The organism is Plantactinospora sp. CA-294935, from assembly GCF_050936445.1.
In the GTDB taxonomy this organism is placed as follows: domain Bacteria; phylum Actinomycetota; class Actinomycetes; order Mycobacteriales; family Micromonosporaceae; genus Plantactinospora.
In genome coordinates, this window is record NZ_JBNJMU010000001.1 from 5025569 (window position 1) to 5140911 (window position 115343).

Genomic DNA, 115343 nt, shown 5'->3' on the forward strand with positions numbered 1-115343 from the left:
CGGGTGCCCGGGATCGGTAAGAAGGGGGCCGAGCGGCTGGTGCTGGAGTTGCGCGACCGGATCGGCCCGGTCCCGGTCGGCCCGGACGGCGCGGCGGGGGTGACCGGCGGAGCCTGGCCGGAGCAGGTGCGGCAGGCGCTGGTCGGGCTGGGCTGGACGGCGTCCCAGGCCGACCAGGCGGTGGCGGCGGTGGCGGAGACGATCGACGGTGCGGCCCCGCCGGTGCCGGTCCTGTTGAAGCAGGCGATCCGACTGCTGGGCAGGACCCGATGACCGACCCCGAGGGGCTCGTCTCGGCGTACGCGGACGACGCCGAGCGGGACGCCGAGGTCACCGTACGCCCGAAGCGGCTCGCCGACTTCATCGCCCAGCATCGGGTACGTGACCAGCTCGACCTGCTGCTGCGCGGCGCGATGGGCCGGGGCAGCCCGCCGGACCATATCCTGCTCTCCGGCCCGCCCGGCTTGGGTAAGACGACCCTGGCGAACATCGTCGCCGCCGAGCTGGGCGCGGGGATCCGGGTGACCAGCGGTCCGGCGATCGAGCGCTCCGGTGACCTCGCCGCGATCCTGACCAGCCTGGCCGAGGGCGACGTGCTCTTCATCGACGAGATCCACCGGATCGCCAAGCCGGCCGAGGAACTGCTCTACAGCGCGATGGAGGACTTCCGGGTCGACGTGGTGGTGGGCAAGGGGCCGGGCGCGACCGCGATCCCGCTGGACGTCGAGCCGTTCACCCTGGTCGGCGCGACCACCCGGTCCGGGCTGTTGACCGGCCCGATGCGGGACCGGTTCGGCTTCGTCGCGCACCTCGACTTCTACTCCGCGGACGAGCTGGACGTGCTGCTCCAGCGGTCGGCGCGGATCCTGGGGGTGCCGATCACCGAGGGCGGTTCGGCGGAGATCGCCGGCCGGTCCCGGGGTACGCCCCGGATCGCCAACCGGCTGCTCCGGCGGGTACGCGACTTCGCCGAGGTCCGGGCGGACGGGACGGTGACCCGGGAGACCGCGCGGGCGGCGCTGCGGGTCTACGACGTGGACGAACTGGGGTTGGACCGGCTGGACCGGGCGGTGTTGATCGCGCTGGTCGACTCGTTCCGGGGCGGCCCGGTGGGGTTGTCGACCCTGGCGGTGGCGGTGGGGGAGCAGCCGGACACCGTCGAGGAGGTCTGCGAGCCCTTCCTGGTCCGGGCCGGTCTGTTGGCCCGTACGCCCCGGGGACGGGTGGCCACCGAGGCCGCTTGGCGACACTTGGGGCGCAATCCGCCAAATGGTACATTTGGTTCGAGCGGGCCCGCGGTGCCCGACCTCTTCTCCGCAGGGTCCCAGGAGGTGTGATTCGTTCGTGATCTGTGCCGCATTCGGTGTTCTCAGGTGCAGGGACTAGACTCGCCGCGTTTGTACAGGACGTGAGTTCCTGCCTCCGCTCCGGCATGCTCATGCCGCGACGAGGCCGATGGGAAGGTCGTAACAGTGCCTTTGGCAGCAGCGAGCGGCGGCGGAGCCGGGAGTTTCATGCCGCTCCTCATGATTGTCCTGCTCTTCGTCGTCATGTACTTCATGATGATCCGGCCGCAGCAGAAGCGGCGCCGCGAGGCCGAGCAGATGCAGTCCTCGATCGGCCCCGGCGACGAGGTGGTCACCATCGGCGGGCTCTACGGCACCGTCACCAGCGTGGACGACGAGACCGTGATGCTCGAGGTGGCGCCCGGCGTGCAGACGCGGTACGCGCGGCCGGCGATCGCCCGGGTCGTCCAGAAGGTGGAGCGGGTCGAGTCGGTGCCGGAAGAGGTCGACGCGAAGGAATGAACCTTTTCCAACCTCACCTTGCGGTCCGGCGGACCGCAGGGTCGGCTGCGGTGCGTGGGTGCCGCGCGGTTCAGGTTGAAAAGGTTCAACGACCGACCCCGCCCGACGGGGCAGGGTTGGCATCGAAGATAATGGATCGACGGGCCGGTGGGACCCCCACCGGTGCGGTACGCATGTCGCCGGACTCCGCCGGCCTCCGACCCGCCGCCCACCACTAGCGGCCGAACCGCGCAGGGAGACAGGAAAGCCGTGGCACCACCTCAGGGACAGATGCGACCCGGGCGGCAACTGGCCGTGCTCGGGTTGATCTTCACCGTCCTCTACCTTCTGGTGTTCTTCGCCGCTGGGGCCAAGGGCAGCTGGATGGACCGGCTTGAGCCGAAGCTCGGCCTGGATCTCGTCGGCGGCACCCGGATGACCCTGGAAGCGGCCACCGAGGCCGGCGAGGCGCCCCCCGCCAGCTCCCTGGAGAGGGCCCGGCAGATCATCCAGAACCGGGTGGACGGCCGCGGTGTCGCCGAGGCCGAGGTGGTCACCGAGGGCAACCGCAACATCGTGATCTCGGTGCCGGGTCAGAACGCCGACCTCAACGACGTCGGCACCCCGGCCGAGCTGCGGTTCCGCAAGGTGCTCAAGACCGTCGACGGTGGCGGTCCGGTCAACGCCGCGCCGACGGCCAGCCCGGCCCCGTCCGGCAGCCCGGCTCCCTCCGGCAGCGCCAGCCCGTCCGGCAGCCCGTCTCCGGCGGTGACCTCGTCGCCGGGTGCCGGCGGTGGACAGGGCGGCGGCGCTCCGGCCCCCACGCCCACGCCGAGCGGCAGCGCCTCGCCGGCACCGAGCGCCTCGGCCAGCGCCGCCCCGGCGGCTCCGGCCGACCAGACCCTGGCGGCGCAGCGCGCGGCGGTGGAGCAGAAGGTCGGTGCCGAGGCATGGGCCGCCGCCACCGCGCTCCAGGCGCCGGCGGACTTCAGCGCGGACCCGGCGCTCGCCGAGAAGCTCAAGCCGTTCGCCGACCTGACCCCGCAGGAGATCCGGGTCCTGCCGGCCGGCGTCCAGTTCAACGTACCGACCATCACCTGCGAGAAGCTCGACCAGCGGCCGCCCGGCTCGATCAAGGAGTCGGGCGAGCAGGTGGTCGCCTGCGGGAGTGACCAGCAGAAGAACCTGCTGGACGTCGCCAAGGTGGAGGGGACCGACGTCGAGGACGCCGACGGGGTGCTCGACCAGACCAGCAGCCAGTACGTGGTCAGCCTGGACTTCACCGGCGACGGCCAGAGCAAGTGGACCAACCTGACCCGCGAGGCGTACAACAACACCGACAGCCAGTGCGACCAGGCGGCCCTGGGCGACGAGGGCCGGTGCCGGGTCGCGGTGGTGCTGGACAACCAGATCATCTCTGCGCCGGAGATCCAGGGCGTGCTGACCGGTGACTCCCAGATCACCGGCAGCTTCACCAACGCCAGCGCGAACGAGCTGGCCAGCCAGCTCCGCTACGGTGCCCTGCCGCTGACCTTCCAGCCGCAGGAGGCGCAGAACATCACCGCCACGCTCGGCACCGAGCACCTGCGGGCCGGCCTGCTGGCCGCCGGCATCGGCATGCTCCTGGTGATCATCTACGCCTTCTTCTACTACCGGCTGCTCGGCTCGGTGATCTTCCTCAGCCTGGTCCTCTCGGCCATCCTGGTCTTCGGCGCGCTGGTGCTGCTCGGCCGCCAGATCGGCTTCACCCTGACGCTGGCCGGAATCGCCGGTTTCATCGTCTCGCTGGGTGTCGCCGCCGACTCCTTCGTGATCTATTTCGAACGTCTGAAAGACGAGATCCGGGAGGGGCGCAGCCCGCGCAGCGCGGTACCCCGCGCCTGGGCCCGGGCCCGGCGGACGATCATCTCGGCGAACGCCATCTCGATCATGGCCGCCGTGGTGCTCTACCTCGTCTCGGTCGGCACGGTGCAGGGCTTCGCCTTCGCGCTGGGCCTGGCCACCATCCTCGATCTGGTGGTCGTCTTCCTGTTCCGGCATCCGATCATGACGATGTTCGCGCGTACCCCGGCATTCCTGTCGCCGCGGGTCAGCGGGCTGGGTCGGGCGTTGCATACCGGGGACGACGACGAGGCGCCGACGACCGGCAAGACCCGCGTGAAGGAGGCCTGAGATGAGCAGGAGTGGGCTCGCCAGCCGCTTGTACCGCGGTGAGGCCGGTCTCGCGATCGTCCCCCGCCGCAAGCTGTGGTTCAGCATCTGCGGTGGCCTGGTGCTGCTGACCGTGCTGAGCTTCGTGATCCAGGGCTTCACCCTCGGCATCGAGTTCAGGGGCGGCAACGAGTTCCAGGTGCCGACCTCGGTCGGCACCATGCAGCGGGCCGAGGAGGCGGTGCACAACGCGCTCGCCGACGAGTCGACCCCGGACGGGCCGGCCGAGGTGGTCTCCAGCCAACAGGTCGGCGACACCACCTACCTGTTCCGGACGTCGCCGCTCGACCAGCAGCAGGCCACCGACGTACGGACGGCGGTCGCGCAGGAGCTGGGCATCCCGGTCAACGACATCAGCGACAACCGGGTCAGCGCGGCCTGGGGCGCCCAGATCACCCAGCGGGCGCTGATCGGTCTGGTGATCTTCCTCGTGCTGGTCACCGGCTACCTGGTGCTCCGGTTCGAGCTGCGGATGGCTATCGCGGCGGTCTCCGGTCTCGCCCTCGACCTGCTGCTCACCGCCGGCATCTACTCGGCGGTCGGCTTCGAGGTGACCCCGTCGACCGTCGTCGGCTTCCTCACCATCCTCGGTTTCGCGCTCTACGACACCGTGGTGGTCTTCGACAAGATCCAGGAGAACACCCGGGGCATCACCGGTGGCAGCAGCCAGACGTACCCCGAGGCGGCCAACCTGGCCCTGAACCAGACGCTGATGCGGTCGATCAACACCTCGGTGGTCGCCCTGCTGCCGGTCGGTGGCCTGCTCTTCATCGGTGCCGGACTGCTCGGTGCCGGCACGCTGAAGGACCTCGGCCTGGTGCTCTTCGTCGGTATGGGCGCCGCGTTCTTCTCGTCGATCTTCTTCTCCACGCCGCTGCTGGTGTCGCTGAAGGAGCGGGAGCCGCGGATCCGGCAGCACACCCAGCGAGTGCTGGCCCGCCGGGCCGGCGGTGGCCGGGACGGCTCCGCCACGCGTCGCCCCGCCCGGCAGCCCGGCCAGGCCCGGCCGGCCGAGGAGCGGCCGGCCGACCAGCCGGCCGAGGAGGCTCCGGTGCCGGCGGCCGAGGCGACCGCGCTGGCCGGGTCGGCGCCGAAGGTCGGCTCCCGGCCGTCGGGCAAGCGGTCCGGTGGCGCCCGAGGCGGTCGCTCCGGCGGCAACCGGCCCGGTGGCAAGCGGCGCTGAGCCGGACAAGCGGCACTGAGCCGGACGAACGGATCGAAAGGCGCCCGACGCGCCGCCCAGGCGGCGCGTCGGGCGCCTTTGCCCGGAGAGGACGCAGTGTGACGGAGACCCCGACCGAGGTACGCGGCGACAGCGGCCCGGTCACCGCGCAGTTGGTGGCCAGCCGGGTACTGGACGTGCCCGACTTCCCGAAACCCGGCATCGTGTTCAAGGACCTGATGCCGTTGTTCGCCGACGGTGCCGCGTTCCGGGCGGTGATCGACGACATCGTCGCCCACCACGGGCGGGACTCGTTCGACGTGGTGGTCGGGATCGAGGCGCGCGGCTTCGTGGTGGCCGCCGCGATCGCGTACGCCACCGGGGTCGGGGTGGTGCCGGTACGCAAGGCCGGCAAGCTGCCCCGGGCCGCGTACGCCGCCTCGTACGCCCTGGAGTACGGCGAGGCCACCCTGGAGGTGCACCAGGACGCGTTCACGGCCGGACACCGGGTCCTGGTGGTCGACGACGTACTCGCCACCGGCGGGACGGCGCAGGCCACCCTGGACCTGGTCGAGCGGGCCGGCGGCACGGTGGCCGGGTTCAGCGTGTTGATGGAGCTGGGCTTTCTGAACGGTCGCGAGCGGCTCGCGCCCCGGTCGGTTCATGCCCTGTTGACCGTTTAGCCCCCCGGTGACCGGTCGACCGCGCCGTACGTCCGGAGGACGGTCACCAGGTTGTCCGGGCGGGTACGATTGCCCTTCGTGGCTGGCCCGGGCGACATGCCCGTGACTGGCGTAGGACCGGCTCGACCGGCTACGGTCGGGTCATTCCCGGCGAAGTGTTGAGGAGGCCGGTGTCTTCCGATGTCGCCCCTCCGGCGGAGGGCATGGTGCATCCCACCAACGAGGCTGATACTCCTGCCGACGTCACGACCAGCGCCGGTGGCGCCCAGTCCCCGGCCGGCGGACCCACTCGTCCTGGTGGTCTCTCCGGGCCCGTGGAGCCGACGGCCGCCGCCGAGCAGGCCCAGACCGGGCCCGGTCGGGCCGGTGGGGTGACGCGACCGCTCGCGGCCCAGCCGGCCGCCGGCAGCCAGGCCGATGCCGCCGCTCCGGCTGCCGGACCGCTCGGCGGTCCCACCGTCGTACCGGCCGTGCCGGCCGGCGTCGGTGCCACCGTCGGGGCTGGCGCGACCGCCGAGTTCGCCGGAATGGCGGGCGGGGCTCCGCAGCCGCCCGCGACGAGCTTCGCCCTGGCCAACGCGCCGACCGGGCGCCGGGTCCGAGCCCGGCTGGCCCGGTTCAACGCGCCCTGGCAGACCCCGCAGGTGAGCGAGGTGCTGGAGCCGCTGATCGCGACACACCGCGCGTCGCACCCCAAGGCGGACGCGCGGCTGCTGCAACGCGCCTTCGACATGGCCGCCCGGTGGCACTCCGGGCAGTACCGCAAATCCGGTGACCCCTACATCACCCACCCGCTGGCGGTCGCCACCATCCTGGCCAACCTCGGGATGGACACCACCACCCTGGTCGCCGCGCTGCTGCACGACACCATCGAGGACACCGACTACGGGCTCGACCAGATGCGCGCCGACTTCGGGGCCGAGGTCGCGCTGCTGGTCGACGGCGTCACCAAGCTGGACAAGGTCAAGCTGGGTGACGCGGCCAAGGCGGAGACGATCCGCAAGATGGTCGTGGCGATGGCCAAGGACCCGCGGGTGCTGGTCATCAAGCTGGCCGACCGGCTGCACAACATGCGTACCCTGACCTTCCTGCCTCCTGCCAAGCGGGAGCAGAAGGCCAAGGAGACGTTGGAGATCCTGGCGCCGCTGGCGCACCGGCTCGGTATGAACACGATCAAGTGGGAGCTGGAGGACCTGGCCTTCGCCAACCTCTTCCCCAAGCGCTACGAGGAGATCAACCGGCTGATCGGGGAGCACCAGCCGCAGCGTGAGGCGCTGCTACGGCAGGTGACCCAGAAGGTGCAGGTCGACCTCCGCTCCGCCAAGATCAAGGCGGAGACCACCGGTCGCCCCAAGCACCTCTACTCGATCTACCAGAAGATGATCGTCCGGGGTCGGGACTTCAACGACATCTACGACCTGGTCGGCGTGCGCATCCTGGTCGACACGGTGCGGGACTGCTACGCGGCCCTCGGTGTGATCCACGCGAACTGGCAGCCCGTGCCGGGCCGGTTCAAGGACTACATCGCGATGCCGAAGTTCAACATGTACCAGTCGTTGCACACCACGGTCATCGGCCCGAGCGGCAAGCCGGTCGAGATGCAGATCCGCACGTACGCGATGCACCGTACGGCCGAGTTCGGCATCGCCGCGCACTGGAAGTACAAGGAGAAGAAGGGCGAGACGATCGTCGGCCCGCCGGCCCACATCGACGAGATGACGTGGCTGCGGCAGTTGCTGGACTGGCAGCGTGAGGCGGCCGACCCGAGCGAGTTCCTCGACGCGCTCCGCTTCGACCTGTCCAGCCAGGAGGTCTACGTCTTCACGCCCAAGGGCGACGTGATCCCGCTGCCGACCGCCTCGACGCCGGTGGACTTCGCGTACGCGGTGCACACCGAGGTCGGGCACAAGTGCATCGGTGCGCGGGTGAACGGCAAGCTGGTGCCGTTGGAGTCGACGCTCTCCAACGGCGACGTGATCGAGATCTTCACCTCGAAGTCCGACACCGCCGGCCCGACCCAGGACTGGCTGGGCTTCGTCAAGAGCCCACGGGCCCGGACGAAGATCCGGCAGTACTTCAACAAGGAGCGCCGCGAGGAGGCGATCGAGGCCGGCAAGGACGCGATCGTCAAGGCGATGCGTAAGCAGGGCATGCCGTTGCAGCGGATGCTGACCACGGACAACCTGATGACCATCGCCCGCGACCTGCACCTCGCCGACGTCGCCTCGCTCTACGCCGCGGTCGGCGACAGCCAGGTCTCCGCACAGTCCGTGGTGCAGAAGCTGATGGCCGGCTACGGCGGTGAGGAGGGGGCCGCCGAGGACCTCGCCGAGACCGCGGTCGCCACCCGCCCGCAGCGCCGGGGCAACAGCAACGACCCGGGCGTGGTGGTCCGGGGGGTCAGCGACGTCTGGATCAAGCTGGCCCGCTGCTGCACTCCGGTGCCGCCGGACACGGTCTTCGGCTTCGTGACCCGCTCCGGCGGGGTGAGCGTGCACCGGGACGACTGTGCGAACGCCGAGGACCTCAGAGCGCAGACCGAGCGCGTCGTCGAGGTGAGCTGGCGGCTGACCTCGGCCTCGACGTTCCTGGTCGCGATCCAGGTCGAGGCGCTCGACCGGCACAAGCTGCTCGCGGACGTGACCCGGGTGCTCTCCGACGAGCGGGTCAACATCCTCTCCGCGACGGTGACCACCACGCGGGACCGGGTGGCGGTCAGCCGGTTCAGCTTCGAGATGGCCGACCCCAAGCACCTGGGGCACCTGCTCGCCGCCGTACGCAAGGTCGACGGCGTCTTCGACGCCTACCGGGTCACCTCGGGCGCCTGAGCCGTCCCGGAGGCCGGTAAGGCGGGCCGACGCCGCACGCACACCCTCACGAACGACAAGAACAGCGCCGCGCCACCCCTCGACGGGGCGGCGCGGCGCCGTGCTGACTACCGGGCCGGTCTCAGCCGACCGGGGCGCTCATGGTCAGCGACTTGATCAGGACTTCCTTCTTCGGGTGGCCGCCACCGGCCTGCTGCGCGAAGGCGCCGTCGTCACCGGCCGCGCCGACCTGGGCGACCAGGTCCAGGCCCTGGGTGACGGTGCCTAGCACGGTGTACGAGGCGGGCAGCTGCGAGTCGCCGTACACGATGAAGAACTGGCTGCCGGTGCTGCCCGGCTGCCCCGAGTTCGCCATCGCGATCACTCCGGCCGGGTACGGCGGCCGCTTGTCCGTCGGCAGGTTCTCCTCGGCGAACCGGTAGGTCGGCCCGCCGGTGCCGTCGGTCTCCTTCCACTTGTCGCCGGTGACGCTCGGGTCGCCGCACTGGAGTACCTGGAGGCCCTGGGTGACCAGCCGGTGGCACTTGGTGTTGTCGAAGAACTTCTTCTCGGCGAGGTGGGTGAAGCTGGCGGCGGTGCAGGGCACGTCGGCCAGGTTGACCTTGGCGGTGATCGGACCGAGGTTGGTGTCGATCGTCATCGTCTGGCTGCCGGTGTTCTTCACCGAGGTCGGCGGCAGCCCGACGTCCTTGGTCGCCGCGTTGCGCTGCTCGGCCGGGATGTCGGTCCAGGCGCAGGTGGCCGCGCCCGCCTCGGTCGAGGCGTCGTTGTCGTCGCCGAGACTCATCACCAGCCACACCGAGCCGGCGACCACCAGCAGCAACGCCACCCCCGCGCCGATGCTGGCCTGCACTTGCCGGCGCTTGCGGGCGGCGGCGGCGCGCTCGGCCATCTCCCGTTCCAGCTTGGCCCGCGCCGCGGCGCGCTGCCGCTCTCTGGTGGACGTCACGGTGGCTCCTCCTGGACTATGTGCAGCGCGGCCGGGTCCGCGGCTGGGCTGGTCTCTGCGGTTCTCAGGACTGTCCGGCGACCGTCGGGCTGGCCGACGGCACGGTCGGCGTCGGGGTCGCCGCCGACGGTACCGCCGTCGGGTCGGCCGACGCCGGCTCACCGACGGTGAGGCTCTGGATCACCACGTCGGTCTTCGGCTTGATTTTGACGCCGGAACCATTGTCCACGGTTTCCATGGCGCCGATCTTCTTGATCACGTCGAGCCCGCCGGTCACCCGGCCGACGATCGGGTAGCTGGGCTGGGCCGGGCTGAAGTCCTTGAAGAAGATCAGGAACTGGCTGCCGTTGGCCCCGGGCGGGTTGCCGATCATCGCGACGGTGCCGACCGGGTAGAGCGGCGCGGCGGGGGTGGTCGCGGTCGGGCTGGGGGACGGGCTCGCGCTGGCCGACGGGTCGGCGGACGGGCTCGGCGTCGGCGCGTCCGGGGTGTTCTCGCTGAAGAACGTGTACGTCGGGCCGCCCTGGCCGGTACCGCTCGGGTCGCCGCAGCGCAGCGCTCCCTCGGTGGTCAGCTCGTGGCACTTGGTGTTGTCGAAGAACGACTGCCCGGCCAGGTGGCTGAAGCTGGCCGCCGCGCACGGTGCGTTCGCCAGGTCCAGCTCGACGGTGACCGGGGCGCCCTGGTTCGTGGTGATCGTCATCGGCCGGGTGCCGGTGGTGGGCAGGTCCCGGGTGGGCGGGCTGCCGACGTCCTTCAGGTTCGTGTTCGCCTGGGCGTCCTGGGTGGTCCAGGCGCACGTCTCGGGGGCGGCGGCGTCGTCGGCCGGGTCACGGTCGAAACCGCCGAGCGCCCAGAACGAGCCCAGCACGATCAGCAGCAGCGCGACGGCGGAGCCGATACCGGCCCGGATCTGTCGCTTGCGCCGGGCGGCGGCCGCCCGGCGGGCCATCTGCCGGTCGAGCTTGGCCCGCGCGAGTTTGCGCTGCCGGTCTCTGCTGGAAGCCACCCGCGCTCCCCTTTCCATGTGCCCTGGTCGTCGTCTTACCTCAGGTCGCCGTGCCGGCGGTCGTCCTGGCCACGGCATGATCCGCCGCCCCGGCGTCAAGTGCGCCACGCCACACGCCCGCCAGAGTGTACGGGTAACCGCTGGGAAAGTGTTGTACGAGGTCACCCCGAAACCATCGGAGATTATCACTGCGTCTGCTGGCGCCTCCTGTGGCAGGTGTATATGGGCGGTCGCTCAGGCGGGCCGCCCCGATATGGTGGGGTCGAAACTGACATTGAGACCTGAGGGCCAAAACGCTACTGAGACCGTCGGATGGGAGGAGCGGACGTGCTCGTCGCCGGCTTCCCCGCGGACGCCTTCGGCACCAACTGCTATGTGGTGGCCACCGCGCCCGGGGAACAGTGTGTCGTCGTCGACCCCGGTGTCGGGGTGCTGGACCGGCTCGACGATCTGCTGGCCGAGCATCGGCTGCGGCCGGCCGCCGTGCTGTTGACCCACGGTCATCTCGACCACACCTTCTCGGTCGCGCCGGTCTGCGGCGCCCGGGGCATTCCGGCGTACGTGCATCCGGGCGACCGCGAACTGCTCGCCGACCCGGCCAAGGCGCTCTCGATGGACCTCGCCCAGCTCTTCGGCGGCCGGCTGCCGTACGCCGAGCCGGAGGAGGTGGCCGAGTTGACCGACGGGGCGACCCTGGCACTGGCCGGGTTGGAGATCACCGTCGACCACGCGCCGGGCCATACCGGCGGGTCGGTGCTGTTCCGGCTGCCGGGCGCGGGCCCGGCCGTCCGGTCCGACCTGCCCCTTCCACCCGGGGTGGACTGGGCGGCGGAGCAGATCTGCCTGGCGGGCGACGTGCTCTTCGCCGGGTCGATCGGCCGCACCGACCTGCCGGGCGGCAGCCTGCCGACCATGGTGCGGAGCCTGCGGGAGAAGATCCTCCCGCTCGCCGACGACACCGTCGTGCTGCCCGGCCACGGCCCCGCGACCAGCATCGGCCGCGAGCGGGCGAGCAACCCGTACCTGATCGAGGTCGCCGATCTCGACGGGCCGCGGGTCGCGCCCACCCGGGGCTGGTAATCCCCGCTCGCGCGTTGGCGCGAGACCCGACAGGAGCGTCATGAGCAAGCCAACACCGATCTCCGGCTTCCCGGAGTGGACCCCGCCGCAGCGGATGATCGAGCAGTACGTGCTGGAGCGGATCCGCCGCACCTTCGAGCTGTACGGCTTCGCGCCGCTGGAGACCCGCGCCGTCGAGCCGCTGGAGCAGCTCCTGCGCAAGGGTGAGACCTCCAAGGAGGTCTACCTGATCAGCCGCCTCCAGGAGGAGGGGCCGGCGGGGGCCGGCGAGGGCACCCTGGGACTGCACTTCGACCTGACGGTGCCGTTCGCCCGGTACGTGCTGGAGAACGCCGGCCGGCTCCAGTTCCCGTTCCGGCGCTACCAGATCCAGAAGGTGTGGCGGGGGGAGCGCCCGCAGGAGGGGCGCTACCGGGAGTTCCTCCAGGCCGACATCGACATCGTGGACCGGGACACCCTGCCGCCGCACCACGAGGCCGAGATTCCGCTGGTGATCGGCGACGCGCTCGGCGGCCTGCCGATCGGCGGCGCCGACGGGCGGCTGCCGATCACGATCCAGGTCAACAACCGCAAGATCCTGGAGGGCTTCTACCGGGGGGTCGGGCTGGCCGACCCGCTGGCGGCGCTGCGCGCGCTGGACCGGCTGGACCGGATCGGGCCGGACCGGGTGGCGGCGCTGCTGGCCGAGACCGCCGGGGCGACCGAGGCGCAGGCCAAGGCGTGCCTGGCGCTGGCCGAGATCGCCACAGCGGATCCGTCCTTCGCCGACGCGGTGCGCGGGCTCGGGGTGACCGACCCGATGCTGGACGAGGGGCTGGCCGAGCTGGTCGCGGTGATGGAGAACGCGGTCGCGCACGCCCCCGGGCTCTGCGTGGCCGACCTGCGCATCGCCCGGGGCCTGGACTACTACACCGGTACGGTCTACGAGACCCAGTTGCGCGGGTACGAACGGTTCGGCTCGGTCAGCTCCGGCGGCCGGTACGACAATCTCGCCAGCGATGCCAACGCCCGGTTCCCGGGAGTGGGCATCTCGATCGGGGTCACCCGGCTGCTCGGGCTGCTCTTCGGCGCGGAGGCGTTGACGATCTCCCGTAGCGTGCCGACCTGCGTGCTGGTGGCGCTGGCGGCCGAGGAGCGCCGGCCGGAGAGCAACCGGATCGCCGACGCGCTGCGCCGCCGGGGCATCCCGACCGAGGTGTCGCCGTCGGCGGCGAAGTTCGGCAAGCAGATCCGGTACGCCGAGCGGCGCGGCATCCCGTACGTCTGGTTCCCGGGCGTGGACGGGGTCGGCGACGAGGTGAAGGACATCCGCTCCGGCGACCAGGTGGCGGCGGCGTCGGACGTCTGGCAGCCGCCGGCGGCGGACCTCTGGCCGACGGTGGGCTGATCTTGCCTGACCGGGGGTGACGGCCGTAACCTACGCGAACGTAACTTACGCCGGCGTAGGGAGAGCCCGTGACCGTCACCCCCACCGCACCGCTCAGCCAGACCGCCCTGCTGATCGAGTTGGAGCCGGTCGTCGCGGACAATCTCGACCGGCACCTCCGGGTGGCCAAGGAGTGGTTCCCGCACGAGTACGTGCCGTGGGGTGAGGGGCGGACCTTCGACGGGATCCTCGACGGCGAGGCGTGGGCGCCCGAGGACAGCACGGTGCCCGAGGTGGCCCGGACCGCGCTGGTGGTCAACCTGCTGACCGAGGACAACCTGCCGTCGTACCACCACCAGATCGCGACGCTCTTCGGTCGGGACGGCGCCTGGGGGACCTGGGTGCACCGGTGGACTGCCGAGGAGGGGCGGCACGGCACGGCGATCCGGGACTACCTCACGGTGACCCGGGCGGTCGACCCGGTGGCGCTGGAGCGGGCCCGGATGACACACATGTCCGCCGGCTACGACAACGCGCACGACGACGAGGTGCTGCACTCGCTGGCGTACGTCTCGTTCCAGGAACTCGCCACCCGGATCTCGCACCGCAACACCGGCCGGGTCACCGGCGACCCGCGCTGCGAACAACTGCTCGCCCGGGTCGCCGCGGACGAGAACCTGCACATGGTCTTCTACCGCAACCTGCTCGGCGCCGCCTTCGAACTGGCACCGGGCCAGGCGATGCGGGCGGTCGCCGACGTGGTGGCCGACTTCCAGATGCCCGGCAACGGCATCGAGGGCTTCGCCCGCAAGTCGGTGGCGATGGCCATGGCCGGGATCTACGACCTGCGCCAGCATCGCGACGACGTGCTGCTGCCGGTGCTGCGGCAGTGGGACGTCTGGAACGTCACCGGCCTGGACTCCGACGGCGAGGCCGCCCGCGAGCAGTTGGCGGCGCAGCTCGACGGGCTGGACCGGGCGGCGGCCCGCTTCGAGGAGAAGCGGGACGCCAGGCTGGCCCGCCGGGCCGGGGCCTGACGGACCCACACCGGGGAGGGGGCGGCCCGGTCCCGGGAGCACTCACTCCGGAACCGGGCCGGGTCAGAGCCGGTCGACCGCGGGGAACCATCCCCAGCGCCAGACCTGCCCGGTCGTGGTCGTTCCGTGCAGAGCCCGGTCGGCCGGAGCAACCGAGTCATTCCGTGCGGAGCCCGGTCGGCCGGAGCAACCGCCACAGCACCGGCAGGCTCGCCCCCGTCACCAGCAGGACGACGCCGGCCGCGATCCCGGACATGGTGCCGATGCTGGGCCAGTCGAGGCGTACGGGCTGGCTGACCAGGGTCAGCAGGATGCCGCCGAGCGCCGTACCCAGCACGATCGCCAGGGCCAGGCCGAGCAGCACCGGTACGGCGGTCTGCCAGAGCACCGAGGCGCTCAGCGTGCCGCGCCGGGTGCCGAACGCCACCAGTACGGCGAGCGACCGGCGCCGTTCCCGCAACTGCTCCAGGATGCCCACCAGCAGGCTGGCGCCGAGCAGCAGCAGGGTGGCGATCACCCCGACGTAGAGCCCGCGGCGGATCTGGCCGAACCGGCTGACCTCCTCGGTGGCGCGCAGCGTCTGCACGTCGGCCGCCGGACCGAATCCGGCCGCCACGTTGCGGACCAGTTCGATGGTGTCGGGGTTGGCCAGGTCCATGCCGAGGTAGACCCTGCCGCCGAGCCCGCGCAGCGTGGTCGGGTCGAGCGCACCCGGGGTGGCGAGCAGGCCGGTGAACTGGTTGCCGGCCGGGTCGGTGCGGCCCGGTACGGTCCGCAGACTGGTCGGGACGGTCCACCGGGTGGTGTTCTCCGGGTTCCGGAAGCCGATCTCCACCTCCTGCCCGGGTGCCGGCTGGCTCGCCTGCTCCGGTGACTGCTCGTCGACGATCCGGAACATGTCGCCGTCCACGCAGCGGTCCGGGCTGGCGAGTTCGCGCAGCGCCGCACAGTCCGCGATCCGCAGCAGGGTCGCCGGCCGCTCGCCGTACTCGTCGGGCGCCGAACCGACCGGCGTCACCGTGGTGTCGAGGACGCCGACCACCGCGTCGACCCCCGGTACGGTCCGGAACCGTTCGGCCAGCGAGCCGGCGTCGGCTCCGCCGAGCCCGCCGCGGATCAGCACCATCGTCTGGGCCCGGCTGACGTCCTGGCCGGTGGCCCGGACATAGGCGTGCTGGACTCCGGCGAAGAGCATCTGCAGGGCGATCGCGCCGGCCACCGCGACCGCGACCCCACTCACCATCCGGGCCGAGGACTCGCTGTCGAGCTGTAGACGGCGGATGGCGAGCTGCCACGAGACGCTGCCGCCGCGCAGCCGGCGGACCACGGCCTCGACCAGCCAGGGCAGCAGCGCGGCGACCCCGACCAGCAGCAGCACCACTCCGGTGATCACCTGAGCCTGGTTGACCGGGCCACCGGTCTGGTCGATCCCGCCGCGCAGCGGGGCGAGCAGCGCGATGCCGACGATCGGCAGGGTCAACCGCCACCAGAGCCGGCGTCGGCGGTTGGCGGACCGGCGTACCACGCCGAGCGGTTCGACGACGATCCGGCGCAGCGCGAGCTGGGCGACCGCGACGGCGACCGCCGGCACCGCCAGCACGATCAGTACGGCGAGCGCCGGGCTGGGCCGGACGTCCCCGGCGAAGACGCTGATCCCCTCCAGCGTGACCCGTTCGACGAGTTGCCGGCCGAGCAGGAAGAAGACCGCACCGCCGAGCAGTCCGAAGAGCGCGCCGACCAGCGCCTCGCCGGCCGCGACCCGGCGGGTCGTCACCGCGTCCGCGCCGACCAGCCGGAGTGCGGCGAGGCGTCGGTCCCGGGCCTCGCCGCCGAAGCGTACGGCGGCGGCGATGAAGACCGCGATCGGCAGCAGCAGCACCACGAAGATGATCAGGACGAGCAGCATCAGCACCGGGTCGAGCCCCTCGGAGGTGGACTCGGCACCGAAGTGGTCGATCCGCAGCGTGCCACCGCCCGGCCGGAGCTGGTCCGTGCCGAGGTAGTAGGCGTACTCGTTGGGGCCGGAGAGGCCCTGGTCGGCGATGGTGCCGACGACGGGATGGTCGAGCCGGGGCCGGAGCAGCGCCCCGTCCGGCGAGTCGAGCAGCCGGGCCAGCGCGGGGGAGACCACCAGCTCACCGGGGCCGGGCAGCCGGGTCAGCCCCGGGGGTACCGGCGGATGCGCGCCGTCCGGCTGGAGCAGCCGGCCCCGGATCGCGTCGTCCCGGTAGACGGTGTCGGCCGCCGTGACCAGCAGGGTCCGGTCGCCGGGCGGCGGCTGGTCGGCACCGATGAACTGGTCGTCGCGGGCGGCGGTCCGCTCCGACCGCCCGTCCAGCATGGTGGAGACGGAGGTGGTGGTCACCAGCAGTGCCACCCCGAGGCCCACCCCGAGGGCGGTCATCAGGGTCCGGATCAGCCCGTTGCGGCCACCGGCGAAGACCAGCCGGGCACCGAGGGCCAGGTCGGCCGCCCACCCGGTGGTGCGATGCCGGCTCACCGGTCCGCCAGCACGGTCTCGCGGGTGCGGCCGTCCCGCACCACGACCTCCCGATCGGCGTACGCGGCGACCCGCGGCTCGTGCGTGACCAGTACGACGGCGGCGCCGGCCTCCCGGGCCGCCCCGGTGAGCAGCCGCATCACCTGCTCGCCGTTGAGCGAGTCCAACGCACCGGTCGGCTCGTCGGCGAAGATCACCCGGGGGGCGGTGACCAGGGCCCGGGCCACCGCGACCCGCTGCCCCTGCCCGCCGGAGACCTCGCCGGGGCGCTGCCCGGCCACGTCGGTGACCTCGAGGCGGGCCAGCCACTCCGCCGCCCGGCGCTCGGCCTCGCGGCGGCGTACCCCGTCCAGCCGCAGCGGCAGCGCGACGTTCTCCAGGCAGGTCAGTTCGGGCACCAGTTGGCCGAACTGGAACACGAAGCCGAACTCGCTGCGGCGCAGGGCGCTGCGCTCGGCGTCCGACATGGCGGAGAGTTCCCGGTCGCGGTAGCGCACCGCACCGGCGTCCGGCCGGACGATCCCGGCCAGGCAGTGCAGCAGGGTCGACTTGCCCGAGCCGGAGGGACCCATCACGGCCACCACCTCGCCGGCCCGGATCGCCAGGCTCGCCCCGTCGAGCGCCGGAGTCGTCCCGTACGCCTTGTGCAGCGCGACCGCCGCCAGCAGCGGCTGTTCCCCGGTGCTCATGCCGGCACCTCGCGTCCGGTCGGACCGCCGGGCTGCGCGGCTGCCTCGCCCTGCGGCGCTGCGGCGTCGGCCTGCGGCGCCACTGGTTCGGTCGGCGCTGCCGCTGCGTCGGCCTGCGGCGCCACTGGTTCGGCCCGCGCTGCCGCTGTGTCGGTCCGCGCCGCAGGTGTGCTGGTGGCGAGCGTGGCGGCGAGCTGGTCCAGGCGGGCGGCGGTCAGCTCCAGCCACCGCAGATCGGCCTCCAGGTGGAAGAGCGCGAAGTCGCAGATGAGCTGGTCGGCGAGGTCACCGTCGGCCTTGCGCCGGGTCAGGGTACGCATCAGCCGCAGGTGTTCGGCGCGCTGCACGTCCAGGATGTCGGCGGCGTCCCGACCGGTGAGCAGCCCGAGCACCACCTTGGCGTAGAGGGTGTTCTGCAGGTAGGCGTCGGGCTTCTCGGGTTGGGCCAGCCAGCGCCGCACGTCGGTGACCCCGGCCGCGGTGATGGCGTAGCGCTTGCGCTCCGGGCCGGCGCCGGGCTCCACCCCGTCGACGGAGACCAGACCGCTTTTCAGCAGCCGGGCCAGCGTCGAGTAGACCTGTCCGTAGTGCAGCGGGCGGCCCTGGCCGAACCGTTCGTCGTAGACCCGTTTCAGCTCGTAACCGTGCCGGGGGCTGGCCTCGAGGAGGCCCAGGAAAGTCTGTCCGATCGACATGCCCGGGAACTCTACACCACGCGTATACACCGTATGTATAGCCGGGGTGTGTACCGGCTCCGTGGCTCCGATGATCGATCTGCGTTGTGAGGGTTCGTTAACACGACAGACATCGATGCACTCAGATTCATGAAATCCTTCATTCCTACGGTTCGTGGCACTACGCAGCAGTCCTCGGTGAAAGGGGAGGCGGATGCCACGAGGCGTACGGGAACGGCTGGTCATGCTGGCCGCGGCGGCGATGGTGCTGGCCGTGGGCGGATGTGCCGAAGATCCGACGACGGCGTCGGGTGCTGGCAGTGGAAGCACCATCAAGGTCGGCATCCTGCACTCGTTGAGCGGCACCATGGCGATCAGCGAGGTGACCGTACGGGATGCCGAACTGCTCGCCATCGAAGAGATCAACGCGGCCGGCGGCGTACTCGGCAAGAAGCTCGAACCCGTCGTCGAGGACGGCGCCTCGGACTGGCCGACCTTCGCCGAGAAGGCGCAGAAGCTCATCTCCGCCGACCGGGTCGCCACCGTCTTCGGCGGGTGGACCTCGGCCAGCCGCAAGGCGATGCTGCCGGTCTTCGAGCGCAACAAGGCGCTGCTCTGGTATCCGGTCCAGTACGAGGGGCTGGAGAGTTCGCCGTACATCTTCTACACCGGGGCGACCACCAACCAGCAGATCGTGCCCGGCCTGGACTACCTGAAGGAGCAGGGCAAGAAGACCATCTTCCTGGTCGGCAGCGACTACGTCTTCCCGCGTACCGCAAACAAGATCATCAAGGCGTACGCGGCGGCGAACGGGATGACCGTGCTCGGCGAGGAGTACACCCCGCTCGGGCACACCGAGTACAGCACGGTGGTGAACAAGCTCCAGCAGGCCAAGCCGGACGCGGTTTTCAACACCCTGAACGGGGACAGCAACGTCGCCTTCTTCAAGCAGCTCCGCAGCAGCGGCATCAGCGCCGAGGCGATGCCGACCGTCTCGGTCAGCGTCGCCGAGGAGGAGGTCGTCGGCATCGGTCCGGAGAACGTGGCCGGGCACCTGGTCGCCTGGAACTACTACCAGACCACCGCCGGGGCCCGGAACGACACCTTCGTGCAGGCGTTCAAGGCCAGGTACGGCGCCACCAAGGTCACCTCCGATCCGATGGAGGCCGGCTACAACGCCGTCTACCTCTGGGCGGAGGCCGTCAAGAAGGCCGGCAGCGTGGACGTCGAGGCGGTGAAGAAGGCGTCGGCCGGCATCGCGCTGGAGACCCCCGAGGGGACCGTCACCATCGACGGCGAGAACCAGCACGTCTTCAAGACCGCCCGGATCGGGCTGGTGCAGCCGGACGGCCAGATCAAGGAGGTCTGGAACTCCGGCCAGCCGATCAAGCCCGACCCCTACCTGAAGGGCTACCCGTGGGCCGCCGGGCTCTCCTGAGCAGCGGGCACCGACCGCGACCGACCGCCGGGCACCGGCCCGGCTGACGACCGACTGACGGCTGCGAACCGGGACGGAGGCGCCGGCGCCATGGCGACACTCAACCAACTGGTGATCGGGGCGAGCATCGGAGCGGTGCTGCTCCTGATCGCCCTCGGTCTGACCTTCACGTTCGGCCAGATGGGCGTGATCAACATGGCCCACGGCGAGTTCATCATGGCCGGCGCGTACACCGCGTACCTGCTGCAACCGCTGGTCGGTACCCAGTCGGTGCTGGTCGCCCTGCCGGTGGCGTTCGCCGTCGCCGGGGTGCTGGGGCTGATCCTCGAACGGCTGGCCATCCGGCACTTCTACGGAAGGCCGCTGGACACCCTGCTGCTCACCTGGGGGATCAGCCTCATCCTGCAACAGGTCGCCCGGGACATCTTCGGCGCGCCGAACGTGCAGGTACGCGCCCCGGGCTGGCTCACCGGCGGGCTCGACCTCGGTGGCGTGCGGCTGCCGTACAACCGGGTCTTCATCATGGTGCTCGCGGTCGGCTGCGTGCTGGCGATCTGGCTCTACCTGACCCGGCTGCGGCACGGCCGGCGGATGCGCGCGGTGATGCAGAACCGGCAGCTCGCCGCGGTCAGCGGGGTGGCCACCGAACGGGTCGACCAGCTCACCTTCTTCATCGGCTCCGGCCTGGCCGGGGTGGCCGGGGTGGCGCTCACCCTGATCGGCCCGGTCGGGCCCACCCTGGGCACCAACTACATCGTGGACGCGTTCCTGGTGGTCGTCGCCGGCGGCCTCGGGCAGCTCCGGGGCGCGGTCATCGCCGCCTTCGCCCTCGGCATCCTGAACAGCTTCGTCGAATTCTGGGTCGACAACGGGGCCAGCTTCGCCAAGGTGGTGGTGTTCGCCGTGATCATCGCATTCCTCCAGCTCCGCCCGCAGGGGATGTTCGTCGTCCGTACCCGGGCACTGTCGTGACCGGGACCGCCGCGACCGCGCCCGCCGGTCCGGGCCGGCGGCGGCTGGCCGGTCCGGCACTCTTCGTCGCGGTCGGCCTGCTGCTGGTACTGGTCGCCCCGGCGGTACTGTCGCCGTTCCGGCTGGACCTGCTCGGCAAGTACCTCTGCTACGCCATCGTCGCGGTCGGGATCGGGCTGGCCTGGGGCCGGGGCGGCATGCTCACCCTCGGCCAGGGCGTCTTCTTCGGCCTCGGCGGCTACGCCATGGGCATGCACCTGAAACTGCGCGAGGCCGGCCCCGGCGGACTGCCGGACTTCATGGTCTGGAGCGGGGTGGAGAGCCTTCCGGCGCTGTGGCGGCCGTTCGCCAACCCGCTCTTCGCGCTCGCCATGGTGGTGGTGCTGCCGGTCACCGTCGCGGTCCTGCTCGGCCTGCTGGTCTTCCGGCAGCGGGTCCGGGGCGCCTACTTCGCCGTGCTCTCCCAGGCGCTGGCCGCCGCGTTCGTGATCCTGCTGGTCGGCCAGCAGGGGCTGACCGGCGGCACGAACGGGCTGACCAACTTCCAGATGTTCTACGGCCTCGACCTCTACCAGCCGGGCGACAAGCGGATCCTCTACCTGGTCGTGGTGGCCGTGCTCGGGGCGATGTTCCTGCTCGCCTGGCAGCTCTCGCGCAGCCGCTTCGGGCAACTGCTGGTCGCGGTCCGGGACGGCGAGGACCGGGTGCGCTTCCTCGGCTACGAACCGGCCGTGGTGAAGACCATCGCGTTCGCCGTCTCCGCCGGGATGGCCGGGATCGCCGGTGCGCTCTTCGTGCCGATGGTCGGCCTGCTCAGCCCGGCCAACCTGGGCATCGTCGCCTCGCTCGAACTGTTGATCGGGGTGGCGATCGGCGGCCGGTTCTCGCTGGCCGGCGCGGTCGGCGGCGCCCTGCTGGTCAACTACGCCAAGACCATCTTCAGCGAGGAGTCGGCGGACAACTGGATCTACCTCCAGGGCGCGATGTTCGTGGTGGTGATGCTCTGGGCACCGCGCGGGCTCGCCGGGCTCACCGCGGACCTCCGGGCCGCCGTGCGGCACCGGCGCCGCCGCCCGGCCCGAGCCGTGGCGGTCCCGGTCGGCTCGGGTACGGCGGCGGCGAACGGCTCCGGCCATGTCGATCCGGCGGAGCTGGTCGGGCGCCCGGCGACCGGGGTGCCGGCGGTGGTCGCCAACCGGGGGGAGGAGCCGGCATGACCGAGCTGTTGCAGGTGCGCGGGCTGAACGTGGTCTTCTCCGGGTTCCGGGCCATCACCGACCTCGATCTCACCGTCAGCGCCGGCGAACTGCGCTTCCTGATCGGGCCGAACGGGGCCGGCAAGACCACCCTGATCGACGTGATCACCGGGCTGACCAGACCGGCCTCCGGCTCCGTACGCTTCGCCGGTGCCGAACTGGTGGGGCGGCGGGAGCACCAGATCGTCCGGCTCGGCATCGGCCGTACCTTCCAGACGTCGGTCGTCTTCGAGCAGTTGACCGTACTGGAGAACCTGGATCTGGCGGCAACGTTCCGGCGACCGCTCGGCACCCTGCTGCGGCGCCGCCGGGGGATCGCCGACCAGGTGGCGGAGGCGCTGGAGACCACCGGGCTGGCCGAGTTGGCGGACCGGCCGGCGGGAGTGCTCTCGCACGGGCAGCGGCAGTGGCTGGAGATAGGCATGCTGCTCGCCCAGCGGCCCAGCCTGCTGCTGCTGGACGAGCCGGTGGCCGGGATGAGCCGGGACGAGCGGGCCCGGACCGGCGAGCTGCTCCGGCAGGTGGCGAGGGAGCACACGGTGATCGTGGTGGAACACGACATGGACTTCCTGCGCCGGTTCGCCAGCACCGTCACGGTGCTGCACGAGGGCAGGCTGCTCTGCGAGGGGACGGTGGCCCAGGTGCAGGCCAACCCCCGGGTGCAGGAGGTGTATCTCGGCCGGACCCGCGAGGAGAGTGCCGACCTGGTCAAGGAGGCGTCGTAAATGCTGACCGTGCAGGGCCTGGACGTGGCGTACGGGCGGGCGCAGGTGCTCTTCGGGGTGAATCTGGAAGCGCCGGCCGGCTCACTGGTCTGCGTGATGGGGCGCAACGGCGTGGGCAAGACGACCCTGCTCAAGGCGATCATGGGCGTACTGCCGGTCCGGACCGGCCGGGTGCACTTCGCCGGGGAGGACATCACCGGGCTGAAGACCCACGAACGGGTACGCCGGGGACTCGGTTACGTGCCGCCCGGCCACGAGACCTTTCCGCAGCTCACCGTCGCGGAGAACCTCCAGGTGGCGGCGGAGGCGGCCGGCCAGGTCAGCCAGGGTGCGGTGGACGAGGCACTCGACCTGTTCCCGGCGCTGCCCGGGTTGCGCAAGCGCCGGGCCGGCTTCCTCTCCGGCGGCCAACAGCAGCAGCTCGCCATCGCCCGTGCGTTGGTCAGCCGGCCGAAGATGTTGTTGCTGGACGAGCCGACCGAGGGCATCCAGCCGTCGATCATCCTGGAGATCGAGGAGGCGGTCCAGCGGCTGCACAGTGAACTCGGGCTCGCCATTCTGCTCGTCGAGCAGTACCTGGACCTGGCACTGCGGCTCGCCGACCGGTTCGTGATCCTGGACGCCGGCGAGGTGGTCCGGGCCGGCGACCGGGACGACCTACGCGACCCGTCGGTGCGCTCGCTGCTCTCGGTCTAGGGATCTGGCGCGGTCCGGGAATCGGTACCGCGGATCCCGGACCCCGCGGATCTCCGGTCGGCTTGTCCGTGGCATGCCGCCCGTGTCGGGTATGCCACCCGTGTCGGGCATGCCGCTCCTTTCGCGGGATCCGGCCGGCGTGCCCGCCCGACTAAGATGCTGTAAACGATCGTCGATGCGCTGACGTCGCCCGATCATTTCTCCGTCGTTCATTCCGGTCGATTCGCCCGTCGATTCCGCTGACCTGAGCTGGCGCCGGCCGAGCCTCCACGAGGGATCCTCACAATCGTGTACCTGCCTCCGCTGTCCATCGTTCCGCTGGCCGTCGCTGCGGCGGAGGGCCGCGCAGGGGAGCGGGCGGCTGCGGGCGTACTGGGTCTGTCCATCGTTTCGCTGGCCGTCGCTGCGGCCGAGGGGCGGCATCCCGGGACGGCGAGCCGCCGATGACCGACGGGACGGGCCGGCGTACGCCGGAGCGGTCCGTCCGCCGTACCGCCGACGAACCGGCCTGGACCGGCCTGCCGCTCTGGATCTGGGGCCCGCCCGGCCGGCGACCGCGACCGCTGCCGGCGCGACCCGGGCCGTACCAGCCGGTGCCGGCCTGGGTCACCGCGCTGGTCGGCTTCACCGACGACCGGACCGGACGCCCCCGGGCACTCGTCACCAGCTACGCCGGGGCCCGGGTGGTGCTCGACCTGCCCGACGGTGGACTGGTCGGCGCGGTCGACGAGCGGGCCCACGCGCGGGCGTCCGCGACCACCCGGATCAACGGCGAGCAGTTGGTCGTCTCCGGCGCCGGCGCCGGCTACCTCCAGGTGAGCGACCTCGACAGCGGCCGGTCCCGCTGGCGGCAGTGGTGCGGCGACGTGCGCTCCCTGGCCACCGTCACACTGGCCGGCCGCCCCTTCGCGGTGCTGACCGGCGGATCGCCGCACCTGGAGATCTGGTCGCTCGGCGCCGACCGGGGTGCCCGGCTGCGCACGCTGCGGACCGGGAGCGAGCGGATCAGCGTGCTGGCCGCGACCGAGGCGGGCCAGGCCGCCGTGTTGGCGGTCGGCACCAGCGCCGGTCGGGTGTCGCTGTGGCGGCTGGAGTTGATCCCGGCCGGCGGCGACGACGTCCGGGTCGAGTCGCTCGGCGAGTACGGCTTCGAGGTCTCCGGGCTGGTGACCGTGCTGGGGTTCGCGGACTGGCACGGCCGGCCGATCCTGCTCGGCGCCGCCGGGCGGGTGGCCCGGGCCTGGGACCTGCGCGCCGGGCGACCTCTCGGGCCGGCGTTCGCCGGGCACACCGGCCAGGTCAACTCCGTGCTGGCCGGCCGGCTCGGCGAGCGTACGGTGCTGTGGAGCGGCGACGACGCGACCGTACGGGCCTGGCTGCCGGAGAGCGGCCGGCAACTGGGCGAGGCGTTCCGCTACCCGTACGAGGCGGCGCCGACCCGGACGATCGCGGTCGAGATCGGCGGGCGGTCGATGCTGGTCACCGGGGACGGTGCGGGCCTGGTCTGGGTGTGGGACCCGGAGCGGCCGTACCCGTTCCGGCGCGACCCGCCGCCCGGAGATCGGGACGGCGTGGCGCCGGAGCCACCGGGCGTTTCCGGGCATCGCCTCGCGGTCGGCGGGCCGGCGGGGCGGCCGGTGCTGCTCGCGGCGTTGTCCGGGTACCGGGTCCGGGGATTCGAGCCCGTGACCGGGGCCGAGGTCGGGTTGCCGCTCGACCGGGTCCCGGACGGGGCGGTGCTGGTGCCGGGCGAGCACCCGGTGCTGGCCGAAATCGGGCCGGACGGCGTCGCGCTCTGGGACCCGGGCACCGGGGACCCGATCGGCGCGGTGCCGTTCGGCCGGAACCCCGCGAGCCGCCCGGGGCCGGAATCGCGGGACGCGGCGGGTGCGGCCGGCGGTTCCCCACCCGGGCCGCTCGCCACGGGACTACTGGACGGCCGCCGGGTGCTGCTGGTGGCGGACGGCGCCGCGCTGTTCCGGGCCGACATCCCGACCGGCCGGCTGGACGGCGCGGCGACCGGGCACTCCGGCCGGATCCGGGGGGTGGCGATCGGCGAGCTGGCCGGAGTACCGGTCGGGTTGACCGCAGCCGAGGACGACACCGTACGACTCTGGGACCTGGACGCCTGGGGGTCGCCCGGGTGGACGGTGCTGGACGGTCACGGGGGTGCCGCGTACGCCGTGACGAGCGGGACGGTCCACGGGCGCGACCTGGTGTTCGGGGCCGGCCGCAACGGGCAGGTCCGCTGCGTCGACGTCACCGACCTGGTCCGGTCGAAGCGGGTCGGCCGGCCCGGCGGCGCGCAGCCCGGGACCGGCGGCGAGCCCGACGGTCCGGTCGCGCCGATGGTGGACGATCTGCCGCCCGAACCCGTCGTCGTGTTGACCGCCACCCGGCCGGTACGCGCGCTTGCCGTCATCCAGGCCGACCGGACCAGTTGGTTGGTGGCCGCCGACGGCAGCGTGCTGCGCTGGCAGCCCGTCGGCGAGCCGGGGACACCGGGCCAGACGATCGAGGTGGGTGCCCCGGTGACCGATCTCGTGGCGCTGCCCGGGCTGCTGGTGGTGGCGGCCGGGGACGGACTTGTCGGTTACCGCCCCCCGCCCGACCGGGCCGGATAGTTCGGCCGGCGGAGGCGGTCCGAACTATCCGACCGGCGTGCCGCCGGGCTGGCTGCCGGACCTGGTCGCGACCGGTCCGGCGTCCTCCTCGGTGGTCTCGAAGAGCAGGCAGGACGAGGTGGCGTGCGCGACCAGCCGGCCGCTCCCGTCGGTGAGCCGCGCCTCGGCGAGGGCGGTCCGGCGGCCGCGCTGGATGACCGTGCCCTCGCAGCGCAGCATCCCGCTCTGCACCGTCACCGGGCGGAGGAACTTCACGTTGAGATCCATCGTCGTGTAGCCCATCCCGGCCGGCAGCGTGGTGTGCACGGCGCAGCCGGCGGCGGTGTCCAGCAAGATCGACAGCACTCCACCGTGCACCGTGCCGAGTGGGTTGTAGTGGAACTCCCGCGCGGTCATCTCGACCGAGACCCGGCCCTCCTCGGCGGTCATCCGACCCATCCCGATCAGCTCGGTGACCGGCGGCGTGGCCAGTTCGCCGGCGATCATCGCGCGGAGCAGGTCGAGTCCGGCCCGCCGCCCGAGCTGGGCTGCACTGTCCGTCGGATCGGCCCAGGAGAAGGTGCGGTGGCGTTCGCCCGCCCGCGTGTCGGTCACGTCGTCTCCCCGTTTCGCTCGTCGTCGCCATGACCTGGCAACCTGTGCTGCCTAATGACCTCGCGGCGCTCGGTCACGTCGTCTCCCCGTTTCCCGGGTCACGTCGTCTCCCCGTTTCCCGGGTCACGTCGTCTCCCCGTTTCCCGGGTCACGTCGTCTCCCCGTTTCCCGGGTCAGAGGGCAGCTTCCCAGGGGGTTGCTGGGTCTGTCAACGAGACCTAGCCTAGGTCACATGGTGGCACCGGAGGCGCTGGGCTGGTCGGTCGACAACTGCACCATCGGGCGGGCGATGGCGATCCTCGGCGAGCGCTGGACCGTCGTGGTGCTGCGCGAGGTGTTCAACGGGATCCGGCGGTTCGACGACATGCGCCAGCGCACCGGGATTCCCCGGCAGGTGCTCACCGACCGGCTGGCCATGCTGGTCGACGAGGGTCTGCTGCGCCGCGAGCCGTACCGGGAGCCGGGCGCGCGGTCGCGGCACGAGTACCGGCTCACCGCAAAGGGGCTCGACCTGTGGCCGGTGCTGGTGGCGGTGCTGGAGTGGGGTGACCGCTATCTGGCCGACCCGGAGGGGGCGCCGATGACCACGGTGCACCGGGACTGCGCCGCGCAGGTGCGGGTCGTGCTCCGCTGCGCGGACGGCCACGAGGTGACCTCGCCCCGGGACGTGCTGCCCCGCCCCGGCCCCGGCGCGCACCGCCGGAGCTGACGAGAGGCGGGCGGGGAGCGCCGGACCGGCCTCCGGCGCTTCCCGCCCGACGGGCTGCTACCAGCGGAATCCGGCGCCGTACGAGATCTCGGCCAGCACCTGCTGCCCCGAGGCGTTGGGGTGGAAGTAGTCCCAGCCGGACAACTGGCCCAGCGTGAACGGATAGTTGAACACCGCGTTGCCGTCGAACACGCAGTTCGACCCGTACGCGGCGCAGGCCTGGGCGAGCTGGCTGTTGTAGTCGACCACCCGTTGCCGTACCCGGCTGCGCCGGTCCACGTCGGCCTGCGCGGTGGAGGTCGGGCTGGCCAGCATCGACTGGCAGATGCCGAAGAGGGACCACGCCGTACGGGCGGCGAGGTTGCCCCGGCCGACCGACCAGAGCCGCTGGATGTCGGGCACGCTGATCACGAACACCCGGGCGTTCGGCAGCCCGGAGCGGAGCCGGCCCAGCGCGGCGTCGATGTTGCTCCGGAAGGTGCTCACCGGAGTCATGCCCGACTCGGAACTGGCGCAGGCGTCGTTCGCGCCGATCAGCATCGTCACGTAGCCGACGCCCTGCGAGACGGCGGCGTCGGCCTGACCGGCCATGTCCGCGGATTCGGCACCGGACTCGGCGTCGTTGTGGTTGCGCCCGTCGATCGCCGGGTTCACCGCACGGATCCGCAGGTAGTGGCTGTTCACTCCGGCATCGTCGCCGGTGCTGAACGAGCGGGACGGGCAGTCGACGTACCAGCCGCAGGCGTTGAATCCCCGGGTGATCGAGTCACCCAGGCTGGCCATCGAGGCGGGCGGTGGACCGGGGTCGGCGTGCGCCGGGCTGGCGACCAACCCGACCGAGGTGACGAACACGACGGCGGCGAGGAGGGTGGACAGGAGGGTGGCGGTGCGGCGGGGAGCGGACATGGGCGGCCTCCGGATCGCGGTTGCCTGAGCCAGCGGGGAGTGGGCGAATCATATAGACCGGCCTGAGTCTCCACAACGGAGATGACCATAAGGCGAACGCCCTGTTGCAGGCGATATGTTAGGCATCTTGTTCATGATCTTAGATGTCTGAATACTCGTATCAGATGTGCCAACTCGGCGCAGACTCCTCCAAACCCCCCTTGGGAGGCTCTACATGCGACCCACAAGGTCTTCGATCCGCCTTGTCGCGATTGCGTCCGCGGCCGGCTCCCTCGTCGCCGGCATGCTGATCGGCGTACCCGCACAGGCTGCCCCGGTCGCCACGCCGGAGGCGGCGACGGCGCTCTCCGAACGGCTGGGCGCCCGGTCCGCCGGGACGTACCTCGGCGCCGACGGCAAGATGGTCGTCACGGTGACCGACGAGGCGGCGGCCCGCCAGGTCCGGGCCTCCGGGGCGACCGCCAAGGTCGTCGCCCGCGGCTCCGCCGAGCTGGCCGAGGTCACCGCCGAGTTGGACCGGTCGGCCAGGATCCCCGGCACCGCGTGGTACGTCGACCCGGTCACCAACCAGGTCGCGGTCGACGTGGACAGCACGGTCACCGGCGCCAAGTTGGCCAAGATCAAGGCCGTCACCGCCCGCTTCGGCGGCGCCGTCCGGATCCAGTCGATCCCCGGCACGCTGAGCACCACCATCTCCGGCGGCAACGCGATCTACACCAGCGGCAGCCGGTGCTCGCTGGGCTTCAACGTCCGCAGCGGCAGCACCTACTACTTCCTCACCGCCGGCCACTGCACCAACGCCGGCGCGAACTGGTCGGCCAGCTCGGGCGGCTCGGTGATCGGCACCCGGGCCGGCAGCAGCTTCCCCGGCAACGACTACGGCATCGTCCGGTACGCCAGCGGTGTCGCGCAGCAGCCGGGTGACGTCTACCTGTACGGCGGTTACCGGGACATCACCGGTGCGGCCAACCCGAGCGTCAACCAGTCGGTGCAGCGCAGCGGCAGCACCACCGGGCTGCGCAGCGGCCGGGTGACCGCGCTCAACGCTACTGTCACCTACCAGGGCAGCGGCACCGTTTCCGGCCTGATCCGGACCACCGTCTGCGCCCAGCCGGGCGACAGCGGCGGCCCGCTCTTCGCCGGCAACACCGCGCTCGGCCTGACCTCGGGCGGCAGCGGCAACTGCAGCACCGGCGGCACGACGTTCTTCCAGCCGGTGGTCGAGGCGCTCAACGCGTACGGCGTGAGCATCTACTGAGCTGATCCGGGCCGACGATCGATCGGCGTGATCGGGATCCTCGGCGGTGGTCCGGCGAACGGCCGGCACCCGCCCTCCCGGTCACGCCGATCGGCGCGACCGGACCGATCCCGCCGTCCCGGGCCGGGTGTCGTCGGTCCCGGGCGGGTCCGGTCCCGGGTCGGGTGTCGTCGGTGCCATCGACGAGGTCAACGGCGCCATCAGGGTCAGCCGGGTGCCGTCGCCGGTCGGCGGCGGGTCCGGCGGAACAGGGTCAACACCACGATCAGCGGCCAGACTGCCTCGCTGCCGGCAATCAGCCGTTCGGCCAACCCCGTCCAGTCGCCGTCGGGCAGTTGCAGTGCCAACCACAGTCCGAAGCCGAGCATCACCAGCGAGGCCGCGCCGCCGGCCGCCGGACGCAGCACCCAGGGCCGAGCGGCTTGGCGAGCCGGCCGAGCCCTTGCGGGTGGCTCGCCGCGTACGCCGCGCCCTTGATGGCCGCCGGATCGGTCCCCCGCCCGGTCCACCGGGGATCGGCGTAGAGCGGTCCAGCCCGGCCGGTCGTGCCGGGGCGGGCCCTGCCGATGCCCCTTCCGGTCGCGCCGGGGGACCGGCAGGGTAGCCACCGCCGGCCAGGTCGCCAGCGCGACGAAGGCGACCACAGCGGCGATCCCGTGCACCCGGGGAGTCTGGGAGTCGGTCTTCGGCACCGCCGCCACCAGGATCGTGGCCGCCCCGCCGATGCCGTAGAGCACCCGGGCACCGCCGTGGACCGGGCGCAGACCGATCGCGGTGACCAGGTGGGCCACCCCGAGCCCGGCGAGGCAGCCGACCAGGATCTGCCGGTCGAGCATCCCGTAGGAGGAGAGCGAGCTGACGGTGTCCGCCCACGGGTCGTACCCGGGCGGTTGCCGCACGGTCGCGGTGGTCCATCCGATCACCAGCAGCATCGGGAGGGCTGCCGCCGAGAAGACCGCCCACCAGGGCACCGCAGGCATGTCGTCACCCTACGTGACAGCATGCTCGGGTACGTGTCGATGTGCCGCTCTGCTCGCCGCTCCCGCCATCCCCTCCGGCGGCCTCTGGAGGCCGAGGGGATTGACGACCCCGAATTGCTGGCATCGTCCCAGTTCGCGGTGCGGCCGATCCCCACTCTGCCGCCGGTACCGGTCGGTCGGCCAGGGCCTCAGCCCAGGCGGAGATGAGCTCGATGGTCGGCTAGGGCAAGCCGGCTGGCCAGCCGAGTGCCCGGTCGAGCCGGGCCCGGACCGCCCGGGCGTCCGCGCCGACCGCAGTGACCAGCACGGCCGGCCCACCGGCCAGCGGCAGCACCGCCGCCGCCACCGCCGGCTCCGGCCGTACCGGCCCGACCGCCGGCTCCGGCGCTGCCCCACCCGGGGGCCCGGCCCGGTCCGGCGCGCCCGGAACGGGTGGCACCGCCGAGTTGTAGCCGGCGGGCCCGGGTGGCGGAGAAGCGGGTGGCACCGCCGAGTTGTAGCCGGCCGGGCCGGGTGGCGGAGAAGCGGGTGGCACCGCCGAGTCGTAGCCGGCCGGGCCGGGTGGCGGAGAAACGGTCCAGGCCGGGTCGACCATCAGCACCGAGCCCACCGCCCGGCCGCCGCCGAGCACCGCCGGGCCGGACCAGCCGGCGGCGCCGGGTCCGACCACGAGATCGTTGCGGAAGAGGGTACGACCGCCGTACCGCGCCGTCATCTCCAGCCGGACGTCGCCGACCGGCTCGGCGTGCCGGCCGCAGACCAGTTCCTCGCGCCAGCACAGCGCCGCCCCTTCGGCCAGCTCGACGACGCAGGTGGTCCGGTGCGCACAGCCGGCCGCCCCGATCAGCGGCTCGGGCAGCCAGCGCAGCCGTCCACCGGCCGCCACCCGGGCCCGTACGACGAGCCGGGACTCGGCGCCGCCCCGCGCCGGCAGCGCCAGCGACGCGGCCACACTCCGTACGCAGAGCCGCGCTCCCGGCCCGACCTCGATCTCGATCCGCAGCCGGTCGCCGCCGAGCGGGCCGGCCGCCCCACCGACGAGGTGAAGTTGGACCTCGCGCTCGGGACCCGCCGGGCCGACCGGTCCGGTCCGCCGGGGCAGCAGCGGCGGCTCGCCGCGCAGCACGGTCAGCCGGGTTCCCCGCAGCGGGTCGGCCTCGGCGACGATCCGGGCCAGTGCCCGCATCAGCCCCGGTGCCCCGGGGGGTCGTCCACCGACACCGCCGGTGCCGGCAGCAGCGTCCGGATCCAGTCGGCGACCGCCGTCCCGGCCGGATCCTCCACCAGGGAGAGGAAGACCGTGGGCAGCGTGCCGCGCCGGGCGGCCGCGTCCCGGGCCATCACCGACAGGTCCGCGCCGACCAGCGGAGCGAGATCGGTCTTGTTCACCACCAGCAGGTCCGCACCGGTCACCCCGGGGCCACCCTTGCGCGGTACCTTGTCCCCGCCGGCCACGTCGACCACGAAGATCTGCCGGTCCACCAGTCCCCGGCTGAAGGTGGCGGTGAGGTTGTCCCCGCCGCTCTCCACCAGGACCAGGTCCAGCGGCCCCAGCAGGGCCTCCAGTTCCTCCACCGCGTCCAGGTTGGCCGAGATGTCGTCCCGGATCGCGGTGTGCGGGCAGCAGCCGGTCTCCACCGCCCGGATCCGCTCGGCCGGCAGTACGCCGTTGCGGAGCAGGAAGTCGGCGTCCTCGGTGGTGTAGATGTCGTTGGTGACCACGGCCAGCCGCAGCTCGTCGGCGAGGGTCCGGCACAGCGCGGCGACCAGGGCGGTCTTGCCCGAGCCGACCGGGCCGCCGATGCCGACCCGGACCGGTCCGGAGCCGCCCGACCGATCCACCGGCGGATGGGGGTCGACCTCCGGGTCCGGGTGCCGGTGCGGTGTCCCGCCGTCGGGGTGCCGGTGTGGCACCTCGCCGTCGGGGTGCCGGTGCGGTGTCCCGCTGTCGGGGTGTCGATGGAGGCCGGTCCCGTGGTCGGGTCGGTCAGGATGCAAAGAGACGCACCTCCCAGCTCGCGTGAACCTCGGCGCCGATCTCCAGCAACGGGGTGGAGTCGGCGGGCAGCCGGTCGACCGGATCGTCCGCACCGGTCACGGCCAGCGCGGCCAGCCGGTCGCAGACGCCGGCCAACTCGGCGAGCAGGGCGTGCACGGCGTACGGGTCCAGGCCGAGCAGCCGTACGGCGGCGCTGGCCGGGCCGCTGACCGTCCCGTACGCCCCGGCGACCGCCGCCTCGGCCGGGGAGAGTCCGGCGGCGGCAGCCACCACGCCGAGAGCCACCGGATGGTGTGGATTCCGGATCACCGGATCGACCGGCCACATTGCCCGGCCGGCCCGTAGCAGCGCCCGACCCTGTGCCCGGGAGGCCCGACGCAGCGCCGGAGACGGGGTCCGGGCGTCCATCCCCTGGTCGAGCGCGTCGATCCTGGACCCGGCTGCGCCGTCCGGCCCGTCGATGGGGGTCGCATCGCTCGCCCCGCCGGGAGGCTCGCAGGAAGACCGGGCTGCGCCGTCCGGCCCGTCGATGGGGGTCGCACCGCCCGCCCTGCGGGGAGGCTCGCTGGGAAACCGGGCTGCGCCGTCCGCCGGTTTCCCGGCGGTGTCGTCGGCCGACCCGGCGGCGCAGGCGGCCGCCGCGAAGGCCGCGGCGACCCGGCCGGTGCCGGCGAGCCGGCCGTGCAGGAAGGCGGTCAACCCGGCCAGGTCGCGGAGCCGGCCGCTGGTCACCGCCGCCTCCAGTCCACCCGAGTGGGCGTGGCCGCCGGCGGGCAGCCGGCCGTCGGCGAGCACCAGCAGGGTGGCGAGACCGGTCACGGCGGTCACGCTCAGAAGAGGAAGTAGCGCTGGGCCATCGGCAACTCGACCGCCGGCTCCGGCTCCACGACCGCGCCGTCGATGCGTACCGTGAAGGTGTCCGGCTCGACCTCGATGCGCGGCAGGGCGTCGTTGCCCGGCAGGTCGGCCTTGCTCCGGGAGCGGGTGTCGGCCACCGGTGCCAACGCCCGGCGGATCCCGATCCGGTCGCCGAGCAGCGCGTCGATGGCGGCCGGAGCCACGAAGGCGAGGCTGGTCGCGGCGGGCGCCGCGCCGTACGCGCCGAACATCGGCCGGGGCAGCATCGGCTGCGGGGTCGGGATCGAGGCGTTGGCGTCGCCCATCTGGCCGAGCGCGATCATGCCGCCCTTGAGCACCAGGTGCGGGCGTACCCCGAAAAAGGCCGGGTCCCAGAGCACCAGGTCGGCGAGCTTGCCCGGCTCGACCGACCCCACCTCGCCATCGATGCCGTGCGCGACGGCGGGGCAGATCGTGTACTTGGCGACGTACCGGCGGGCCCGCAGGTTGTCGGCGGCGCCGTCACCGGGCAGCGCGCCGCGCCGGGCCTTCATCACGTGCGCGGTCTGCCAGGTACGCAGGATCACCTCGCCGACCCGCCCCATCGCCTGGGAGTCCGAGCCGATCATCGAGATCGCGCCGAGGTCGTGCAGCACGTCCTCGGCGGCCATGGTGCTCGGCCGGATCCGGCTCTCCGCGAATGCCAGGTCCTCCGGCACGGTCGGGTTGAGATGGTGGCAGACCATCAGCATGTCGAGGTGCTCGTCGAGGGTGTTCCGGGTGTACGGCCGGGTCGGGTTGGTCGACGACGGCAGGATGTTCGGCGCTCCGGCGACGGTGATGATGTCCGGCGCGTGCCCACCGCCCGCCCCCTCGGTGTGGTACGCGTGGATCGATCGCCCGCCGATCGCCCGCAGGGTGTCCTCGACGAAGCCGGCCTCGTTCAGCGTGTCGGTGTGGATCGCGACCTGCACGCCGGAGGCGTCGGCGACCCGCAGGCAGGCGTCGATCGCGGCCGGGGTGGTGCCCCAGTCCTCGTGCAGCTTGAAGCCGCCCGCCCCGCCGCGCAACTGCTCCCAGAGCGACTCCTCGCTGACCGTGTTGCCCTTGCCGAGCAGCAGGACGTTGACCGGCCAGGGGTCCAGCGCCTCCAGCATCCGCCCGAGATACCAGGGGTTCGGGGTGACCGTGGTCGCCTTGGTCCCCTCGGCCGGGCCGGTACCGCCGCCGATGATCGTGGTGATCCCGCTGGCCAGCGCGGTTTCCAGGATCTGCGGGCAGATCAGGTGTACGTGGCTGTCGATCGCACCCGCGGTGAGGATCCTGCCGTTGCCAGAGATGATCTCCGTGCCCGGCCCGATCACCAGCTCGGGGTGGACCCCGTCCATGGTGTCCGGGTTGCCGGCCTTGCCGAGCGCGACGATCCGGCCGTCCCGGATGCCGACGTCGGCCTTGACCACGCCCCAGTGGTCCAACACCAGCGCGCCGGTGATCACCGTGTCCGGGGCACCGTCGGCGCGGGTGGCCAGGGACTGGCCCATCGACTCGCGGATCACCTTGCCGCCGCCGAAGACCGCCTCGTCGCCGTATCCGCAGTGGTCCTGTTCGACCTCGATCAGCAGGTTGGTGTCGGCGAGCCGGACCCGGTCGCCGACGGTGGGGCCGTACAGGGCGGCGTACCGGCGCCGGTCAAGGGTGCTCACCGTACCTCCCCGGCGGGGTCCGAGGCGGCAGGACCGGACTCGGGACCGGGGTCGGGCGGGTCGGTCCGGTCGAGTGGGCCGGCGCACTCGCCACGCAGTCCGGGGACGATCCGGGCGCCGCCGAGCGGCACCAGGTCGACGTCCCGGCCGATGCCCGGCTCGAACCGTACCGATGTGCCGGCCGGTACCCCGAGCCGGTGCCCCCAGGCCGCCACCCGGTCGAACTCCAGCGCCGGGTTCGCCTCGGCGAAGTGGTAGTGCGAGCCGACCTGGATCGGCCGGTCCCCGGTGTTCACCACGGCCAGGGTGCGGACGGGGCGGCCGGGGTTGATCGTCACGTCGCCCGTACCGGGCAGCAACTCGCCGGGGATCACGCCCGCCCCCGTCACGGAATCGGCTCGTGTACGGTCACCAGCTTCGTACCGTCCGGGAACGTCGCCTCCACCTGCACCTCCGCGATCATCTCCGGAACACCGTCGAGTACGTCGTCGCGACCGAGTACGGTCCGCCCGGTCTCCATCAGCTCGGCGACGGTACGCCCGTCCCGGGCGCTCTCCAGCAGGAACGCCGTGATCACGGCGACCGCCTCCGGGTGGTTGAGTCGCAGCCCGCGCTCACGTCGGCGCCACGCCAGATCGGCCGCGACATGGACCATCAGCCGTTCTTGCTCGTGACGGGTGAGGAACATCTACACCTCCGCAGCGGGCGAGGACTCAGCGGATCGTGTCAGTCAGAGATTTCGATGAGGTTACGACCACCGCGTGCCGGTGGCGACTTGCCGGGGCCCATCGGTCAGCCGGACGGAACCCCGGCGGACGGGCCGGACGGAACCCCGGCGGACGGGCCGGAGGGAACCCCGGCGGACGGGCCGGACGGAGCCACGGCGGGGGCCGGACCAGGGCCGGTATCTTGACGAAATCCTGACGCTTCTGACTTTTCACAAACTTATGAAACGGGCGTACCGTCGGCCCCATGACTACTGCTATCTCGGTCTCCGGCGTGGTCAAGTCCTTCGGCCGGAGCCGCGCGCTGGACGGGCTGGACCTCTCCGTCGACGTCGGCGAGGTACACGGCTTTCTCGGTCCGAACGGTGCCGGGAAGTCGACCACCATCCGGGTGCTCCTGGGACTGCTCCGGGCCGACGCCGGCCAGGTGAGCCTGCTCGGCGGGCACCCGTGGCGGGACGCGGTGGCGCTGCACCGGCGGCTGGCGTACGTGCCCGGTGACGTGAACCTCTGGCCGAACCTCACCGGCGGCGAGGCGATCGACCTGTTCGGGGCGTTGCGCGGCGGGCTGGACCGGCGACGCCGCGACGAGTTGCTGGAGCGCTTCGAACTCGATCCGACCAAGAAGGCCCGGACGTACTCGAAGGGCAACCGGCAGAAGGTCGCCGTGGTCGCCGCGTTCGCCTCCGACGTCGAGCTCTACATCCTCGACGAGCCGACCTCCGGGCTCGACCCGCTGATGGAGGCGGTCTTCCAGGAGTGCGTACGCGAGGTGAAGCGGCAGGGCCGGACGGTACTGCTCTCCAGCCACATCTTCTCCGAGGTGGAGGCGCTCTGCGACCGGGTGAGCATCATCCGGCAGGGTCGGACCGTGGAGTCCGGCACGCTGGCCGAGCTGCGGCACCTGACCCGTACCTCCATCTCGGTGGAGACGGCCCGACCGATCACCGGGCTGGTCGAGCTGGCCGGGGTGCACGACGCCCGGGTGGACGGCACGCACGCCCGGTTCGACGTCGACTCGGCCGAGCTGGATCCGGTGCTGCAACACCTGCACCGCTTCGAGTTGCGCGCGCTGACGAGTTCGCCGCCCTCCCTGGAGGAACTGTTCATGCGGCACTACGGCAGCCGGGAAGCCCGCGACGAACTGGCCGGTGTCTGATGGCCGGCACCTTCACCGGCACCGCCCGGCTCACCCGCCTCGCGCTGCGCCGCGACCGGATCCAACTGCCGCTGTGGATCGTCGGTACGACGGCGCTGCTCGCCTTCACGTACGCCGCCGAGCAGGAGCAGTTTCCGACCGAAGCCGACCGGCTCACCGCGTTGCGTACCGCCGCGGAGAGCCCGGCGATCCTGATGCTGCGCAACGCGCCGAGCGGGGTCACCGACGGCGACATGCTGGCCTTCCAGATCCTCGCCTTCCTCGCCGTGCTGGCCGGGTTCATGAGCACCCTCGCCGTGGTCCGGCACACCCGGCAGAACGAGGAGACCGGGCGTACCGAGATGGTCGGCTCGATGGTGGTCGGCCGGCACGCCAGCCTGACCGCGGCGATGATCGTCACCGCCGGGGCGAACCTGCTGCTGGCCGCGCTGCTCGCGCTGACCCTGATCGGCAACGGCCTGCCGGCCGGCGGGTCGATCGCGTTCGGCCTCGGTGTCGGCGCCGCCGGCCTGACCTTCGGTGCGATCGCGGCGGTCGCCGCACAGGTGGGCCAGGGGGCGCGGGCGGCGAACGGGATCGCCGCCGCCGCGATCGGCGCCGCCTATCTGGTACGCGGACTCGGCGACGCGTTCGGCGAGGTGCGGCCGGACGGCTACACCATGACCACTGCCTGGCCCACCTGGTTCTCCCCGATCGGCTGGACCACCCTGGCCCGGCCGTTCGCCGACGACCGCTGGTGGGTGTTCGTGCTCCCGGTGGCGGTCTTCGCCGCCCTGCTCGCAGTGGCCTTCCTGCTGGCCGACCGGCGGGACGTCGGGATGGGCATGATCTCCGCCCGCCCCGGGCCGGCCCGGGCCGCCACCGCGCTGCTCAGCCCGCTCGGCCTGGCCTGGCGGCTCCAGCGCGGCACGCTGCTCGGCTGGGCCGTCGCGATCGGCCTGTTCGGGGTGGTCATCGGCTCCCTGGCCGGCACGGTGGCGGACGCGTTCGCCGGCAACGAGGGTGCGGCACGGACGATCCGGGAACTCGGCGGCGAGGGGGCCCTGGCCGACTCGTTCTTTACCGCGATGCTGGCCATGGTCGGGGCGATGGCGGCCGGCTACGTGGTGCAGGCGATGCTGCGGGTCCGGGCCGAGGAGGCCGGCGGGCGGGTGGAGCCGCTGCTCGCCACCGCCACCGGCCGGCTGCGCTGGCTGGGCAGCCACCTGCTCGTCGTGGCACTGGGCGCGGTCTTCCTGCTGCTGCTCGCGGGCGTCTCGGCGGGCCTGGTCGCCGGGCTGAGCGCCGGCGGCCTCGCCGACCGGCTGCCCGACCTCGGCGCCGCCGCGTTGGTGCAGACCGCGCCGGCGCTGATCATGATCGGGTACGTCGTGCTGGTCTTCGGCCTGCTGCCCCGGCTGGCCGTCGGGCTGGGCTGGCTCGGCTTCGCCGTCAGCCTGATCTTCGGGCAGTTCGGCGAGCTGCTGAACCTGCCCCAGGCGGTGCGGGACGTCTCACCGTTCAGCCACGTACCGGCGCTGCCGTCCGCCGAGGTCTCGGCGACCCCGCTGGTGCTGCTGGCGGTGGTGGCGGTGGCGCTGGGCGCCGCTGGCCTGGCCCTGTTCCGGCGCCGCGACCTGGCGCTCTGACCCGTACCGTCCCGGCAGTCGCCCGGTACCGTACCGCCGGCCGCCCGTACCGTCCCTCCAGCCGCGCCTCGACGGGCGCGGCTGGAGCCGTTGGCCCGCTCACGCGGTGTTGAGGCACAATTACACGATCTTCAGAAACGAGCGAAGGACGGAAATGACGCGAATCGACGTTCCGCGGGACGAGGAGGCCGTCCGTCGCTTCGTCGAGCAGTTCGCGTTGTCCTTCAGCGATCTGGGCGTACCCCGGATGGCGGCCCGGGTGCTGGGTGCCCTGATGGTGACCGACGAGCCCGGGCTGACCGCCGGGGAGATCGCCGAGCGGCTCGGCGTCAGCGCCGCCGCGATCTCCGGCGCGCTGCGCTATCTGCTGCACGTCAACCTGGTGTTGCGGGAGCCGGTGCCGAACTCCCGGCGGGACCGCTACCACGCCCCCGACGACATCTGGTACACGGCGGCCGTGCAGAGCGGGGTCTACCGGAAACTCGGCGACCTGCTGCACCAGGGCGTACTCGCGGTCGGCGGCGACGTCTCGCCGTCCGGTACCCGGCTGGCCGACATGCGCGACTTCCTGTTCTTCGTCCAGGACGAGATGGCCGCGCTCGTCGAGCGGTGGAACGAGAACCGGCGGCGCGAGCACGGGGAGCGGGCCGGCTGACTCCGCCGGCCGGCCGGCACCGGCATTCCCGCTCGGCTGGCGCACCGGATTGGCGCCCGCACCGTGAGCGCGAGCCGGGTCGGCCGGCCCCTCCACAGTGGCCGTCGATGGGGCGCACGCTGCGCGAATGGCCCTGATCTGTCCGTGATTTGTCTGCGCGAGCAAATGTCCCGTGACCGGTACATCTGTAACATGAGTGATATCCGGGGTGACCGAGTCCGTCGATCATCGACCTGGCGACCCGGCCGGCGGTCAGGGCAGCGACCTGTAGAGACCCGCCGGGGCGGGCGGAGCGCGTTCGGGGCGTCCACCTGTCGCGGTAACCCGCACCCCATGAGGTCTGTTCGGGAGAGACCATGCCTGCACCGCTCGTACCACTGACCCGTTGGCCAGGGCCGGCCACCACCGGCGTACCGGCCGACACCGCCCTCACCCCGTCCGGTTCCCTGGAGTTGCGTCGCGATGGTCAGGTGATCAGCGACCTGAACATCACCGGACGGGTGAGCGTCCACGCCAGGAACGTCACGCTCCGCCGGTCCAGGATCACCTCCGACGGCACCGCCTTTCCGATCCGTACCTTCGACCCGGCGGTCAACCTCCTCGTCGAGGACGTGGAGATCGACGGCAGCGGAGTCTCGCCGGTCGGCGTCTGTTTCGACGACTACACGCTGCGCCGGGTCAACCTCCATTCCGTCCAGGACGGGCTCTGGATCGGTTCCCGGGTCAAAGTCCTCGACTCGTGGATCCACGACCTGGTCGGGGGGCCCGGTTCGCACAACGACTGCATCCGGGTCATCGGCGCCGGCGACGTGCTCATCCGGCACAACCGGCTGGACGCCTGGCGACCGAGTACGGCGGAGACGATGAACTCCTGCCTCTCCCTCGGGTTCGCCGTGCACAACCTCCGCTTCGAGGGGAACTACTGCGACGGCGGCAACTACACCATCGGGATCCGTCCGGACCTGGCCGCCTCGTCGGTGGTGTTCCGGGGCAACGTGTTCGGCCGGAACTACCGTACCGGGGTCGTCACCAGCACCGTCCATAAAGGAGTGACCTGGGAAGCGTCCAACGTCTGGTTCGACAATGGCCGGCCGGTCCGGCATGCCTGACCGGACTGTCCCGCGTCCCGGGCAGCGCTGGCGCATCCGGCACGCCAGGGTGGTCTCCGGCCGGCACCCGTTCGAGGTGACCTCGCTGGCCACCGCCGTCGTCTGCGGAGTACTCCTGGTCGTACTGGACAGCCGTCCCCGATCGGTCTCGCTCGCCATGCCCACACTGCTGGAGCAGGTCTGGGCGGTCGGCCTCATCGTCACCGGCATCGCGGGCCTGTCCGGGGTCGCCTGGCGGGGCCAACCCGCCACCGGTATGGGCGTGGAACTCGGTGCGCTGCTGTCGTTCGGCGCCGTCACCGGGATGTACGCCATAGCCGTCTTCGTCATCTCCGGCCAGCCGGGGCTCACCGCCGGTCTGTTCATCGCCGCGGTGGCCGTCGCCTCGTGGTGGCGGTGCGCGCAGATCACCCGGGACCTCTACCGGATGGCCCAGGCACAACAGCAGCGTGCCGCCGTCGAGGTACCGACACTCGTAGAGGGAGCCCCCCATGACCGCTCCAGTGCCCGCTGAGTCGGGCCCGCCCTGGGTCCAGATCCTGCTCTCCGCCATCGGCATCCTCGGCGGCGGTGGCGGGGTCGCCTCGGCTGCCGCCGTCCTGCTGCAACGGCGCAGGTTCCGGGCGGACGCCGCCGACGTACTGACCGACACCGCACTCACCCTGGTCCAACCGCTCAAGCTCCGGGTCGCGGAGCTGGAGGCGGAGACGATCGTGGCCCGGCAGCAGGTGGAGAAGGCGACCCGGGAGGTTTCCGAACTGCGGACCGTGGTCCGGGAGGCGACCGCGATGATCCGGCGATGGCGCACGGCGATCCTCGCCCCGGACGCCACCATGGGGCAGATCCGTACCCTCGTCTCGGACACCAGGCCCTGGCACGACGACATCTACCAGGGTTGACGGCGTCGAGCTGTCCGGCGGGGTCCCCGGCGGTGGGGCCCCGCCGGAACCGTCGACCGCACGACCTGATCGACGACGTGACTCTCCTCAGGCCACATCGACCGGCCGGAACTGCACGCTGACCCGGGGACCGACCGGCCGGGACGTCTTCGGCACGGCGTGCTCCCAGGTGCGTTGGCAGGAGCCGCCCATCACGATCAGGTCGCCGTGCCCGAGCGGGAAGCGCAGGCTCGCGCCGCCGCCGCGCGGGCGCAGCAGCAACGGCCGGGGCGAGCCGAAGGAGAGGATCGCGACCATGGTGTCCTCGCGGGCCGAGCGGCCGTGGGTGTCACCGTGCCAGGCGACACTGTCCCGCCCGTCGCGGTAGAGACACATCCCGGCGGTGACGAACGGCTCGCCCAGCTCGGCGGCGTAGTGCCGGCTCAGCCGTGACCGGGCGGTGCCGAGCACCGGGTGCGGGAGCGGTTCGCCGCCGGCGTACCAGCGGAGCAGCCGGGGGACGTCGACCACCCCGTCGTACATCCGGCGGCGCTCGGCCTGCCAGTCGACGTCGTCGAGCAGGGTGCGCAGCACGGCGTCGGAGCCCCGGACCCAGCCGGGCAGATGGTCGACCCAGGCGCCGGAGGTCAGCTCGTGCCGACGGAGCGCCCCGGCCAGCGGGCCGAGCGCGGCGCCGTCCCCGGCGATCCCGTCACCGGTGGCGAGATCCAGCATCGAGGGCTGGTAGGCACCGGACGTCATGCGGCCATGCTAACCCCGCTCGAACGCACGTACGAACCGGGCGTCGGTGTCGGTGGGACCGGCTGCCACGGGAACCCGCGGGACCCGGTGGGCGGCCGGTGGGCGTACCCGGCCGGTGTGCGGGGACCCGACGGGTGGGGCGCCGGGCGGTACGGACCGTCCTGACAGAATGTCAGGGCAGCAGCCCGGACCGCCCGGACAGACGTGAGGAGACACCTGTCGTGATCCGTACCCATGATGCCGGCACCCTGCGCGCGAGCGACGCCGGCCGCACGGTGACCCTCGCCGGCTGGGTCGCCCGCCGGCGGGACCACGGCGGAGTCATCTTCGTCGACCTGCGGGACGCCTCCGGCGTCGTGCAGGTGGTCTTCCGCGAGGGGATGGATTCGGCGCACGCGCTGCGCAACGAGTTCTGTGTCCGGGTCACCGGCGAGGTGACCCGCCGCCCCGAGGGCAACGACAACCCCGAACTGGCCACCGGCGAGATCGAGGTGACGGTCGACCGGCTGGAGATCCTCTCCGAGGCGGCTCCGCTGCCGCTGCCGGTGGACGACCAGGTGGAGGCGGGCGACGACGTACGCCTCAAATACCGCTACCTCGACCTGCGGCGCAGCGGCCCGGCCCGGGCGATCCGGCTGCGCTCGGCGGCGAGCCAGCTCGCCCGGGGCGTGCTGCACTCCCGCGACTTCCTGGAGATCGAGACGCCGACCCTGACCCGGTCGACGCCGGAGGGGGCCCGCGACTTCCTGGTGCCGGTACGCCTCCAGCCCGGTACCTGGTACGCCCTGCCGCAGTCCCCGCAGCTCTTCAAGCAGTTGCTGATGGTCGGCGGGATGGAGCGGTATTACCAGATCGCCCGCTGCTACCGGGACGAGGACTTCCGGGCCGACCGGCAGCCGGAGTTCACCCAGCTCGACATCGAGATGTCGTTCGTCACCGAGGACGACGTGATCGACCTCGGTGAGGAGATCGTCGCCACGCTCTGGCGCGAGCTGGCCGGGCACGAGATCAGCCGGCCGATTCCCCGGATCACCTGGCACGACGCCATGGACCGGTACGGCTCCGACAAGCCCGACCTGCGCTACGGGGTCGAGCTGACCGAACTGACCGACTACCTGCGCGGCACCGAGTTCCGGGTCTTCGCCGGGGCGATCGACGCCGGTGGCTACGTCGGCGCGGTGGTGATGCCGGGCGGCGCCGGGCAGAGCCGCAAGGAACTCGACGGCTGGCAGGACTGGGCGAAGGCGCGCGGCGCCCGTGGCCTGGCGTACGTGGTGCTCGACGCCGAGTCCGGCGAGGCCCGGGGGCCGGTGGCCAAGAACCTGTCGGCCGAGCACCTGGCCGGGCTGGCCGACGCCGTCGGGGCGAAGCCGGGCGACGCGGTCTTCTTCGCCGCCGGCGCGCAGCGGCGCGAGGCGCAGGAGCTGCTCGGCGCGGCCCGGATCGAGATCGCCAAGCGGGCCGGCCTGGTCGACGAGAGCGCCTGGGCGTTCTGCTGGGTGGTCGACGCGCCGATGTTCGAGCGGACCGACGAGGGTGGCTGGACCGCCGTGCACCACCCGTTCACCTCGCCGAACGCCGATTGGGTGGACCGGTTCGAGGAGGCGCCGGACCGGGCACTGGCGTACGCGTACGACATCGTCTGCAACGGCAACGAGATCGGCGGCGGCTCGATCCGTATCCACCGGGCCGACGTACAGCGTCGGGTCTTCGACCTGCTCGGGATCAGCCCGGAGGACGCGGCCGACAAGTTCGGCTTCCTGCTGGAGGCGTTCAAGTACGGGCCGCCGCCGCACGGCGGCATCGCGTTCGGCTGGGACCGGGTCTGCATGCTGCTGGCCGGGGCCGACTCGATCCGCGAGGTGATCGCCTTCCCGAAGACCCGGGGCGGGTTCGATCCGCTGACCGGCGCACCGACCCCGATCACCGCGCAGCAGCGCGCCGAGGCGGGCATCGACGCCAAGCCGAAGCCGGCGGCACCGTCGCACGGCGGTACCGCCGGAGTCGCCGCCCCGGTCGAGCCGTCCTGAGAGCAGAGGCCGGCGGAGGCGTGGCCACCGACGTCGAGCTGATGCGGCGGGCCCGGGGCATCCGAGGCCCCTCCGAGATATCCGAGGCGGTGCCTCCCGGGACGTCGCGCCGCGTCCCGGGAGGCATCGGCTTCACGGTTGCGGGGCGGTGATCCGGGAGCGCCGGGGGTGGGCGGCAATCGACTTGCTTCGGATGCTCATACTCGGTCCATGGCGCCCAACCCTGATCTGATCATCGACTTAGACCCGAGCGAGGCGGGATCCGAGGTCGTCAAGACCGTCGTCCTGCCCTGGTCGGGCCAGAGCATCCCATTGCGAATCCCGGCCGGGCTCGGTGACGGCACCGTGCTGCGGCTGCCCGGCATCGGACCGGCGACCGTGCCCGGCGGCCCGCCCCGGGACGCGTACGTCCAGATCCGGATCGTGCCGGGCGGAGGCGGTCCGGTCCCCGCGAGCTTCGGAGCCGCCCCCTTCGGCACGCCCGGTCCGGTCCCACCGGTGACGTCGGCCCCGCCGACCACGCCGTTCGGTGCGCCGCCGCCGGTCTCGGCCCCGCCGACCACCTCGTTCGGTGCCGGCCCTCCGGTCTCGGCGCCGCCGACCGCTCCCTACGGCACCCCGCCGGTCTCGGGCCCGCCGACCACGCCGTTCGGTGCGCCGCCGCCGGTCTCGGGTCCGCCTGCCGCGCCGTTCGGGGCCGGGCCCCCCGGGCCGCCGCAGTTCGGTGGTCCGCCGCAGTTCGGTGGTCCGCCACAGTTCGGTGGACCGCCACAGTTCGGTGCGTTCCCGCCGCCACCGCCCGCCAAGTCCGGGCGCGGCAAGATAATCGCCATCGTCGGTGGTGCCGTCGCCGTGGTCCTGCTGGTCGCGTTGGCGGTGCCGCTGCTGATCTGGGCCGGCAACCGGGACTCCGGGGGCTCGCCCTCGACCAGGACGGCCGGCCAGGGCGGGGAGCCCTCGCCGAGCGCCGCGCCGATCAGCGCCCAGGAATACCAGGCGCTGCTGGCCGAGGTCGACAAGGCGGTGGCGCCGGGCTTCACCCAGCTCGGCGCGGCCAGGAACCCCAAGGCGGTGGGTACCGCCGCCGGCACCATCGGGCGGGCACTCGACCAGCAGATCTCCGCGCTGTCCAACGTGGTGCCGCCGCAGAACGCCTCGGCGGCGCACGCCGACCTGCTGCGCGGGCTGGAGGGCATGGTCGACTCGATCACCGAGGCCGGCTCCGCCGCCGGGGCCGGTGAGGTCTGCCTCGGCTCGTCGGCGCTGGCCCGGCTCAGCCGGGACCCGGCCGCCGAGGACGTACGCACCGCGCAGCAGGCGCTGGCGGCGGCGGACCCGGCGCAGCCGTACCAGGTCGGCACGTTCGTACCGAAGAAGACGGCGGACAGCAACCGGCGGCTGGGCAACGGTGCGTACATCAAGCGGGTGCGCAGCGGCCAGGGGCAGCTCAAGATCGAAAATGGCGGCAGCAGTGACGCGGTCATCAACCTGGTGCTGGGCAGCGCCAAGACCCCGACGGTCAGCGTCTACGTCCGGGCCAAGGGCAAGCACACCGTCTCCTCGATCAAGGACGGCACCTACCGGATCTACATGACCGGTGGCAAGGACTGGGACGGCCGGGCCAAGGCGTTCAGCCGGAACTGCAACTTCCAGCGGTTCGAGGACACCTTCAAGTTCACCACCACCTCCAGCCAGTACACGATCTGGACGATCACGCTGACCCCGGTCGCGGGTGGCAACGCGCGGACCAGCGAGGTCGACCCGAACTCGTTCCCGGGCGGCTGACCGGCGCGCGATGATGCCCTCCCGACGGGAGGCGGGGACGGTGCCTGCCGACGGCGTACCGGCCGGGTCCACGGATCCGGCCGGTACGCCTGTCCGGCCTCCGGCTCCGCCCACCACGCCGGCCCGCTGAACCTCCGCGGCTGTTCGCCGCCCACCTGATCCCTGCGCTGCCTGCCGGCCCCGGCCGGAGTGCCGATCTTATGCACAGATTCTATGCACAACTATTGTGCATAGAATCTGTGCACAGTTATTGTGCATCCATGGAACCTGAGCCGTCACGTCCTGCCGAGCAGTCGCCCTCGGTGGTGACGCTGGACAGCACCCAGATCCGGGTCCTGGCCCATCCGCTGCGCGCCCGGCTGCTGATCGCGCTCCGCTCGGACGGTCCGGCCACGGCGACCGGGCTGGCCCAGGCGCTCGGCACCAACACCGGCGCCACCAGCTACCACCTGCGGCAGCTCGCCGACGCGGGGTTGGTGGTGGAGGAGCCGGACCGGGGGACCGGACGGCAGCGCTGGTGGCGGGCGGTGCACCAGTTCAGCAGTTGGCGCCGGGAGGACTTCGCCGGTGACCCGGACGCGCTGGCCGCAGCCGACTGGCTGCACCGGAACGCGGTACGGCTGCACGCCGACCTGACCGAGCGCTGGATCACCGAGCAGCGCGACTACCCGGCCGAGTGGCGTGACGCGGCGAGCTTCTCCGACGTGCTGCTCCGGCTGACCCCGCCGCAGTTGCGGCAGCTCAACAAGGAACTGCTCGCGGTGGTCGACCGCTACCGGCACGCCGTGCCGACGGTCGACGGCGCGAACCTGCCCGAGCCCGGTGACGGCACCGAGCAGGTCCTGCTCTACCTGCACAGCTTTCCGGTACGAGGGGCGGTTCCCCTGGCCGGGGGCATCGCCGAGAAGGGGGAGTAGTCGTGACCGCACTGACCGGCCGGCAGGTCCGGCGGCGTTACCTGATCCTGCACGGGCTGCGCTGGCTGCCGGTCGGCCTGCTGATTCCCGTGCTCGTGCTGCTGCTGCTGGAACGCGGGCTCAGCCTGCCGCAGGTCGGGGTCGTCGCCGCGGCGCAGGGACTGGTGGTGCTCGTGCTGGAGCTGCCGACCGCCGGGCTCGCCGACGCACTGGGCCGCAAACCCCTGCTGGTCGCGGCCGGGCTGGTCAACCTCGGATCGCTGCTGCTCCTGCTGGTGGCCGACTCCTTCGTGCTGTTCCTCCTCGCCTTCGTACTCCTGGGGATCTTCCGGGCCCTGGACAGCGGTCCGCTCGAGTCCTGGTACGTCGACGCCGCCCTGGCCGCCGATCCGGAGGCGCCGATCGAGCGGGGACTCAGTGCCGGCGGAGTCGTCCTCGGTGTCTGCATCGGCGCCGGCGCGCTGCTCAGCGGTGGCCTCGTCGCGCTCGGTCCGCTCGGCGGAGTCAGCGCGCTCACCCTGCCGGTGCTGGCGTCGATCGCCCTGGAGGTCGTCGGCCTGGTCGCCCTGCTCCTGCTGCTGGTGGAGGTGCGCCCGGCCGCCGGTGTCGCCGCGCTGCGTACCTCGCTCCGGGCGGTACCGGGCGTGATCGGCGGCGCGCTCGGACTGGTCCGCCGCTCCCGGATCGTGCTCGCGCTGATCGCGGTGGAGTTGTTCTGGGGCTTCGGGATGGTCACCTTCGAGGCGCTGCTACCGGTCCGGCTCGCCGAGGTGCTGGGCGACCCGGACCGGGCGGCGGCGCTGCTCGGACCGACCGCCTCGGTAGCCTGGCTCGCCTCGGCGGGCGGCGCGGCGCTGATCGCGTACGCGAGCCGGTGGCTGGGCGTGCCGCTCAGCGCCGGGCTGCTCCGGATCCTCCAGGGGGCCACGGTCGTCGCGATGGGACTACTCGCCGGGCCGGTCGGGATCATCGCGGCCTACCTGCTCTGTTACGCCGTGCACGGCGCGTCCAACCCGCTGCACTCCGGACTGCTGCACCGGCAGGTCGACGGCCCGTACCGGAACAGCGTCATCTCGCTGAACTCGATGGTGGCCCAGCCGGCCGGCGCGCTCGGCGGCGTCGTGCTGACCTCCCTGGCCGCGGCGACCTCGGTGAGCACGGCGATGGTGGTCGGCGGGGTCGTACTGGCCGCCGCTGCACCGCTCTATCTGCCCGCCTGGTGGGCGACCCGCCGCGGGGCCCTTCCGGCCCGACCAGCGCCGGCCGAGCCCGAGCCGGTCGCCTGACCGACCGCCACCGAGGTCCGGACGGAGGCCGGTGCAGCCGCGCCACGCGTAGCGCCGGCCGGTGCCCGTGGATTGGCCGGCGGCGCCGTCGGGTACATCCTGGCCGACCTACTGGGACCCCCGCCGGGAGGAACGCATGCTCGCCTACATCGCCGCCGGAGTTTTCGCCTTTGCGCTGCTGCTGGACCTGTTCGAGGAGGACCTGGGCGCGCCCGACCTGTTCAACTTCTCCACCCTGGTGCTGATCGGGCTGCTCTGCCTCGCCCTGTATCTCGCCGGAGTGGGCCGTGGCCCGCGCACCGCGGGAGGCGGCGGTGGCGGACGCTGGTACCGGGGTCGCCGGCCTGGTCGGGGCTGATGTCCGTCGGAATCACGACCGGCCCGGTTATCGGTGCATTTCCGGCACCGGAAACCGGGCCGGTAATGTCTTCCTGATGGAGTCCGACGGCCTATTCTCTCTCGTCGATCCCGCCGGTGGGCGCCCCGCGCCGGCCGGGACCGCCGCCGACGGCTTCACCGTACCCTCCGCCGATTCGCCGCTGCCGGTCCGGATGCGTCCGGCCAGCCTGGACGAGCTGGTCGGACAGGACCATCTGCTCGCGCCCGGCGCGCCGCTGCGACAGCTCGTGACGGGTACGTCACCGATGTCGGTGATCCTCTGGGGGCCGCCGGGCAGCGGCAAGACCACCATCGCCCACCTGGTGGCCCACGCCACCGAGCGGCGCTTCGTGGCGATGTCGGCGCTCTCCGCCGGGGTCAAGGACGTCCGAGCGGTGATCGAGACCGCCCGTCGTGAGCGGCGGGCCGGCGGGCGCCCGACGGTACTCTTCATCGACGAGGTGCACCGGTTCAGCAAGACGCAGCAGGACTCCCTGCTGGCCGCGGTCGAGGACCGTACGGTCACCCTGCTGGCGGCGACCACGGAGAACCCGTACTTCTCGGTCATCTCGCCGCTGCTGTCCCGGTGCGTACTACTCACTCTGCAACCGCTGGACGACGACGCGGTACGGGGTCTGCTCCGCCGCGCCGTCGCCGACCAGCGCGGACTGGCCGGCGCGCTCACCCTCGCCCCCGATGCCGAGGAGCACCTGGTCCGGCTCGCCGGCGGAGACGTGCGCAAGGCGCTCACCGCGCTGGAGGCGGCGGCCGGCTCGGCCACGGCGCTGGGCGAGACCGTCATCAACCTGGCCACCGCCGAGCAGGCCGTCGACGTGGCGGCGGTGCGTTACGACCGGGACGGCGATGCCCACTACGACGTGGTGAGCGCGTTCATCAAGAGCATGCGAGGCTCCGATGTGGACGCCGCCCTGCACTGGCTGGCCCGGATGCTGGTGGCCGGCGAGGACGCCCGGTTCATCGCCCGGCGGATCGTGATCTTCGCAAGCGAGGACGTCGGGATGGCCGACCCCACCGCGCTGAGCGTGGCCACCGCCGCCGCGCACGCCGTGGAGTACGTCGGCCTGCCCGAGGCGCAGCTCAACCTCGCCCAAGCCGTGATCCACATGGCCACCGCACCGAAGTCCAACTCGGCGACCACGGCGATCGGCGCGGCGATCGGCGACGTACGGGCCGGTCGGGGCGGTTCGGTGCCCCGGGCGCTGCGCGACGCCCACTATCCCGGGGCGCGCGGGCTGGGGCACGGTACCGGTTACCGCTATCCGCACGACGACCACCGGGGGGTGGTCACCCAGCAGTACGCCCCGGACGACCTCGTCGGGGTGGACTACTACCGGCCGAGTGGACACGGTGCGGAGCGTGCCGTCGGCACCCGGCTGCCACTGCTGCGCCGGATCGTCCGGGGACAGCCCACACCGCCGCCCACCGGCGGCGTACGGCCGCCGGCCCGCGAGGCCGTACGCCCGCCCGGCACCGACGAAGACGTGCCGGCGGGCGCCGGGGGGCAGGCCGGGGGTGGGGGCGGCTCCGGCGGGCGGCCGATGGCAGCAGCGTCGGGCAGCGCACCGGAGGAGACCGTGAACGGCAAGATGCCCGCGGATGCCGCATCCGGCAGCCGCGCCCGTCGAGGTCCTCAGCCGGCTGTCGCGGCGCCGGACGATGCGGTGCGGGGCAAGGTGCCAGAAGATGCCGTGAACGGGGCGGCGCCGGACGATGCGGTGCGGGGCAAGGTGCCAGAAGATGCCGTGAACGGGGCGGCGCCGGACGATGCGGTGCGGGGCAAGGTGCCAGAAGATGCCGTGAACGGCGCGGCGCCGGAAGATGCGGTGCAGGGCAGGGCGCCCGAAGATGCCGGGCGCGGCACGGTGCCGGAGGATGCCGGGCGCGGCACGGTGACAGATGGCGGCGGGACACCAGAGGGGAAGGAACACCAGTGAGATCGCGCGGTTCGGACCGGGGCGAGGACGGCCACGACGAGCGGCGGGAACCACGGGGCAAGGGACGCCGCTGGGGCCGGGGCAGGTCGGAGGAGGTTCCGCCCGCCGAGCCCGAGGTCAGCGGCGAGGAGCTGGGCTGGATCACCGACCTGCGTACCGCCAAGGAGCAGAAGGTCGACATCGGTCCGGCCGACGGCACCAGCCCGGCCGACCCGCCGGCCCGGGTCCCCGCCGCCTACGAGCGGTTGCCGGAGGCGGGACCGGACGACACCGGATCGGTGCCGTCTCCCGGGGCGCCGTCGGCGGATCCGATCGCCGGGCCCGGTCGCCGTCGGGGTGACGAGCCGGAGCCGGGAGCACCGGTACCGCCGCCCCGGCGGGCAGCGGAGCCGCCGGATCCGGCCCAGCCCGTCCGGGGCGCCGGCCCCCAGCCGCCGCGCGCCGAGCCGAGGCCTCCGGCCGTACCGCCGACGCCGCCGTCCGTGGTGCCGCCGGTCGTGCCGGCGCCACCGCTCGGTCGGCCGGGTCGCGGGGCCGAGCCGGTCCACCCGACGGCGTGGTCCGGGCCACCGGAGCGTCGCCCGGCCGGCGACCGGGGGGAGCCTGCGGTGCGCCCCGGCGCCACACCGTGGCCGGGTGAGCCGGTACCGTCCGCCGGTCACCAGCCGCGGCACGGCGCCGCCCCGGTCGAACCGGGTGCGGGGCGGCGGGCAGCGGGTGCCCGGGGCGAGGAGTCGTCCCCGGCACGCCGGGGGGCGCCGCCCACCGAACCCGGCGACGGCCGGCACGGCCGGTCGGCCGGCCCCACGCCCGGTGACTTCGCCGGTCCGGGCAGCCCGGCCGGTCCCGGCGGGCGGTTCGGGGCAGCGGCCGCGCCCACCAGCGGGGAATTCGTCGTACCGGCCTCCGGCAACGCGCCACCGGTCCCGCCCGCTCCGGCCGCACCGGGCCGTCCGGGTGCACCCGAGCGTGATCCGGGCGGGCCGGGACGCGGCGGTCCGGTCCTGGGCGCACGCCGCCCCGGTGCCGCCCAGCCGCCCTCCGGCGCCCACGCCGCCGGCACCGGTACGCCTTCCGGCCCGGGCGGCTACTCCCCGGGAACCGGTACGCATGTCTCCTCCGGCGGGGCGCACTCCGCAGACTCCGGCACGCATCCCGCAGGCGGTGGGACGTATTCGGCCGGTGGAGCGCACTTGGCCGGCGCCGGTGCACATGCGGCGGTCAGCGGACCGCCCGGCGTGGCGGCGCAGTCCGCCCCGGGTGGCGAACACGCCGTCGGCGAGCGGGAGACCCGCCCGTCCGACCATCCGGAGCGGCCGGCGGACTGGATCCGCAAGGCCGGCCGGGGAGGGGTACGCCCGGTCACCCCGGCCGCCGGGTACGGGCCATCGGCTCCGGCGTCCGGAGCCGGGGCTCCCGGTTCTCCGCCGGTCCCCGGCGGTCCGGTAGAGCAGGGCAGCCGGTCGGCCGGTGGACCAGGTCCGGTCACCGGGCCGGGTTCGGTGGGCGGGCCGGGCAGGGCGGCCAACCGGCCACCGTCCGGGCCGGACGGCTTCGACGGCGGGCAGCCGGGACCGGGCCGGCACGGGGCGCCGCCGTCCGAGGACCTCCGGGACGGCGGCCGGGTCGCCCGGGGTCGCCCCGGCGCGGGCCCCTCCGGTCCGCCGTTCGGGGCCGAAGGTACGGGCGGCGGCGGGCGGCACGGTGGGCCGCCACCGGTCGTACCGGGGCGGCACGGCGCGGTCGCACCACCGGCCGGCGCCGGACCACGCGGTGATCTTCCCGCCCCCGGAAGTCCGTCCGGAGCCGGCGCTGCGCCGGTGCCGGGTGGTGGTCCCCGGGCAGCGTCGACGCGCGGCGGTGTCCCCCGGCTGGTCGAACCGGCTGGCGAGCCAGGGTCGCCGCGGGCCGCCGGGCTCGGCCGACCTCCGGTCGAACCGGCGGAGCGGCGCGGTGCGCCGGGCGGCAGGTACGCCGTCGAGCCGGCCGACCGGAGCGGCCCGCCGGTACCGGGACCGGGTCGCGGCGACGGTCCCGCCGGCCGCCCGACCGCCGGTCGTGCCGGTGCGCCCGTCGACGGCGGCGCGGCCGGTCGACCGGGCGGTGCCGCCTTCGACGGCGGGGTACCGGGGCGCTCCGGTCCTGCCGTGGCGCCCGGCGGCCCCGCTCGGGCGTCCGCCCGGGGGCCGGTCGTGCCGGTCCACCCCGGACCCGGTTCCGCGCCGCCGGCCGGGCCGACCCGGGATCCGGGCGCCGGTACGCCCGCCCGCCCCACGCCGGCCGAGGCTGGCCGCACGGCCACGCCCCGTCCGGCTCCGGCGCGGCTGGACGGTCCGCTCCGGGACGAGCCGGTCCGGCCCGACCCGCCGGTCCGGCCGGACGCCCCGACCCGCCCGCCGGTACGTCCGGACGGCGCCGCCCGCCCCGATGGCCCGCCCCGTCCGGATGTGTCGATGCGTTCCGCCGGCATGCCGCCGGCCGCCGCCGCCCTGCACCCCGACGGCGGACCGGACCGGTCCGATCCGGCGCAGCCGGCGGCGGAACCGGCCCGGGGTGCCCGGGCGGAGCTACGACGCCAGCTCCGGGAACAGCGGCGGCTGAAGACGATCGCCCTGCTGCTGGCCAGCCTGCTGGTGCTCGGTGCGCTGCCGACGTACTTCGGTGTCCGGGCCGCGACCCGGGATCCGGTGTTCAACTCCCTCGACGCGCTGGCGGTGCCCGCCTGGGCCGCCACCGACACGGTCGACGGGGTGAGCGGCAGCCGGTGGTGTTTCATCGAGTGCCGCTTCCGGGAGCGGACCGTCGAGTCGGACCGGAAGTGGGAGGAGACGGCGCAGGTCTACGAGGCCGCCCTGACCCGCGAGGGGTGGCGACCGTGGAAGGTGGCGCTCTGCCCGGAACAGCCGGTCAACGGGCACTACACCTGCTGGCGGCGGGACGAGTTGACCCTCGACATGTGGGTACGGCAGCCGGCCTGCCCCGACCCGGCGGTCACCGCCCCTGGTGCGGCCCCGTCGCCCGCCGCGACCGGGCCGGAGGGCGTGAACTGCGAGGGTGCGCTCGTATCGATCAAGGTCCGCAACGCGATCGCGGACGAGCGGGTCGGTCCGCAGCCCACCACCGACCCGTCGCTGACCGGAGTGGACCCCGATCCGCTCTTCACCGACGATCCGCTCGGCGGGCTGACCCCCACACCGACCCCGTCGTGAAGCCGGTGGTCGTCACCGACGGTAGGGTTCGGGGTTGGTACTCCGAAGGGCATTCCGGGTAACCGTCGTGACACGGCGCCGGACGTCCGGGTGAGACGCCTCGCGCGCGATTTCCGAGACGGTGCATAGAGGAGGACACGGGTGGACGCTGGAGAGATCGGCCAGATCGCCGCGCTCGTCGCGGCCGGGGCGTTCCTGATGCTGGTGTTGGTGCTGGCCAGGCCGATCTGGCGGTTGGGCAACACGGTGGACGCGGCGACCCAGGCGATCAACGACATCAACGACCGCACGGCGCCGCTGCTCGCCAACATGAACGTCACGGTGGAGAACGTGAACACCGCGCTGGGCCAGGTGCACACCTCGCTGGACGGGGTGAACATCCAGCTCGCCAAGATCGACACGATGACCGGTCACGCCCAGAACGTCACCGCCAACATCGCCAACCTGAGCACCGTGGTCTCGGCCGCCGCGGCGAACCCGCTGGTCAAGGTGGCCGCGTTCGGGTACGGCGTGCGCAGGGCCGCCGCCGCCCGACGGCACGCCGAACAGGAGCGCGAGGTCCGTACCACCCTGAAGCAGCAGCGTCGGGCCGCCCGGCGCGGCGGGAACTGACCCGCCGCGCACGGCGATCCGGTACGGAGGAAGGATGAGGCCATGAAACGACTGCTCTGGTTGGGCATCGGGCTGGCCGTCGGCGCGCTGGTCGTCCGCAAGCTGACCCGCACCGCCCAGGCGTACACGCCGGGTGGCATCGCGAATTCGGTGGCGGAGTCTGCCGGTGGTCTGGTGCAGTCCCTACGGGACTTCGCGGACGACGTTCGGGACGGCATGGCCGAGCGTGAGCAGCAGATCCACCAGGCGTTCGCCGAGGGTGTCGCGTTCGACGACCAGTTCGAGGAGCTGCGCGAGGACCCCAGGATCGGCGACCGTGAGTTGTTTCCGGAGGAAGGCACCAGATGAAAACGGCGGAAGTCAAGCGGCGCTACCTGGCGCACTTCGAGGCCAACGGGCACACGGTGGTGCCGTCCGCTCCGCTGCCGGCGATCGACGACCCGAACCTGCTCTTCGTCAACGCCGGCATGGTGCAGTTCGTGCCGTACTTCCTCGGTCAGCAGACGCCGCCGTTCCGCCGGGCGGTGTCGGTGCAGAAGTGCATCCGTACCCCGGACATCGACGAGGTCGGCAAGACCAGCCGGCACGGCACGTTCTTCCAGATGAACGGGAACTTCTCGTTCGGTGACTACTTCAAAGAGGGTGCGATCTCGCTCGCCTGGGAGCTGGTCACCAAGCCGGTTTCCGACGGCGGTTTCGGGCTGGACCCGGAGCGGATCTGGCCGACGGTCTATCTGGACGACGACGAGGCCGAGTCGCTGTGGCGCGGGATCGGCGTGCCGGCGGAGCGGATCGTCCGGCGGGGCAAGGCGGACAACTTCTGGTCGATGGGGATCCCGGGGCCGTGCGGCCCGTGTTCGGAGATCTACTACGACCGGGGCCCGGCGTACGGCGCCGAGGGCGGGCCGGCGGTCGACGAGGACCGCTACCTGGAGTTCTGGAACCTGGTCTTCATGCAGTTCGAGCGGGGTCCGGGCACCGACAAGGAGAACTTCCCGATCCTCGGTGACCTGCCGGCGAAGAACATCGACACCGGCATGGGCCTGGAGCGGATGGCCGCGATCCTGCAGGGTGTCGACAACCTCTACGAGATCGACGAGGTGCGGCCGATCCTGGACCGGGCGGCCGAGCTGACCGGCCGGCGGTACGGCGCGCGCTCCGGGCACGCGGCGAGCGAGTCGCACCCGGACGACGTACGGCTGCGGGTGGTCGCCGACCACGTGCGGACCGCGCTGATGCTGATCGGCGACGGGGTGACCCCGGCCAACGAGGGGCGCGGCTACGTGCTGCGCCGGATCATGCGCCGGGCGATCCGGGCGATGCGGCTGCTCGGCTGGCAGGACCGGGCACTGCCCGAGCTGCTGCCGGTGGCCCGGGACTGCATGTCCCCGTCCTACCCGGAGCTGGCGGCCGAGTTCGACCGGATCTCACAGTACGCGTACGCCGAGGAGGACGCGTTCCTCTCCACCCTGCGGGCCGGTACGACGATCCTGGACACCGCGATCGCCGAGACCCGTTCGGCGGGTGGTGCGAAGCTCTCCGGGGACAAGGCGTTCCAGTTGCACGACACCTACGGCTTCCCGATCGACCTGACCCTGGAGATCGCCGCCGAGCAGGGCCTGTCGGTGGACCAGGACGGGTTCCGTCGGCTGATGGCCGACCAGCGGGCCCGGGCCAAGGCCGACGCGCAGGCCCGCAAGACCGGGCACGTGGATCTGTCGGCGTACCGTTCGGTGCTGGACTCCGGCGGGCCGGTGCAGTTCACCGGCTACACCGAGGTCTCCCGGGAGTCGTCGGTGCGGGCGCTGCTCGGCACCGGCGGCACGCCGGTCGAGGTGGCCGGTGAGGGCGACACGATCGAACTGGTGCTGGACGCGACCCCGTTCTACGCCGAGGGCGGTGGCCAGCAGCCGGACGTCGGCCTGATCACCGTCGGCGAGGGTCAGGTCGAGGTGCTCGACGTGCAGCAGCCGATCCCGGGGCTGATCGTGCACCGGGCCCGGGTGGTCCGCGGCGAGGTACGCACCGGCGAGGCCGGGCTCGCCGAGATCGACGTGGTACGCCGGCGGGCGATCTCCCGGTCGCACACCGCCACCCACCTGGTGCACCAGACGATGCGCAACTTCCTCGGCGAGTCGGCCACCCAGGCCGGTTCGCTGAACGCACCGGGCCGGCTGCGGTTCGACTTCAACACCCCGACCGGGGTGGCGCCGAGCGTGCTGCACGACGTCGAACAGCAGGTCAACGAGGTGCTGCTGGCCGACCTGGAGGTGCACGCCTTCATCACCTCGCAGGAGGAGGCCCGCCGGCTCGGCGCGATGGCGCTGTTCGGCGAGAAGTACGGCGACGAGGTGCGGGTCGTCGAGGTCGGTGAGTACGCCCGGGAGCTGTGCGGCGGTACCCACGTGGCCCGCTCGGCCCAGCTCGGCCTGGTGAAGATCCTCTCCGAGTCCTCGATCGGCTCCGGGGTACGCCGGGTGGAGGCGCTGGTCGGGCTGGACGCGTTCCAGTTCCTGGCCAAGGAGCACCTGCTGGTCTCCCGGCTGGCCGAGCTCTACCGGATTCCGGGCGACCAGGTGGCGGACCGGGTCGAGCAGACGGTCGCCCAACTGCGGGACGCCGAGCGGGAGCTGGAGAAGCTGCGCGCCCAACTGGTGCTCGGCGGTGCGGCGGCGCTCGCCGCGGCGGCCCGGGACGTTCGCGGGGTCGCCTTCGTCGCCACCGAGGCGCCGGAGGGCGCGGCCGGGAACGACGTGCGTACCCTCGCCCAGGAGATCCGGGGCAAGATCGACCCGGCCCGTCCGGCGGTGGTCGCGGTGGCGGCCCGGGCGAACGGCAAGGCGTCGCTGGTGGTCGCGGTGAACGGCGCGGCCAAGGACCGGGACGTCTCGGCGGCGGCCCTGGTCAAGGGTGCGCTCTCCGGCCGGGGCGGTGGCAACGCCGACCTGGCCCAGGGCGGCGGCCTGCCGGCCGGCGAGGCGCCGAGCCTGCTGGCCGCGGTCGAGAAGGCGCTCGCCGAGGCGTGAGGCGTGAGGGTGAGGCGTGACCTCCGGCTCTGGTTGCTCCCCGGCGGGCCGTTGTGATTGGATCTTCAGCCACGACGGCCCGCCGGTTCGGGCGGATCTGCCCGGAGCCGGCCGACAGGATACGGATGATCCAGTTTTCCGGTGCGTAACACGATGAACCGACCTTCCCCTGGCGCGGCACGATGACGGCTCTTCCTCGTGGCGTGCGGCTCGGCGTGGACGTCGGCCAGGTACGCGTGGGCGTGGCGCTCTCCGACCCGGACGGCATCCTGGCGACTCCGCTGGTCACGCTGGCCCGGGACCTGAAAACCGGTATTGAGGCGGTTCCCGCCGATATCTCGGAAATCGCGCGGCTCGTCGAACTCCACGAGGTGGTCACGGTGGTGGTCGGTCTGCCGGTGACACTCGCCGGGGGGCACGGACTGGCGGCGACCCAGGCGAAGGCGTACGCCGAGCGGCTGGGGGCGGCGATCGCGCCGGTGCCGGTCGATCTGGTGGATGAAAGGATGTCGACCGTCGTGGCTTCTCGTAGGCTAGCCGAGCGGGGCGTCCGAGGACGACGTCAACGGGCGGTGGTCGATCAGGCGGCCGCGGTGGAGATTCTGCAGAGCTGGCTAGACAGGCAGCGGAGGCGGACGGAATGATCGACGAGTTGGAGCTCGCGTTCGACGAGCGTGCGGAGAAGGGACGACACCGCCGCGGCGCGCAGCGCAAACGCAACGGCAAGAAGAAGCGTGGCGGGCGGGGCCGTACCGTCGCCGCGCTGCTGATGACGTTCGTGCTGCTCGGCGTTCTGGGCGGCGTCGGCTGGTACGGCTTCGACCGGGTGCAGGGATACTTCGTCACCCCGGATTACGACGGCAGCGGCAGCGGTGAGGTCCAGGTCCAGGTCGAACAGGGCCAGAGCATCGCCGAGATCGCCAACACGCTGGTCGTGGCCGGCGTCGTCAAGAGCACCAAGGCGTTCATCGAGGCGGCCCAGGAGAACTCGCGGAGCCAGAACATCCAGCCGGGTGTTTACAAGGTCCGCAAGGAGATGAACGCGAAGGTGGCGCTGGGCCTGCTGCTCGACCCGAAGAACAAGCTGGTCAACGGCTTCCTGGTCAAGGAGGGCGCGACCGCCAAGCAGATCTTCAAGGCGCTGGCGGCCGAGACGAAACTGCCGGTCAAGGACTTCGAGACCGCCGCCAAGGACCTGGAAGGGCTCGGCATCGCCGACTTCTGGTTCAAGCGCGACGACAAGCAGTCGGTGCGCAAATCGATCGAGGGCTTCCTCTTCCCGGACACCTACGAACTCCCGCCGAACGCCAGCGCCGAGGCGATCCTCAAGCTGATGGTGCAGCGCTTCATATCGGTCGCCGAGGAGATCGACTTCGTCGACCGGGTGCAGAAGGAGCGCGAGATCAGCCCGTACGAGGCACTGATCGTGGCGTCGCTGGCCCAGGCCGAGGCGGGCAACGCCGACGACCTCGGCAAGGTCGCCCGGGTGGCGTACAACCGGATCTACAGCGGCGACCACTACTGCAAGAACGGCAACGGCCTGACCGGCTGCCTGGAGTTCGACGTCGGGGTCAACTACTACTGGGAGCTGACCGGCAAGAAGACCAAGCGGTCCGGGGACATGACGGACGCGGAACTCTTCGACTCGAAGAACCCGTACCGGATGCACGGCAAGGCCGGTCTGCCCCCGGGACCGATCAACAACCCTGGTCAGAAGGCCCTGGAAGGGGCGATGAACCCGCCGCCGGGCAAGTGGCTGTTCTTCGTGGCGATCGACAAGGAAGGCCACTCGGCGTTCGCGGAGACGAACGAGCAACACGAGCGGAACATCGACAAGGCTCGTGAGAATGGCGTGCTCTGAGGTGACGGCGAGGTGAGGGCCCAGCACCGGGCGGCGGTGCTGGGCAAGCCGATCGCGCACTCGCTCTCCCCGGTGATCCACAACGCCGGTTACGCGGCGGCCGGGTTGACCGGGTGGTCCTACGGTGCGATCGAGTGCGCCGAGGCCGAGCTGCCCGATCTGGTGGCTGGGCTCGGCCCGGAGTGGGCGGGGCTCTCCCTGACCATGCCGCTGAAGGAGGCGGCGCTCGCGGTGGCCGGCGAGGTCTCGCCGGTCGCCGCCGCGATCGGCGCCGCCAACACTCTGGTACGCCGACCGGACGGCTCGTGGGCCGCCGACAACACCGACGTACCGGGGATGGTCGACGTGCTGACCGGCGCGGGTGTGCCGGCCGGTGCCGAGGTGGTGTTGTTCGGTGCCGGCGGTACGGCCCGGGCCGCGCTCGCCGCCGCCGTCCAGCTCGCCGCCCGCCGGGTCACCTGCCGGGTACGCCGCCGTGCCGCCGGGGAGGAGTTGGCCCGGCTGGCGGAGACGCTCGGGCTGCGGTTCGAGATCGCGGACTGGGCGGCGCCGGCCGAGCGGGACGGTGCGGATCTGGTGATCTCCACCGTGCCGAAGGGCGCCGCCGACGGTTTCGCTGCGGCGGCCCGGTCCTGGCGGCCCGAGACGGTCTTTTTCGACGTCGTCTACGACCCGTGGCCGACCCCGCTGGCCGCCGCAGCGGCGGGGGCCGGCTGCCGGATCGTCTCCGGCCTCGACCTGCTGCTGGCCCAGGCGGTCGGGCAGTTCGAGCAGTTTACCGGGGTGTCTGCCCCGGTGTCCGAGATGCGGTCCGCCCTCGCCGCCGCCCGCGCCACGCACTGAGCGGCTCCGGGCCGGGCCGCGAGGTGGACGTAGTGGTCTTCGGAAACCCGGGCGCGCAAAGGCCCGCCCCGGAACGCCGAGGGGAAGGCGGCGAACCGAGGCGGGCCGATCGGGTGACGAGGCAGGTCATTGCACCTTGAAAAGGTTCAGTGGCGACGCCGGGGGACCCAGTAGAGGATCTGTCCGGCGATCAGCGCGGGGTGGGTGTCGGGCATGGATTGCAGGGCGCGGGTGAGGTGTACCCCGAGGTACATCATCAGTCCGACTCGGTTGCCTCTGAAGCCGATGAGCAGGGCCAGGCGGGCGGGCGCGCAGGGCCAGGGATCCCGACAGGTCTCACAGTTGTACGACTGCGCCGGAGTGTGTCTGCCGGTCGGGTAGCGCCGCCGGGCGAGCCGCCGCATGTGCCGGTACCAGCGCTCCTGCGGCCCGATCACGGCTACGTCCGACCGGCTCGCTCGGCACGATGCGACCGCTCTCCGTAGCGGCCCCGGTGGATCTGGGCGGGTGTCAGCGCGCCGGCTCGGCCGATCTGGTGTCGACCGGACGGCGAGTTCCAGAGCGGATCCCTGCCGTCCCTGCCCTCCTGTGCCCAGCGTGTGTTCGGCGGGGTCGGGAAGGGCGGGCTGACGTAGACGATCTTGGGTGCGGGCGACGATGCCGCGAAGCCGGTCCGGTATTCCGCCTCGGTCATCGGGGCGAAGGGCCTGAAGGGCGGCGGAGTTCGTTTGCGGGAGTCCGGACAGACCCAGCGGTGGCCGCATCGGCAATAGCGCCAGAGTCGTCGCCAGTCTCGTCGGTGTCGTTGCCGCCTTTCCAGTGCCATCGGATCACCTCTCAGGGTCGCTCGGAGATTGGAAGGCGGGTGCCCTCTGATTCGGTCCCCGCCCCTTTGACGGAGGCGGCCAATCCGGGGAACGCAATGGGACGCCCTTTAAGGGATGGATGGGCCGTGCCTGCGGGCTCCTCCGTCTGCCCTCCACCCTGGATCGTCACCCTGTGGTGACGGAAGATGTGCTGAGAGCAGTAGTGGCCTACAACCAGACGGAGGGGGATAGTTGGCCGACACGAACGAGTTTCGTCACCTGTTGCGCAGGCTTCGGGTGGAGCGCGGAATGTCTCAAGACGCCGTGGGCGCTGAGGTGCATGTCAGTGGCTCTCAGATCGGTCACTACGAGTCGGGCCGGAGCGTCCCCGCCGACGGCATGGCGGACGCTCTTGACCGCGCACTTGGCGCCAGCGGCGAACTGGTGCGCGCGGCCGATAGATCCCGGGGGGATTCGGTCGCTCCATGGCTGCGCCCGTGGGAGGAGAACGAGGCGCGCGCAGTCATCCTGCGATGGTTTGAACCGTCCGTGATTCCTGGCCTGCTCCAGACGGATGAGTATGCGCGAGCGGTGACGGCCGCAGGGCCCCACACCCCTGATCAGGTCGAGGAAGCGGTTCAGACAAGGATAAGGCGGCAAGCGGCCGTCTTCGACCGACCGACTCCGGTCGTCCTTACCGCCATCATCGGCGAGGCTGTATTGCGGCACGGCGACCCCGGGGTCATGAAGCGACAGCTTGAGCACCTTGTTGACGTCGGTCACCGGCCGAACGTGCACGTCAGGGTGGTGCCGTTCACGGCCGGCTTGCACGTGGGGCATGCCGGGGCGTTCGCCGTTGCCACACTGACGGACGGTGCCTCCGTCGCCTACGTCGATCATCAACTGTCCGGGGACGTAGCGGCCAAGGTCCGAGACCTCTTGTACCTGGGGCGCGCGTGGGAATCCATCTGCGCCGTGGCGCTACCCTGGTCATCAACTAGAGAGTTGATCCTGAGGGTGATTGATGACCATGGAGCCGCGTTGGCGAAAGAGCAGCCGTAGCAGCCCGAATGGCGGTGCCTGCGTCGAGGTTGCCGACAACCTTCCGGGCCGGGTGCTGGTCCGGGACACCAAGGATCGGGATGGCGGCACCCTGACGTTCGGCCCGGCGGCCTGGCGGGCGTTCGTCGGCGAGGTGGCCCGGCGGTCCTAGCCGCCAGAGCCAAGACCAGTGCCCCCGCTACCCGGGCGGCGGGCGCTCGTGGGCGTCCTGCCGGGGCGTCAGCGGGAGGACGTACGTGACCGCGCGGTTGTCGGCAGGCTCAGGCGCTCCGGTCGGTCCGCCTCCGGCCCGGCCGAAGCCGGCCTCCTGGCGACGGTGAAGACCACCAGCGCGGATAGTGCGGTGCTGCCGAGTATCAGCACGGCCATCGGCGCTGCGCTGTCGTCCGGGCCGAGCCCGGCCAGCGGTGCCAGGGCGGCGGCGATGGACAACTGGAGCGCGCCGAGCAGCGCGGCGGCACTGCCGGCGTGCCCGGGGTGCCGGTCCAGGGCCAGGGCCAGTCCGTTCGGCAGGGTCATCCCGATGCACGAGACGAAGGCGAAGAGCGCGACTAGGACGGTCGGGACGTTCTCCGTGACCGCCCCGCCGAGCAGGGCAGCGGCGGCCAGCAGGCTGGCGAGCAGGGCGGTGCCGAGCAGCCGGCGGGTGCCGTACCGGTCGAGCAGCCGGGCGTTGAGTTGCCCGACCGCGGTCATCCCGACGGCGTTCACCGCGAAGACCAGGGTGAACCAGCCGGCGGAGAGCGCGAAGACGTCCTGGATCACGAACGAGGACCCGGAGATGTACGCGAAGAGCGCGGCGAAGGCCAGCCCCTGGGTGAGTACGTAGCCGAGGTAGACCCGGTCGGTGAGCAGTCCCCACATCGCCCGGGCGGTACCGGCCAGCCCGCCGGTGTGCCGTCGCTGCTGCGGAAGAGTCTCCGGCAGCCGCCAGGTAACGGCGGCGAGCAGCAGCAGGCCGATCGCCGACAGCGCGACGAAGACCGCCCGCCAGTCGCCGAACCGGAGCACCAGGTTGCCGAGGGCCGGCGCGGCGGCCGGGGCGACTCCGAAGATCAGGATCAGCCGGGAGAAGTACTTCGCCGCCGCCACGCCGGAGTAGAGGTCCCGGACGATGGCCCGGGCGACGACCACGCCCATGCCGCTGGCCACGCCTTGGAGCAGCCGGAGCGCGGCCAGTGCCTCGGCCGACGGGGCAAACGCGCAGAGCAGGCTGGTCACGGTGTATGCGACGACACCGACCAGTACCGGCCGGCGACGTCCCCACCGGTCGCTGAGCGGCCCGGTGACGAGTTGGCCGAGGGCGAGGCCGAACAGAAAGGTGGTGAGCGAGAACTGCACCTGCGCCGGGGTGGCGGCGAGGTCGCCGGTCATCTCGGGGAACGCCGGCAGGTACATGTCCAGGGACAGTGGACCGACCGCGGTCAGGGTACCGAGCAGCAGCAGTTGTCCGACTCCCGAGGCGCGGCCCGGCGGTGCTGCGGAGCGCACTCTGCCCACGGCGGTCCCCCTAGTCTTGGGATAGCCGACACTTTAGCTCTGTGGGCAGAGGTATTGCGATGTGAAGTAGCCGACCCGGAGGCACCGAGGTGCCCGGGTGACGACGGCAGGGGTGCCGGACCAGGACGGTGCCGGACGAGACGGTGACAGGGGATCGTGACGGTGACGGGATCGAGGATGACCGACGACGTGACGGCCGGCGCGGCGGAGGCGCTCGGCAGCGCCGTGGCCGACCTGCACCGGGTGCTGCGCCGGTCGACGAGTCGACGGATCGGCCGGGCACCGCTGCCGGACGCCCAGGTGGAGGTGCTGCGGCTGGTCGAACGCTGCCCGGAGATCAGCGTCAAGGAGGCGGCGGAACGGCTGCACACCGCCGCCAACACGGTCAGCACGCTGGTCGGCGACCTCGCCGGTGCCGGCCTGCTGGAACGCGCCCGGGATCCGCACAACCGGCGGATCGTCCGGCTCCGGCTGACCCCGGCCGCGCACCTGAGGATCGCCGAGTACGTCGCGCACCGGCGCGACCTGCTGCTCGACGCGCTGCACCGGCTCGACGAGCCGGCCCGCCGGGACATCGTGCGTGCCGCCGGCCAACTGCACCGGCTCGCCGACCTGCTCGCCGACCAGGAGCGGGCCGACCAGCCGCCCGGGTCGCCCGGTGCTGCCCGTCCGTAGAGCGGGACGGCACGGGCGGTGCGCGGCAGCACGCCGGGGCCGTGCCAAACTTGACCGGCGGGCGGCCGGCCCGGTCGCCACGAGGAGAGGGTTGGTCGTGTTGCGCTGGTTGACGGCGGGGGAGTCCCATGGTCCCGCCCTGGTTGCGGTGCTGGAAGGCTTGCCGGCCGGGGTCGAGGTGACCAGCGAGGAGATCGTCCGCCAGTTGGGTCGCCGCCGGCTCGGCTACGGCCGGGGCGCCCGGATGTCCTTCGAGCGGGACGAGGTCGAGATCGTCGGCGGTCTCCGGCACGGCCTGACCCTGGGCAGCCCGGTGGCGATCCGGGTGGGCAACTCCGAGTGGCCCAAGTGGCAGACGGTGATGGCGGCCGACCCGGTCGACCCGGAGCTGCTGGCCGGTCAGGCCCGCAACGCGCCGCTGACCCGCCCCCGACCCGGGCACGCCGACCTGGCCGGCATGCAGAAGTACGGCCACACCGACGCCCGGCCGATCCTGGAACGGGCCAGCGCGCGGGAGACCGCCGCCCGGGTCGCGGTCGGCACCGTCGCCCGGGCCCTGCTCCGGCAGGCGCTCGGCATCGAGATCGTCTCGCACGTGGTGGAACTCGGCTCGGTGGCCGCCAAGCCCGGGCTCCAACCCCGGCCCGAGGACGCCGAGCGGATCGACGCCGATCCGCTGCGCTGCCTCGACCCGGAGGCGAGTGCCCGGATGGTCGCCGAGGTGGACGCCGCCAAGGCCGACGCCGACACCCTCGGCGGCATCGTCGAGGTGCTCGCCTACGGCGTACCGCCGGGGCTCGGCAGCCACGTGCAGTGGGACCGCAAGCTCGACGCCCGGCTCGCCGCGGCGCTGATGTCCATCCAGGCGATCAAGGGTGTGGAGATCGGCGACGCCTGGCAGCAGGCCCGGTCCCGGGGCTCGGTGGCGCACGACGAGATCGTCCCCACCGCGACCGGGGTACGCCGGGTCACCGACCGGGCCGGTGGCCTGGAGGGCGGGATCACCACCGGGGAGCCACTGCGGGTACGCGCCGCGATGAAGCCGATCTCCTCGCTCAACCGGGCACTCTCCACGGTGGACGTGGCGACCGGCGAGCCGGCGACCGCGATCAACCAGCGCTCCGACGTCTGCGCCGTACCCGCCGCCGCGATCGTCGCCGAGACCATGGTCGCGCTGGTGCTGGCCGAGGCGGCGCTGGAGAAGTTCGGCGGCGACTCGGTCACCGAGATCCGCCGCAACCTCGCCGGCTACCTGGACAACCTGGTGATCCGGTGAGCGCGAGGAGTGAGCCGGGTTTGCGAGCCCCGCAGTCGCGAACGGAACGGAAGCACCGCTGATGGCGCCGGTCTGTGTGCTGGTGGGCGTGATGGGTGCCGGCAAGACCAGCACCGGGCTGCTGGTCGCCAAGGGACTCGGGGTCGACTTCCGGGACACCGACAGCGACATCGAGGCAACGGCCGGCAAGCCGATCCCGGAGATCTTCGTCGACGACGGCGAGGAGCACTTTCGTACCCTGGAACGGGCCGCCGTGGCGACCGCGCTGGCCTCCTTCGACGGGGTGCTGGCGCTCGGCGGCGGCGCGATCCTCGCCGAGGAGAACCGGGCCGCGCTCGCCGGGCACCGGGTCATCTATCTCTCGGTGGAGATGCCGGACGCGGTCAAGCGGGTCGGCCTGGGCACCGGCCGGCCGCTGCTCGCGATCAATCCCCGGGCCACCCTGAAGCACCTGCTCGACCAGCGGCGTCCGCTCTACACCGAGGTGGCCACCTGGACCGTGGTCACCGACGGGCGGACCCCGGAGCAGGTGGCCGAGGAGATCCTGGCCGGGCTGGCCGGCGACCGGGTCGGCTAGGGCTCCGCCCCGACACCGGCGCCTACGGTCCCGCCGAATAGCCAGCCCACGCCGGGCGCGGTGAGCGCGGTCAGGTCCGGCCCGGCGCCGGCATCGTGCCGCCGGAACGATCCCCCCGAATGACCCTGGGCTGGGCCACCCCAGGTGAGAAGATGGCCCAGCTCCTCGGTGTTGCATCCACCGGTTGAGACCACCCCAGGCGCAAATAAGTCGTCAAGGTCGATCCGCGCCTGGCCGGAGCGGCCGCTGAAGGCCGTGCAGATTCTCATCCGGGTCGGGCTGGCCTACACGGTCACCGGCAAGGGCACGTATGTCCGCCGACCGGACGAGGGCGGCCGCCCGGGCCGATGAGGCGTAGCGCGGTCGAGCCTGCTCCGACCCCTGCACGCGCCGCTAGGCGGCACAAGCGGGGCAGCTCGACAGTCTCCCCACCGGACACCTGCCGGCCACCCGTGCCCGGCGGGGATGCCGAGCCGCCGACGGCTAATCGGTGTTGGGCGGGACCGCTCGGCCGATCCGGTCCAGCAGCTCGGTCAGGCGCTTCGGCTCGCTGAACATCGGCCAGTGCCCGGTCGGCAGGCCGTAGAGGTCGGCACCGGCCAGCCCGGCGAAGAACGGGTGCCGCTGCGCGACCATCTGCCGCACCGTCTCCACCGGGAAGGTGCAGGCGATCAGCGCGGTCGGTACCGCGCCGCCGTGAGGCAGGCGTACCGGGTCGGTGGCGGCGCCCAGCGGCTGGCCGGTGGCACGCTCCCGGAGCAGGTCGAGGGACTCGTCGTCCAGCCCGGCCAGGTTGACCGGGTCGGCGGCCGGGTCCCAGGCCGGCGGCGGGAGCAGGTGTCCGTCGCCGATCAGCGCCCGGAGCCGGAGCTGCTCCTCCGGCGGGTTGGTGTCGAACTGCGCCGTACCCTCCGGCAGCGGCCCGCTGTCGAGGTAGACCACCCGGCCGAACCGGTCGGGGAGCCGGTCCGCCGCCTGCTGGACCGGCATCCCGCCGCCGGAGTGCCCGACCAGTACGACGTCGCGCAGCTCCTCCGCCTCCACCAGCCGGACGATGTCGGTGGTGTGCGTCTCCAGACCCACGTCCGGGTCGGCCAGGTGGGCCCGGTCGGCCACCCCGGTCAGGGTCAACGGGTACGCCCGGTGCCCGGCCGCGCGCAGCCCGTCGGTCACCTCCCGCCAGGCCCAGGCGCCGAGCCAGAAACCGGGGACGAGGACGAACGTGGCCATGTCTGCTCCTTCTTCTCATGCGGTCGGCCCCGACGCTAGAGTCGAATCCGGGCGACTTCCGCCCGGATAAGGAGTGTGACCCGTGCCACATCCGGCCGCCCGGGTGCTCGGGATGCTGGAGCTGTTGCAGAGTTCGCACCGGCTGACCGGTGCCGAGCTGGCCGCGCGGCTCGGCGTCGACCAGCGGACCGTCCGGCGCTACGCCGACACCCTGGTCGAACTCGGCATCCCGGTGACCGCCGACCGGGGCCGGTACGGCGGCTACCGACTCCGGCCCGGCTACCGGCTGCCGCCGCTGATGCTTACCGACGACGAGGCGGTGGCCGTACTGCTCGGGCTGGTCGCGGCCGAACAGCTCGGGCTGGGCACCGCCGCGCCGGCCACCGCGCTCGCCGAGGCGAAGATCCGTCGGGTACTGCCCGGGCCGCTCGCCGACCGGCTCGACGCGGTGACCCGGAGCCTCGGGTTCAGCCTGCGGCGGCGGGACGACGCACCCCGGCCGGCCACCGCGACCCTGCTCGCCCTGGGCGCGGCGACCCACTCCCGGCAGCGGGTCACCATCGGCTACCGCTCCTGGCGCGGTGAGCCGTCGGTGCGCGACCTCGACCCGTACGGCCTGGTCTTCCACGCCGGCCGCTGGTACGTCACCGGCCACGACCACCGGCGCGGCGAGGTCCGTACCTTCCGGCTCGACCGGATCGCCTCGGTCGGCACCGGCACCGGCACCTTCACCGTGCCGGACGGATTCGATCCGGTCGGGCACGTCACCCGGTCGCTGGCCGGGGTGGCGTACCGCTGGGAGGTCGAGGTGCTGCTGGAGACCGATCTGGAACAGGTCCGCCGCCGGGTACCGCCCAGCGTCGGCGAGCTGGCTCCCACCGCCGACGGCATCCTGCTGCGGGCCCGGGCCGAGGACCTGACCGGGATGGCCCAGCTCCTCGCCGGGCTGGGCTGGCCGTTCACCGTGCTCCGCCCGGCCGAGCTGCGTACCGCCGTCACCGATTTCGCCGGCACGCTCGCCGGGTACGCCGCCCGCCGAGCACCGCCTGCGGCGGACCCCATCCTCTAGGCTCTAGCCCGATGGACGAGCTGACCCGAATTCCGGTCGGCGGCGACCGGCCGTACGACGTCCTCGTCGGCCGGGACCTGCTGGCCGCGCTGCCGCCGCTGCTGGACGGTGCCGAGCGCGCCGCCGTGCTGCACGCCCCGCCGCTGAAGGCGCACGCCGACGAGCTGGCCGAGCGGCTCCGCGCCGCCGGGATCGACCCGCTGACCGTGCCGGTGCCGGACGCCGAGGCCGGCAAGGACATCGAGGTCGCGGCCGGCTGCTGGCAGCGGCTCGGTGCGGCGGGCTTCACCCGTACCGATGCGGTGGTGGGGGTGGGTGGCGGCGCGGTGACCGACCTGGCCGGCTTCGTCGCCGCCTGCTGGTTGCGCGGGGTCCGCTGGGTGCCGGTCTCCACCTCGCTGCTCGGCATGGTCGACGCGGCGGTGGGCGGCAAGACCGGGGTCAACACGGCCGCCGGCAAGAACCTGGTCGGCGCCTTCCACCCACCGGTCGGGGTGCTCTGCGACCTGGCGATGCTGGACTCGCTGGCGGCGGGCGACCTGACGGCCGGGCTCGCCGAGGTGGTGAAGTGCGGCTTCATCGCCGACCCGGCCATCCTCGACCTGATCGAGTCCGACGCCACGGCCGCGGTGGACCCGACCGGGGCGATGGTCCGGGAGCTGGTCGAGCGGGCCATCCGGGTGAAGGCGGACGTGGTCTCCGGCGACCTGCGTGAGGCGGGCCGGCGGGAGATCCTCAACTACGGCCACACCCTCGGGCACGCGATCGAGAAGGTCGAGGGCTACCGCTGGCGGCACGGGCACGCGATCTCCGTCGGCCTGGTCTACGCCGCCGGGCTGGCCTGGCGGGCCGGCCGGCTGGACGAGCCGACCGCGGCCCGGCACCGGACCGTGCTGACCACGCTCGGGCTGCCGACGAGCTATCGGGCGGACGCCTGGCCGGAACTGCTGGCCGCGATGCGGGTGGACAAGAAGGCCCGGGGCAGCCGGTTGCGGTTCGTGGTGCTGGACGGGCTGGCCGAGACCGGGATCCTGGACGGCCCGGACGACGAGCTGCTGTACGACGCGTACGCCGAGGTGGCGGCATGAGGGTCTACGTGCTCAACGGGCCCAACCTGGGCCGGCTCGGCATCCGGCAGCCCGAGGTGTACGGCGCCGCCAGCTACGCCGACCTGGTGGCGAGCTGCCAGGCCACCGGCGAGGAGCTGGGCCTGGCGGTGGAGGTCCGGCAGACCGACGCCGAGGCGGAGCTGATCGGCTGGCTGCACCAGGCGGCCGACGAGGAGGCGGGGGTGGTGCTCAACCCGGCCGCCTGGTCGCACTACTCCTACGCGGTCCGGGACGCCTGCGCGATGCTGCGCGGCCCGCTGGTCGAGGTGCACATCTCCAACATCCACGCCCGGGAGGAGTTCCGGCACCACTCCGTGGTCTCGGCCGTCGCGACCGGGGTGATCTGCGGCCTCGGGGTCGACGGTTACCGGCTGGCCCTGCTGCACCTGGCCGCGTTGCGGGACCGCTCCGCCCGGGGCTGACCGGCCGTCCCGCCTCGGCGAAACGGGCTGGTCCTGATCAAGAAACGGGCTGGTCCTGATCAAGAAACGGGCTGGTCCTGATCAACTGGACGCCCCTAGTAGACTTGCCGGGTCTGTCCGCCCGAATTAAAGATCAAGGCAGGAAATGGCCACCACCAACGACCTGAAGAACGGGCTGGTTCTCAACCTCGACGGCGAGCTGTGGGCCGTCGTGGAGTTCCAGCACGTCAAGCCCGGCAAGGGCGGTGCCTTCGTGCGCACCACGCTGAAGAACGTGCTGTCCGGCAAGGTGGTCGACAAGACGTTCAACGCGGGTACCAAGGTCGACACGGCCACCGTCGACAAGCGCACCATGCAATACCTCTACATCGACGGCGAGGACTACGTCTTCATGGACCTGGAGACGTACGACCAGATTCCGGTGCCCGGCGGCACGGTCGGCGAGGCGGCCAACTACCTGCTGCCCGAGGCGGAGGCGATCGTCGCCACCCACGAGGGCGTGCCGCTCTACGTCGAGCTGCCGACCAGCGTCGTGCTGGAGATCACCTACACCGAGCCCGGTCTGCAGGGCGACCGGTCCACCGGCGGGAACAAGCCGGCGACGGTCGAGACCGGCGCCACCGTCCAGGTGCCGCTCTTCATCACCACCGGCGAGAAGATCAAGGTCGACACCCGCGACGGCCGCTATCTCGGCCGAGCCTGATGGCGGAGGGCGCCAAACAGCAGATGCCGGCCCGCCGGAAGGCACGCAAGCGGGCCCTGGACGTCCTCTACGAGGCGGACATGCGGGCCCGGCCCGTCGCCGAGGTGCTGGCCGGCTATCTCCAACGGTTGGAACAGCCGCGCCCCGAGCACCTGGGCTATGCGGTGGGCCTGATCGAGGGTGTGGCGGAGCACCAGGCCCGAATCGACGAGCTGATCGACAGCTACGCCGAGGGCTGGACGCTGGACCGGATGCCGGTCGTCGACCGTAACCTCGCCCGGACCGCCATCTACGAACTGCTCTACGTCGACGAGATCGACGACGCGGTGGCGATCAGCGAGGCGGTCGAGCTGGCCCGGCAGATGTCGACCGACGACTCGCCCCGGTTCCTCAACGGCCTCCTGGGCCGGATCGCCGAGTACGCGACCCGCTGAGCCTTCGGTAGCCGGTTCGCCCGGCGCCGTGGGTTCCGGGTGGTCTGGTCCCGGCACCGGGTGGTCGTGGTCCCGGCACCGCGGTTTCACCCGGTCCGGTGCCCGGCCGGCCGTCGGGCCGTCGGGCCGGCCGGAGCCGACCGGGCGACGTCTGTGCATGGGACTGTCGCGCTGCCCCGTTTGTGCACCCGCCGGTTCGTCGTGCCCCCGTCGGCGATTTCCTTGGCGCCCCTGAGCCGTTCGCGATGGTCTTGTCCGCACGCGACGGGCAGTGCGGGCGGCTCGGGGGCGAAACGGCTCGCGGGGCCCGCGCCCGGTAGGCACGGACCCCGCGAGTCGGGGGGATCAGGACGCGAAGAGCGCCCGGGGGTCGGCGACGAGCACGCCGTGCTCGGTGAGCCGCTCGATCAGGCCGGAGGGGGAGGAGTCGTAGACGATCGCGAGCGCCCGCAGGTCGTCCGCGCGAATCGACAGCACCCGTCCGTTGTAGTCACCGCGCTGCTGCTGGATGGCGCGGGCATAGCGGGCGACGTAGGCGAGGTCCTCGGAGGCCTCGTCGTACAGCCGCTCGAGGTCGAGCACGATCTTGTTCGTCGGCTCGTGACGGACGCCACTGCCGTCCGGCAGCAGCTCCGAGACGGGCACCCGGTAGAAGTCCGCGAGTTCGGCGAGACGGGAGACCGTCACCGCCCGGTCGCCTCGCTCGTACGAGCCGACCACGACGGCTTTCCACCGCCCGTTTGACTTCTCCTCCACCCCCTGCAGGGACAATCCCTGCTGCTGACGGATAGAGCGCAGGCGCGCGCCCAACGACTTGGCGTATTCAGAGGGCATTCGGCACTCCCAGTGCTGGTCGGGGATCTCCCCAGCGATCGCTACGGAGCGTGACGGTACGGGGATAACGACACGTGGTCAAGTGCTAGTTACCTACCTATTACAAAGATCGTGTTCAGCCGGGCGGTTTCAGCTCGCTGATCCGGGGGTCAGCGACCCGCCGGGGCCGGCCCCGTGGCCAGTGGTAACGTGACTAGAGCCCCGGCCCGAGCCGCGTCAGGCAAGCGCCGGAATCCGACGTCCTTTAACGACCCGTCCCGTGAGGCGGGGAAGGGGGTCCGCCGTGGCGTACCCGCAGGCTGCTCAGCCGCAGCCGGTCTCACCACCGTCCGTGAAGGTTATCCTGACCAGCGCCGAACTGGCCCGGGTGGTGGACCGAATCGCACACCAGATCCTGGAGAAGACCCAGGGCGCGGCCGGTACCGTACTGCTCGGGATACCCACCCGGGGCGCTCCGCTGGCCCGCCGGCTGGCGGCCCGGATCAACGCCTTCGAGGGCATCGCCGTACCGGTGGGTGTGCTCGATATCACTCTCTATCGTGACGATCTCCGTCGGCACGCGGTACGCGCGATCGGCCCGACCCAGGTCCCCCCGGAGGGGATCGACGGCAAACGGGTGATCCTGGTCGACGACGTCCTCTTCTCCGGCCGCACCGTCCGGGCCGCCCTCGACGCGCTCAGCGACCTCGGCCGGCCCAGTTCGGTGCAGCTCGCCGTGCTGGTCGACCGGGGCCACCGGGAGTTGCCGATCCGGGCCGACTACGTGGGGAAGAACATCCCGACGGCGCTCGCCGAGAGCGTCAAGGTGACTCTCGCGGAGACCGACGGCACCGACGAGGTCAAGCTGATCGGAGGGGCGGCATGATGCTCAAACACCTGCTTTCCGGTGCGGATCTCGACGCGGCCACCGCCACGCTGATCCTGGACACCGCCGCCGAGATGGCGACGGTGGCCGGCCGCGAGGTGAAGAAGCTGCCCGCGCTGCGCGGCCGTACCGTGGTCAACCTCTTCTACGAGGACTCCACCCGGACCCGGATCTCCTTCGAGGCGGCGGCCAAGCGGCTCTCCGCCGATGTGATCAACTTCTCCGCCAAGGGCTCCAGCGTCTCGAAGGGCGAGAGCCTGAAGGACACCGCGCTGACCCTCCAGGCGATGGGGGCCGACGCGGTGGTGATCCGGCACCCGGCCTCCGGGGCGCCGCACCGGCTCGCCAACTGGGTCGAGGGCTCCGTGCTCAACGCCGGCGACGGTACCCACGAACACCCGACCCAGGCGCTGCTGGACGCGTACACGATGCGGGCCCGGCTGGGACGGATCGCCGGGCTGTCGGTCGCGGTGGTCGGTGACGTGCTGCACAGCCGGGTCGCCCGCTCCAACGTGCTGCTGCTGGCCACCCTGGGCGCCAAGGTGACCCTGGTCGGCCCGCCGACGCTGATCCCGGTCGACATCGGCACGGCGCTCGCGCCCGGCACCGAGGTGTCGTACGACCTCGACGCGGTGCTGCCCACCTCGGACGTGGTGATGATGCTGCGGGTGCAGCGGGAGCGGATGGCCGACTCCTACTTCCCGTCCGCCCGGGAGTACGCCCGGCGCTACGGGCTCGACGGGCCCCGGATGGCCCGGCTGCCGGACCACGCCATCGTGATGCACCCGGGTCCGATGAACCGCGGGATGGAGATCGCGCCCGAGGTGGCCGACTCGCCCCGCTCCACGATCGTCGAACAGGTCGCCAACGGAGTCTCCGTCCGGATGGCCGTCCTGTACCTGCTGCTGGGGGGAATGAAGTGATGACCGACGTGACCACCGGAGGTGACCCGGGGGCGGCGTACCTGATCCGGGGAGTGCGGGTGGTCGGCGCCGAGCCGACCGACCTGCTGCTCGCTGGCGGGGTGGTGGCCGAGGCGGGCCACGGCCTGGCCGCCCGCGGGGCCAGGGTGGTCGACGGGGACGGGCTGGTCGCGCTGCCCGGCCTGGTCGACCTGCACACGCACCTGCGGGAGCCGGGCCGGGAGGACGCCGAGACGGTCGAGTCCGGCTCGCGGGCGGCGGCGCTGGGGGGCTACACCGCCGTCTGCGCGATGGCCAACACCTCGCCGGTCGCCGACACGGCCGGCGTGGTGGAGCAGGTGTGGCGGCTCGGCCGCGAGGCCGGGCTGGTCGACGTGCAGCCGATCGGCGCCGTCACCGTCGGGCTGGCCGGCGAGCGCCTGGCCGAGTTGGGCGCGATGGCCGAGTCCGCGGCCCGGGTGCGGATCTTCTCCGACGACGGGCACTGCGTGGCCGACCCCCGGCTGATGCGCCGGGCCCTGGAGTACGTCAAGGCGTTCGACGGGGTGATCGCGCAGCACGCCGAGGAGCCCCGGCTGACCGAGGGCGCCCAGATGCACGAGGGCGAGGTCTCGACCCGGCTCGGCCTGACCGGCTGGCCGGCGGTGGCCGAGGAGGCGATCATCGCCCGGGACGTGCTGCTGGCCGAGCACGTCGGCAGCCGGCTGCACGTCTGTCACCTCTCCACGGCCGGCAGCGTCGAGGTGCTCCGGCACGCCAAGAAGCGGGGGGTGCGGGTGACCGCCGAGGTGACCCCGCACCACCTGCTGCTGACCGACGAACGCGCCGCCAGCTACGACCCGGTCTTCAAGGTCAACCCGCCGCTGCGCACCGCCGCCGACGTCACCGCGCTGCGTGCCGCACTGGTCGAGGGGATCATCGACATCGTCGCCACCGACCACGCCCCGCACGCGCTGGAGGACAAGGAGTGCGAGTGGGCGTACGCCCGGCCGGGCATGCTCGGGCTGGAGACGGCGCTCTCGGTGCTGCTCGACGTACTCGGCGAACGGTGGGACCTGATCGCCGAGCGGATGTCCCGGACCCCGGCCCGGATCGCCGGGCTGGCCGAGCACGGCCGCAACCCGGCACCGGGGGTACCGGCGAACCTGACCCTGGTGGATCCGGCGGCCCGCCGCACGATCGACCCGGGCGAGCAGGCCAGCCGCAGCCGCAACACCCCGTACGCCGGGCTCACCCTGCCCGGACGGATCGTCGCGACCTTCCTGCGCGGCGAGCCGACGGTACTGGACGGAAAGGCTGTTCGATGAGGCGGCGACCGGCGATCCTGGTCCTGGAGGACGGCCGGACCTTCCGCGGCGAGGCGTACGGCAGCGTGGGGGAGACCTTCGGCGAGGCGGTCTTCAACACCGGGATGACCGGCTACCAGGAGACGCTGACCGACCCGTCGTACCACCGCCAGGTGGTGGTGCAGACCGCGCCGCACATCGGCAACACCGGCGTGAACACCGAGGACGACGAGTCGGCCCGGATCTGGGTGGCCGGGTACGTCGTCCGGGATCCGGCCCGGATCGGCTCGAACTGGCGGGCCACCGGTGCCCTGGAGGACCGGCTCGCCACCGAGGGCGTGGTCGGGATCGCCGGGGTGGACACCCGGGCGCTCACCCGGCACCTGCGGGAGCGCGGTGCGATGCGGGTCGGGGTCTCCAGCCTGACCGAGGACCCGTTGGAGCTGCTGGCCCGGGTGCGCGAGGCGCCCCGGATGGAGGGGGCGGACCTCTCCGCCGAGGTGACCACGGCGCGGCCGTACGTCGTGCAGGCCGAGGGGGAGCACCGGTTCACGGTGGCCGCGCTCGACCTGGGGATCAAGCGGAACGTGCCGCGCCGGCTCGCCGCGCGCGGGGTCACCACGCACGTGCTGCCCGCCTCGTCCAGCATCGACGACCTGCTGGCCACCGGCGCCGACGCGGTCTTCTTCTCGCCCGGACCGGGCGACCCGGCCACCGCCGACCATCCGGCCGGGCTGGCCCGCGAGGTGATGCGCCGGCAGCTCCCGCTCTTCGGGATCTGCTTCGGCAGCCAGATCCTCGGCCGGGCGCTCGGCTTCGGCACCTACAAACTGGGGTACGGGCACCGGGGCATCAACCAGCCGGTGCTGGACCAGAGCACCGGCAAGGTCGAGGTGACCAGCCACAACCACGGCTTCGCGGTCGCCTGGCCGGGCCGCGAACAGGGGCTCAGCGCGGTCGACGCGCCGCTCAACCAGGTGATCGACACCGACTTCGGTGGGGTCGAGGTGAGCCACGTCTGCCTGAACGACAACGTGGTCGAGGGGCTGCGGGCCAAGGACGTACCGGCGTTCACCGTGCAGTACCACCCGGAGGCGGCGGCCGGCCCGCACGACGCGGACTACCTCTTCGACCGCTTCGTCGAGCTGATCGGCGACAGGCAGAGTGAAGGCGGCAAGCATGCCTAGGCGGACAGACCTGAAACACGTCCTGGTGATCGGCTCCGGGCCGATCGTGATCGGCCAGGCCTGCGAGTTCGACTACTCCGGCACCCAGGCCTGCCGGGTGCTGCGCGCCGAGGGGCTGCGGGTCAGCCTGGTCAACTCCAACCCGGCGACCATCATGACCGACCCGGAGTTCGCCGACGCCACCTACGTCGAGCCGATCACCCCGGAGTTCGTCGAGCTGGTCATCGCCAAGGAGCGGCCGGACGCCCTGCTGCCCACCCTGGGCGGCCAGACCGCGCTGAACACCGCCGTGGCGCTGCACGAGTCCGGGGTGCTCGCCAAGTATGGCGTCGAGTTGATCGGCGCCGACATCGACGCCATCCGGCGCGGCGAGGACCGGCAGCTCTTCAAGGAGATCGTCGCCAAGGCCGGCGGCGAGACCCCGCGCAGCCGGGTCTGCCACTCGATGGACGAGGTCCGCTCCACCGTCGCCGAGCTGGGCCTGCCGGTGGTGATCCGGCCGTCGTTCACGATGGGCGGGCTCGGCTCCGGGATGGCGCACACCGACGAGGACCTGGAGCGGATCGCCGGGGCGGGCCTGGCGGCCAGCCCGGTGCACGAGGTACTCATCGAGGAGAGCGTGCTCGGCTGGAAGGAGTACGAACTCGAACTGATGCGGGACCGGCACGACAACGTCGTGGTGGTCTGCTCGATCGAGAACGTCGATCCGATGGGCGTGCACACCGGGGACAGCGTCACGGTCGCACCGGCGATGACCCTGACCGACCGGGAGTACCAGCGGCTGCGCGACCTCGGCATCGCGGTACTCCGCGAGGTCGGGGTGGACACCGGCGGCTGCAACATCCAGTTCGCGGTCAACCCGCGCGACGGCCGGCTGGTCGTGATCGAGATGAACCCCCGGGTCTCCCGGTCGTCCGCGCTGGCCTCCAAGGCGACCGGCTTCCCGATCGCCAAGATCGCCGCGAAGCTGGCCGTCGGCTACACCCTGGACGAGATCCCGAACGACATCACCCTGAAGACTCCCGCCGCGTTCGAGCCGACCCTCGACTACGTGGTGGTGAAGATCCCCCGGTTCGCCTTCGAGAAGTTCCCGGCCGCGGACAAGGAACTCACCACCACGATGAAGTCGGTCGGCGAGGCGATGAGCCTGGGCCGGAACTTCCCCGAGGCGCTGAACAAGGCGATGCGCTCGATGGAGACCAAGGAGAGCGGCTTCTGGACCGTGCCGGACCCGGAGGGTGCCACTCTTGACGGCACTCTCGCGGCGCTGCGCACCCCGCACGACGGGCGGCTCTACAGCGTCGAGCGGGCGCTGCGGCTCGGCGCCTCGGTGGCGCAGGTGTCCGAGGCGTCCGGCGGGATCGACCCGTGGTTCCTGGACCAGATCGCCGGGCTGGTCGAGTTGCGCGCCGAGATCGTCGGCGCCGCCGTACTCGACGAGGAGCTGCTGCGCCGGGCCAAGCGGGCCGGCCTCTCCGACCGGCAGCTCGCGGCGCTCCGCCCGGAGCTGGCCGCCGAGGACGGGGTGCGGACGCTGCGGCACCGGCTCGGGGTACGCCCGGTCTACAAGACCGTGGACACCTGTGCCGCCGAGTTCGCCGCCGGTACGCCCTACCACTACAGCAGTTACGACGAAGAGACCGAGGTGACCGGATCGGACCGGCCCAAGGTGCTGATCCTCGGCTCCGGGCCGAACCGGATCGGCCAGGGCATCGAGTTCGACTACTCCTGCGTGCACGCCGTGATGGCCTTGCGGGAGGTCGGCTACGAGACCGTGATGGTCAACTGCAACCCGGAGACGGTCTCCACCGACTACGACACCGCCGACCGGCTCTACTTCGAGCCACTGACCTTCGAGGACGTGCTGGAGGTCTGGCACTCCGAGGAGAGCTCCGGCAGGGCGGCCGGCGGGCCGGGGGTGGTCGGGGTGATCGTCCAGCTCGGCGGGCAGACCCCGCTGGGCCTGGCGCAGCGACTCAAGGACGCCGGAGTGCCGATCATCGGTACCAGCCCGGAGTCGATCCACCTGGCCGAGGAGCGGGGCGCGTTCGGCGCGCTGCTGGACCGGGCCGGGCTGCGCTCCCCGGCGCACGGCACCGCCACCTCGTACGACGAGGCGCACGCGATCGCCGCCGAGATCGGCTATCCGGTGCTGGTCCGGCCCTCGTACGTGCTCGGCGGGCGGGGCATGGAGATCGTCTACGACGACGACACGCTGCGCGGGTACATCGCCCGGGCCACCGACATCTCGCCGGACCATCCGGTGCTGGTGGACCGCTTCCTCGACGACGCGATCGAGATCGACGTGGACGCGCTCTGCGACGCCGACGGCGAGGTCTACGTCGGCGGGGTGATGGAGCACATCGAGGAGGCCGGGATCCACTCCGGCGACTCGTCCTGCGCGCTGCCGCCGATCACCCTGGCCAGCTCGCACCTGGCGGCGGTACGCCACTACACCGTGCAGATCGCCCGGGGGATCGGGGTACGCGGCCTGCTCAACGTGCAGTACGCGCTGAAGGACGACACCTTATATGTGCTGGAGGCGAACCCGCGGGCCTCCCGTACCGTGCCGTTCGTCTCCAAGGCGACCGCGGTGCCGCTGGCCAAGGCGGCCGCCCGGATCATGCTCGGCGCCACCATCGCCGAGCTGCGCGCCGAGCGGCTGCTCCCGCCGACCGGCGACGGCACGACGACCCCGGCCGACGCGCCGGTGGCGGTGAAGGAGGCGGTGCTGCCGTTCAAGCGGTTCCGTACCCCGACCGGCAAGGGCATCGACTCGCTGCTCGGCCCGGAGATGAAGTCCACCGGCGAGGTGATGGGCATCGACACCGCCTTCGGGCACGCCTTCGCCAAGTCGCAGGCGGCGGCGTACGGCTCGCTGCCGATCCGGGGCAAGGTCTTCGTCTCAGTGGCCAACCGGGACAAGCGCGGCATGATCTTCCCGGTCAAGCGCCTCGCCGACCTCGGCTTCGAGATCGTCGCGACTACCGGCACCGGTGAGGTGCTGCGCCGGCACGGCATCTCCTGCGAGCTGATCCGCAAGCACTACGAGGAGGGCGCCGACTCGCCGGACGCGGTCACGCTGATCGCGGCCGGTGAGGTGGACCTGGTGATCAACACCCCGCAGGGTTCCGGGGCGAGCGCCCGCTCCGACGGGTACGAGATCCGCAGCGCGGCGGTCGGCGCGGACATCCCGTGCATCACCACCGTGCCCGGCGCGGCGGCCGCGGTGATGGGGATCGAGGCGCTGATCCGGGGCGACATGTCGGTCCGGCCGTTGCAGGAGTTGCACGCGGCGCTGCGGGCCGGCGAGTGAGCGCGCCGACGGCGACGGCGGAACCGGGCCGGCATACGGCGGGCGGGGGCGCGGTCTTCGACCGGGTCGTCCGGCCGGCGCTGTTCCGGCTCGGCGGCGGCGACGCCGAGACCGCGCACGAGTGGACACTGCGCCGGCTGGCCGGACTGTCCCGCAGCCCGGCCGCGCTGGCGCTGCTGCGGGCCCGGTACGCCGTCTCCGCCCCGCGCACCGTCTTCGGGGTCGACTTCCCCAACCCGGTCGGGCTGGCCGCCGGGATGGACAAGGACGGTGCCGCGCTGCCGGCCTGGCCGGCACTGGGCTTCGGCTTCGTCGAGGTGGGTACGGTCACCGCGCACCCGCAGCCGGGCAACCCCCGGCCGAGGCTGTTCCGGCTGCCGGGCAGCGCGGCGGTGATCAACCGGATGGGCTTCAACAACGCCGGAGCGGAGGCGCTGGCCGGGCGGCTGGCCGCGCTGCGCCGGCCGTTGGGGGTGCCGCTCGGCATCTCGCTGGGCAAGTCCAAGGTCACCCCGCTGGGCGACGCCGTCGCCGACTACCTGGCCTCGTACCGGGCGCTGGCGCCGTACGGCGACTACTTCGCGGTCAACGTCTCCTCGCCGAACACCCCCGGGTTGCGGGCGCTGCAGGACCGGGCGCACCTCGACGCGCTGCTGACCGCGCTGGTCGGGGAGAAGCCGATCCTGGTCAAGATCGCCCCGGACCTGACCGAGGCGGCGATCGCCGAGCTGCTCCAGGTCTGCCTGGACCGGGGTGCCGCCGGGGTGATCGCCACCAACACCACGCTGGGCCGGGACGGGATCGCCCCGGCCGAGGCGCACCGGGCCGGCGAGGCGGGCGGGCTCTCCGGGCGGCCACTGACCGCGCGTACCCGGGAAGTGGTCTCGTTCGTGCACGCCGAGACGAACGGCGCGCTGCCGGTGGTCGGGGTGGGTGGCATCCTCGACCCGGCGGACGCCACCGCGCTGCTGGACGCCGGAGCCAGCCTGGTGCAGCTCTACACCGGCTTCGTCTACGGCGGGCCGGGACTGGTCCGCGCGGTGGCCCGGGCGACCCGGCGATGAGCCCGGGGGAGCCCGCCACAGCGGCAGCGGAGGAGCGCCGGTGACCCCGGAGGAGATCGTCGCGGCCGACCGGGCACACGTCTGGCACCCGTACGCCCCGATGCCGGCCAGCACCGACCCCGCCGTGGTGGAAAGCGCCGAGGGGGTCCGGCTGCGCTTGGCCGACGGCCGGGAACTCGTCGACGGCATGTCGTCGTGGTGGGCGGCGATCCACGGGTACCGGCATCCGGTGCTGGACGCCGCCGTCACCGACCAGCTCGGCCGGATGAGCCACGTGATGTTCGGCGGCCTCACCCACGAGCCCGCCGTCCGGCTGGCAAGCACCCTGGTGGAGATCACGCCACCCGGGCTGGAACACGTCTTCCTCTGCGACTCCGGCTCGGTCTCCGTCGAGGTGGCGGTCAAGATGGCGGTGCAGTACCAGCGCGGCCGGGGACGCCCCCAGCGGCACCGGCTGGCCACCTGGCGGGGCGGCTACCACGGGGACACCTTCCATCCGATGAGCGTCTGCGACCCGGTCGGCGGGATGCACTCGCTCTGGACCGGCGTACTGCCCCGGCAGGTCTTCGCCGACCTGCCGCCGCCCGGCTTCGCCGCCCCGGTCGACTCGGCGTACGCGACCGCGCTCGCCGACGCGCTGCACCGGCATGCCGGTGAACTCGCCGCGGTGATCGTCGAACCGGTGGTGCAGGGCGCCGGTGGGATGCGCTTCCACAACCCGGAGTACCTGCGGCTGCTCCGCGAGCTCTGCACCGAGCACGACATCGTGCTGATCTTCGACGAGATCGCCACCGGCTTCGGCCGGACCGGCGCGCTCTTCGCGGCCGGGCACGCGTCTGTGACCCCGGACGTGATGTGTCTGGGCAAGGCGCTCACCGGCGGCTACCTGAGCCTGGCCGCCACGCTCTGCACCCCCGAGATCGCCGAGGGGATCTCCGCTACCGGGGTGCTGGCGCACGGCCCCACCTTCATGGGGAACCCGCTTGCCTGTGCCGTCGCAAACGCCTCTATCGGGCTGCTACGGGCCCGAAACTGGGCAATGGACGTAGCGAGGATCTCCGCCGGGCTCTCGGACGGTCTGGCGCCGCTACGGGGCGCCGCCGGGGTGGCCGACGTCCGGGTGCTGGGCGCGATCGGCGTGGTGCAGCTCGACCACGACGTGAAGCTGGGGGCGGCGACCGAGGCCGCGGCGGCGTACGGGGTCTGGCTGCGCCCGTTCCGGGACCTGATCTACACGATGCCGCCGTACGTCACCGGGGACGACGACCTCGCCCGGATCTGTACGGCGATCGGCGCGGCCGCCGAGGCCGGCTGACCGCGCGGCTACCGGGGCCGGCCGACCGGACGCGCCGAGAGGCCCCCGGTGCGGTGGAGCCCGCCGCCGCGGTATCCGGCCGGCCGGGTGCGGCGGACCGGAGACATGACGGTTAGTCGCGGCGACATGACAGAAGGTCATGGCGCTGGCGGAGAGGAGAGGCGAATGGAGACCTTCGGCAGTCGGCTGCACCGGGCGATGGCGGAGCGCGGACCGCTCTGCGTCGGCATCGACCCCCATCCCGCGCTACTGGCCCGGTGGGGCCTGACCGACGACGTCGACGGGGTGGCCCGGTTCAGCGAGACGGTGGTCGAGGCGCTCGGCGACCGGGTCGCGGTCGTCAAGCCGCAGTCGGCATTTTTCGAGCGCTTCGGGTCGCGCGGGGTCGGCGTACTTGAGTCAATTATCCGACAGTTGCGGGGCGCGGGCGTGCTCGTTCTGCTTGACGTCAAGCGCGGCGACATCGGCTCCACGGTCGCCGCGTACGCCGACGCGTACCTGGATCCATCCAGCCCGATGTATGTCGACGCGGTCACCGCGAGCCCCTTCCTGGGGGTCGGCTCGCTCGCCCCGATGTTCGACGCGGCGCGCAAGCACGGCGGCGGCGTCTTCGTGTTGGCGCTCACCTCCAATCCCGAGGGCGCCAGCGTCCAGCGCGCCGTCGGCGCCGACGGGCGCACCGTCGCGCAAACGATCATTGAAGAGATTTCGCAGCTCAACGCGGGTGCGGAGCCGCTCGGCAGCTTCGGATTGGTGGTCGGCGCCACCATCGGCGAGACCGGGCACGACCTCTCCGGGGTGGGCGGTCCACTGCTCGCGCCGGGCCTCGGCGCGCAGGGCGGACGCGCCGACGACCTGCGTACGGTCTTCGGCGGCGAGCTCTCCAGAGTGCTCCCGTCGTACTCCCGGGAGGTGCTCGGCGCGGGCCCTGATCCGGCCGCGTTGCGCGCCGCGGCGGACCGGGCGCTTGCCGATTGTCGGGCCGCGCTGACCGCTGCCGGTCAGTGATCTCATGGTTACGCTGACATGATCATGGCGTGCCCACGTTGCCGAAAGCTCCGTTGGCCGCTAGTTTTCCCGGCGCTGGGAACCACATACCCCTTTGGTTGCCAGGCACACCACGTTTCACAGATGCGACGGCGCGTCCCGCCCGTCGCGATAGGGACCTGAGGAGAACTGGTGCCGCTCCCCCAACTGAGCCCCGAACAGCGCGCAGCCGCGCTGGAGAAGGCCGCGGAGATCCGCAAGGCCCGGGCGAAGCTCAAGGAAGAGCTCAAGCAGGGCAAGACCAACCTCGCCGCCGTCCTCGACCGTGCGGAGTCGGACGACGTGGTCGGCAAGCTGAAGGTATCGGCCGTACTTCAGGCCATGCCGGGAATCGGCAAGATCCGGGCCACCCAGATCATGGAGAAGCTCAAGATCGCCGACAGCCGTCGCCTCCGTGGCCTCGGCGAGCAGCAGCGCAAGGCACTGCTTGGAGAATTCTCGGCGAACTAGTTCCACTCGCCGTGTAGAAACAAGCAGTGGGTACGCATGACGATGTCCGCCCAGCGGCTCGTCTCACGGTCCTTGCCGGTCCCTCCGGGGCCGGCAAGGACAGCGTGACAGAACTCGTCCGGGCCCGATCGCGCCAGTTGTGGCTACCGGTCCCGGTGACCACCCGGCCCCGTCGTCGTCACGAGATCGACGGAGTGCACTATCGCTTCGTCAGCCGGGCCGAATTCGGCCGGCTACTCGACGACGGACAGTTGCTGGAGTGGTCGGAAATTGGCGTCCACCGGTACGGCACGCCGGGCGAGCCGGTGCGGATCCGGTTGTCGGCCGGCCAACCGGTGCTGCTCCCGATCGACCTCCGGGGCGCCCGGCAGGTGCGGGCGGCGATGCCGCAGGCCCGGCTGGTCTACCTGGCCCCGACCTGGGACCATGCCCGCGCGGCGGGTCGCGAATTCGACGCAACGGTCGTGAACGACGTGCTCGGGCGCGCCGCGGATGAACTGGTAAGCTTGCTCGGTTCGTCCTTTCTGACGCCGACCTGAGGCAACGCCGACACGGTCGACGCGGATTCGAGTCGGGCACAGACCATGAGCCAACTCCGACCTGACCGCCGCGCCCGGCGGTCGAGAAGACACCGAGGTTTATCTCCGTGGGATCCATCGCCAGTCCCGAAGGCATCACCAACCCGCCGATCGACGAGCTGCTCGAGAAGACCACCTCGAAGTACGCTCTGGTGATCTTCGCCGCCAAGCGCGCCCGCCAGGTGAACGCCTACTACAGCCAGCTCGGCGAGGGCCTGCTGGAGTACGTCGGCCCGCTGGTGGAGACCACCCCGCAGGAGAAGCCGCTCTCGATCGCGATGCGGGAGATCAACGCAGGTCTGCTCACCGCCGAGCCGACCGACCAGCCGTAGGGTCGTCCGGGCGTCGGCGATGACCGCGGTCGTACTCGGAGTGGGCGGTGGCATCGCCGCCTACAAGGCCTGCGAGCTGCTCCGGCTCTTCACCGAGTCGGGGCACCGGGTCCGGGTCGTGCCGACCGCCTCCGCGCTGCGCTTCGTCGGCGCGCCGACCTGGGCGGCGTTGAGCGGCCAGCCGGTCGCCGACGAGGTCTGGGCCGACGTGCACGAGGTGCCGCACGTCCGCCTCGGCCAGGCCGCCGACCTGGTGGTCGTCGCCCCGGCAACGGCCGACCTGCTGGCCAAGGCCGCGCACGGTCTCGCCGACGACCTGCTCACCAACACGCTGCTGACCGCCCGCTGCCCGGTGGTGCTCGCCCCGGCGATGCACACCGAGATGTGGGAGCACCCGGCGACGGTGGAGAACGTCGCGACGCTGCGCCGCCGCGGCGTCCTGGTGATCGAGCCGGCGAGCGGCCGGCTGACCGGCGTCGACACCGGCAAGGGCCGGCTGCCCGACCCGGCCGAGATTTTCGCGGTGGCCCGCCGGGTGCTCGCCCGCGGCGTCGCCGAGCCCCGGGACCTGGTCGGCCGCCGGGTGGTGGTCACCGCCGGCGGCACCCGGGAACCGCTGGACCCGGTGCGGTTCCTCGGCAACCGGTCGTCGGGCAAGCAGGGCTACGCCTTCGCCCGGACGGCGGTGGCCCGGGGTGCCCAGGTGACGGTGGTTGCCGCGAACGTCTCGCTGCCGGACCCGGCCGGGGCGGACGTGGTCCGGGTCTCGACCACCGAGGAACTGCGCAAGGCCACCCTGGAGGCGGCCGAGACGGCCGACGCGGTGGTGATGGCGGCGGCGCCGGCGGACTTCCGGCCGGCGACCTACGCCGCCGACAAAATCAAGAAGTCGGACCGGGGCGGCACGCTCACCGTCGAGCTGGTGGCCAACCCCGACATCGCCGCCGAGCTGGGCGAGCGCCGACGGCCGGACCAGGTGCTGGTCGCCTTCGCCGCCGAGACCAGCGACGCCGAGGCGAACGCCCGGGCGAAGCTGACCCGCAAGCGCGCCGACCTGATCGTGGTCAACGAGGTCGGGCCGGACAAGGTGTTCGGGGCCGACAGCAATACCGCCGTCGTGCTCGGCGCCGACGGTTCGGCGACAGTGTTTCCCGAGCAATCCAAGGAAGATCTCGCCGACGGCGTCTGGGATCTGGTAGTAACGCGCTTAACCGGCCTGTCATGACCGGGTAGCACGCTACCGGGCACGGGTCGGGGGACCAGGCGGCCGTGACTACACTGCCGCGCCAACTCAATTCGAGATCTTTAGGAGCACCGTGGTACGTCGCTTGTTCACCTCGGAGTCGGTCACGGAAGGCCACCCCGACAAGATCGCTGACCAGATCAGCGACGGCATCCTCGACGCGCTGCTTGACCAGGACCCGCGTAGCCGGGTCGCGGTCGAAACTCTCATCACGACCGGCCAGGTGCACGTCGCGGGCGAGGTGACCACGAAGGCGTACGCCGACATTCCGGCGATCGTCCGCGAGACGATCCTCGGCATCGGCTACGACTCGTCGAAGAAGGGCTTCGACGGCGCCTCGTGCGGCGTCAGCGTGTCGATCGGTTCGCAGTCGCCGGACATCGCGCAGGGTGTGGACAGCGCCATCGAGCTGCGCTCCGGCTCGTCGGAGAGTGCGCTGGACGCCCAGGGCGCCGGTGACCAGGGCATGATGTTCGGTTTCGCCTGCTCGGAGACGCCCGAGCTGATGCCGCTGCCGATCGCCCTGGCGCACCGGCTGGCCCGCCGGCTCTCCGCCACCCGCAAGGACGGCACGATTCCCTACCTGCGGCCGGACGGCAAGACCCAGGTGACGATCGAGTACGACGGGCTGCGCCCGGTCCGGCTCGACACCGTCGTGGTGTCGTCGCAGCACGCCGCCGACATCTCGCTTGAGTCGCTGCTCACCCCGGACATCCGCGAGCACGTCATCGCGCCGGAGCTGGAGGAGCTGGGCCTCGACATCGACGGCTACCGGCTGCTGGTGAACCCGACCGGCCGGTTCGAGATCGGCGGCCCGATGGGCGACGCCGGGCTGACCGGCCGCAAGATCATCGTCGACACCTACGGCGGGTACGCCCGGCACGGCGGTGGGGCGTTCTCCGGCAAGGACCCGTCCAAGGTCGACCGTTCGGCCGCGTACGCGACCCGCTGGGTGGCGAAGAACGTGGTGGCCGCGGGGCTGGCCGAGCGCTGCGAGGTCCAGGTCGCGTACGCGATCGGCAAGGCGCACCCGGTGAGCCTCTTCATCGAGACCTTCGGCACCGAGAACGTGCCGGTGGACCGGATCGAGCGCGCGGTGGGCGAGGTCTTCGACCTCCGTCCGGCGGCGATCATCCGGGACCTGCACCTGCTCCGCCCGATCTACCGGCAGACCGCCGCCTACGGCCACTTCGGCCGTGAGCTGCCCGACCTGACCTGGGAGAACACGGACCGCGCCGCCGACCTCAAGTCGGCCGCGGGAGCCTGACCACCAGCAAGCGCAGCGACCGGCAGCCCGCGCCTGGGCTGCCGGTCGCTCGCGTCTGCGTGGACGTGCCGCTGGCCCACCTGGACCGGCCCTTCGACTACCTGGTCCCGGCCGAGCTGGCCGACCAGGCGCGGCCGGGTACCCGGGTCCGGGTGCGCTTCGCCGGCCAGTTGGTCGACGGCTGGCTGTTGGACCGGACCGAACTGTCCGCACACGACGGCCGGCTGAGTTACCTGGAACGGCTGGTCTCGCCCGAGCCGGTGCTGACCCCGGAGATCGCCCGGCTGGCCCGAGCGGTCGCCGACCGGTACGCCGGCAACCTCGCCGACGTGCTGCGACTGGCCGTCCCGCCCCGGCACGCCCGGGTCGAACGGGAAGCCGCCCCGCCCCCGGCGGCCGGCACCCACGCCGGACCCGAGCCGGCGACTCCGCAGGGCTCGGTCGGGCCGGAGTCGGTGCCGGGTGTGGCCGGGTCGGAGTCCGTGCCGGGTCCGGTCGGGTCGGAGTCGTCGGCGAGTGCTGCCGGGTCGGAGTCTGCGCCGGGTCCGGTCGGGTCGGAGTCGCCGGAGGGCGCCGCCGGGCCGGCGTCGGTGCAGGGCGCGGCCGGGTCCGAATCGGTCGCGGGCGACACCGGTCCCATCGACGCGGGCTGGCGGAGCTACCCGGCCGGACCGGGGTTCCTGCGGGCCCTGGCCGACGGTCGGGCACCCCGGGCGGTCTGGTCGGCGCTGCCCGGCGAGGACTGGGCGAGCCGGTTCGCGGAGGCGGCGGCGGCGACCGTACGCAGTGGTCGCGGCGTGGTGGCGGTGGTGGCCGACGCCCGGGACCTGGAACGACTCGACGCCGCGCTGACCGGGCTGCTCGGCACCGGGCGGCACGTGGCGCTCTCCGCGGCTCTCGGGCCGGCCCGGCGGTACCGGGCGTTCCTGGCCGCCTCCCGGGGCCGGGTGCCGGTGGTGATCGGTACCCGGGCGGCGATGTTCGCCCCGGTAGCCGACCTCGGGCTGGTGGCGATCTGGGACGACGGGGACGACCTGCACGCCGAGCCCCGGGCGCCGTACCCGCACGCCCGGGAGGTGCTGCTCACCCGGGCGCAGCTCGGTGACGCCGCGGTGCTGGTCGGCGGGTACGCCCGCACCGCCGAGTCGCGGCTGCTGGTCGAGACGGGCTGGGCGAAGGAGATCGTGGCCGACCGGTCGACGCTGCGGGCGCGTACCCCGAGGATCACGCCGACCGGCGACGACCCGCAGCTGGCCCGCGATCCCGCCGCAGCCTCGGCCCGGCTGCCGAGCCTGGCCTGGGACGCGGCCCGGGCGGCGCTGAAGTCCGACGCACCGGTGCTGGTCCAGGTGCCCCGGCGCGGCTACCTGCCGGCGGTGGCCTGCGCCGAGTGCCGGGCGCCGGCCCGGTGCCCGCACTGCTCCGGTCCGCTCGCCCTGCGCTCGGCCAGCGCCACTCCCACCTGCCGGTGGTGCGCCCGGGTGGCCGCCGGGTACGCCTGCCCGCAGTGCGGCGGACGGCGGCTCCGGGCGGCGGTGGTGGGTGCCCGGCGTACCGCCGAGGAGCTTGGCCGGGCGTTTCCCAACGTGCCGGTGCGGACCTCGGGGCGGGAGGAGGTGTTGCGCTCGGTGCCCGGCGACGCGGGCCTGGTGATCGCGACACCCGGCGCCGAGCCGGTTGCCGAGGGCGGTTACGGGGCGGTGCTGCTGCTGGATTCCTGGGCGCTGCTGACCCGGGCCGACCTGCGGGCCGGCGAGGAGGCGCTGCGCCGCTGGCTGGCGGCGGCGGCGTTGGCCCGGCCCGGTCCGGCCGGTGGCCGGGTGGTGGTGGTCGCGGACGGTTCGCTGGCGCCGGTGCAGGCGCTGTTGCGCTGGGATCCGGGTTGGTTCGCCGGCCGGGAACTGGCCGAGCGGCGTGAGTTGGGCTTTCCGCCGGCCGCCCGGATGGCCAGCCTGACCGGGGTGGCGGCGGCGGTGGCGGAGCTGCTCGACGAGGCCCGGCTGCCGCCGGCCGCCGAGGTGCTCGGTCCGGTGCCGGCCCCGGACGGGCAGGAGCGGATGTTGGTCCGGGTGCCCCGGTCCGGGGCGGCGGCACTGGCCGCCGCCCTGCACCAGGCGGCGGCGCTCCGGACGGCCCGCAAGGCCGGCCAGCCGGTACGGATCCAGGTCGATCCGCAGGACATTTTCTGACCGGGTACCGACCGAGAACCCGACACGGAGGGTTGTTTCGGCTACCGTCCGCAGTGGGTACCCGAAGGTGGACGCACCCAGAGTCCGACCTGTGGTGGGAGATCCGGGTGATACCATCGCCCCTCATGCTCCACGCAAGAGGCGTGACGGAGAGTGACCGCGCCGGTTCGGCGTTCAAACTATTGATCTTGAGCAATCTGGGATCAGGGGTGGGTAGGTCGTGACCGGTCGTCAGTCGATCGTCCTGAACGGTGACCTTGGCAGCGGCAAGAGCACCGTCTCCATCGAGCTGGCCAAGCGGCTCGGTCTGCGCCGGGTCAGCGTTGGTGACCTCTATCGGGAGATGGCCCAGCAGCGGCAGATGACCGCGCTCCAGCTCAACCTGCACGCCGAGCTGGACCAGGCGGTCGACGGCTACGTCGACCAGCTCCAGCAGGACATCGCGGACTCCGGCGAGCAGTTGATCGTCGACAGCCGGCTCGCCTGGCACTTCTTCAAGGACGCTCTCAAGATCCATATGATCACCGAGCCGACCGAGGCGGCCCGCCGGGTGCTCGCCCGGCCGTCCGGCCCGGCGGAGAGCTACACCTCCATCGAGGAGGCCCGGGCCAAGCTGCACGAGCGCAGCGAGAGCGAGCGCAACCGCTTCCTCGTCCGGTACGGCGTGGACAAGGCGAAGCTGCGCAACTACGACCTGATCTGCGACAGCACCAAGGCGTCCGCCGACGAGGTGGTCGAGCACGTCATCGCCGCCTACGAGGGCTCCTTCGGCCAGCAGATCCTGCGCGACTCTCCGCCGCTGCTGCTGCTCGACCCGGCCCGGATCTATCCGACCCAGGAGATCCAGGGACTGCGCGGTCTCTGGGAGTCGGACTTCGTCGCACAGATCGGGCAGGCCGGCGAGGAGGCCCTGGAGCCGCTGCGGATCGGCTACACCGGCGAGAAGTTCTTCGTGGTCGACGGGCACCGGCGGCTCAGCGCGGCCCTGCGCAACGGCTTCAAGCTGGTGCCGGGGCAGCTCGTCGCCGAGTGCGACGAGCAGGTGGTCGGCGGGCTCAGCGCGATCGAGTACTTCCGGGCCGAGGTCGGGCTGAGCGTGATCTACGACTGGGACGCCGCGCACGGCACGCAGCTCCCGCTTCCCGAGCACATCCTGGAGCGCACCGACGCCGTGCTGGCCGGCGAGCCGGGTACCCAACCCTGACCCGTCGCCGTACCGCTTCCGCACCACCGCGTCGGTCCGGCCCGGGGCGTGACCGATGTCACGGCCGGCCCCGCCGATCCCGCCGCGCGCCGTCGCGGGCCGGCTCGCCGGTCGTCTCTCCGGTGCGCCCGTAGACTGGGTACGGCACCACCGAACCCATCCGTGAAGGAGCCGTCCCGCGTGACCGTCCAGCCCATCCGTCTGTTCGGGGACCCGGTGTTGCGCACCCCGGCCGAACCGGTCGTCGACTTCGACGCCGAGCTGCGCAAACTGGTCGCCGACCTGACCGACACGATGCGGGAGCAGAACGGCGCCGGCCTCGCCGCGCCGCAGCTCGGCGTGGGCCTGCGGGTGTTCGCCTTCGACGTCGACGACGTGCTCGGGCACCTGGTCAATCCGGTACTGGAGTTCCCCGACTCCGACGAGCAGGACGGTCCGGAGGGCTGCCTCTCCATCCCCGGGCTCTACTTCGACACCAAGCGCCGGCTCAACGTGATCGCCAAGGGCTTCAACGAGTACGGCGACCCGGTGCAGATCGTCGGCACCGGCCTGATGGCCCGGTGCGTGCAGCACGAGACCGACCATCTCGACGGGGTGCTCTTCCTCGACCGGCTCGACGCCGAGGGGCGCAAGGAGGCGATGAAGGCGATCCGGGAGGCGGACTGGTACGACCAGGACGCCCCACCGGTGGTCAAGGTCAGCCCGCACGAACCGCCCGCCAACCGGCGCCAGGGACTCGGCGCCAGGCTGGGGCTGGGCGGCTCGGACCGCTCCGCCAGCCCGTTCGGTCTGGGTCGGTGACGGGCCGGTGCGCCTGATCTTCGCCGGTACGCCGGCCGTCGCCCTGCCCAGCCTGGACGCCATCGCCGCCTCCGGGCACGAACTGCTGGCCGTGGTGACCCGGCCGGATGCCCCGGCCGGTCGGGGCCGGGGAGTGACCCGATCACCCGTCGGCGCCTGGGCCGACGAGCGGGGCATCGAGGTGCTGACTCCGGTCAAGCCCCGCGAGCCTGGGTTCCTCGACCGGCTGCGCCAGCTCGCGCCGGAGTGCGTACCGGTGGTCGCCTACGGCGCGCTGGTGCCGCCGGTGGCGTTGGAGATCCCCGCACACGGCTGGGTCAACCTGCACTTCTCGCTGCTGCCCGCCTGGCGCGGTGCCGCACCTGTGCAGCACGCGGTGCTGCACGGCGACCAGGTCACCGGCGCCAGCGTCTTCCAACTGGAGGCCGGGCTGGACACCGGCCCGGTCTTCGGCACCGTGACCGAGGAGATCCGGCCCTCCGACACCGCCGGTAACCTGCTGGAGCGCCTCGCCCACAGTGGCGCCGGACTGCTGGTCACCGTCCTCGACGCGATCGGGCAGGGCACCGCGCGGGCGGTGCCGCAACCCGCCGACGGAGTCTCGCTGGCGCCGAAGCTGACCGTCGCCGACGGTGAGGTCCGCTGGTCGGAGCCGTCCTTCGCGGTGGACCGGCGGATCCGGGCCGCCACCCCGGCGCCCGGTGCCTGGACCCAGTTCCGGGGCGACCGGGTCAAGCTCGGCCCGGTGCGGCCGGTCGGCAACGCACCCGAACTCAAGCCCGGAGAGCTGCTGGTCGAGCGTGGCCGGGTGCTGGCCGGTACCGCCAGCACACCGGTGGAGTTGGGCGAGGTGCGCGCGGCCGGCAAGCGTGCGATGCCGGCACCGGACTGGGCCCGGGGCGTCCGGGTCGCCGGTGGGGAGCAGTTCGGGTGAGCGAACGCACCGGACAGGTCGGCGGCACCGCACGGGCCGGAGCCGACCGGAACCGCGACGACCGTGCGCCGGGCGGCGGCACCGACCGCCGCCGCGACGATCATCGCCGCGACGACCGCGGGCGTACCGGCCAGAGCGGCGGCGCCGACCGGGGAAGCGCGCGGGACGGCGCCGAGCGGGGTGGCCGGGCGCGGGACGGCGCCGACCGGGGTGGCCGGGGCGGCGACCGGCGGGACCGGGAGGGGCGGTCGCCCCGAGCGGGGCGACCGGCGGTCGACCTGCCCCGGCAGGCGGCGTACGAGGCGATCGAGGCGGTGCACCGGGACGACGCGTACGCGAACCTGGTCCTGCCGGGGATCCTGCGCGATCGGCGGCTGCACGGCCGGGACGCGGCCTTCGCCACCGAACTGACCTACGGCACGCTGCGGGTCCGGGGCACCCTGGACGCGATCCTCACCGCCGCCGCCGGCCGGGACGTCGCGCGGATCGACCCGCAACCCCGGGACGCGCTGCGGCTCGGCGCCTACCAGCTTCTCTACACCCGGGTCCCGGCGCACGCCGCCGTCTCCTCCACGGTCGACCTGGTGCGGTCCGTCGCCCCGGGGGCGTCCGGGTTCGCCAATGCCGTGCTCCGGGAGGTCGCCGGCAAGGACCTCGACACCTGGCTGGCCGAGCTGGCCCCGTCGGCCGAGACCGACCCGGTCGGGCACCTGGCCCTCACCTACAGCCATCCGGAGTGGATCGTGCGGGCCTTCGCCGAGACGCTCGGCGGAGACCTGGGGGAGACCGCCCGGCTGCTGATCGAGGACAACCAGCCTCCGCCGGTGCACCTCTGCGCCCGCCCGGGCCGGGCGGACGCGGTCGAGGTCGCCGACGAGGTGGGCGGGGCCCCGGGCGCCTTCTCGCCGTACGCCGTCTATCTGCCCGGTGGTGCTCCCGGCGAGCTGGCGGTGCTGGCCGACGGCCGGGCGCACGTCCAGGACGAGGGCTCCCAACTGGTGGCCGCCGCGCTCGCCGCCGCCGAGGTCGACGGCACCGACGAACGGTGGCTGGACCTCTGTGCCGGGCCGGGTGGCAAGGCCGGCCTGCTCGGCGCGCTGGCCGCCCAGCGGGGCGCCCGGCTGACCGCGGTCGAGGTGGCCGAGCACCGGGCCCGGCTGGTGTCCCAGGCCGTACGCGGGCTGCCGGTGACCGTGCTGACCACCGACGGGCGTACCGTCGGGCGCGACCAGGACCTGCCGGAGGACTCCTTCGACCGGGTGCTCGTCGACGCCCCCTGCACCGGTCTCGGCTCGCTGCGGCGGCGTCCGGAGTCCCGCTGGCGCCGCCAGCCCTCCGACCTGCCGGCGCTGACCCGGCTGCAGCGGGAACTGCTCGGCGCCGCGCTCCGGGCGGTCCGCCCGGGCGGGGTGGTGGCGTACGTGACCTGCTCGCCGCACGTGGTGGAGACGCACGTCTCGGTCACCGAGGCAGCGCGGCGCTCCGGCGTACCGGTCGACTTCGTCGACGCCCGGCCGCTGCTGCCGGCCGGCATGCCCGGCCTCGGCGACGGCCCGACCGTGCAGCTCTGGCCACACCGGCACGGCACCGATGCGATGTTCCTGGCGGTACTGCGCCGGGGCTGAGAACCGGCACCGACTCGTACACGTCGTCGGCGCGAGCACCGGTGCGGGCGCGAGTGGCAGCGGCCGGTATTTGGGCCCACTTCCACCGAAGCGGGTGGCCGGGGACGGTTCCTTACATACATTGCAGGTGTGGACGGGAAGACACTGCCGGTCCGGGCCATCGGCACTCCGCTGGACAGGTTCGACGGGCCGGCGAAGGTCACCGGCACCGCGCGGTACGCCTTCGAGCACCCCGTCGCCCGGCCGGTCTACCTGTTCGGTGTGCAGGCCACCGTCGCGGTGGGACGGATCACCGCCGTGCACACCGAGGTGGCGTTGGCCAAGCCGGGCGTGCTGGCGGTGCTGACGCACGACAACGCGCCCCGGGTCGCCTCGTTCGACGACCCGGAGCTGGTGATCCTGCAGACGCCCGAGGTGGCGTACCGGGGGCAGTTCGTCGCCGGGGTGGTGGCGGAGACCTCGGAGGCGGCGCGCCTGGCGGCCAGCATGGTCCGGGTGGACTACCAGGCCGGTCCGCACGACGTCGAACTGCGGGCCGACCATCCCGACCGGTACGCCCCGGAGGTCACGAACGGCGGGTTCGCCACCGACAGCGTGCGCGGCGACCCGGAGGCGGCGCTGGCCGACGCGGCGGTACGCCTGGACGCCACCTACACCACCGCCTGGTACCAGCACGCCCAGTTGGAGCCGCACTCGACGATCGCGGAGTGGGCCGACGAGCGGCTCACCCTGCACGTCGGCAGCCAGGGTGTGCACCGGCTGCGCGACTCGCTCGCCACGCTCTTCGGACTCGAGCTGGAGCAGATCCGGGTGGTCTCGCCGCACGTCGGCGGCGCGTTCGGCGGCAAGCTGCACGCCCATCCGGACGTCGTGCTCGCGGTGCTGGCCGCGTTCGCCGTGCCCGGCCGACCGGTGAAGCTGGCGCTCACCCGGCAGCAGATGTTCTCCCAGGTCGGCTACCGCACCCCGACGGTCCAGCGGGTCCGGCTCGGTGCCGGCCGGGACGGCCGGCTCATCGCGATCAGCCACGAGGTGGTGCAGCAGACCGCGCGGCACAAGGAGTTCGCCGAGCAGACCGTCACGCCGACCCGGGTGATGTACGCGGCGCCGCACCGCGCCACCACGCACCGGATGGTCCGGCTCGACGTGCCAGTCCCGACGATCATGCGCGCCCCCGGCAAGACCCCGGGGATGTACGCGCTGGAGTCGGCGATGGACGAGATGGCGATCGCCTGCGGGCAGGACCCGGTCGAGTTCCGTGTCGCCAACGAGCCGCCGCTCGATCCGGAACTTGACCGGCCGTTCTCCACCCGCAACCTGGTGGCCTGCCTGCGCGACGGCGCCCGCCGGTTCGGCTGGGCCGGCCGGGACCCGACTCCCGGCGTCCGGCGGGCCGCCGGGGGCTGGCTGGTCGGCACCGGGGTGGCCGCCTCGATGTACCCGGTCTACCAGCTCCCCGGTTCCTCGGCGACGATCCGGGTGGAGCCGGACGGCCGGTACGTCGTCTCGATCGGTGCCGCCGACCTCGGCACCGGCACCTGGACCTCGCTGACCCAGATCGCGGCCGACGCGCTGGCCGTACCGGTCGACCGGATCGTGCTGCGGATCGGCGACACGGACCTGCCGGCCGCGATGTCCGCCGGCGGCTCGTCCGGGATGACCTCGTGGGGCAGCACGGTGGTCGAGGCCGCCCGCCGGCTCCGGGCCCGGATGGCCGCCGAACACGCCGACCCGCCGGCGCACGGCATCGAGGCCAGCGCCGACATGCCGGCGAACCCGGAGCGGGAACGCTTCTCCATGTACGCCTTCGGCGCGCAGTTCGCCGAGGTCCGGGTGCACGAGGCGACCGGGGAGGTACGGGTGCCCCGGATGCTCGGGGTCTTCGCCGCCGGCCGGATCATCAACCCGAAGACCGGCCGATCCCAGTTGCTCGGCGGGATGACGATGGGGCTGTCGATGGCGCTGCACGAGCAGTGCGTGGTCGACCCCCGGTTCGGTCACGTGGTCAACCAGGACCTCGCCGAGTACCACATCGCGACCAACGCCGACGTCGGCTGCGTCGAGGTGCACACACTCGTCGAGGAGGACCCGTACGTCAACCCGATGGGCTCGAAGGGCATCGGCGAGTTGGGCATCGTCGGCACCGCCGCGGCGATCGCCAACGCCGTGCACCACGCCACCGGGGTACGCGTCCGTGACCTGCCGATCACCCCGGACCGGTTCTTCGCGGGTGCCACCGCGATGCGAGGGTGACGGGCGCGCGGGGTGACCGGCATTCGTACACTGGCGCGGTGACCGTACCAGCGCCGATCGTCGCGCCCAGCATCCTCGCCGCAGACTTCGCCCGGCTCGCCGACGAGGTGCACGCGGTGGAGTCCACGGCGGACTGGCTGCACGTCGATGTGATGGACAACCACTTCGTGCCGAACCTGACCATCGGGCTGCCGGTGGTGCAGAGCCTGCTGGCCGCGAGCACGCTGCCGTTCGACGTGCACCTGATGATCGAGGACCCGCGACGCTGGGCGCCGAGCTACGCGGACGCCGGGGCGTACAACGTGACGTTCCATGCCGAGGCCTGCGACAACCCGGTCTCGCTGGCCAAGGACCTCCGCTCGGCGGGGGCGAGGGCCGGGCTGGCGATCGACCGGGACACTCCGATCGAACCGCACCTTGACCTTTTGCCCAGCTTCGATACATTGCTGATCATGACTATCAAGGCGGGCTTCGGGGGGCAGCGGTTCATCCCCGAACTGCTCGACAAGGTCCGCACCGCCCGCCGGCACGCCGACGCCGGCCACCTCGAACTGCGGATCGAGGTCGACGGCGGCATAGCGGCCGACACCATCGAGCAGGCGGCGGCGGCCGGCGCGGACGCCTTCGTCGCCGGCACCGCCGTCTACGGCGCGGCGGACCCGGCCGCGGCGGTGACCCAGCTACGGCGGCTCGCCGAGCGCGCCGCAGCCACGCCGTGAGCGTCGACGAAGCCGCCGAGGAGCGGCCCGACCTGATCCTGGTGGTCGACGACGACGAGGACATCGTCCGGTTCGTCTCGTTCAACCTGCGGCTGCACGGCTTCGAGGTGGCGCAGGCCAGCGACGGCCAGGAGGCGCTGGAGGTGATCGAGCGGCGCCGGCCCGACCTGGCCGTGGTCGACCTGCGGATGCCCCGGATCGACGGGCTGGAGCTGACCCGCCGGCTGCGGGCCAACCCGATGACCTCGGCGCTGCCGGTGATCATGCTCACCGCCAAGGGGCTGACCGTGGACAAGGTGCACGGCCTCACCGCCGGTGCCGACGACTACCTGGTCAAGCCCTTCGACACCGCCGAACTCGTCGCCCGGATCAGCTCCACGCTGCGCCGCAACAAGGAGTTCCGCGAGGTCTCCCCGCTGACCGGGCTGCCCGGCAACACCCGGGTCCGCCGGGAGATCGGCGACCGGGTACGCAGCGGCGTCGACTACGCGGTCGGCTACGTCGACATCGACCGGTTCAAGAGCGTCAACGACCGGTACGGCTTCGTCCGGGGCGACGAGTTCATCAGCGCGCTGGCCCGCAGCCTGCACCGGGCGGTGGTCTCGGTCGGGCTGCCGCCGGCCTTCCTCGGGCACATCGGCGGCGACGACTTCGTGATCGTCTGCGCCCCCGAGCAGGTCCGGCCGCTCACCGAGCGGGCCGTGGTCGACTTCGAGAAGACCGCCGACGAACTCTACGACCCGGAGGACGCCAAGCGCGGCTACGTCGAGCTGAAGGACCGGCGCGGCAACATCCAGCGGGCCCACCTGGTCACGCTCTCGATCGGGGTCTCGCTCTCGGTGCCCGAGCGCCGGTTCACCGACCCGCTCGAGGTGATCGCGGCGGCCTCCGAGATGAAGTCGGTGGCCAAGAGCCAGCCCGGGTCGTACGTGGCGATGGACCGGCGGCGTACCCCGGGGGCACCGGCGGCCGACGCGGGGGAGCGGCGGCGCGGGGCGAAGTGATCACGGTCACGTCGCTGTGAGGTCGGTCGCCTCACTGGCCCGACAGCCCCGGTTCCGTGTAAGACTCGATCCGTACCCACCACGCGCTGGCGGGACTCGGTGTAATTCCGAACCGGCGGTGATCCGGGCGCAAGCCCGGTAAGCCCGCGACCCGGTCGGCCTCGGCCGCCCGGTGGACCTGGTGAGAATCCGGGGCCGACGGTTGGGGGCGGGCACTTTCCGCACCCAGACAGTCCGGATGGGAGACAGCGCGCGGGACGGATGGGGCCGCCGGCCGGTGCGTGTGCGCCGACCCGTGGTCCGCCGGGGTCGGCGCCTGCCGTCCCCACGCTCCGCCGCCGCACGCCCGGCCATCGGCCGGTGCCCCTCCCGCACCCCGCCCGCGCGCCACGACGACGGGCGAGGAAGAGGGAAACGGCATGGGGGGCGTCTCCGCCGACGAGGCGATGCGCCGGGCTATCGCGCTGGCGGCCCGCGGCCTGGGCACGACGAGTCCCAATCCCCTGGTCGGCTGCGTGTTGCTCGACCCGCACGGCGAGATCGTCGGCGAGGGTTTCCACGCGTACGCCGGTGGGCCGCACGCCGAGATCGTCGCGCTGGCCCAGGCCGGTGAGCGGGCCCGCGGCGGTACCGCCGTGGTGACCCTGGAACCCTGCGACCACACCGGGCGTACCGGGCCGTGCAGCGGGGCGCTGATCTCGGCCGGGGTCCGCCGGGTGGTGATCGGCGTACCCGATCCGAACCCGATCGCGGCCGGCGGCATCGAGCGGCTGCGGGCGGCCGGCGTCGAGGTCGAGGTCGGGACGCGCGCCGCCGAGGCGGAGGCGGGCAACCTGGCCTGGCTGACCGCGGTACGCCGGGGCCGGCCGTACCTGATCTGGAAGTACGCGGCGACCCTGGACGGGCGGATCGCGGCGGCCGACGGCACCAGCATGTGGATCACCTCCGAGGCGGCCCGGATCGACGTGCACGCGCTGCGCGGCACGGTCGACGCGGTGATCGCCGGGGTCGGCACCGTACTCGCCGACGACCCGAGACTGACCGCGCGGAACCTGCGCGACGGCACCCTGGCCATCCGGCAGCCGCTGCGGGTGGTGGTGGACAGCGCCGGTCGTACCCCGCTCGACGCCCGGGTCCGGGACGGCGCCGCGCCCACCTGGGTGGCGACCGCCAAGGAGGTCGGCGCCGGCCCGGACGGCCGGGTGGAACTGCCCCGGCTGCTCGCGGAGCTCTACCGGCGCGGTGTCCGGGCGGCGCTGCTGGAGGGCGGCCCGACCCTGGCCGGCGCGTTCCTCGCCGCGGGCCTGGTCGACAAGGTGGTCGGCTACCTGGCGCCCAAGCTGCTCGGCGCCGGCCCGGCGGCACTGGCCGACGCCGGCCCACAGACCATCTCCGAGGTCATCGACCTGGAATTCACCGACATCACACCGGTCGGCCCCGACCTGCGGGTCACCGCGTTTCCCCGGAAGACGGAGGGCTGAACCAGATGTTCACCGGCATCGTGGAGGAGTTGGGCGAACTGGTCCGGCGGGACGACACCGGCGGCGACTCCGCCCTGGTCGCGATCCGCGGCCCGATCGTCACCTCGGACGCCCGGCACGGCGACTCGATCTCCGTCAACGGGGTCTGTCTGACCGTGGTGGAGGTCGACACCGACACGTTCACCGCCGACGTGATGGGCGAGACGTTCCGGCGTACCTCGCTGGGGGCGCTGCGCCCGGGTGACCCGGTCAACCTGGAGCGGGCCGCCACCCTCGGCAGCCGGCTCGGCGGGCACCTGGTGCAGGGCCACGTCGACGGGGTCGCCGAGATCGTCGGGCGGACGCCGGCCGAGCAGTGGGAGACGGTCACCTTCGGCCTTCCCGCAGACCTCGCCCGGTACGTGGTGGAGAAGGGCTCGATCACCGTCGACGGGGTGTCGCTGACCGTCGCCGCGCTGACCGCGCAGACCTTCTCGGTCGGGCTGATCCCGACCACGCTGGCCGCCACCACGCTGGGCCGCAAGGGTGTCGGCGAGCCGGTCAACCTCGAGGTTGACGTCCTCGCCAAGTACGTCGAACGACTGCTGACGACCGGTGGGCGACTGCCGGTCGACGGACTGGAGGCCGTGGCATGAGCGAGCGTAGCGAGCGAATCAGCCAGTTCAGTGCGGGTGAGCCTCATGACGGCCCGGAGCGCAGCGGAGAGGCTGGCATGAGCACCGAATTCGGCACCATCGAGGCAGCACTGGCTCAGATCGCGGCCGGCCGACCGGTCGTCGTGGTCGACGACAAGGACCGGGAGAACGAGGGCGACCTGATCTTCGCCGCCGACCGGGCCACCCCGGAACTGGTCGCGTTCATGGTCCGCTACACCTCCGGCTACATCTGCGCACCGCTGACCGAGGAGGACTGCGACCGCCTCGAACTGCCGCCGATGTACCACACCAACCAGGACAAGCGGGGCACCGCGTACACGGTGACGGTGGACGCGCGGGAGGGGGTCAGCACCGGCATCTCCGCCGCCGACCGGGCGCACACCATCCGGCTGCTCGCCGACCCGTCGACCGACGCCACCGACCTGAGCCGGCCCGGGCACGTGGTGCCGCTGCGGGCCAAGGCCGGCGGCGTACTGCGCCGTCCCGGACACACCGAGGCGGCCGTCGACCTGGCCCGGCTCGCCGGGCTCCGCCCCGCCGGGGTGCTCTGCGAGCTGGTCAACGACGACGGCACCATGATGCGCCTGCCCGACCTGGAGAAGTTCGCCGCCGAGCACGGCATCACGCTGATCACCATCGCGGACCTGATCGCATACCGGCGGCGTACCGAGACGGACGTCGAGCAGGTCGTCGAGACCCGGCTGCCGTTGCCGTACGGGCCGTTCCGGGCGGTCGGCTACCGGGCCCGGCAGGACGGCGCCGAGCACATCGCGCTGGTCTACGGCGACCTCGGCGACGGCCAGGACGTGCTGGTACGGGTGCACTCCGAGTGCCTCACCGGGGACGTCTTCGGCTCGCTGCGCTGCGACTGCGGCCCCCAGCTCGACGCCGCGCTGGCCCGGGTCGCGGCCGAGGGGCGGGGCGTGGTGCTCTACATGCGCGGGCACGAGGGGCGCGGCATCGGGCTGCTGCACAAGCTCCAGGCGTACCAGTTGCAGGACCTCGGCCGGGACACCGTCGACGCCAACCTGGATCTCGGGCTGCCCGCCGACGCCCGGGACTACGGCACCGGGGCGCAGATCCTCTACGACCTCGGGGTCCGCTCGATGCGGCTGCTGACGAACAACCCGGCCAAGCGGGCCGGGCTGGAGGGGTACGGGCTGACCGTGGTGGGGCGGGAGGCGATGCCGGTCCGGGCCACCCCGGAGAACGTGCGTTACCTGCGTACCAAGCGGGACCGGATGGGGCACCTGCTGGACGAGTTGGAGACTCCGGCCGACGCCGGGGAGCTGACGGAACTCGCGGAGATGACGGAAAGGTTGGCGTGACGATGGCGGGGTTCGGAGAGCCGGGAGTGTCGACGGTGGACGCGTCCGGGCTGACCGTGGGGGTGGTGGCCGCGCGCTGGCACGGCGAACTCACCGACCACATGGTCGACCGGGCGGTGACCGCGGCGAAGGCGTGCGGGGTGGACGACGTGGTCGTGGTCCGGGTGGCCGGCTCGGTGGAGCTGCCGGTGGTGGCCCAGGCGCTGGCCCGGCGCTGCGACGCGGTGGTGGCGCTCGGCGTGGTGATCCGGGGTGCCACCGCGCACTTCGACTACGTGTGCCAGTCGGTGACCGAGGGGCTGACCCGGGTCGCGCTGGACAGCGGGAAGCCGGTCGCGCACGGCGTGCTGACGGTGAACAACCTGGAGCAGGCCCGCGACCGGGCCGGGCTGCCCGACTCGGCCGAGGACAAGGGCTGGGCGGCCACCACGGCGGCCCTGGAGGCCGCCGTGGCCGTCCGGGATATCGCCGCCCGCCCGTAGCGCCCGTAGGCCGCCGGGGCGATCCGGGGTGTCGTCGCCCGCCTGGCCGGTGATCGGCGGGTCGCAGGGCCAGTGCCCGCCGGCGATCGGTTGGCCTGGCGTGCGCTGGACGGTGGCGTGGGACGGCCAGGGACAGAACCCTGATTGCGAGACTGTCGAGCTGGGTGCACAGACGGGACACCACCCCCGGCCGCGGTTCCGGCTCGTAGTACGGCGGCGGCCTGCCGCACTGGTGGCGGCCAGCCCTACCCGCCGGTCTGCCGTCGCGGGTGCATGGGCGGGGCAGCTTGACAGTCCGTTAGCTCGGTGTATTGCCGGCGGCAGTCGCTGGTGGGTGCGCGAGCGGGGGCAGCTCGACAGCCTGCTGCCTGGGTGGTTTGTCGCCGGCTGCGGTTGAGGGTGGGCGCGCAAGCGGGGCAGCTCGACAGTCTTCGGACGGAGCACGTCGGGCGTCGGGCCGATCCGTGGTCAGCCGACCTGGAGGCGGCCCGCCTCGATGATCCGGCGAAGGAACTGCCGGGTACGGGGCTGGGTCGGCTCGCCGAGCACCTGCTCCGGCGGCCCCTCCTCGATCACCCGGCCGCCGTCCAGGAAGCAGACCCGGTCGGCGACCTCGCGGGCGAAGCTCATCTCATGAGTGGCCAGCACCATCGTCATGCCGTCCGCCTTCAGGTCCCGGATCATCGTCAGCACCTCGCCGACGAGTTCCGGGTCCAGCGCCGAGGTCACCTCGTCGAGCAGCAGCAGCCGGGGCGAGTTGACCAGCGCCCGGACTATCGCCACCCGCTGCTGCTGGCCGCCGGAGAGCCGATCGGGATAGTCGGCCGCCTTCTCGGCCAGCCCGACCCGGGCGAGCAGTTCCCGGGCCTGTGCCTCGGCCTCGTCCCGGTCCCGCCGGTGCACCCGGACCGGCGCCAGCGTGATGTTGTCCAGCACCCGCAGGTGCGGGAAGAGGTTGTACGCCTGGAAGACGATGCCGATCCGCCGGCGTACCAGGTCGGGGTCGGTGCGCGGGTCGGTGATGTGCTCGCCGTCCAGGTGGATGGTGCCGTCGTCGATCTCCTCCAGCAGGTTCACGCAGCGCAGCAGGGTGGACTTGCCGGAGCCGGATGCGCCGATCAGCGCCACCACCTCGTGCTCGGTCACGTCCAGGTCGAGGTCGTCGAGTACGACGTGCCCGCCGAAGACCTTGCGCAGCCCTCGGCAGCGCAGCACATGTGCGTTCATCGGGCGGCCTGCCGGCGGGCGGCGCGCAGGGTCACCCAGTCGGTGACCGCGATCAGTGGAATGGCGAGCAGCACGAAGAGCACCCCCGCGACAATGTACGGCGTGTAGTTGAAACTTTCGGCGGTGGCGATCTGGGCAGCGCGTACCGCGTCGATCGGCCCGGCCAGCGAGACCAGTCCGACGTCCTTCTGGAGCGCGACCACGTCGTTGAGCAGCGGCGGGGCGACCCGGCGGACCGCCTGGGGCAGCACCACGTGCCGCATCGTCTGCCGGTAGCTGAGCCCGAGCGACCGGGCGGCGGCGAGCTGGCTCGGATGGATCGACTCGATGCCGGCCCGGAACACCTCGGCCAGGTAGCCGCCGTAGGTGAGGACCATGGCGATCCCGCCGAGCACCAGCACCGGCGGCATGCCCTGCAACCGCAGCCCGGGCACGCCGAGAGTGAGCAGGTAGATCACGATGATCAGCGGCAGCCCGCGGAACGTGTAGGTGTAGCCGGCGGCCAGCGCCCGGACCGGGAAGAAGACCGGGCCGCGCAGGGTACGCAGCACCGCCACCACCAGGCCGAGGGCGAGCGCCCCGAGTGCGCAGAAGAACAGCAGCCGGACGTTGAGCCAGAGTCCGGTGAGGATCTCCGGCAGTGCCTCCCGGCCGATGCGCGGGTCGAGGAAGGACTGCCGTACCCGTTCCCAGCCGGGCGACCCGGTCACCGCGAGCACCAGCAGGGTGCCGAGTACGCCGGTCGACGCGGCGGCGACCAGCACCGAGCGGACCGTCTGCCGTTTCCGGTAGGCGGTCCGCTGGCGAGCGATCGGTGAGGGGTGGTGGTCGAGCAGGGTCACGTGATGTCGGTGACGCCGGCCACCTCGGAGAGCCAGGTCTTCTCCAGGTTGCCGAGCGTGCCGTCGGCGCGGAGCGCGTCCACCGCGCCGCTTACGCAACCGGTCAGCGGCGAGCCCTTGTCGAGCAGCAGGCCGAAGGCCTCCGGCAGCCCTACCTGCGGCAACTGCCCGACGATGGTGGCGTCCTTGACCTCGGCCGAGGTGATGTAGAAGGCGGTGGGCAGGTCCACCACGATGCCGTCGAGCTGGCCGTTCTGCAGGGCCTTCTTCGCGTCGTCGTTGGTGTTGTAGACCTGCGGCTTGACCGTCGGCTTGATCACGTCGGTGATCGCCTGGTAGCTGGTGCTGCCCACCTGGGCGCCGAGCTTGGCACCCTGGAGGTCGGCCAGCCGCGACCTACCGGTGATCTTGGAACCCTTGCCGGCGACCACCGCCTGCCGGACCAGATAGTACGGCGAGGTGAAGTCCACCGCCTGCTTGCGCTCGTCCGTGATGGAGAACTGGTTGATGTCGAAGTCGAACTCCTTCGGCCCCGGCGCGATCGCGGTGTCGAACTTGACCCGTACCCACTGCACGTCGACCCGGGCGAAGCCGAGCTGCTCGGCGACCTCGTAGGCGACCGCGGACTCGAAGCCCTTGCCGCTGGCGGGCAGGTTGTCGGCGAACCAGGGTGCGTACGCCGGGTCGTCGGTGGCGATGGTCAGCTTGCCCGGCGTACGGGTCTTCAGCTCGGCCTTGGTACAGGTGGCCTGCGGTGCGACGGGCGCGGGTTGGTTCTGGGGTGCGCAGCCGACGAGGGCCGCGAGAACAAGGGTGGCGGTCGTGAGCGCGACCGGCAGAGATCGGCGAGCCATGGCCGACAGCATAGGCACACGTCGACGGGTACCCATAGATATCTCTCTCGATCCGATCGGGATATCAGCCGGTCGGGTGGGTGATCGGCCTGTCGAGTGGTGTCGACCCGGCGCGGCGGGTAAACCGGAACGGGGGGTCGCGCGTCATCCTGCCGTGACGACCCAACTGGTCTCCGACCCGCCCGGCGGGAGGACCATGACACGATCGGGACCACCACAGTGGTCGGCGGACGAGGCGATCACCAGCCTCTTCGCCGCCCACTACCGCCCGCTGGTACGACTCGCCACGCTGCTCCTGCACGACCAGGGTGCGGCGGAGGAGATCGTGCAGGACGGTTACGTCGCGCTGCACGGGCACTGGTCCCGGCTGCGGGACGCCGACCGCGCTCTCGGCTACCTGCGGACCAGCGTGCTGAACCGGTGCCGGTCGGCGCTGCGGCACCGTCGGGTGGTGACCGCGTACCTGGCCGGAGCCGGGCCGGTGGCGGACGCGCCGAGCGCCGAGGCCGGCGCACTCGACCTGCTTCAGCACGACGCGGTGATGGCGGCGCTGCGTACCCTGCCGACCCGGCAGCGGGAGGCGCTGGTGCTGCGCTACTACCTCGACCTCTCCGAGGCCGAGACCGCCGAACTGATGGGTGTCAGCCGGGGCGCGGTGAAGAGCCACACCTTCCGGGGGCTGGCCGCGCTGAAGCAGAGCATGGGGGCGGAGCGATGAACGAGCAGCGGCGACCCGGTGGGCATTCCGAGCCGGCGTGGACGTCGGGGCCGGGGGCGACGTCGGGGTCGGGGGAGCGGGCACCGGGGGACGAGGATCTGCTGCGCCGGGTACTCGCGACCGAGGCCGACCGGATCGAGCCGGGACCGGGCGCGCTGCCCGAGATCCAGCGGCGGATCGGGGCCGGCGACCGGGGCGGCGCGCGGCGCCGGCGGCGCCGGCCCGGATGGTCACGGCCCCGGCTCGCCGGGGACCGGTGGCGCGGCTGGTCACCACTGGCGGCCGGTGCCGTGACGGTCGCCACGCTGAGCATGGCGGCGGTGGTGGTCGGGCTGGCCAGCACGGTCGTGCCGACGCCGTCCGACCGGGCCGAGCCGCCACCCGGCGCGGACCGGCCGGCGACCCTGACGGCGTCGCCGGACGACGTCCGCCCCGGGCCGACCCCGCCGGATGGCGCGGTCGCCCCGTCGGTCGGCACCGGCACGGGTACGCCGGCACCCGGCGCCACCGAGAGCACCGTCGGCCTGCCGGTCTACTACCTCGGCGGCGACCCGGGCCGACCCCGGCTCTACCGCGAGTTCCACCGGCTGTGGCTGCACGACGGCTCGGCCCGGGACCGGATCACCGCCGCACTGCGGAACCTGCTGGACGGGCCGGTCGGGATGGACCCGGACTACCGCAACCCGTGGCCGGAGGGGACCGACCTGCGGGAGGTGACCGTTGACGGCGACGGCATCGCCACCGTCGACCTCACCGGGGCGGCCCGCGACGGCGTCGACGAGGTCACCACACGGCTGGCCGTGCAGCAACTGGTCTGGACCGTCACCGCGGTGCCCGGGGTCTCCGGGCTGCGGCTGCGGCTCGACGGGGCACCGGTCGACCGGCTCTGGGGCCGGGTCGACACCTCCGGGGTGCTGCGCCGGGCCCCGGCGATGGAGGTGCTCGCCCCGGTCTGGCTGATCTCGCCGCAGCACGGCGACGCGGTCAGCCGGAGCTTCCAGGTACACGTCGCCGGGATCCTGCCGGAGGCGACCGCCCAGCTCCGGATCCAGCGGGGTACGCGTACCGTGCGGGAGCAGGTGGTCACGCTCTCGGTCGCCGGGCCCGCTCAGGGGGAGGCGAGGTTCCGGGTCACGCTGCCGCCGGGCCGGTACACGCTGACCACGTACGCGATCTCGCTGGAGGACGGGTCCGAGCGGTTCCTCGACGACCACACCGTGACGGTGCGCTGAACCGGCCGGCGGTCCACCTGGTGGGCCGCCGGCCGACCCGGCGACCGGGCCGGTGCCGGCCGGCTGCGAGAATCGGATGCCGTGAAGACGTTCGAGGAGCTGTTCGCCGAGTTGCAGGCCAAGGCCGCGGCCGGCACCCCCGGCTCGGCGACGGTGGCCGCGCTGGAGCGCGGCGTGCACGCGATCGGCAAGAAGGTCGTCGAGGAGGCGGCCGAGGCGTGGATGGCCGCCGAGCACGAGGGTCCGGAACGGGCCGCCGAGGAGATCTCCCAGTTGCTCTACCAGGCGCAGGTGCTGATGCTCGCCACCGGTCTGAACCTCAAGGACGTCTACCGACATCTGTAGTGCCCCGCCGCGTCCCGTCGACCGCACCGGACGCGTCCGTCAGCCCGATTCCGATCCCTGACCGCGAGGAGCACTACCGATGCTGCGCATTGCCATTCCCAACAAGGGCACCCTGTCCGGACCGGCCGCCCAGATGCTGCGCGAGGCGGGCTACCGCCAGCGCGGTGACGACCGCGACCTGATCTGCCGGGACGACGCCAACGACGTCGAATTCTTCTACCTCCGCCCCAAGGACATCGCCACCTACGTCGGCTCCGGCGACCTCGACCTCGGCATCACCGGACGGGACCTGCTGGTCGACTCGGCCAGCCCGGCCGAGGAGATGCTCGACCTCGGTTTCGGCGCGGCGACGTTCCGGTTCGCCGCCCGGCCGGAAACCGTCTCGACGGTCGACCAGATCGCCGACCGGCGCATCGCCACCGCCTATCCCGGGGTGGTCGAGGGTTACCTGACCGAACACCAGCTCACCGCGACGGTGATCCGGCTCGACGGCGCGGTCGAGAACGCCGTACGCCTCGGCGTGGCCGACGTGGTCGCGGACGTCGTGGAAACTGGTGCCACGCTGCGCCAGGCCGGCCTGGTGATCATCGGTGAGCCGATCCTGCGCTCGTCGGCCGTACTGGTACGCCGGACCGGTGCCCCGGCCAACGGGCAGGTGGACCAGCTCGTCCGGCGCCTCCAGGGGGTGCTGGTCGCCCGCCGGTACGTGATGCTCGCCTACGACGTCCGGGCCGACCTGCTGGAGAAGGCCAGCGCGCTCACCCCGGGAATCGAGTCCCCGACCATCTCGCCGTTGCACCGGGAGGGCTGGGTGGCGGTGCAGGCGATGGTGCTGCGCCAGGACGTACACCGGATCATGGACGAGCTGTACGACGTCGGCGCCCGGGCGATCCTGGTCACCGACATCCACGCCTGCCGGCTGTAGTCCGCCGCCCGGCCACCCCCTGGCGCGTCCGTACCTCTCGTGGCCAAGGCCACCGTCCGGCTGCCCTTCGCCCTCGTGGCACCACCCGAAGGGTCGCCGGACGGTGGCCATCCCCCGCATCGGCACCGACAACCGTACGACGCCCCGGACGCCGGTCGCGAGGGAGCGATCTGCACAGCGACCCCGCGACCGGTCCCGCCGTGCACAGTGACCGCGGTGCCGGCCCGCCGTGCGCAGTGACCGCGGTTGGTCCCGCCCCGCAGAGTGACCGCGGTGCGGTCCCGCCGTGCGCAGTGACCGCGGTGCGGTCCCGCCGTGCGCAGTGACCGCGGTGCGGTCCCGCCGTGCGACAGTGACCACCGATCCGGCGGTCAACCGTCCGCCAGCTCGACCGCGCGGAGGGCGAGCCAGAGTTCGTGCCGGGCGTCCGGGGCGTGCACCAGCGAACGCCCGAGCGCCTGTTCGGCCCGGACGAGCCGCTTGCGGGTGGCCGACACGGAGATGCCGAGCCCGGCCGAGGTGGCCGAGAGGTTGGTGTCGGCGGCCAGCCAGGCCCGAACCGTCTCGAACCCGGTCGACCGGTCGGCCGCGCGCAACGGCCGGAGCCGGGCCCGGGCCCACACCGTCACGGCCGGGGCGGCGAGCAGGTGGTCCAGGGTGACCTCCCGGGCGGCCGGTACCGTTTCGGCCGGCACCGCACCGGCTCGCGGATCGTCCGGCCGGGGCGCGGCGCGCAGGCGCAGCGCCAGCCAGGCGGCGGAGCGGTCGGGAACCCGAAGGAGATCCAATCCGAGCAGTGCGTTGAGCAGTCGTAGCCGACCGGTCAGGGTGTTGCGGTGGATCTTCAGGTGCCGGCTGGCCGCGGTGTCGAAGGCCAGCCACGAGCTGAGCGTGCCGAGCAGCTCCACCGCACCCGGGTCGGCCCGGCGGGCCGGGACGTGGTCGAGGCAGGGTTGCAGCAGCCGCTGGGCCCAGGGGTACCCGTCCGGACCGGTGAGCGGCACGAGTTCGTGCTGCCGGTCGAACCGCGCGTACCCCTCGGTCGCGGCCCGGGCCACCGCCAGCGCGTGGAAGGCCTGCTCGTAGCCGGTGGCCGTGTCCGGCAGCGCGACCGGTTCGCTCATCCCGACCCGGCACTGCCGGGCCCGGGCGGTGATCAGCCGCCCGAGCCGGTCCGCCGGATCGGCCCGACCCGCGCCACGCCGGGCGGCCTCCCGGCTCGGCGCCGGGGCGTCGCCGGACGGCTCGGCCGGTACGAGTGCGATGAGGTGGTTCGAACGGACCGGGCAGGGCACGATCCAGGCCCGGCCGGCCAGCGACCGGTCGATCTCGGCGGCGACCTCGTACCGTTGCCGGCCGACGCACTCGATCACACAGACCCGCAGCGCGTCGGGCAGGTGCGGCCGCAGCGCCGAGGCGATCCGCCGGGCGGGCGGCACGTCGCCGACCATCAACAGGTGCAGTACCGCCTCCCGGCCGTGCGCGTCGGCGGCGACGATCCGCCGGCGGGCCCGCTCCGCCTCCTCGACCCGCCAGCACAGCGAGAGCGTCCGCGCGGCGTCGGCGAGCAGTTCGCCGAGCTGCCGCTCCGGGGCGGCGACGACCGCGAGGTAGCCGACCTGTTCCTCGGCCCGGGCGACCAGTGACGCGGCGGACCGGTCCGGGGCGCCGCCGTCCAGCCTCAGCAGGTGGACCCGGGACGGTCCGCCGGTGTCCACCACGGCGGCGCTCGACCCGCGCCGGGACAGGTCCGCGACGGCGGTGCCGACCGCCCGCGACATCCGGGTCCCGGGTCCGAGCCGGCCGACGGGCCCGGCGAGTACCTTTCCGTCGGCCCCGACCAGCAGGGCCGCGCCGCCGGTACGCCGCCCGAGCCAGTCCAGGATGTCGCGTACCGCGTCCCGCCCCACCGAGAGACGGGCGAGGCTCAGCAGGTCGCCATCACGGCTGGGCGTGGCCACGTCCTCTGGTTCCCGGCTCATCGGGTGCTGACTCCTCGGTACGTCCTCCCGGGTCGGCGAACTCCGGTGCGGATCCGTCGTTCCCGGCCGCGACGCCCTTGCCGAGCCGGTGGGCGGAGCAAGCGTACCGGGCTGTTTCCGGAGCCCGACCGCGCTCTCCGGCTCGCCTGTGGATCCCGCTCCGGTGCCCCCAGGACGCTGTCTCGTTCGACACTTGTACCTGACGTAACGGGAGGTCGTAGCGTTTCGGGCGTGACCGGGAGAGACGACACCGGACGTCGGTGGAGCATCGGTGAGCTGGCGCGGACCACCGGGACAACGGTGCGTGCCCTGCACCACTACGACGAGATCGGCCTGCTGCGGGCCGGCGAGCGCACCAGCTCGGGGCACCGCCGGTACACCGAGGGTGACCTGCGCCGGCTGTACCGGGTACGGGCGCTGCGCGGGCTCGGGCTGTCCCTGGAGGAGATCGCGGACGTACTCGCTGGGTCGGCGGACGACCTGGCGGCGATGCGGGATCTGCTGACGGCCCAACTGCGCGGGCTGGCGGCACAGGCCGTCCGGCTCGACCAGCTCATCGAGCGGCTGCACGGCCTGCTCGACCAGATCGACGGCGCGTCGATGCCCGGTCCGGACCAGTTCCTGACGACCCTGGAGATGATCTCTGTGTTCGAAACCTCGTTCAGCGGCGATGAGCGGGAGCAACTGGCGCAGCGGCGGGCGGCGCTCGGCCCGGCCGGAGTCGAGGCGGCCCGGGCCGAATGGGCGGAACTCGTGGTGGAGCTGCTCCGGCACGTACAGCACGGCACCCCGACCGACGACCCGGCGGTACGGGCCCTGGCCGGCCGCTGGGACGCCTTGGCGGGCCGGTTCCACCCGGCGGGGGCCGCCGGGGAGCGGACCAGAACGGCGGCCCGGCGGATGTGGGACGAGAACAGCGGGGAACTCGGCCGGAGCCTCCCGTGGCCGGCCGACCAGATGCGCGCTCTCGTCGACTACCTCGATCGGGTCCGCGCCGGCCTGGACGCCTAGGCTCCGTCGCCGGGCCGACGGCCTAGGCTGCCGGGGTGCGGATCGACCTGGTGACCATCGTGGTGGCGGAGTACGACCGGGCGATCGAGTTCTTCACCGGAGTGCTCGGCTTCGACCTGGTCGAGGACTCGCCGTCGCTGACCAACGACGGTCGCCCGAAACGGTGGGTCGTGGTCCGGCCACCCGGTGCCGAGACCGGCATCCTGCTCGCCCGCGCCGACGGCGAGCGGCAGGGTGCCGTGGTCGGCGACCAGTTGGCCGGGCGGGTCGGGTTCTTCCTCCGAGTCGACGACTTCGACGCCGCGTACGACCGGATGGTGGCCGCTGGCGTCGAGTTCGTGAGCCTGCCGAGGGCCGAGCCGTACGGTCGGGTGGCGGTGTTCCGGGACGTCGCCGGCAACCGTTGGGACCTGCTCGGCCCGGCCTGAGTCGAACCCTGCGGCGCGCGGCGGTGCCGGCCGTAACCGTGCGATCCCGGTGGCGACGAGCAGCGGCGCGGGTTCCTGCTGACGCCGGCCGGTGACCGGCATCCGCCGCTGCGGGCCTCGCGGGGCGCGGGGTCCGGAGCGGGTGCGGCAGCGGTAATGCGCTTGCCGGGGTTACCGGGCATCTGTTGTCCTGACCCTGCCCGGCGGCCAGAGCCGACCGGTAGCCGACCGAGAGAGGAGACGGCCATGCCACGAGCGCCCATGTCCAGTCAGCGAGCAGGCGTCGTCTACCCGAAGGATATGAGGCTTCATGAGTACGTCGGTCTCCACGACCAGCACAGCGGCGGGCGCCGGTAGGACGCGCCCGACCGGATTCCCGCCGGCCGCTCGGCCGGCCGGGCGTGAGGAGGGCGAGTGATGTCCCTCCTCGACGATCCCGGACTCTTCGGCCGGCTCTGGGCCGCCGGCTACGACAACGGCTCCAACCCCGATCCGGCCCCGGCGGTGGACTTCCTCGAGGGTCTCGCCGACGGCGGTCCGGTGCTGGAACTCGCGATCGGCACCGGCCGGGTCGCACTTCCGCTGGCCGCCCGCGGCCTCGCCGTCGAGGGCGTCGAGGCATCCGAGGAGATGGTGGCGCGGCTACGTGCCAAACCCGGTGGCGAGCAGTTGCCGGTCGCCATCGGTGACATGGCGGACGTGCCGGTCAGCGGACCGTTCACCCTGGTGTACCTGGTCTACAACACACTGTTCAACCTGGTCCGTGCCGGGCGGCAGGAGGAGTGCTTCCGCAACGTCGCGCGGGTGCTGGCACCGGGCGGCGCGTTCGTGATCGAGACGTACGTCCCTGATCCGGTCGACATGGAGCGCACCGAGCAGCAGGTCCAGGTGTGGGACGTGACGGAGGACTCGGCGACCATCCGGCTGCACCGGTTCGACCGGGCCGCGCAGACGTTCGTCCGGCAGACCATCAGGTTCGACGGTGCGGGCGTGCACCTCAAGCCCTTCGGCATGCGGTACGCCTGGCCCGAGCAGATCGACCAGATGGCGGCACAGGCCGGTCTCCGGCTCGCCGAGCGGTACGCCGACTGGCACCGCCGGCCGTTCGACGCCGAGAGTACGAGTCACGTCTCCGTCTACCGTCGCGGTTAGCGCAGCGTCGACCAGGGGTCCGTCGTACCCGTTCCGGTGCCGTCCGGCCCGGGCCGGTGACGGGTCCCTGGTCGGCGGCCTCGCCGGTGCTGCCTTCTCGTTCGGGCGTGGCGCCCCCGGCTTGAGCCGCCATCGCCAGTGCGTGGAGGCGGGGCCCGGAGGGTGAGGGCGACCAGTCGGCGCAGCCGCGCGTTCAGCACCTCGGGCGGGGCGTCCTCCGGTCCGGAGTGCGGCTGCCAAGGGCCAACCGAATAGAGATCGTGTCCGGGGCGATCGTCCCGCCGGAACTTCCGGTCATCTTCCGGGAGCTTCGTCGGGGCTTATGTGGTGCGCGTACAGGTCTTGTGTCGAGCGCCTTCGATGGGTATTAATAGTGGTACAGCTTATCGGCGGAGCTGATTACCGGAAGTTTTCGGCAACCTGTCTCGGTCGGCGGTGCGCCCGCCGTCGTCCCGACGGCCACCTCCGGGTGGTGGGACAGCAGCAACAACCGGCTGGCTCGTTGCCGGGCCGTCGAACCGAATCCGGCTTCCACGGCGTCGGATCCGGTCCCGGGAGCAGGCGCCACCCGCGCTGCCAGTCAACGGCGGCGGCCCACCAGCGCCGCCAGTTGGCGCCGGCGGAAACCCGGTGCGGAGGGAAGGACGCCCCCTCCGCACCGGGTCGGCGTACCGGTCGGCACCACCTGGCTCTTCCGACCGGAGCGGGAACCCCGTCCGCCGGCCCGGTGATGCTTCCGACCGCTGGAGCCCGGGGGTGTGGCAGGCCGGTTCGGCTCGCACGGGATGTCTTCCTACCGCCGCTGCCCGACCGAGGACGAGAGCGTCCGTCCGGGCCCGGCCCGGACGGACGCCCCAGTCGAACGGTACCGGTCAGCTTGCCGGACCGACCAGCTTCCATGGCTCGTGGTCCGGGTCGGCCCCGGTGCCGGGCGCGTTGCCCTGGGTCCACCACTTGGCCCGCCAGATCCTGCCGTCGTACCTGACGGTCACGTTCTCCACCGCCTGCGTCGACGGGTCGTACACCCTGGCGGCGTCCCAGGCCGGTGCCGAGCAGCCGCCGGCCGGCGGGTTCACCTTCGCGGCCCCCCGGTTGTGCTCGGTGACCGGCGCGTACGTCGTACTGCCGAGCTTCACCGTGGTGTTCACCGGTCCGGTGGCCGGGATGTAGTAGATGATCGGCACGTCCAGGCTCTTGCCGGCCGGGATGATCTGGCAGTAGTCCAGAGCCAGGCTCACCCGGTGGAAGTCACCGGCGAGTCCGGTCCGGGCGTTCGGTCCGCTGTGCCCGGCCTGGACCTTCCACCGGCCGCCCTGCTCGCCGGTCTGCCAGTCGCCATCCTTGATCAGCGCGGGTGTGGAGGTCGGCAGGTCGAACGAGATGAGGTTCTCCTTGCCGCCACCGATTGTCACCCCGGTGTTGTTGGTGATCCGGACCGTCGGCGTCAACGGCCAGAGCTTCGCCGTTTCGGTCGGGTACTGCACGAGGTCGACGGTGACGTCGATCGCCGAGCCGGGTCGCTGCGCGCTGCTGCCGGCGCTGCGGCTGTTGTCGTACGCGTCGAGGCCCTGGAGCCGCTCGTGCAGCCGGCGGGTCAGGGTGTGGCCCATCACGCACGGGTTTCTGGCGCTGGTGTCAGCCTCGTCCGGGCAGTCGTAGTCGCCGGAGAGTTCCCACATCATCACGCCGCCCGCGCCGCTGCGGTCGACGTAGTCGATGATCTGGTCGAGGCTCTGCATGTCCTGGATGGAGAGGAAGGTCCTCTTCTCCGAGTTCCACAGCCAGGCGGTTCGGGTCACCTCGTCCCAGTGCCGGTCGTAGGTGCCGGTGCGCCGGTCGTCCGGGTCGGTCTCCGGGCTCAGACCGACCGCGTTGGTGTACCGGGGCGTGACGTCGCGCTCCAGGTTCTTGGCGTGCCACATCGGGTTGACGCCCGCGCCGACCTCCGCGCCGTCGGCGGAGACGTCGTGCCAGATGTTGTCGACCCCGACCGCGCCGTCGCCACAGGGCCGGACCAGGCCGGTGCCCGGCTGGCAGTCCTCGCCGGCCGAACTGCCCCACATGCCGTTTTCGCCGCCGGTGACGTTGCGCCAGCCCCGGGTGTAGTAGGGAATCCCGAGGTTGATCCGTCCGGCCTGCATCGCGCCGCGCAGGTAGTGGAACGCCCAGTCGGTGTTGAAGTAGCCGATCTTCTGGTACTCCGGGGTCTGGTAGAGCTCGGACAGCTCCGGGTCCTTGCCGTCGTCGTAGAGGGCGGCGTTCGGGCCGACCACGTCGTTCCAGGAGCCGTGGTAGTCGTACGCCATCAGGTTGGTGTAGTCCTGGTAGCGCAGCGCCTTGTGGTTCTCCATGCCGCGCACGAGATAGCCGGAGGCCGACGAGGCGGAGGTCAGCAGGTAGTACCGGCCGTCCGCCGCCGCGGCCCGGTCGAGCCGTTCCCGCAGCGTCTTCATCAGCGCGGTGTACGCCGCCGGCAGCCCCTTGCGGCGCGGCTGTGCGGTCGCCCAGTCGTTCGGGTTGCCGGTGTCGTCCAGCACGGTCGGATACTCGAAGTCGATGTCGACGCCGTCGAAGTCGTACCGGCGGAGGAATTCGACCACCGAGTCGGCGAAGGTGTTGATCCCGGCCTGGTTGGTGGTGCCGTCGGCGTTGGTGGTCATCGGGTAGAAGCCGCGGCTCTCCGCCCAGCCACCCACCGAGACCAGCGTCTTCACCCGGGGATGCAGGTCCTTGTAGGTGCTCAGCAGGTTGAAGTGGCCCCGGTACGGCAGGCTCTCGTCCATCTCGGTGCCGGGCCCGTCCCAGGTCATCCCGGTGGCCGGGTTGCCCGGACCGTCCGCACCGACCGAGATCCGGTTTCCCTCGATCCAGGCGAAGGCGTAGTTGATGTGTGTCAACTTGGACCAGGGGATGTTGTTCACCAGATAACGCGGTTTACCGTCCGCACCGGTACGGGTGCCGTTGAAGTAGCCGATCACCCGCCGGTCGCGGTCCTGGCCGAGCCACTCCCGCCCGTCGCCCTGATAGACGTCGCAGTACGGGGCGTTGGTACCGGCGGTCGGGACCATCCCGTCCGGGCGGCACTGCGCGTGGTCACCGGGCACCGCCGGCCGGCTGCCGCCGTCGTCCCCGCCGAGGTGCGCCTCCATCGGGGCGCCGGCACCCAGGTTGGGGTACACCGACGAGCCGGTCGGATTCCTGCTGATGATCTCGTCGATCAGGCCGCCGCCGGGGAAGTCCATCACCACGATCCCGGTGCGGTCCATGGTGGACCGGCCGCCGAAGTTGTCGGCACGACCGGGAAAGAACTCCGGACAGCGGCCGTCGCCGCCGCGCAGGCACTGGATGAGGAACTCGTTGACCCCGGTCGCCGTCGGGGTACCGCCGGCCACGGTGTAGGGCCGCGCCCCGCCGCCCGAGCCGCTGGTGAGGTTCATGTAGAGGGCGTCGGGCTCGTGGTCGTGATGGGCCTGCTCGCCCCGGTTGGCGTCCCACACCCCGTTGGTCTTCCGGAGATGAGCCCGAACCTTCTCCCACTTCTCGTTGATCGCGCTGATCGTCGGGACATCCCAGTCGTTCTGGATGTAGTTCTCCGAGGACCCGCCGGCCGGGTAGAGCTGGCCGATCCCGTAGCCCTCGTAGATCCCGCCGCGCGGGCCGACGAAGCCGAGCAGGACGATCTTCCCGCGTACGGCGCTGAGGGTCGGCGTCGTCGCCTGCTCCCTACCGTCGACGGAATCCGCCCAGAACAGGTCCGCCCACGACTTGCCCTGCCTCGTTTCCTCCTCCTCGCCGGTGTAGTAGCGCCCGGTGAGGTACGAGTCGAAGACCTTCCTCCGCCATTCGGTGCTGTCGTACCCCTCCGCGTCGTAGCAGGTAGTGGTGCCGGAG

The 115343-nt window shown here is 72.5% G+C and carries 100 protein-coding genes, 3 pseudogenes and 1 riboswitch (2 of these 104 running past the window's edge); of the genes and pseudogenes, 79 read left to right on the forward strand and 24 right to left on the reverse strand.

Features of this window, described 5'->3' with window-relative positions; genetic code table 11:
* From ruvA to ACQEVC_RS22560, 7 genes are all read left to right on the forward strand, one after another.
* Window positions 1-273, forward strand: the 3' end of a protein-coding gene (gene ruvA, locus ACQEVC_RS22530; RefSeq protein ID WP_432880711.1) for a Holliday junction branch migration protein RuvA. Its footprint begins 330 nt before the window's first position; only the last 273 of its 603 coding nucleotides appear in the window; its start codon lies off the left edge, out of view; the stop codon is at window positions 271-273.
* On the forward strand, window positions 270-1337 hold the full coding sequence (gene ruvB / locus ACQEVC_RS22535) for a Holliday junction branch migration DNA helicase RuvB (protein ID WP_432880714.1): 1068 nt from the start codon (window positions 270-272) through the stop codon (window positions 1335-1337). The genes ruvA and ruvB overlap by 4 nt, the downstream gene beginning before the upstream one ends.
* Before the next feature lie 177 nt (window positions 1338-1514).
* Window positions 1515-1808: a preprotein translocase subunit YajC gene (gene yajC / locus ACQEVC_RS22540; RefSeq protein ID WP_346259739.1), complete on the forward strand. Its 294-nt coding sequence runs from the start codon at window positions 1515-1517 to the stop codon at window positions 1806-1808.
* Between the two features lie 249 nt (window positions 1809-2057).
* Entirely contained in the window at window positions 2058-3959 is a 1902-nt protein-coding gene (gene secD, locus ACQEVC_RS22545; RefSeq protein ID WP_432880717.1) for a protein translocase subunit SecD, read from the forward strand.
* Between the two features lies 1 nt (window position 3960).
* Window positions 3961-5181: a protein translocase subunit SecF gene (gene secF / locus ACQEVC_RS22550; protein ID WP_432880720.1), complete on the forward strand. Its 1221-nt coding sequence runs from the start codon at window positions 3961-3963 to the stop codon at window positions 5179-5181.
* 98 nt (window positions 5182-5279) lie between these two features.
* Window positions 5280-5843 (forward strand): adenine phosphoribosyltransferase, encoded by a 564-nt coding sequence (locus ACQEVC_RS22555; RefSeq protein ID WP_432880722.1) that lies wholly within the window; start codon window positions 5280-5282, stop codon window positions 5841-5843.
* Between the two features lie 170 nt (window positions 5844-6013).
* Window positions 6014-8671 (forward strand): RelA/SpoT family protein, encoded by a 2658-nt coding sequence (locus ACQEVC_RS22560; protein ID WP_432880725.1) that lies wholly within the window; start codon window positions 6014-6016, stop codon window positions 8669-8671.
* 121 nt (window positions 8672-8792) lie between these two features.
* On the opposite strand, the gene ACQEVC_RS22565 is transcribed toward ACQEVC_RS22560, so the two are convergent.
* Together ACQEVC_RS22565 and ACQEVC_RS22570 are read right to left on the reverse strand one after the other, a co-directional pair.
* Window positions 8793-9620 (reverse strand): peptidylprolyl isomerase, encoded by an 828-nt coding sequence (locus tag ACQEVC_RS22565; protein ID WP_432880728.1) that lies wholly within the window; start codon window positions 9618-9620, stop codon window positions 8793-8795.
* Between the two features lie 64 nt (window positions 9621-9684).
* Complete coding sequence (locus tag ACQEVC_RS22570) at window positions 9685-10629, reverse strand: peptidylprolyl isomerase (protein ID WP_432880731.1); 945 nt, start codon at window positions 10627-10629, stop codon at window positions 9685-9687.
* A gap of 327 nt (window positions 10630-10956) precedes the next feature.
* Between ACQEVC_RS22570 and ACQEVC_RS22575 the strand changes: the two genes are divergently transcribed.
* From ACQEVC_RS22575 to ACQEVC_RS22585, 3 genes are all read left to right on the forward strand, one after another.
* Window positions 10957-11709: an MBL fold metallo-hydrolase gene (locus ACQEVC_RS22575; RefSeq protein WP_318397351.1), complete on the forward strand. Its 753-nt coding sequence runs from the start codon at window positions 10957-10959 to the stop codon at window positions 11707-11709.
* A gap of 40 nt (window positions 11710-11749) precedes the next feature.
* The gene (gene hisS, locus ACQEVC_RS22580; protein ID WP_432880733.1) at window positions 11750-13096 is read left to right on the forward strand and encodes a histidine--tRNA ligase; all 1347 of its coding nucleotides are present in this window, start codon (window positions 11750-11752) and stop codon (window positions 13094-13096) included.
* Window positions 13097-13164: 68 nt separating this feature from the next.
* Window positions 13165-14112, forward strand: a complete 948-nt coding sequence (locus ACQEVC_RS22585) for an acyl-ACP desaturase (RefSeq protein ID WP_432880736.1) — start codon at window positions 13165-13167, stop codon at window positions 14110-14112.
* Window positions 14113-14269: 157 nt separating this feature from the next.
* Here the strand turns inward: ACQEVC_RS22585 and ACQEVC_RS22590 are convergent, their stop codons facing one another.
* The 3 genes and pseudogenes from ACQEVC_RS22590 to ACQEVC_RS22600 all read right to left on the reverse strand — a co-directional run.
* Window positions 14270-16612 (reverse strand): FtsX-like permease family protein, encoded by a 2343-nt coding sequence (locus ACQEVC_RS22590; protein WP_432880739.1) that lies wholly within the window; start codon window positions 16610-16612, stop codon window positions 14270-14272.
* On the reverse strand, window positions 16609-17301 hold the full coding sequence (locus ACQEVC_RS22595; protein ID WP_432880742.1) for an ABC transporter ATP-binding protein: 693 nt from the start codon (window positions 17299-17301) through the stop codon (window positions 16609-16611). The genes ACQEVC_RS22590 and ACQEVC_RS22595 overlap by 4 nt, the downstream gene beginning before the upstream one ends.
* A 185-nt stretch (window positions 17302-17486) precedes the next feature.
* A pseudogene (locus tag ACQEVC_RS22600) lies at window positions 17487-17996 on the reverse strand (PadR family transcriptional regulator); the annotation flags it as partial.
* A gap of 193 nt (window positions 17997-18189) precedes the next feature.
* Here ACQEVC_RS22600 and urtA point away from each other — a divergent pair.
* From urtA to ACQEVC_RS22630, 6 genes are all read left to right on the forward strand, one after another.
* On the forward strand, window positions 18190-19413 hold the full coding sequence (gene urtA, locus ACQEVC_RS22605; protein ID WP_432880745.1) for an urea ABC transporter substrate-binding protein: 1224 nt from the start codon (window positions 18190-18192) through the stop codon (window positions 19411-19413).
* A gap of 90 nt (window positions 19414-19503) precedes the next feature.
* Window positions 19504-20385, forward strand: coding sequence for an urea ABC transporter permease subunit UrtB (gene urtB, locus ACQEVC_RS22610; protein WP_432880747.1), 882 nt, complete (start codon window positions 19504-19506; stop codon window positions 20383-20385).
* Window positions 20382-21602: an urea ABC transporter permease subunit UrtC gene (gene urtC / locus ACQEVC_RS22615; RefSeq protein WP_432880750.1), complete on the forward strand. Its 1221-nt coding sequence runs from the start codon at window positions 20382-20384 to the stop codon at window positions 21600-21602. Before urtB ends, urtC begins: the two co-directional genes overlap by 4 nt.
* Window positions 21599-22366, forward strand: a complete 768-nt coding sequence (urtD, locus tag ACQEVC_RS22620) for an urea ABC transporter ATP-binding protein UrtD (protein ID WP_432880752.1) — start codon at window positions 21599-21601, stop codon at window positions 22364-22366. The genes urtC and urtD overlap by 4 nt, the downstream gene beginning before the upstream one ends.
* Window positions 22367-23062, forward strand: coding sequence for an urea ABC transporter ATP-binding subunit UrtE (gene urtE, locus ACQEVC_RS22625; protein ID WP_432880755.1), 696 nt, complete (start codon window positions 22367-22369; stop codon window positions 23060-23062).
* 443 nt (window positions 23063-23505) lie between these two features.
* On the forward strand, window positions 23506-25686 hold the full coding sequence (locus tag ACQEVC_RS22630; protein ID WP_432880758.1) for a WD40 repeat domain-containing protein: 2181 nt from the start codon (window positions 23506-23508) through the stop codon (window positions 25684-25686).
* Between the two features lie 24 nt (window positions 25687-25710).
* Here ACQEVC_RS22630 and ACQEVC_RS22635 read toward each other — a convergent pair whose 3' ends face one another.
* Window positions 25711-26280 carry a PaaI family thioesterase gene (locus tag ACQEVC_RS22635; protein WP_432880761.1) on the reverse strand — a complete coding sequence of 190 codons (570 nt, stop codon included), beginning with the start codon at window positions 26278-26280 and terminating at the stop codon, window positions 25711-25713.
* Window positions 26281-26512: 232 nt separating this feature from the next.
* Here ACQEVC_RS22635 and ACQEVC_RS22640 point away from each other — a divergent pair, with 232 nt between their 5' ends.
* A complete protein-coding gene (locus tag ACQEVC_RS22640; protein ID WP_432880763.1) occupies window positions 26513-26989 on the forward strand; it encodes a winged helix-turn-helix transcriptional regulator in 477 nt (158 codons plus the stop codon).
* Between the two features lie 57 nt (window positions 26990-27046).
* Here the strand turns inward: ACQEVC_RS22640 and ACQEVC_RS22645 are convergent, their stop codons facing one another.
* The gene (locus ACQEVC_RS22645) at window positions 27047-27895 is read right to left on the reverse strand and encodes a GDSL-type esterase/lipase family protein (RefSeq protein ID WP_432880766.1); all 849 of its coding nucleotides are present in this window, start codon (window positions 27893-27895) and stop codon (window positions 27047-27049) included.
* A gap of 214 nt (window positions 27896-28109) precedes the next feature.
* On the opposite strand from ACQEVC_RS22645, the gene ACQEVC_RS22650 reads away from it, so the two are divergent.
* Window positions 28110-29153, forward strand: coding sequence for a S1 family peptidase (locus tag ACQEVC_RS22650; RefSeq protein WP_432880768.1), 1044 nt, complete (start codon window positions 28110-28112; stop codon window positions 29151-29153).
* A gap of 206 nt (window positions 29154-29359) precedes the next feature.
* Here the strand turns inward: ACQEVC_RS22650 and ACQEVC_RS22655 are convergent, their stop codons facing one another.
* From ACQEVC_RS22655 to ACQEVC_RS22685, 7 genes are all read right to left on the reverse strand, one after another.
* On the reverse strand, window positions 29360-30133 hold the full coding sequence (locus ACQEVC_RS22655; protein ID WP_432880770.1) for a DUF998 domain-containing protein: 774 nt from the start codon (window positions 30131-30133) through the stop codon (window positions 29360-29362).
* Window positions 30134-30353: 220 nt separating this feature from the next.
* Window positions 30354-31319 (reverse strand): urease accessory protein UreD, encoded by a 966-nt coding sequence (locus ACQEVC_RS22660; RefSeq protein WP_432880772.1) that lies wholly within the window; start codon window positions 31317-31319, stop codon window positions 30354-30356.
* Window positions 31319-31975 (reverse strand): urease accessory protein UreG, encoded by a 657-nt coding sequence (gene ureG / locus ACQEVC_RS22665; protein WP_432880774.1) that lies wholly within the window; start codon window positions 31973-31975, stop codon window positions 31319-31321. The genes ACQEVC_RS22660 and ureG overlap by 1 nt, the downstream gene beginning before the upstream one ends.
* Before the next feature lie 145 nt (window positions 31976-32120).
* Window positions 32121-32960, reverse strand: a complete 840-nt coding sequence (locus ACQEVC_RS22670; protein WP_432880776.1) for an urease accessory protein UreF — start codon at window positions 32958-32960, stop codon at window positions 32121-32123.
* Window positions 32961-32962: 2 nt separating this feature from the next.
* Window positions 32963-34672: an urease subunit alpha gene (locus tag ACQEVC_RS22675; protein ID WP_432880778.1), complete on the reverse strand. Its 1710-nt coding sequence runs from the start codon at window positions 34670-34672 to the stop codon at window positions 32963-32965.
* A complete protein-coding gene (locus tag ACQEVC_RS22680) occupies window positions 34669-35061 on the reverse strand; it encodes an urease subunit beta (protein ID WP_432880781.1) in 393 nt (130 codons plus the stop codon). Before ACQEVC_RS22680 ends, ACQEVC_RS22675 begins: the two co-directional genes overlap by 4 nt.
* Window positions 35058-35360, reverse strand: coding sequence for an urease subunit gamma (locus ACQEVC_RS22685; RefSeq protein ID WP_101371287.1), 303 nt, complete (start codon window positions 35358-35360; stop codon window positions 35058-35060). The genes ACQEVC_RS22680 and ACQEVC_RS22685 overlap by 4 nt, the downstream gene beginning before the upstream one ends.
* A gap of 284 nt (window positions 35361-35644) precedes the next feature.
* Between ACQEVC_RS22685 and ACQEVC_RS22690 the strand changes: the two genes are divergently transcribed.
* From ACQEVC_RS22690 to ACQEVC_RS22715, 6 genes are all read left to right on the forward strand, one after another.
* The gene (locus ACQEVC_RS22690; RefSeq protein WP_432880783.1) at window positions 35645-36556 is read left to right on the forward strand and encodes an ABC transporter ATP-binding protein; all 912 of its coding nucleotides are present in this window, start codon (window positions 35645-35647) and stop codon (window positions 36554-36556) included.
* The gene (locus ACQEVC_RS22695) at window positions 36556-38184 is read left to right on the forward strand and encodes an ABC transporter permease (RefSeq protein WP_432880787.1); all 1629 of its coding nucleotides are present in this window, start codon (window positions 36556-36558) and stop codon (window positions 38182-38184) included. Before ACQEVC_RS22690 ends, ACQEVC_RS22695 begins: the two co-directional genes overlap by 1 nt.
* A 154-nt stretch (window positions 38185-38338) precedes the next feature.
* Window positions 38339-38839: a GbsR/MarR family transcriptional regulator gene (locus tag ACQEVC_RS22700; protein ID WP_432880790.1), complete on the forward strand. Its 501-nt coding sequence runs from the start codon at window positions 38339-38341 to the stop codon at window positions 38837-38839.
* A 356-nt stretch (window positions 38840-39195) separates the two neighbouring features.
* Window positions 39196-39948, forward strand: coding sequence for a hypothetical protein (locus ACQEVC_RS22705; protein ID WP_432880793.1), 753 nt, complete (start codon window positions 39196-39198; stop codon window positions 39946-39948).
* Window positions 39941-40462 carry a hypothetical protein gene (locus ACQEVC_RS22710; RefSeq protein WP_432880795.1) on the forward strand — a complete coding sequence of 174 codons (522 nt, stop codon included), beginning with the start codon at window positions 39941-39943 and terminating at the stop codon, window positions 40460-40462. Before ACQEVC_RS22705 ends, ACQEVC_RS22710 begins: the two co-directional genes overlap by 8 nt.
* A complete protein-coding gene (locus ACQEVC_RS22715; RefSeq protein WP_432880797.1) occupies window positions 40440-40847 on the forward strand; it encodes a hypothetical protein in 408 nt (135 codons plus the stop codon). Before ACQEVC_RS22710 ends, ACQEVC_RS22715 begins: the two co-directional genes overlap by 23 nt.
* A gap of 87 nt (window positions 40848-40934) precedes the next feature.
* Here ACQEVC_RS22715 and ACQEVC_RS22720 read toward each other — a convergent pair whose 3' ends face one another.
* Entirely contained in the window at window positions 40935-41588 is a 654-nt protein-coding gene (locus ACQEVC_RS22720; RefSeq protein ID WP_432880799.1) for an alpha-ketoglutarate-dependent dioxygenase AlkB, read from the reverse strand.
* 221 nt (window positions 41589-41809) lie between these two features.
* Here ACQEVC_RS22720 and aspS point away from each other — a divergent pair, with 221 nt between their 5' ends.
* The 13 genes and pseudogenes from aspS to ACQEVC_RS22785 all read left to right on the forward strand — a co-directional run bounded on the left by aspS (window position 41810) and on the right by ACQEVC_RS22785 (window position 59490).
* A complete protein-coding gene (gene aspS / locus ACQEVC_RS22725) occupies window positions 41810-43618 on the forward strand; it encodes an aspartate--tRNA ligase (protein WP_432880801.1) in 1809 nt (602 codons plus the stop codon).
* Window positions 43619-43828: 210 nt separating this feature from the next.
* On the forward strand, window positions 43829-45403 hold the full coding sequence (locus tag ACQEVC_RS22730) for a hypothetical protein (RefSeq protein ID WP_432880804.1): 1575 nt from the start codon (window positions 43829-43831) through the stop codon (window positions 45401-45403).
* Window positions 45404-45663: 260 nt separating this feature from the next.
* Window positions 45664-46320 (forward strand): helix-turn-helix domain-containing protein, encoded by a 657-nt coding sequence (locus tag ACQEVC_RS22735; RefSeq protein WP_318397376.1) that lies wholly within the window; start codon window positions 45664-45666, stop codon window positions 46318-46320.
* 2 nt (window positions 46321-46322) lie between these two features.
* Window positions 46323-47606, forward strand: a complete 1284-nt coding sequence (locus ACQEVC_RS22740) for an MFS transporter (RefSeq protein WP_432880808.1) — start codon at window positions 46323-46325, stop codon at window positions 47604-47606.
* 136 nt (window positions 47607-47742) lie between these two features.
* Window positions 47743-47964: a hypothetical protein gene (locus tag ACQEVC_RS22745; protein WP_107262832.1), complete on the forward strand. Its 222-nt coding sequence runs from the start codon at window positions 47743-47745 to the stop codon at window positions 47962-47964.
* A 76-nt stretch (window positions 47965-48040) separates the two neighbouring features.
* Window positions 48041-49510: pseudogene (locus ACQEVC_RS22750) on the forward strand (replication-associated recombination protein A); the annotation flags it as partial.
* A gap of 2882 nt (window positions 49511-52392) precedes the next feature.
* Complete coding sequence (locus ACQEVC_RS22755; protein ID WP_432891643.1) at window positions 52393-53148, forward strand: hypothetical protein; 756 nt, start codon at window positions 52393-52395, stop codon at window positions 53146-53148.
* Window positions 53149-53289: 141 nt separating this feature from the next.
* Window positions 53290-53760, forward strand: coding sequence for a DUF948 domain-containing protein (locus tag ACQEVC_RS22760; RefSeq protein ID WP_432880811.1), 471 nt, complete (start codon window positions 53290-53292; stop codon window positions 53758-53760).
* A gap of 42 nt (window positions 53761-53802) precedes the next feature.
* A complete protein-coding gene (locus ACQEVC_RS22765; RefSeq protein WP_318397380.1) occupies window positions 53803-54108 on the forward strand; it encodes a hypothetical protein in 306 nt (101 codons plus the stop codon).
* Complete coding sequence (alaS, locus tag ACQEVC_RS22770; protein WP_432880815.1) at window positions 54105-56786, forward strand: alanine--tRNA ligase; 2682 nt, start codon at window positions 54105-54107, stop codon at window positions 56784-56786. The genes ACQEVC_RS22765 and alaS overlap by 4 nt, the downstream gene beginning before the upstream one ends.
* Window positions 56787-56968: 182 nt before the next feature.
* Window positions 56969-57430, forward strand: coding sequence for a Holliday junction resolvase RuvX (gene ruvX, locus ACQEVC_RS22775; RefSeq protein ID WP_432880818.1), 462 nt, complete (start codon window positions 56969-56971; stop codon window positions 57428-57430).
* Window positions 57427-58647, forward strand: coding sequence for an endolytic transglycosylase MltG (gene mltG, locus ACQEVC_RS22780; RefSeq protein ID WP_432880821.1), 1221 nt, complete (start codon window positions 57427-57429; stop codon window positions 58645-58647). The genes ruvX and mltG overlap by 4 nt, the downstream gene beginning before the upstream one ends.
* A gap of 12 nt (window positions 58648-58659) precedes the next feature.
* Window positions 58660-59490, forward strand: coding sequence for a shikimate dehydrogenase (locus ACQEVC_RS22785; protein ID WP_432880823.1), 831 nt, complete (start codon window positions 58660-58662; stop codon window positions 59488-59490).
* A gap of 146 nt (window positions 59491-59636) precedes the next feature.
* Here ACQEVC_RS22785 and ACQEVC_RS22790 read toward each other — a convergent pair whose 3' ends face one another.
* On the reverse strand, window positions 59637-59927 hold the full coding sequence (locus tag ACQEVC_RS22790) for a hypothetical protein (RefSeq protein ID WP_432880825.1): 291 nt from the start codon (window positions 59925-59927) through the stop codon (window positions 59637-59639).
* A gap of 621 nt (window positions 59928-60548) precedes the next feature.
* On the opposite strand from ACQEVC_RS22790, the gene ACQEVC_RS22795 reads away from it, so the two are divergent.
* Both ACQEVC_RS22795 and ACQEVC_RS22800 read left to right on the forward strand, forming a co-directional pair.
* Entirely contained in the window at window positions 60549-61358 is an 810-nt protein-coding gene (locus tag ACQEVC_RS22795) for a helix-turn-helix domain-containing protein (RefSeq protein WP_432880827.1), read from the forward strand.
* Window positions 61321-61509 (forward strand): DUF397 domain-containing protein, encoded by a 189-nt coding sequence (locus tag ACQEVC_RS22800; RefSeq protein ID WP_432880829.1) that lies wholly within the window; start codon window positions 61321-61323, stop codon window positions 61507-61509. Before ACQEVC_RS22795 ends, ACQEVC_RS22800 begins: the two co-directional genes overlap by 38 nt.
* A 155-nt stretch (window positions 61510-61664) precedes the next feature.
* On the opposite strand, the pseudogene ACQEVC_RS22805 reads toward ACQEVC_RS22800, so the two are convergent.
* Window positions 61665-62858 (reverse strand): annotated as a pseudogene (locus ACQEVC_RS22805) (multidrug effflux MFS transporter); the annotation flags it as partial.
* 177 nt (window positions 62859-63035) lie between these two features.
* Here ACQEVC_RS22805 and ACQEVC_RS22810 point away from each other — a divergent pair.
* From ACQEVC_RS22810 to ACQEVC_RS22820, 3 genes are all read left to right on the forward strand, one after another.
* A complete protein-coding gene (locus tag ACQEVC_RS22810) occupies window positions 63036-63533 on the forward strand; it encodes a MarR family winged helix-turn-helix transcriptional regulator (protein ID WP_432880831.1) in 498 nt (165 codons plus the stop codon).
* A gap of 97 nt (window positions 63534-63630) precedes the next feature.
* Window positions 63631-64809 (forward strand): chorismate synthase, encoded by a 1179-nt coding sequence (gene aroC, locus ACQEVC_RS22815; RefSeq protein WP_432880834.1) that lies wholly within the window; start codon window positions 63631-63633, stop codon window positions 64807-64809.
* Between the two features lie 61 nt (window positions 64810-64870).
* Window positions 64871-65386: a shikimate kinase gene (locus ACQEVC_RS22820; protein ID WP_432880837.1), complete on the forward strand. Its 516-nt coding sequence runs from the start codon at window positions 64871-64873 to the stop codon at window positions 65384-65386.
* A 483-nt stretch (window positions 65387-65869) separates the two neighbouring features.
* On the opposite strand, the gene ACQEVC_RS22825 is transcribed toward ACQEVC_RS22820, so the two are convergent.
* Complete coding sequence (locus ACQEVC_RS22825) at window positions 65870-66616, reverse strand: alpha/beta fold hydrolase (RefSeq protein ID WP_432880840.1); 747 nt, start codon at window positions 66614-66616, stop codon at window positions 65870-65872.
* Between the two features lie 82 nt (window positions 66617-66698).
* Here ACQEVC_RS22825 and ACQEVC_RS22830 point away from each other — a divergent pair, with 82 nt between their 5' ends.
* The 5 genes from ACQEVC_RS22830 (at window position 66699) to nusB (ending at window position 70353) form a co-directional block, all read left to right on the forward strand.
* Window positions 66699-67685 carry a helix-turn-helix transcriptional regulator gene (locus ACQEVC_RS22830; RefSeq protein WP_432880843.1) on the forward strand — a complete coding sequence of 329 codons (987 nt, stop codon included), beginning with the start codon at window positions 66699-66701 and terminating at the stop codon, window positions 67683-67685.
* Between the two features lie 11 nt (window positions 67686-67696).
* A complete protein-coding gene (aroB, locus tag ACQEVC_RS22835) occupies window positions 67697-68773 on the forward strand; it encodes a 3-dehydroquinate synthase (RefSeq protein WP_432880846.1) in 1077 nt (358 codons plus the stop codon).
* The gene (aroQ, locus tag ACQEVC_RS22840) at window positions 68770-69216 is read left to right on the forward strand and encodes a type II 3-dehydroquinate dehydratase (protein ID WP_432880849.1); all 447 of its coding nucleotides are present in this window, start codon (window positions 68770-68772) and stop codon (window positions 69214-69216) included. The genes aroB and aroQ overlap by 4 nt, the downstream gene beginning before the upstream one ends.
* A gap of 145 nt (window positions 69217-69361) precedes the next feature.
* Window positions 69362-69919 (forward strand): elongation factor P, encoded by a 558-nt coding sequence (gene efp / locus ACQEVC_RS22845; protein WP_203859951.1) that lies wholly within the window; start codon window positions 69362-69364, stop codon window positions 69917-69919.
* A 23-nt stretch (window positions 69920-69942) separates the two neighbouring features.
* Complete coding sequence (nusB, locus tag ACQEVC_RS22850; protein ID WP_318397511.1) at window positions 69943-70353, forward strand: transcription antitermination factor NusB; 411 nt, start codon at window positions 69943-69945, stop codon at window positions 70351-70353.
* A gap of 345 nt (window positions 70354-70698) precedes the next feature.
* Here the strand turns inward: nusB and bldD are convergent, their stop codons facing one another.
* Window positions 70699-71187, reverse strand: a complete 489-nt coding sequence (gene bldD / locus ACQEVC_RS22855; protein ID WP_101366736.1) for a transcriptional regulator BldD — start codon at window positions 71185-71187, stop codon at window positions 70699-70701.
* A 283-nt stretch (window positions 71188-71470) separates the two neighbouring features.
* Between bldD and pyrR the strand changes: the two genes are divergently transcribed.
* The 25 genes from pyrR to ribH all read left to right on the forward strand — a co-directional run bounded on the left by pyrR (window position 71471) and on the right by ribH (window position 100736).
* Complete coding sequence (pyrR, locus tag ACQEVC_RS22860) at window positions 71471-72052, forward strand: bifunctional pyr operon transcriptional regulator/uracil phosphoribosyltransferase PyrR (protein WP_318397399.1); 582 nt, start codon at window positions 71471-71473, stop codon at window positions 72050-72052.
* Window positions 72052-72975 carry an aspartate carbamoyltransferase catalytic subunit gene (locus ACQEVC_RS22865; RefSeq protein WP_432891647.1) on the forward strand — a complete coding sequence of 308 codons (924 nt, stop codon included), beginning with the start codon at window positions 72052-72054 and terminating at the stop codon, window positions 72973-72975. Before pyrR ends, ACQEVC_RS22865 begins: the two co-directional genes overlap by 1 nt.
* Complete coding sequence (locus ACQEVC_RS22870; RefSeq protein WP_432880854.1) at window positions 72975-74282, forward strand: dihydroorotase; 1308 nt, start codon at window positions 72975-72977, stop codon at window positions 74280-74282. The genes ACQEVC_RS22865 and ACQEVC_RS22870 overlap by 1 nt, the downstream gene beginning before the upstream one ends.
* Window positions 74279-75448, forward strand: coding sequence for a glutamine-hydrolyzing carbamoyl-phosphate synthase small subunit (gene carA / locus ACQEVC_RS22875; RefSeq protein WP_432880857.1), 1170 nt, complete (start codon window positions 74279-74281; stop codon window positions 75446-75448). Before ACQEVC_RS22870 ends, carA begins: the two co-directional genes overlap by 4 nt.
* A complete protein-coding gene (gene carB / locus ACQEVC_RS22880; RefSeq protein ID WP_432880860.1) occupies window positions 75441-78764 on the forward strand; it encodes a carbamoyl-phosphate synthase large subunit in 3324 nt (1107 codons plus the stop codon). The genes carA and carB overlap by 8 nt, the downstream gene beginning before the upstream one ends.
* Complete coding sequence (locus ACQEVC_RS22885; protein ID WP_432880862.1) at window positions 78761-79828, forward strand: quinone-dependent dihydroorotate dehydrogenase; 1068 nt, start codon at window positions 78761-78763, stop codon at window positions 79826-79828. Before carB ends, ACQEVC_RS22885 begins: the two co-directional genes overlap by 4 nt.
* A gap of 40 nt (window positions 79829-79868) precedes the next feature.
* The gene (locus tag ACQEVC_RS22890; RefSeq protein WP_432880865.1) at window positions 79869-81143 is read left to right on the forward strand and encodes an adenosylmethionine--8-amino-7-oxononanoate transaminase; all 1275 of its coding nucleotides are present in this window, start codon (window positions 79869-79871) and stop codon (window positions 81141-81143) included.
* 165 nt (window positions 81144-81308) lie between these two features.
* Window positions 81309-82151: an orotidine-5'-phosphate decarboxylase gene (pyrF, locus tag ACQEVC_RS22895; RefSeq protein ID WP_432880868.1), complete on the forward strand. Its 843-nt coding sequence runs from the start codon at window positions 81309-81311 to the stop codon at window positions 82149-82151.
* Window positions 82152-82322: 171 nt separating this feature from the next.
* On the forward strand, window positions 82323-82640 hold the full coding sequence (gene mihF / locus ACQEVC_RS22900; protein ID WP_101366727.1) for an integration host factor, actinobacterial type: 318 nt from the start codon (window positions 82323-82325) through the stop codon (window positions 82638-82640).
* Between the two features lie 26 nt (window positions 82641-82666).
* On the forward strand, window positions 82667-83179 hold the full coding sequence (locus ACQEVC_RS22905; protein WP_432880871.1) for a guanylate kinase: 513 nt from the start codon (window positions 82667-82669) through the stop codon (window positions 83177-83179).
* A 107-nt stretch (window positions 83180-83286) separates the two neighbouring features.
* Window positions 83287-83550, forward strand: coding sequence for a DNA-directed RNA polymerase subunit omega (rpoZ, locus tag ACQEVC_RS22910; RefSeq protein ID WP_101366725.1), 264 nt, complete (start codon window positions 83287-83289; stop codon window positions 83548-83550).
* Between the two features lie 19 nt (window positions 83551-83569).
* On the forward strand, window positions 83570-84775 hold the full coding sequence (coaBC, locus tag ACQEVC_RS22915; protein ID WP_432880874.1) for a bifunctional phosphopantothenoylcysteine decarboxylase/phosphopantothenate--cysteine ligase CoaBC: 1206 nt from the start codon (window positions 83570-83572) through the stop codon (window positions 84773-84775).
* A 91-nt stretch (window positions 84776-84866) separates the two neighbouring features.
* A complete protein-coding gene (gene metK / locus ACQEVC_RS22920; protein ID WP_107262802.1) occupies window positions 84867-86060 on the forward strand; it encodes a methionine adenosyltransferase in 1194 nt (397 codons plus the stop codon).
* A 59-nt stretch (window positions 86061-86119) separates the two neighbouring features.
* Window positions 86120-88249 carry a primosome assembly protein PriA gene (locus ACQEVC_RS22925; RefSeq protein ID WP_432880877.1) on the forward strand — a complete coding sequence of 710 codons (2130 nt, stop codon included), beginning with the start codon at window positions 86120-86122 and terminating at the stop codon, window positions 88247-88249.
* 220 nt (window positions 88250-88469) lie between these two features.
* Complete coding sequence (locus ACQEVC_RS22930; RefSeq protein WP_432880879.1) at window positions 88470-89453, forward strand: AAA family ATPase; 984 nt, start codon at window positions 88470-88472, stop codon at window positions 89451-89453.
* A gap of 180 nt (window positions 89454-89633) precedes the next feature.
* Window positions 89634-90254 (forward strand): peptide deformylase, encoded by a 621-nt coding sequence (def, locus tag ACQEVC_RS22935; RefSeq protein ID WP_432880882.1) that lies wholly within the window; start codon window positions 89634-89636, stop codon window positions 90252-90254.
* A 7-nt stretch (window positions 90255-90261) separates the two neighbouring features.
* Window positions 90262-91188 (forward strand): methionyl-tRNA formyltransferase, encoded by a 927-nt coding sequence (gene fmt, locus ACQEVC_RS22940; RefSeq protein WP_432880884.1) that lies wholly within the window; start codon window positions 90262-90264, stop codon window positions 91186-91188.
* Window positions 91185-92813: an RsmB/NOP family class I SAM-dependent RNA methyltransferase gene (locus ACQEVC_RS22945; RefSeq protein ID WP_432880887.1), complete on the forward strand. Its 1629-nt coding sequence runs from the start codon at window positions 91185-91187 to the stop codon at window positions 92811-92813. The genes fmt and ACQEVC_RS22945 overlap by 4 nt, the downstream gene beginning before the upstream one ends.
* 129 nt (window positions 92814-92942) lie before the next feature.
* On the forward strand, window positions 92943-95066 hold the full coding sequence (locus ACQEVC_RS22950) for a xanthine dehydrogenase family protein molybdopterin-binding subunit (RefSeq protein ID WP_432880889.1): 2124 nt from the start codon (window positions 92943-92945) through the stop codon (window positions 95064-95066).
* Window positions 95067-95104: 38 nt separating this feature from the next.
* Window positions 95105-95785 (forward strand): ribulose-phosphate 3-epimerase, encoded by a 681-nt coding sequence (gene rpe, locus ACQEVC_RS22955; RefSeq protein WP_432880892.1) that lies wholly within the window; start codon window positions 95105-95107, stop codon window positions 95783-95785.
* Complete coding sequence (locus ACQEVC_RS22960) at window positions 95782-96789, forward strand: GGDEF domain-containing response regulator (protein WP_432880895.1); 1008 nt, start codon at window positions 95782-95784, stop codon at window positions 96787-96789. The genes rpe and ACQEVC_RS22960 overlap by 4 nt, the downstream gene beginning before the upstream one ends.
* An 81-nt stretch (window positions 96790-96870) precedes the next feature.
* Window positions 96871-97043: riboswitch (FMN riboswitch) on the forward strand.
* A 165-nt stretch (window positions 97044-97208) separates the two neighbouring features.
* The gene (gene ribD / locus ACQEVC_RS22965; RefSeq protein ID WP_432880898.1) at window positions 97209-98270 is read left to right on the forward strand and encodes a bifunctional diaminohydroxyphosphoribosylaminopyrimidine deaminase/5-amino-6-(5-phosphoribosylamino)uracil reductase RibD; all 1062 of its coding nucleotides are present in this window, start codon (window positions 97209-97211) and stop codon (window positions 98268-98270) included.
* A gap of 5 nt (window positions 98271-98275) precedes the next feature.
* Window positions 98276-98905: a riboflavin synthase gene (locus ACQEVC_RS22970; RefSeq protein WP_432880900.1), complete on the forward strand. Its 630-nt coding sequence runs from the start codon at window positions 98276-98278 to the stop codon at window positions 98903-98905.
* Between the two features lie 77 nt (window positions 98906-98982).
* On the forward strand, window positions 98983-100254 hold the full coding sequence (locus ACQEVC_RS22975; protein WP_432880903.1) for a bifunctional 3,4-dihydroxy-2-butanone-4-phosphate synthase/GTP cyclohydrolase II: 1272 nt from the start codon (window positions 98983-98985) through the stop codon (window positions 100252-100254).
* 2 nt (window positions 100255-100256) lie between these two features.
* On the forward strand, window positions 100257-100736 hold the full coding sequence (gene ribH / locus ACQEVC_RS22980; protein WP_432880905.1) for a 6,7-dimethyl-8-ribityllumazine synthase: 480 nt from the start codon (window positions 100257-100259) through the stop codon (window positions 100734-100736).
* A gap of 468 nt (window positions 100737-101204) precedes the next feature.
* On the opposite strand, the gene ACQEVC_RS22985 is transcribed toward ribH, so the two are convergent.
* Genes ACQEVC_RS22985 through ACQEVC_RS22995 form a run of 3 tightly spaced genes read right to left on the reverse strand, consistent with a single transcriptional unit; the run spans window position 101205 to window position 103659 of the window.
* A complete protein-coding gene (locus tag ACQEVC_RS22985; protein WP_432880907.1) occupies window positions 101205-101963 on the reverse strand; it encodes an amino acid ABC transporter ATP-binding protein in 759 nt (252 codons plus the stop codon).
* A complete protein-coding gene (locus ACQEVC_RS22990) occupies window positions 101960-102805 on the reverse strand; it encodes an amino acid ABC transporter permease (RefSeq protein WP_432880909.1) in 846 nt (281 codons plus the stop codon). Before ACQEVC_RS22990 ends, ACQEVC_RS22985 begins: the two co-directional genes overlap by 4 nt.
* On the reverse strand, window positions 102802-103659 hold the full coding sequence (locus tag ACQEVC_RS22995; RefSeq protein ID WP_432880912.1) for an ABC transporter substrate-binding protein: 858 nt from the start codon (window positions 103657-103659) through the stop codon (window positions 102802-102804). Before ACQEVC_RS22995 ends, ACQEVC_RS22990 begins: the two co-directional genes overlap by 4 nt.
* A 196-nt stretch (window positions 103660-103855) precedes the next feature.
* Between ACQEVC_RS22995 and ACQEVC_RS23000 the strand changes: the two genes are divergently transcribed.
* The 4 genes from ACQEVC_RS23000 (at window position 103856) to hisG (ending at window position 106879) form a co-directional block, all read left to right on the forward strand.
* Complete coding sequence (locus tag ACQEVC_RS23000) at window positions 103856-104377, forward strand: SigE family RNA polymerase sigma factor (protein WP_432880916.1); 522 nt, start codon at window positions 103856-103858, stop codon at window positions 104375-104377.
* Window positions 104374-105609 carry a GerMN domain-containing protein gene (locus ACQEVC_RS23005; RefSeq protein ID WP_432880919.1) on the forward strand — a complete coding sequence of 412 codons (1236 nt, stop codon included), beginning with the start codon at window positions 104374-104376 and terminating at the stop codon, window positions 105607-105609. Before ACQEVC_RS23000 ends, ACQEVC_RS23005 begins: the two co-directional genes overlap by 4 nt.
* An 81-nt stretch (window positions 105610-105690) precedes the next feature.
* Window positions 105691-105954 (forward strand): phosphoribosyl-ATP diphosphatase, encoded by a 264-nt coding sequence (locus ACQEVC_RS23010; RefSeq protein WP_432880922.1) that lies wholly within the window; start codon window positions 105691-105693, stop codon window positions 105952-105954.
* Window positions 105955-106033: 79 nt separating this feature from the next.
* Complete coding sequence (gene hisG, locus ACQEVC_RS23015) at window positions 106034-106879, forward strand: ATP phosphoribosyltransferase (RefSeq protein WP_432880925.1); 846 nt, start codon at window positions 106034-106036, stop codon at window positions 106877-106879.
* 371 nt (window positions 106880-107250) lie between these two features.
* Here hisG and ACQEVC_RS23020 read toward each other — a convergent pair whose 3' ends face one another.
* Window positions 107251-108861, reverse strand: coding sequence for a helix-turn-helix domain-containing protein (locus ACQEVC_RS23020; protein ID WP_432880928.1), 1611 nt, complete (start codon window positions 108859-108861; stop codon window positions 107251-107253).
* 231 nt (window positions 108862-109092) lie between these two features.
* On the opposite strand from ACQEVC_RS23020, the gene ACQEVC_RS23025 reads away from it, so the two are divergent.
* The 3 genes from ACQEVC_RS23025 (at window position 109093) to ACQEVC_RS23035 (ending at window position 111452) form a co-directional block, all read left to right on the forward strand.
* Window positions 109093-109872: a MerR family transcriptional regulator gene (locus ACQEVC_RS23025; RefSeq protein WP_432880930.1), complete on the forward strand. Its 780-nt coding sequence runs from the start codon at window positions 109093-109095 to the stop codon at window positions 109870-109872.
* 35 nt (window positions 109873-109907) lie between these two features.
* Entirely contained in the window at window positions 109908-110300 is a 393-nt protein-coding gene (locus ACQEVC_RS23030) for a VOC family protein (RefSeq protein ID WP_432880933.1), read from the forward strand.
* A 417-nt stretch (window positions 110301-110717) separates the two neighbouring features.
* Window positions 110718-111452 carry a class I SAM-dependent methyltransferase gene (locus ACQEVC_RS23035; RefSeq protein ID WP_432880936.1) on the forward strand — a complete coding sequence of 245 codons (735 nt, stop codon included), beginning with the start codon at window positions 110718-110720 and terminating at the stop codon, window positions 111450-111452.
* Between the two features lie 872 nt (window positions 111453-112324).
* On the opposite strand, the gene ACQEVC_RS23040 is transcribed toward ACQEVC_RS23035, so the two are convergent.
* Window positions 112325-115343: the 3' portion of a phosphatidylinositol-specific phospholipase C domain-containing protein gene (locus ACQEVC_RS23040; protein WP_432880939.1), read on the reverse strand. It continues 455 nt past the right edge of the window; only the last 3019 of its 3474 coding nucleotides appear in the window; its start codon lies off the right edge, out of view — the gene reads right to left on this strand; the stop codon is at window positions 112325-112327.

What these genes read in the sequence shown, in the direction of transcription:
- ACQEVC_RS22870 (WP_432880854.1), top strand. Translation starts at nt 72,975, where the DNA reads ATGACCGACGTGACCACCGGAGGTGACCCGGGGGCGGCGTACCTGATC.
- hisS (WP_432880733.1), top strand. Translation starts at nt 11,750, where the DNA reads ATGAGCAAGCCAACACCGATCTCCGGCTTCCCGGAGTGGACCCCGCCG.
- ACQEVC_RS23020 (WP_432880928.1), bottom strand. Translation starts at nt 108,861, where the DNA reads ATGAGCCGGGAACCAGAGGACGTGGCCACGCCCAGCCGTGATGGCGAC.
- ACQEVC_RS22755 (WP_432891643.1), top strand. Translation starts at nt 52,393, where the DNA reads ATGCGTTCCGCCGGCATGCCGCCGGCCGCCGCCGCCCTGCACCCCGAC.
- efp (WP_203859951.1), top strand. Translation starts at nt 69,362, where the DNA reads ATGGCCACCACCAACGACCTGAAGAACGGGCTGGTTCTCAACCTCGAC.
- ACQEVC_RS22660 (WP_432880772.1), bottom strand. Translation starts at nt 31,319, where the DNA reads ATGCGGGCACTGGCCCGGATCGTCGCCGAGGCCGACCCGCTGCGGGGA.
- ACQEVC_RS22630 (WP_432880758.1), top strand. Translation starts at nt 23,506, where the DNA reads ATGACCGACGGGACGGGCCGGCGTACGCCGGAGCGGTCCGTCCGCCGT.
- ACQEVC_RS22865 (WP_432891647.1), top strand. Translation starts at nt 72,052, where the DNA reads ATGCTCAAACACCTGCTTTCCGGTGCGGATCTCGACGCGGCCACCGCC.
- ACQEVC_RS22970 (WP_432880900.1), top strand. Translation starts at nt 98,276, where the DNA reads ATGTTCACCGGCATCGTGGAGGAGTTGGGCGAACTGGTCCGGCGGGAC.
- ACQEVC_RS22700 (WP_432880790.1), top strand. Translation starts at nt 38,339, where the DNA reads ATGACGCGAATCGACGTTCCGCGGGACGAGGAGGCCGTCCGTCGCTTC.
- hisG (WP_432880925.1), top strand. Translation starts at nt 106,034, where the DNA reads ATGCTGCGCATTGCCATTCCCAACAAGGGCACCCTGTCCGGACCGGCC.
- ACQEVC_RS22595 (WP_432880742.1), bottom strand. Translation starts at nt 17,301, where the DNA reads ATGAGCACCGGGGAACAGCCGCTGCTGGCGGCGGTCGCGCTGCACAAG.
- carB (WP_432880860.1), top strand. Translation starts at nt 75,441, where the DNA reads ATGCCTAGGCGGACAGACCTGAAACACGTCCTGGTGATCGGCTCCGGG.
- coaBC (WP_432880874.1), top strand. Translation starts at nt 83,570, where the DNA reads ATGACCGCGGTCGTACTCGGAGTGGGCGGTGGCATCGCCGCCTACAAG.
- ACQEVC_RS22705 (WP_432880793.1), top strand. Translation starts at nt 39,196, where the DNA reads ATGCCTGCACCGCTCGTACCACTGACCCGTTGGCCAGGGCCGGCCACC.
- ACQEVC_RS22655 (WP_432880770.1), bottom strand. Translation starts at nt 30,133, where the DNA reads ATGCCTGCGGTGCCCTGGTGGGCGGTCTTCTCGGCGGCAGCCCTCCCG.
- yajC (WP_346259739.1), top strand. Translation starts at nt 1,515, where the DNA reads ATGCCGCTCCTCATGATTGTCCTGCTCTTCGTCGTCATGTACTTCATG.
- ACQEVC_RS22765 (WP_318397380.1), top strand. Translation starts at nt 53,803, where the DNA reads ATGAAACGACTGCTCTGGTTGGGCATCGGGCTGGCCGTCGGCGCGCTG.
- ACQEVC_RS22685 (WP_101371287.1), bottom strand. Translation starts at nt 35,360, where the DNA reads ATGTTCCTCACCCGTCACGAGCAAGAACGGCTGATGGTCCATGTCGCG.
- carA (WP_432880857.1), top strand. Translation starts at nt 74,279, where the DNA reads ATGAGGCGGCGACCGGCGATCCTGGTCCTGGAGGACGGCCGGACCTTC.
- urtD (WP_432880752.1), top strand. Translation starts at nt 21,599, where the DNA reads ATGACCGAGCTGTTGCAGGTGCGCGGGCTGAACGTGGTCTTCTCCGGG.
- ACQEVC_RS22645 (WP_432880766.1), bottom strand. Translation starts at nt 27,895, where the DNA reads ATGTCCGCTCCCCGCCGCACCGCCACCCTCCTGTCCACCCTCCTCGCC.
- ACQEVC_RS22640 (WP_432880763.1), top strand. Translation starts at nt 26,513, where the DNA reads ATGGTGGCACCGGAGGCGCTGGGCTGGTCGGTCGACAACTGCACCATC.
- ACQEVC_RS22810 (WP_432880831.1), top strand. Translation starts at nt 63,036, where the DNA reads ATGACCGACGACGTGACGGCCGGCGCGGCGGAGGCGCTCGGCAGCGCC.
- ACQEVC_RS22690 (WP_432880783.1), top strand. Translation starts at nt 35,645, where the DNA reads ATGACTACTGCTATCTCGGTCTCCGGCGTGGTCAAGTCCTTCGGCCGG.
- ACQEVC_RS22715 (WP_432880797.1), top strand. Translation starts at nt 40,440, where the DNA reads ATGACCGCTCCAGTGCCCGCTGAGTCGGGCCCGCCCTGGGTCCAGATC.
- ACQEVC_RS22975 (WP_432880903.1), top strand. Translation starts at nt 98,983, where the DNA reads ATGAGCACCGAATTCGGCACCATCGAGGCAGCACTGGCTCAGATCGCG.
- ribD (WP_432880898.1), top strand. Translation starts at nt 97,209, where the DNA reads ATGGGGGGCGTCTCCGCCGACGAGGCGATGCGCCGGGCTATCGCGCTG.
- ACQEVC_RS22720 (WP_432880799.1), bottom strand. Translation starts at nt 41,588, where the DNA reads ATGACGTCCGGTGCCTACCAGCCCTCGATGCTGGATCTCGCCACCGGT.
- aroQ (WP_432880849.1), top strand. Translation starts at nt 68,770, where the DNA reads ATGAGGGTCTACGTGCTCAACGGGCCCAACCTGGGCCGGCTCGGCATC.
- urtA (WP_432880745.1), top strand. Translation starts at nt 18,190, where the DNA reads ATGCCACGAGGCGTACGGGAACGGCTGGTCATGCTGGCCGCGGCGGCG.
- ACQEVC_RS22825 (WP_432880840.1), bottom strand. Translation starts at nt 66,616, where the DNA reads ATGGCCACGTTCGTCCTCGTCCCCGGTTTCTGGCTCGGCGCCTGGGCC.
- ACQEVC_RS23000 (WP_432880916.1), top strand. Translation starts at nt 103,856, where the DNA reads ATGACACGATCGGGACCACCACAGTGGTCGGCGGACGAGGCGATCACC.
- ruvB (WP_432880714.1), top strand. Translation starts at nt 270, where the DNA reads ATGACCGACCCCGAGGGGCTCGTCTCGGCGTACGCGGACGACGCCGAG.
- nusB (WP_318397511.1), top strand. Translation starts at nt 69,943, where the DNA reads ATGCCGGCCCGCCGGAAGGCACGCAAGCGGGCCCTGGACGTCCTCTAC.
- ACQEVC_RS22745 (WP_107262832.1), top strand. Translation starts at nt 47,743, where the DNA reads ATGCTCGCCTACATCGCCGCCGGAGTTTTCGCCTTTGCGCTGCTGCTG.
- ACQEVC_RS23035 (WP_432880936.1), top strand. Translation starts at nt 110,718, where the DNA reads ATGTCCCTCCTCGACGATCCCGGACTCTTCGGCCGGCTCTGGGCCGCC.
- ribH (WP_432880905.1), top strand. Translation starts at nt 100,257, where the DNA reads ATGGCGGGGTTCGGAGAGCCGGGAGTGTCGACGGTGGACGCGTCCGGG.
- ruvX (WP_432880818.1), top strand. Translation starts at nt 56,969, where the DNA reads ATGACGGCTCTTCCTCGTGGCGTGCGGCTCGGCGTGGACGTCGGCCAG.
- aroB (WP_432880846.1), top strand. Translation starts at nt 67,697, where the DNA reads ATGGACGAGCTGACCCGAATTCCGGTCGGCGGCGACCGGCCGTACGAC.
- pyrF (WP_432880868.1), top strand. Translation starts at nt 81,309, where the DNA reads ATGGAGACCTTCGGCAGTCGGCTGCACCGGGCGATGGCGGAGCGCGGA.
- ACQEVC_RS22730 (WP_432880804.1), top strand. Translation starts at nt 43,829, where the DNA reads ATGGCGCCCAACCCTGATCTGATCATCGACTTAGACCCGAGCGAGGCG.
- ACQEVC_RS22710 (WP_432880795.1), top strand. Translation starts at nt 39,941, where the DNA reads ATGCCTGACCGGACTGTCCCGCGTCCCGGGCAGCGCTGGCGCATCCGG.
- mltG (WP_432880821.1), top strand. Translation starts at nt 57,427, where the DNA reads ATGATCGACGAGTTGGAGCTCGCGTTCGACGAGCGTGCGGAGAAGGGA.
- secF (WP_432880720.1), top strand. Translation starts at nt 3,961, where the DNA reads ATGAGCAGGAGTGGGCTCGCCAGCCGCTTGTACCGCGGTGAGGCCGGT.
- urtE (WP_432880755.1), top strand. Translation starts at nt 22,367, where the DNA reads ATGCTGACCGTGCAGGGCCTGGACGTGGCGTACGGGCGGGCGCAGGTG.
- ACQEVC_RS22695 (WP_432880787.1), top strand. Translation starts at nt 36,556, where the DNA reads ATGGCCGGCACCTTCACCGGCACCGCCCGGCTCACCCGCCTCGCGCTG.
- alaS (WP_432880815.1), top strand. Translation starts at nt 54,105, where the DNA reads ATGAAAACGGCGGAAGTCAAGCGGCGCTACCTGGCGCACTTCGAGGCC.
- urtB (WP_432880747.1), top strand. Translation starts at nt 19,504, where the DNA reads ATGGCGACACTCAACCAACTGGTGATCGGGGCGAGCATCGGAGCGGTG.
- ACQEVC_RS22985 (WP_432880907.1), bottom strand. Translation starts at nt 101,963, where the DNA reads ATGAACGCACATGTGCTGCGCTGCCGAGGGCTGCGCAAGGTCTTCGGC.
- ACQEVC_RS23005 (WP_432880919.1), top strand. Translation starts at nt 104,374, where the DNA reads ATGAACGAGCAGCGGCGACCCGGTGGGCATTCCGAGCCGGCGTGGACG.
- bldD (WP_101366736.1), bottom strand. Translation starts at nt 71,187, where the DNA reads ATGCCCTCTGAATACGCCAAGTCGTTGGGCGCGCGCCTGCGCTCTATC.
- ACQEVC_RS22800 (WP_432880829.1), top strand. Translation starts at nt 61,321, where the DNA reads ATGACCATGGAGCCGCGTTGGCGAAAGAGCAGCCGTAGCAGCCCGAAT.
- ACQEVC_RS22995 (WP_432880912.1), bottom strand. Translation starts at nt 103,659, where the DNA reads ATGGCTCGCCGATCTCTGCCGGTCGCGCTCACGACCGCCACCCTTGTT.
- ACQEVC_RS22735 (WP_318397376.1), top strand. Translation starts at nt 45,664, where the DNA reads ATGGAACCTGAGCCGTCACGTCCTGCCGAGCAGTCGCCCTCGGTGGTG.
- ACQEVC_RS22820 (WP_432880837.1), top strand. Translation starts at nt 64,871, where the DNA reads ATGGCGCCGGTCTGTGTGCTGGTGGGCGTGATGGGTGCCGGCAAGACC.
- ACQEVC_RS22650 (WP_432880768.1), top strand. Translation starts at nt 28,110, where the DNA reads ATGCGACCCACAAGGTCTTCGATCCGCCTTGTCGCGATTGCGTCCGCG.